Source organism: Rhizobium sp. M10 (genome assembly GCF_002531955.1).
Lineage (GTDB): Bacteria > Pseudomonadota > Alphaproteobacteria > Rhizobiales > Rhizobiaceae > Rhizobium > Rhizobium etli_C.
This window is the reverse complement of the sequence record NZ_NWTA01000006.1, coordinates 112,132-222,305: the sequence shown is the minus strand read 5'-3', so window position 1 is coordinate 222,305 and position 110,174 is coordinate 112,132. Positions and strand designations below refer to the sequence as shown.

General features: G+C 62.2%; 118 protein-coding genes and 1 pseudogene (2 of these 119 only partly in view). 54 read left to right on the top strand and 65 right to left on the bottom strand.

All coding sequences use genetic code 11. From position 1 onward, the window contains the following. From CO671_RS12550 to CO671_RS12500, 11 genes are all read right to left on the bottom strand, one after another. Nucleotides 1-1,057: the 5' portion of an NAD-dependent succinate-semialdehyde dehydrogenase gene (locus CO671_RS12550; protein WP_097606185.1), read on the bottom strand. It extends 398 nt beyond the left edge of the window; only the first 1,057 of its 1,455 coding nucleotides appear in the window; the start codon lies at nt 1,055-1,057; the stop codon falls past the left edge of the window. Between the two features lie 10 nt (nt 1,058-1,067). Beyond that, nucleotides 1,068-2,147 carry an ABC transporter ATP-binding protein gene (locus CO671_RS12545; RefSeq protein WP_097606184.1) on the bottom strand — a complete coding sequence of 360 codons (1,080 nt, stop codon included), beginning with the start codon at nt 2,145-2,147 and terminating at the stop codon, nt 1,068-1,070. Further along, nucleotides 2,144-2,944: an ABC transporter permease gene (locus CO671_RS12540; protein ID WP_010031645.1), complete on the bottom strand. Its 801-nt coding sequence runs from the start codon at nt 2,942-2,944 to the stop codon at nt 2,144-2,146. Before CO671_RS12540 ends, CO671_RS12545 begins: the two co-directional genes overlap by 4 nt. Nucleotides 2,945-2,946: 2 nt before the next feature. Then, entirely contained in the window at nt 2,947-3,819 is an 873-nt protein-coding gene (locus CO671_RS12535) for an ABC transporter permease (protein WP_010031644.1), read from the bottom strand. A gap of 112 nt (nt 3,820-3,931) precedes the next feature. Next, on the bottom strand, nt 3,932-4,942 hold the full coding sequence (locus CO671_RS12530) for an ABC transporter substrate-binding protein (RefSeq protein WP_097606183.1): 1,011 nt from the start codon (nt 4,940-4,942) through the stop codon (nt 3,932-3,934). Between the two features lie 48 nt (nt 4,943-4,990). Beyond that, nucleotides 4,991-5,314, bottom strand: coding sequence for an NIPSNAP family protein (locus CO671_RS12525; protein ID WP_010028691.1), 324 nt, complete (start codon nt 5,312-5,314; stop codon nt 4,991-4,993). A 4-nt stretch (nt 5,315-5,318) separates the two neighbouring features. Next, a complete protein-coding gene (locus CO671_RS12520; protein WP_097606182.1) occupies nt 5,319-6,782 on the bottom strand; it encodes an aldehyde dehydrogenase in 1,464 nt (487 codons plus the stop codon). Between the two features lie 4 nt (nt 6,783-6,786). Continuing rightward, nucleotides 6,787-7,827 (bottom strand): LLM class flavin-dependent oxidoreductase, encoded by a 1,041-nt coding sequence (locus tag CO671_RS12515; RefSeq protein ID WP_097606181.1) that lies wholly within the window; start codon nt 7,825-7,827, stop codon nt 6,787-6,789. Continuing rightward, nucleotides 7,824-8,759, bottom strand: a complete 936-nt coding sequence (locus tag CO671_RS12510; RefSeq protein WP_097606180.1) for a flavin reductase family protein — start codon at nt 8,757-8,759, stop codon at nt 7,824-7,826. The genes CO671_RS12515 and CO671_RS12510 overlap by 4 nt, the downstream gene beginning before the upstream one ends. Continuing rightward, on the bottom strand, nt 8,756-9,601 hold the full coding sequence (locus tag CO671_RS12505) for an alpha/beta fold hydrolase (RefSeq protein WP_097606179.1): 846 nt from the start codon (nt 9,599-9,601) through the stop codon (nt 8,756-8,758). The genes CO671_RS12510 and CO671_RS12505 overlap by 4 nt, the downstream gene beginning before the upstream one ends. Nucleotides 9,602-9,617: 16 nt before the next feature. Beyond that, a complete protein-coding gene (locus tag CO671_RS12500; protein ID WP_097606178.1) occupies nt 9,618-10,220 on the bottom strand; it encodes an amino acid synthesis family protein in 603 nt (200 codons plus the stop codon). A gap of 326 nt (nt 10,221-10,546) precedes the next feature. Here CO671_RS12500 and CO671_RS12495 point away from each other — a divergent pair, with 326 nt between their 5' ends. From CO671_RS12495 to CO671_RS12470, 6 genes are all read left to right on the top strand, one after another. Next, complete coding sequence (locus tag CO671_RS12495; protein ID WP_141514464.1) at nt 10,547-10,840, top strand: hypothetical protein; 294 nt, start codon at nt 10,547-10,549, stop codon at nt 10,838-10,840. Nucleotides 10,841-10,920: 80 nt separating this feature from the next. Further along, nucleotides 10,921-11,907, top strand: a complete 987-nt coding sequence (gene add / locus CO671_RS12490; protein ID WP_245424976.1) for an adenosine deaminase — start codon at nt 10,921-10,923, stop codon at nt 11,905-11,907. After that, nucleotides 11,904-12,275, top strand: a complete 372-nt coding sequence (locus tag CO671_RS12485) for a hypothetical protein (protein ID WP_097606175.1) — start codon at nt 11,904-11,906, stop codon at nt 12,273-12,275. The genes add and CO671_RS12485 overlap by 4 nt, the downstream gene beginning before the upstream one ends. A gap of 222 nt (nt 12,276-12,497) precedes the next feature. Beyond that, the gene (locus CO671_RS12480; protein WP_028759067.1) at nt 12,498-12,812 is read left to right on the top strand and encodes a metalloregulator ArsR/SmtB family transcription factor; all 315 of its coding nucleotides are present in this window, start codon (nt 12,498-12,500) and stop codon (nt 12,810-12,812) included. After that, entirely contained in the window at nt 12,809-13,168 is a 360-nt protein-coding gene (locus tag CO671_RS12475) for an SRPBCC domain-containing protein (RefSeq protein ID WP_097606174.1), read from the top strand. The genes CO671_RS12480 and CO671_RS12475 overlap by 4 nt, the downstream gene beginning before the upstream one ends. 42 nt (nt 13,169-13,210) lie before the next feature. Continuing rightward, a complete protein-coding gene (locus CO671_RS12470; protein WP_097606173.1) occupies nt 13,211-13,822 on the top strand; it encodes an ATP-dependent Clp protease proteolytic subunit in 612 nt (203 codons plus the stop codon). Nucleotides 13,823-14,014: 192 nt separating this feature from the next. On the opposite strand, the gene CO671_RS12465 is transcribed toward CO671_RS12470, so the two are convergent. The 3 genes from CO671_RS12465 to CO671_RS12455 form a co-directional block, all read right to left on the bottom strand. Continuing rightward, a complete protein-coding gene (locus CO671_RS12465; protein ID WP_097606172.1) occupies nt 14,015-14,482 on the bottom strand; it encodes an NUDIX domain-containing protein in 468 nt (155 codons plus the stop codon). A 311-nt stretch (nt 14,483-14,793) separates the two neighbouring features. Beyond that, nucleotides 14,794-15,489, bottom strand: a complete 696-nt coding sequence (locus CO671_RS12460) for a GntR family transcriptional regulator (protein ID WP_097606171.1) — start codon at nt 15,487-15,489, stop codon at nt 14,794-14,796. A 145-nt stretch (nt 15,490-15,634) separates the two neighbouring features. Further along, the gene (locus CO671_RS12455) at nt 15,635-17,005 is read right to left on the bottom strand and encodes an FAD/NAD(P)-binding protein (protein WP_097606170.1); all 1,371 of its coding nucleotides are present in this window, start codon (nt 17,003-17,005) and stop codon (nt 15,635-15,637) included. A gap of 200 nt (nt 17,006-17,205) precedes the next feature. Between CO671_RS12455 and tauA the strand changes: the two genes are divergently transcribed. From tauA to CO671_RS12440, 3 genes are read left to right on the top strand one after another with little or no spacing between them, the layout of a single operon-like run. Continuing rightward, nucleotides 17,206-18,219 (top strand): taurine ABC transporter substrate-binding protein, encoded by a 1,014-nt coding sequence (tauA, locus tag CO671_RS12450; RefSeq protein ID WP_097606169.1) that lies wholly within the window; start codon nt 17,206-17,208, stop codon nt 18,217-18,219. Nucleotides 18,220-18,273: 54 nt separating this feature from the next. Next, entirely contained in the window at nt 18,274-19,062 is a 789-nt protein-coding gene (locus CO671_RS12445; RefSeq protein ID WP_097606168.1) for an ABC transporter ATP-binding protein, read from the top strand. Further along, the gene (locus CO671_RS12440) at nt 19,059-19,913 is read left to right on the top strand and encodes an ABC transporter permease subunit (RefSeq protein ID WP_097606167.1); all 855 of its coding nucleotides are present in this window, start codon (nt 19,059-19,061) and stop codon (nt 19,911-19,913) included. Before CO671_RS12445 ends, CO671_RS12440 begins: the two co-directional genes overlap by 4 nt. 25 nt (nt 19,914-19,938) lie before the next feature. On the opposite strand, the gene CO671_RS12435 is transcribed toward CO671_RS12440, so the two are convergent. From CO671_RS12435 to CO671_RS12370, 16 genes and pseudogenes are all read right to left on the bottom strand, one after another. Further along, nucleotides 19,939-20,586: a shikimate kinase gene (locus tag CO671_RS12435; RefSeq protein ID WP_097606315.1), complete on the bottom strand. Its 648-nt coding sequence runs from the start codon at nt 20,584-20,586 to the stop codon at nt 19,939-19,941. Between the two features lie 45 nt (nt 20,587-20,631). Beyond that, nucleotides 20,632-20,934 (bottom strand): annotated as a pseudogene (locus tag CO671_RS12430) (hypothetical protein). 11 nt (nt 20,935-20,945) lie between these two features. Continuing rightward, nucleotides 20,946-21,527 (bottom strand): alpha/beta fold hydrolase, encoded by a 582-nt coding sequence (locus CO671_RS12425; RefSeq protein ID WP_097606166.1) that lies wholly within the window; start codon nt 21,525-21,527, stop codon nt 20,946-20,948. Next, complete coding sequence (locus tag CO671_RS33720) at nt 21,524-21,676, bottom strand: hypothetical protein (protein WP_170964974.1); 153 nt, start codon at nt 21,674-21,676, stop codon at nt 21,524-21,526. Before CO671_RS33720 ends, CO671_RS12425 begins: the two co-directional genes overlap by 4 nt. Before the next feature lie 14 nt (nt 21,677-21,690). Further along, a complete protein-coding gene (locus tag CO671_RS33715; protein WP_170964973.1) occupies nt 21,691-21,855 on the bottom strand; it encodes a hypothetical protein in 165 nt (54 codons plus the stop codon). A gap of 12 nt (nt 21,856-21,867) precedes the next feature. Then, nucleotides 21,868-22,056, bottom strand: a complete 189-nt coding sequence (locus tag CO671_RS12420) for a hypothetical protein (RefSeq protein WP_097606165.1) — start codon at nt 22,054-22,056, stop codon at nt 21,868-21,870. Nucleotides 22,057-22,090: 34 nt separating this feature from the next. After that, nucleotides 22,091-22,651 carry an FMN reductase gene (gene msuE, locus CO671_RS12415; protein WP_064831891.1) on the bottom strand — a complete coding sequence of 187 codons (561 nt, stop codon included), beginning with the start codon at nt 22,649-22,651 and terminating at the stop codon, nt 22,091-22,093. Between the two features lie 108 nt (nt 22,652-22,759). Further along, nucleotides 22,760-23,356 carry a DsbA family protein gene (locus CO671_RS12410; RefSeq protein ID WP_097606164.1) on the bottom strand — a complete coding sequence of 199 codons (597 nt, stop codon included), beginning with the start codon at nt 23,354-23,356 and terminating at the stop codon, nt 22,760-22,762. Between the two features lie 66 nt (nt 23,357-23,422). Continuing rightward, nucleotides 23,423-24,457, bottom strand: a complete 1,035-nt coding sequence (locus tag CO671_RS12405; RefSeq protein WP_097606163.1) for an LLM class flavin-dependent oxidoreductase — start codon at nt 24,455-24,457, stop codon at nt 23,423-23,425. 16 nt (nt 24,458-24,473) lie between these two features. Then, nucleotides 24,474-25,412, bottom strand: coding sequence for an ABC transporter substrate-binding protein (locus tag CO671_RS12400; protein ID WP_097606162.1), 939 nt, complete (start codon nt 25,410-25,412; stop codon nt 24,474-24,476). 71 nt (nt 25,413-25,483) lie between these two features. After that, entirely contained in the window at nt 25,484-26,428 is a 945-nt protein-coding gene (locus CO671_RS12395) for an ABC transporter substrate-binding protein (RefSeq protein ID WP_097606161.1), read from the bottom strand. Between the two features lie 91 nt (nt 26,429-26,519). Beyond that, nucleotides 26,520-28,295 (bottom strand): amino acid ABC transporter permease/ATP-binding protein, encoded by a 1,776-nt coding sequence (locus CO671_RS34500; protein ID WP_097606160.1) that lies wholly within the window; start codon nt 28,293-28,295, stop codon nt 26,520-26,522. A gap of 36 nt (nt 28,296-28,331) precedes the next feature. Next, nucleotides 28,332-28,883 (bottom strand): GNAT family N-acetyltransferase, encoded by a 552-nt coding sequence (locus tag CO671_RS12385; protein ID WP_097606314.1) that lies wholly within the window; start codon nt 28,881-28,883, stop codon nt 28,332-28,334. An 8-nt stretch (nt 28,884-28,891) separates the two neighbouring features. Further along, complete coding sequence (locus CO671_RS12380) at nt 28,892-30,091, bottom strand: M20 aminoacylase family protein (protein WP_097606159.1); 1,200 nt, start codon at nt 30,089-30,091, stop codon at nt 28,892-28,894. A gap of 17 nt (nt 30,092-30,108) precedes the next feature. Next, on the bottom strand, nt 30,109-31,458 hold the full coding sequence (locus CO671_RS12375; protein WP_097606158.1) for an LLM class flavin-dependent oxidoreductase: 1,350 nt from the start codon (nt 31,456-31,458) through the stop codon (nt 30,109-30,111). A gap of 22 nt (nt 31,459-31,480) precedes the next feature. Next, complete coding sequence (locus CO671_RS12370) at nt 31,481-32,473, bottom strand: LLM class flavin-dependent oxidoreductase (RefSeq protein ID WP_010033486.1); 993 nt, start codon at nt 32,471-32,473, stop codon at nt 31,481-31,483. 186 nt (nt 32,474-32,659) lie between these two features. Between CO671_RS12370 and CO671_RS12365 the strand changes: the two genes are divergently transcribed. Together CO671_RS12365 and CO671_RS12360 are read left to right on the top strand one after the other, a co-directional pair. After that, nucleotides 32,660-32,941, top strand: a complete 282-nt coding sequence (locus CO671_RS12365) for a type II toxin-antitoxin system Phd/YefM family antitoxin (protein ID WP_010033489.1) — start codon at nt 32,660-32,662, stop codon at nt 32,939-32,941. Then, nucleotides 32,941-33,264: a type II toxin-antitoxin system RelE/ParE family toxin gene (locus tag CO671_RS12360; RefSeq protein WP_097606157.1), complete on the top strand. Its 324-nt coding sequence runs from the start codon at nt 32,941-32,943 to the stop codon at nt 33,262-33,264. Before CO671_RS12365 ends, CO671_RS12360 begins: the two co-directional genes overlap by 1 nt. A 41-nt stretch (nt 33,265-33,305) precedes the next feature. Here CO671_RS12360 and repC read toward each other — a convergent pair whose 3' ends face one another. The 5 genes from repC to CO671_RS12340 form a co-directional block, all read right to left on the bottom strand. Then, nucleotides 33,306-34,610: a plasmid replication protein RepC gene (gene repC, locus CO671_RS12355; RefSeq protein WP_097606156.1), complete on the bottom strand. Its 1,305-nt coding sequence runs from the start codon at nt 34,608-34,610 to the stop codon at nt 33,306-33,308. Nucleotides 34,611-34,809: 199 nt separating this feature from the next. Then, entirely contained in the window at nt 34,810-35,799 is a 990-nt protein-coding gene (gene repB / locus CO671_RS12350) for a plasmid partitioning protein RepB (RefSeq protein ID WP_097606155.1), read from the bottom strand. Continuing rightward, on the bottom strand, nt 35,796-37,013 hold the full coding sequence (gene repA / locus CO671_RS12345; RefSeq protein ID WP_097580800.1) for a plasmid partitioning protein RepA: 1,218 nt from the start codon (nt 37,011-37,013) through the stop codon (nt 35,796-35,798). The genes repB and repA overlap by 4 nt, the downstream gene beginning before the upstream one ends. 265 nt (nt 37,014-37,278) lie before the next feature. After that, on the bottom strand, nt 37,279-37,455 hold the full coding sequence (locus tag CO671_RS33710) for a hypothetical protein (protein WP_170964972.1): 177 nt from the start codon (nt 37,453-37,455) through the stop codon (nt 37,279-37,281). Nucleotides 37,456-37,879: 424 nt separating this feature from the next. Continuing rightward, the gene (locus CO671_RS12340; RefSeq protein WP_097606154.1) at nt 37,880-38,965 is read right to left on the bottom strand and encodes a glucokinase; all 1,086 of its coding nucleotides are present in this window, start codon (nt 38,963-38,965) and stop codon (nt 37,880-37,882) included. Nucleotides 38,966-39,088: 123 nt separating this feature from the next. On the opposite strand from CO671_RS12340, the gene otsB reads away from it, so the two are divergent. From otsB to CO671_RS12305, 7 genes are all read left to right on the top strand, one after another. Then, nucleotides 39,089-39,868, top strand: a complete 780-nt coding sequence (gene otsB, locus CO671_RS12335; protein ID WP_170964793.1) for a trehalose-phosphatase — start codon at nt 39,089-39,091, stop codon at nt 39,866-39,868. A gap of 201 nt (nt 39,869-40,069) precedes the next feature. Beyond that, on the top strand, nt 40,070-40,954 hold the full coding sequence (locus tag CO671_RS12330) for an AraC family transcriptional regulator (RefSeq protein WP_097606153.1): 885 nt from the start codon (nt 40,070-40,072) through the stop codon (nt 40,952-40,954). A 234-nt stretch (nt 40,955-41,188) separates the two neighbouring features. After that, a complete protein-coding gene (locus CO671_RS12325; protein ID WP_170964971.1) occupies nt 41,189-42,262 on the top strand; it encodes a sugar ABC transporter substrate-binding protein in 1,074 nt (357 codons plus the stop codon). Between the two features lie 72 nt (nt 42,263-42,334). Then, on the top strand, nt 42,335-43,156 hold the full coding sequence (locus CO671_RS12320; protein ID WP_097606152.1) for an ATP-binding cassette domain-containing protein: 822 nt from the start codon (nt 42,335-42,337) through the stop codon (nt 43,154-43,156). Then, nucleotides 43,153-44,412 carry an ABC transporter permease gene (locus tag CO671_RS12315; RefSeq protein WP_097606151.1) on the top strand — a complete coding sequence of 420 codons (1,260 nt, stop codon included), beginning with the start codon at nt 43,153-43,155 and terminating at the stop codon, nt 44,410-44,412. The genes CO671_RS12320 and CO671_RS12315 overlap by 4 nt, the downstream gene beginning before the upstream one ends. Before the next feature lie 26 nt (nt 44,413-44,438). Continuing rightward, nucleotides 44,439-45,167, top strand: a complete 729-nt coding sequence (locus CO671_RS12310; protein WP_097606150.1) for an SDR family oxidoreductase — start codon at nt 44,439-44,441, stop codon at nt 45,165-45,167. A gap of 40 nt (nt 45,168-45,207) precedes the next feature. Continuing rightward, nucleotides 45,208-45,972 carry an SDR family NAD(P)-dependent oxidoreductase gene (locus CO671_RS12305; protein ID WP_097606149.1) on the top strand — a complete coding sequence of 255 codons (765 nt, stop codon included), beginning with the start codon at nt 45,208-45,210 and terminating at the stop codon, nt 45,970-45,972. A 65-nt stretch (nt 45,973-46,037) separates the two neighbouring features. Here the strand turns inward: CO671_RS12305 and CO671_RS12300 are convergent, their stop codons facing one another. Next, nucleotides 46,038-47,306 (bottom strand): D-tagatose-bisphosphate aldolase, class II, non-catalytic subunit, encoded by a 1,269-nt coding sequence (locus tag CO671_RS12300; RefSeq protein WP_097606312.1) that lies wholly within the window; start codon nt 47,304-47,306, stop codon nt 46,038-46,040. A 3-nt stretch (nt 47,307-47,309) separates the two neighbouring features. Continuing rightward, a complete protein-coding gene (locus CO671_RS12295) occupies nt 47,310-48,293 on the bottom strand; it encodes a sugar kinase (protein ID WP_097606148.1) in 984 nt (327 codons plus the stop codon). A 330-nt stretch (nt 48,294-48,623) separates the two neighbouring features. On the opposite strand from CO671_RS12295, the gene CO671_RS12290 reads away from it, so the two are divergent. From CO671_RS12290 to CO671_RS12260, 7 genes are all read left to right on the top strand, one after another. Further along, nucleotides 48,624-49,937 carry a sugar ABC transporter substrate-binding protein gene (locus tag CO671_RS12290; RefSeq protein ID WP_170964970.1) on the top strand — a complete coding sequence of 438 codons (1,314 nt, stop codon included), beginning with the start codon at nt 48,624-48,626 and terminating at the stop codon, nt 49,935-49,937. A gap of 154 nt (nt 49,938-50,091) precedes the next feature. After that, a complete protein-coding gene (locus CO671_RS12285) occupies nt 50,092-51,000 on the top strand; it encodes a sugar ABC transporter permease (protein WP_097606147.1) in 909 nt (302 codons plus the stop codon). An 86-nt stretch (nt 51,001-51,086) separates the two neighbouring features. After that, nucleotides 51,087-51,845, top strand: coding sequence for a carbohydrate ABC transporter permease (locus CO671_RS12280; RefSeq protein ID WP_348627715.1), 759 nt, complete (start codon nt 51,087-51,089; stop codon nt 51,843-51,845). A gap of 8 nt (nt 51,846-51,853) precedes the next feature. Next, nucleotides 51,854-52,972 carry a sn-glycerol-3-phosphate ABC transporter ATP-binding protein UgpC gene (gene ugpC / locus CO671_RS12275; RefSeq protein ID WP_097606145.1) on the top strand — a complete coding sequence of 373 codons (1,119 nt, stop codon included), beginning with the start codon at nt 51,854-51,856 and terminating at the stop codon, nt 52,970-52,972. A gap of 27 nt (nt 52,973-52,999) precedes the next feature. After that, on the top strand, nt 53,000-53,770 hold the full coding sequence (locus CO671_RS12270; RefSeq protein WP_097606144.1) for an L-iditol 2-dehydrogenase: 771 nt from the start codon (nt 53,000-53,002) through the stop codon (nt 53,768-53,770). A gap of 37 nt (nt 53,771-53,807) precedes the next feature. Next, nucleotides 53,808-54,818, top strand: a complete 1,011-nt coding sequence (locus tag CO671_RS12265) for a zinc-dependent alcohol dehydrogenase family protein (protein ID WP_097606143.1) — start codon at nt 53,808-53,810, stop codon at nt 54,816-54,818. Nucleotides 54,819-54,922: 104 nt separating this feature from the next. Continuing rightward, entirely contained in the window at nt 54,923-55,936 is a 1,014-nt protein-coding gene (locus CO671_RS12260) for a LacI family DNA-binding transcriptional regulator (protein ID WP_097606310.1), read from the top strand. A 9-nt stretch (nt 55,937-55,945) separates the two neighbouring features. On the opposite strand, the gene CO671_RS12255 is transcribed toward CO671_RS12260, so the two are convergent. From CO671_RS12255 to CO671_RS12235, 5 genes are all read right to left on the bottom strand, one after another. Continuing rightward, entirely contained in the window at nt 55,946-57,835 is a 1,890-nt protein-coding gene (locus CO671_RS12255) for a sugar phosphate isomerase/epimerase and 4-hydroxyphenylpyruvate domain-containing protein (RefSeq protein WP_097606142.1), read from the bottom strand. A gap of 23 nt (nt 57,836-57,858) precedes the next feature. After that, entirely contained in the window at nt 57,859-58,719 is an 861-nt protein-coding gene (locus CO671_RS12250) for a shikimate dehydrogenase (RefSeq protein ID WP_097606141.1), read from the bottom strand. Between the two features lie 64 nt (nt 58,720-58,783). Further along, on the bottom strand, nt 58,784-59,800 hold the full coding sequence (locus CO671_RS12245; RefSeq protein WP_097606140.1) for a TRAP transporter substrate-binding protein: 1,017 nt from the start codon (nt 59,798-59,800) through the stop codon (nt 58,784-58,786). 70 nt (nt 59,801-59,870) lie between these two features. Further along, complete coding sequence (locus CO671_RS12240; RefSeq protein ID WP_097606139.1) at nt 59,871-61,151, bottom strand: TRAP transporter large permease subunit; 1,281 nt, start codon at nt 61,149-61,151, stop codon at nt 59,871-59,873. 10 nt (nt 61,152-61,161) lie between these two features. Next, a complete protein-coding gene (locus CO671_RS12235; protein ID WP_097606138.1) occupies nt 61,162-61,725 on the bottom strand; it encodes a TRAP transporter small permease in 564 nt (187 codons plus the stop codon). Between the two features lie 279 nt (nt 61,726-62,004). On the opposite strand from CO671_RS12235, the gene CO671_RS12230 reads away from it, so the two are divergent. Beyond that, a complete protein-coding gene (locus tag CO671_RS12230) occupies nt 62,005-62,643 on the top strand; it encodes a TetR/AcrR family transcriptional regulator (RefSeq protein WP_097606137.1) in 639 nt (212 codons plus the stop codon). Between the two features lie 17 nt (nt 62,644-62,660). Here the strand turns inward: CO671_RS12230 and CO671_RS12225 are convergent, their stop codons facing one another. The 5 genes from CO671_RS12225 to CO671_RS12205 form a co-directional block, all read right to left on the bottom strand. After that, complete coding sequence (locus CO671_RS12225; RefSeq protein ID WP_097606136.1) at nt 62,661-63,683, bottom strand: HAMP domain-containing sensor histidine kinase; 1,023 nt, start codon at nt 63,681-63,683, stop codon at nt 62,661-62,663. Further along, nucleotides 63,683-64,387 (bottom strand): response regulator, encoded by a 705-nt coding sequence (locus CO671_RS12220; RefSeq protein WP_097606135.1) that lies wholly within the window; start codon nt 64,385-64,387, stop codon nt 63,683-63,685. The genes CO671_RS12225 and CO671_RS12220 overlap by 1 nt, the downstream gene beginning before the upstream one ends. A gap of 47 nt (nt 64,388-64,434) precedes the next feature. Further along, the gene (locus tag CO671_RS12215) at nt 64,435-65,931 is read right to left on the bottom strand and encodes a DUF4173 domain-containing protein (RefSeq protein ID WP_097606134.1); all 1,497 of its coding nucleotides are present in this window, start codon (nt 65,929-65,931) and stop codon (nt 64,435-64,437) included. 380 nt (nt 65,932-66,311) lie between these two features. Continuing rightward, entirely contained in the window at nt 66,312-66,500 is a 189-nt protein-coding gene (locus CO671_RS12210) for a hypothetical protein (RefSeq protein ID WP_010029109.1), read from the bottom strand. A gap of 167 nt (nt 66,501-66,667) precedes the next feature. After that, a complete protein-coding gene (locus CO671_RS12205) occupies nt 66,668-67,375 on the bottom strand; it encodes an Ig-like domain-containing protein (protein WP_097606133.1) in 708 nt (235 codons plus the stop codon). 628 nt (nt 67,376-68,003) lie between these two features. On the opposite strand from CO671_RS12205, the gene rpsU reads away from it, so the two are divergent. From rpsU to CO671_RS12190, 3 genes are read left to right on the top strand one after another with little or no spacing between them, the layout of a single operon-like run. Then, nucleotides 68,004-68,237: a 30S ribosomal protein S21 gene (gene rpsU / locus CO671_RS12200; RefSeq protein WP_097606132.1), complete on the top strand. Its 234-nt coding sequence runs from the start codon at nt 68,004-68,006 to the stop codon at nt 68,235-68,237. Nucleotides 68,238-68,260: 23 nt separating this feature from the next. After that, nucleotides 68,261-68,455, top strand: a complete 195-nt coding sequence (locus tag CO671_RS12195) for a hypothetical protein (protein ID WP_064685076.1) — start codon at nt 68,261-68,263, stop codon at nt 68,453-68,455. A 7-nt stretch (nt 68,456-68,462) separates the two neighbouring features. Then, nucleotides 68,463-68,621 carry a hypothetical protein gene (locus CO671_RS12190; RefSeq protein WP_245424975.1) on the top strand — a complete coding sequence of 53 codons (159 nt, stop codon included), beginning with the start codon at nt 68,463-68,465 and terminating at the stop codon, nt 68,619-68,621. Here the strand turns inward: CO671_RS12190 and CO671_RS12185 are convergent. Beyond that, nucleotides 68,604-69,515 carry a LysR family transcriptional regulator gene (locus CO671_RS12185; RefSeq protein ID WP_097606131.1) on the bottom strand — a complete coding sequence of 304 codons (912 nt, stop codon included), beginning with the start codon at nt 69,513-69,515 and terminating at the stop codon, nt 68,604-68,606. The two genes, CO671_RS12190 and CO671_RS12185, sit on opposite strands and share 18 nt — an antisense overlap. Nucleotides 69,516-69,612: 97 nt before the next feature. On the opposite strand from CO671_RS12185, the gene CO671_RS12180 reads away from it, so the two are divergent. Next, nucleotides 69,613-70,488, top strand: coding sequence for an aldo/keto reductase family oxidoreductase (locus tag CO671_RS12180; RefSeq protein ID WP_097606130.1), 876 nt, complete (start codon nt 69,613-69,615; stop codon nt 70,486-70,488). Between the two features lie 119 nt (nt 70,489-70,607). On the opposite strand, the gene ppk2 is transcribed toward CO671_RS12180, so the two are convergent. From ppk2 to CO671_RS12145, 7 genes are all read right to left on the bottom strand, one after another. Then, nucleotides 70,608-71,522, bottom strand: a complete 915-nt coding sequence (gene ppk2, locus CO671_RS12175) for a polyphosphate kinase 2 (RefSeq protein ID WP_010034250.1) — start codon at nt 71,520-71,522, stop codon at nt 70,608-70,610. A gap of 108 nt (nt 71,523-71,630) precedes the next feature. After that, nucleotides 71,631-73,283 (bottom strand): GMC family oxidoreductase, encoded by a 1,653-nt coding sequence (locus CO671_RS12170; protein ID WP_097606129.1) that lies wholly within the window; start codon nt 73,281-73,283, stop codon nt 71,631-71,633. Nucleotides 73,284-73,367: 84 nt separating this feature from the next. Continuing rightward, a complete protein-coding gene (locus CO671_RS12165; protein WP_097606128.1) occupies nt 73,368-74,450 on the bottom strand; it encodes an ATP-binding cassette domain-containing protein in 1,083 nt (360 codons plus the stop codon). A gap of 7 nt (nt 74,451-74,457) precedes the next feature. After that, the gene (locus CO671_RS12160; RefSeq protein WP_097606127.1) at nt 74,458-75,342 is read right to left on the bottom strand and encodes a carbohydrate ABC transporter permease; all 885 of its coding nucleotides are present in this window, start codon (nt 75,340-75,342) and stop codon (nt 74,458-74,460) included. Next, on the bottom strand, nt 75,342-76,229 hold the full coding sequence (locus CO671_RS12155; RefSeq protein ID WP_097606126.1) for a sugar ABC transporter permease: 888 nt from the start codon (nt 76,227-76,229) through the stop codon (nt 75,342-75,344). The genes CO671_RS12160 and CO671_RS12155 overlap by 1 nt, the downstream gene beginning before the upstream one ends. A 101-nt stretch (nt 76,230-76,330) precedes the next feature. Then, nucleotides 76,331-77,563, bottom strand: coding sequence for an ABC transporter substrate-binding protein (locus CO671_RS12150; RefSeq protein WP_097606125.1), 1,233 nt, complete (start codon nt 77,561-77,563; stop codon nt 76,331-76,333). A 57-nt stretch (nt 77,564-77,620) separates the two neighbouring features. After that, nucleotides 77,621-78,574 carry a sugar phosphate isomerase/epimerase gene (locus CO671_RS12145; RefSeq protein ID WP_097606124.1) on the bottom strand — a complete coding sequence of 318 codons (954 nt, stop codon included), beginning with the start codon at nt 78,572-78,574 and terminating at the stop codon, nt 77,621-77,623. 222 nt (nt 78,575-78,796) lie between these two features. On the opposite strand from CO671_RS12145, the gene CO671_RS12140 reads away from it, so the two are divergent. The 9 genes from CO671_RS12140 to CO671_RS12100 all read left to right on the top strand — a co-directional run bounded on the left by CO671_RS12140 (nt 78,797) and on the right by CO671_RS12100 (nt 86,386). Continuing rightward, complete coding sequence (locus tag CO671_RS12140) at nt 78,797-79,867, top strand: LacI family DNA-binding transcriptional regulator (RefSeq protein WP_097606123.1); 1,071 nt, start codon at nt 78,797-78,799, stop codon at nt 79,865-79,867. Between the two features lie 95 nt (nt 79,868-79,962). Continuing rightward, entirely contained in the window at nt 79,963-80,241 is a 279-nt protein-coding gene (locus CO671_RS12135) for a CopG family ribbon-helix-helix protein (RefSeq protein ID WP_097606122.1), read from the top strand. A 161-nt stretch (nt 80,242-80,402) separates the two neighbouring features. Further along, on the top strand, nt 80,403-80,834 hold the full coding sequence (locus CO671_RS12130; RefSeq protein ID WP_097606121.1) for an acetyl-CoA carboxylase biotin carboxyl carrier protein subunit: 432 nt from the start codon (nt 80,403-80,405) through the stop codon (nt 80,832-80,834). Further along, complete coding sequence (gene accC, locus CO671_RS12125) at nt 80,834-82,228, top strand: acetyl-CoA carboxylase biotin carboxylase subunit (RefSeq protein WP_097606120.1); 1,395 nt, start codon at nt 80,834-80,836, stop codon at nt 82,226-82,228. The genes CO671_RS12130 and accC overlap by 1 nt, the downstream gene beginning before the upstream one ends. Beyond that, nucleotides 82,225-82,638 carry an acetyl-CoA carboxylase gene (locus CO671_RS12120; RefSeq protein WP_097606119.1) on the top strand — a complete coding sequence of 138 codons (414 nt, stop codon included), beginning with the start codon at nt 82,225-82,227 and terminating at the stop codon, nt 82,636-82,638. The genes accC and CO671_RS12120 overlap by 4 nt, the downstream gene beginning before the upstream one ends. Continuing rightward, complete coding sequence (gene pxpB, locus CO671_RS12115; RefSeq protein ID WP_097606118.1) at nt 82,635-83,342, top strand: 5-oxoprolinase subunit PxpB; 708 nt, start codon at nt 82,635-82,637, stop codon at nt 83,340-83,342. Before CO671_RS12120 ends, pxpB begins: the two co-directional genes overlap by 4 nt. Continuing rightward, complete coding sequence (locus CO671_RS12110) at nt 83,339-84,334, top strand: biotin-dependent carboxyltransferase family protein (protein WP_097606117.1); 996 nt, start codon at nt 83,339-83,341, stop codon at nt 84,332-84,334. The genes pxpB and CO671_RS12110 overlap by 4 nt, the downstream gene beginning before the upstream one ends. Before the next feature lie 21 nt (nt 84,335-84,355). After that, nucleotides 84,356-85,123: a 5-oxoprolinase subunit PxpA gene (locus CO671_RS12105; protein ID WP_097606116.1), complete on the top strand. Its 768-nt coding sequence runs from the start codon at nt 84,356-84,358 to the stop codon at nt 85,121-85,123. Nucleotides 85,124-85,183: 60 nt separating this feature from the next. Beyond that, entirely contained in the window at nt 85,184-86,386 is a 1,203-nt protein-coding gene (locus CO671_RS12100; RefSeq protein WP_097606309.1) for a pyridoxal phosphate-dependent aminotransferase, read from the top strand. A gap of 6 nt (nt 86,387-86,392) precedes the next feature. Here CO671_RS12100 and nac read toward each other — a convergent pair whose 3' ends face one another. After that, a complete protein-coding gene (gene nac / locus CO671_RS12095; protein ID WP_097606115.1) occupies nt 86,393-87,298 on the bottom strand; it encodes a nitrogen assimilation transcriptional regulator NAC in 906 nt (301 codons plus the stop codon). A gap of 231 nt (nt 87,299-87,529) precedes the next feature. On the opposite strand from nac, the gene CO671_RS12090 reads away from it, so the two are divergent. From CO671_RS12090 to CO671_RS12065, 6 genes are all read left to right on the top strand, one after another. Further along, the gene (locus tag CO671_RS12090) at nt 87,530-88,303 is read left to right on the top strand and encodes an SDR family oxidoreductase (protein WP_097606114.1); all 774 of its coding nucleotides are present in this window, start codon (nt 87,530-87,532) and stop codon (nt 88,301-88,303) included. After that, on the top strand, nt 88,300-89,007 hold the full coding sequence (locus CO671_RS12085) for an amino acid ABC transporter permease (protein ID WP_097606113.1): 708 nt from the start codon (nt 88,300-88,302) through the stop codon (nt 89,005-89,007). Before CO671_RS12090 ends, CO671_RS12085 begins: the two co-directional genes overlap by 4 nt. Further along, the gene (locus tag CO671_RS12080; RefSeq protein ID WP_097606112.1) at nt 89,004-89,759 is read left to right on the top strand and encodes an amino acid ABC transporter permease; all 756 of its coding nucleotides are present in this window, start codon (nt 89,004-89,006) and stop codon (nt 89,757-89,759) included. The genes CO671_RS12085 and CO671_RS12080 overlap by 4 nt, the downstream gene beginning before the upstream one ends. After that, nucleotides 89,756-90,520, top strand: coding sequence for an amino acid ABC transporter ATP-binding protein (locus tag CO671_RS12075; RefSeq protein ID WP_097606111.1), 765 nt, complete (start codon nt 89,756-89,758; stop codon nt 90,518-90,520). Before CO671_RS12080 ends, CO671_RS12075 begins: the two co-directional genes overlap by 4 nt. 31 nt (nt 90,521-90,551) lie before the next feature. Beyond that, nucleotides 90,552-91,388: an ABC transporter substrate-binding protein gene (locus CO671_RS12070; protein WP_097606110.1), complete on the top strand. Its 837-nt coding sequence runs from the start codon at nt 90,552-90,554 to the stop codon at nt 91,386-91,388. A gap of 92 nt (nt 91,389-91,480) precedes the next feature. Further along, a complete protein-coding gene (locus CO671_RS12065) occupies nt 91,481-92,155 on the top strand; it encodes a 4-carboxy-4-hydroxy-2-oxoadipate aldolase/oxaloacetate decarboxylase (protein WP_004670866.1) in 675 nt (224 codons plus the stop codon). A 74-nt stretch (nt 92,156-92,229) separates the two neighbouring features. On the opposite strand, the gene CO671_RS12060 is transcribed toward CO671_RS12065, so the two are convergent. Continuing rightward, nucleotides 92,230-93,264: a LacI family DNA-binding transcriptional regulator gene (locus tag CO671_RS12060; RefSeq protein WP_097606109.1), complete on the bottom strand. Its 1,035-nt coding sequence runs from the start codon at nt 93,262-93,264 to the stop codon at nt 92,230-92,232. A gap of 161 nt (nt 93,265-93,425) precedes the next feature. Between CO671_RS12060 and CO671_RS12055 the strand changes: the two genes are divergently transcribed. The 9 genes from CO671_RS12055 to CO671_RS12015 all read left to right on the top strand — a co-directional run bounded on the left by CO671_RS12055 (nt 93,426) and on the right by CO671_RS12015 (nt 102,949). Next, nucleotides 93,426-94,400 carry a sugar ABC transporter substrate-binding protein gene (locus CO671_RS12055; protein WP_170964969.1) on the top strand — a complete coding sequence of 325 codons (975 nt, stop codon included), beginning with the start codon at nt 93,426-93,428 and terminating at the stop codon, nt 94,398-94,400. A gap of 107 nt (nt 94,401-94,507) precedes the next feature. Further along, on the top strand, nt 94,508-95,554 hold the full coding sequence (locus CO671_RS12050; RefSeq protein ID WP_097606108.1) for an ABC transporter permease: 1,047 nt from the start codon (nt 94,508-94,510) through the stop codon (nt 95,552-95,554). Between the two features lie 10 nt (nt 95,555-95,564). Then, nucleotides 95,565-96,563 (top strand): ABC transporter permease, encoded by a 999-nt coding sequence (locus tag CO671_RS12045; protein ID WP_097606107.1) that lies wholly within the window; start codon nt 95,565-95,567, stop codon nt 96,561-96,563. Between the two features lie 9 nt (nt 96,564-96,572). After that, entirely contained in the window at nt 96,573-97,394 is an 822-nt protein-coding gene (locus tag CO671_RS12040; protein WP_097606106.1) for an ATP-binding cassette domain-containing protein, read from the top strand. Nucleotides 97,395-97,501: 107 nt separating this feature from the next. Further along, nucleotides 97,502-98,407: a sugar phosphate isomerase/epimerase gene (locus CO671_RS12035; RefSeq protein WP_097606105.1), complete on the top strand. Its 906-nt coding sequence runs from the start codon at nt 97,502-97,504 to the stop codon at nt 98,405-98,407. Beyond that, nucleotides 98,404-99,429 (top strand): Gfo/Idh/MocA family oxidoreductase, encoded by a 1,026-nt coding sequence (locus CO671_RS12030; protein WP_097606104.1) that lies wholly within the window; start codon nt 98,404-98,406, stop codon nt 99,427-99,429. Before CO671_RS12035 ends, CO671_RS12030 begins: the two co-directional genes overlap by 4 nt. A 31-nt stretch (nt 99,430-99,460) precedes the next feature. Further along, nucleotides 99,461-100,633, top strand: coding sequence for a Gfo/Idh/MocA family oxidoreductase (locus tag CO671_RS12025; protein WP_097606103.1), 1,173 nt, complete (start codon nt 99,461-99,463; stop codon nt 100,631-100,633). A gap of 81 nt (nt 100,634-100,714) precedes the next feature. Next, nucleotides 100,715-101,656 carry a sugar phosphate isomerase/epimerase gene (locus CO671_RS12020; protein WP_097606102.1) on the top strand — a complete coding sequence of 314 codons (942 nt, stop codon included), beginning with the start codon at nt 100,715-100,717 and terminating at the stop codon, nt 101,654-101,656. Between the two features lie 108 nt (nt 101,657-101,764). Beyond that, nucleotides 101,765-102,949: a hypothetical protein gene (locus CO671_RS12015; protein ID WP_097606101.1), complete on the top strand. Its 1,185-nt coding sequence runs from the start codon at nt 101,765-101,767 to the stop codon at nt 102,947-102,949. Here the strand turns inward: CO671_RS12015 and CO671_RS12010 are convergent. The 8 genes in view from CO671_RS12010 to CO671_RS11975 are tightly spaced (at most 35 nt apart) and all read right to left on the bottom strand, a layout consistent with a single transcriptional unit that may run on beyond the window. Continuing rightward, nucleotides 102,946-103,959, bottom strand: a complete 1,014-nt coding sequence (locus tag CO671_RS12010) for a succinylglutamate desuccinylase/aspartoacylase family protein (RefSeq protein ID WP_097606100.1) — start codon at nt 103,957-103,959, stop codon at nt 102,946-102,948. The two genes, CO671_RS12015 and CO671_RS12010, sit on opposite strands and share 4 nt — an antisense overlap. A 31-nt stretch (nt 103,960-103,990) precedes the next feature. Then, a complete protein-coding gene (locus CO671_RS12005; protein ID WP_064844148.1) occupies nt 103,991-104,335 on the bottom strand; it encodes a RidA family protein in 345 nt (114 codons plus the stop codon). Nucleotides 104,336-104,370: 35 nt separating this feature from the next. After that, nucleotides 104,371-105,681: an alanine racemase gene (locus tag CO671_RS12000; RefSeq protein WP_097606099.1), complete on the bottom strand. Its 1,311-nt coding sequence runs from the start codon at nt 105,679-105,681 to the stop codon at nt 104,371-104,373. Further along, complete coding sequence (locus CO671_RS11995; RefSeq protein WP_097606098.1) at nt 105,674-106,630, bottom strand: amidohydrolase family protein; 957 nt, start codon at nt 106,628-106,630, stop codon at nt 105,674-105,676. The genes CO671_RS12000 and CO671_RS11995 overlap by 8 nt, the downstream gene beginning before the upstream one ends. After that, complete coding sequence (locus CO671_RS11990; RefSeq protein ID WP_097606307.1) at nt 106,627-107,568, bottom strand: ABC transporter permease; 942 nt, start codon at nt 107,566-107,568, stop codon at nt 106,627-106,629. The genes CO671_RS11995 and CO671_RS11990 overlap by 4 nt, the downstream gene beginning before the upstream one ends. Beyond that, on the bottom strand, nt 107,565-108,527 hold the full coding sequence (locus CO671_RS11985; protein ID WP_097606097.1) for an ABC transporter permease: 963 nt from the start codon (nt 108,525-108,527) through the stop codon (nt 107,565-107,567). Before CO671_RS11985 ends, CO671_RS11990 begins: the two co-directional genes overlap by 4 nt. Next, nucleotides 108,524-110,038, bottom strand: a complete 1,515-nt coding sequence (locus CO671_RS11980; protein ID WP_097606096.1) for a sugar ABC transporter ATP-binding protein — start codon at nt 110,036-110,038, stop codon at nt 108,524-108,526. Before CO671_RS11980 ends, CO671_RS11985 begins: the two co-directional genes overlap by 4 nt. 21 nt (nt 110,039-110,059) lie before the next feature. Next, nucleotides 110,060-110,174 carry the final stretch of an ABC transporter substrate-binding protein gene (locus tag CO671_RS11975; protein ID WP_097606306.1) on the bottom strand. It continues 962 nt past the right edge of the window, so 115 of the gene's 1,077 nt are visible here — the last part of the coding sequence; its start codon lies beyond the right edge, outside the window; the stop codon is at nt 110,060-110,062.

The following is a 110,174-nucleotide window of genomic DNA, read 5'->3' as shown; positions in this document are numbered from 1 at the left end:
CGGCGCCCTTTGCCACGGCGTCCTGAATATGGCTTTCGACCTTGGCAACGGCATTGTCGTCGATGAGCGGGCCAAGCACGACGTCACGCTCCAGACCGTTGCCGACCTTCAACTGCGAAACGGCCTCGGCGAGCTTGGCTGCAAATGCCTCGTAGACGCCGTCCTGGATATAAAGCCGGTTGGCGCAGACGCAGGTCTGACCGTTGTTGCGGAATTTGGCGATGATGGCGCCTTCGACCGCCGCGTCGAGATCGGCGTCGTCGAACACGATGAAGGGTGCATTGCCGCCGAGCTCGAGACCGAGCTTCTTGATCGTCGGCGCACATTGCCGGTAAAGCAGCTCGCCCGTTCGGGTGGAGCCGGTGAAGGTCAGGACCCTGATATCGCGGCTGGCGGTCAGCGCTCCGCCGATTGCAGCTGCGTCACCTGTGACAATGTTGAGAAGTCCCGCCGGCAGGCCGGCTCGCTCTGCGAGGACGGCGATCGCGATCGCGGAGAACGGCGTCTGCAGCGCCGGCTTGAGAACGACGGCGCAGCCAGCGGCAAGCGCGGGGCCGATCTTGCGCGTGATCATCGCGTTCGGAAAGTTCCAGGGCGTGATTGCAGCCACGACGCCGGCCGGCTGGCGCAGCACAAGGATGCGCTTGTCCGGCTGATGCCCCGGTACGATCTCGCCGTTGATGCGTCGTGCCTCTTCGGCAAACCACTCGATGAAGCTCGCACCATAGGTGATTTCCCCCTTGGCTTCGGCCAAGGGCTTTCCCTGTTCCAGCGTCAGGATCATCGCCAGATCGTCACGGTTTTCGATCATCAGGCGATGCCAAGCCTTGAGAACGGCGGCGCGCTCGCCGGCGGTCTTCTTCGCCCAAAGCTTCTGGGCGATGACGGCGGCCCGGATGGCATCTTCGGTTTCCGTCGCACCGAAATCGGGGACCGCGCCCAGCACCTCACCTGTCGCCGGATTGCGGACCATGGCCGACGCGCGACCTTCCGCTTCGATCCAGCGATCGGCGATGGGGCATGCCTGGCGGAACAGCGAGGGATCATTGAGTTTCATGGGACAACTTTCAACAGAATACGTGAGCGGCGCCGGGATCGAAATCGAGATGGACTATATCTCCACGATTGAGCCCGGCAATAGCCTCATGACCGAACGGCAAGCGAACCGAAAGCGCCTCGCCTGTCGCCGTCTCCGTGGAGACGTGGATGTTGTTGCCGAGAAAGGTAATGTCGCTGACCGTCGCGGCAAGACCTGCGCCGGCGGCTCTCGCGCGCGACAGCCGGATGCGCTCCGGCCTCAGCATCAGCGCCGCCCTTGCGCCGGAGGTCCCTTTTCCATGCACCGGAATCTGGTTGAAGATGGTTCCGCCTCCGAGCGCTATGGTGGCTTGTCCGTCGGAGGACGACACCAGGTCGCATGAAATGAAGTCGCTATCGCCGATGAATTCGGCAACGAAGCGCGTCTTGGGATTGGCGTAGAGCTCCGGGCCAGTACCGATCTGATCGATGACGCCCTTGGAAAAGACGGCAATGCGGTCGGAGAGCCGCAGCGCCTCTTCCTGGTCGTGCGTGACGTAGAGGATCGTCACTTCCGTCTGCTGGTGGATGCGGCGGATCTCATGCTGGATTTCCTCGCGCAGCTTCTTGTCGAGCGCCGACAGCGGCTCGTCCATCAGCAGCACCGGCGGATCATAGGCAAGAGCCCTGGCAAGGGCGACACGCTGCTGCTGACCGCCGGACATCTGCGCCGGCTTGCGATCCTCGAAGCCTTCGAGCCGGACAAGGCGCAGCATCTCCTTCACCTTGCTGTCGATTTCCGCCCTGGACTTGCGCCGGACCTTCAGCGGAAAAGCGATGTTTTCACCGACCGTCAGATGCGGAAACAGGGTGTAGCGCTGGAACACCATGCCGATATTGCGCTTGTGCGACGGCGTGGCGAGCAGCGTCTTGCCCTCGAGCGTAATGTCGCCTTTGGTCGGGTTTTCAAAGCCGGCCAGGATGTAGAGCGTCGTGCTCTTGCCGGATCCGGACGGACCGAGGAAAGTCAGGAATTCACCGCGCCGGACATCGAGATTGACGTCGTGCACGGCGACGACGGGGCCGTATTCCTTGCGTATTCCGCGGATCTGAAGGAATGGTTCGTTCATTGTTTCAGTACCTTACGCACGACGGCAACCAGCGCCATCAAGATGATCGTCAAAAGGATGAGAAGGGTCGACGCGGCAGCGACAACAGGCGTCAGGTCTTGCCTGAGCGTCGCCCATACCTTCACCGGCAGCGTCTGCAGGGTCGGGCTGGACATGAAGATCGCCACCACCACCTCGTCCCAGGATGTCAGGAACGAAAAGACGGCGGCCGAAAACAGCCCATGGCTGATCGCCGGAAGCGTGACCCTGATCTTCGCTTCCAAAGGCGAGGCGCCGCAGAGCACGGCAGCGTCCTCGATCGACTTGTCGAAGCCTTCCAGCGCGCTCGATATGGATAGGATCGAGAAGGGCAGCGCCAGCACGAGGTGCGAAATGACGAAGCCCGTCAGGGTGCCGCCAAGGCCGATCCGGAGGAAGAAGGCGTAGAGGGCAACCGCGAGAACCACGACCGGCAGGATCATCGGCGTCAAGAATAGCGCTTTCAGCGCATCGCGGAACATGAAGGAACCGCGCACCAGGCCGAAAGATGTCACGAGCCCGAGCAGCACCGACAGAACCGTGACGATGACGGCGATCTTGAAGCTCGTCAGAGCCGATTCCAGCCAGCGCGGGTCGGCGAAGAGTTCGTTGTACCACTGGAAGGTCCAGCCCGGCGGCGGAAAGATCAACCATTGCGAGGAGCCGAAGGACAGTGCCGCGATGAAGACGATCGGCAGCAGCAGGAAGGCTGCGGTCAGAAGCGTGATCGCGAGCAGGACGTATTTCCACCAGCCGAGACGGTCGAAATTGAGCAGCATAATCAACGTCCTCCCGGGTTCTGATTGCCGAAGAAACGCAGCTGCACGGCATAGAGCGAGAGCGTCACCACCAGGAGCACCAGCGCCGCTGCACCGCCCATTCCCCAGTTGACCAGCGACTGCACGAACTGCGCGATCAGTTCTGCCAGCATCATGTTGGCAGTGCCGCCGAGAAGCGAGGGCGTGACGAAATAACCGAGCGACATCACGAAGACCATCAGGGCGCCAGCCGCCATGCCGGGCATCGCCAACGGCAGCAGAACCCGCGTCAGGCACTGCCAGCGGTTGGCGCCGCAAAGGGCTGCCGCCTGCAGCGTCGACGGGTCGATCTTCTTGATCACGCCGTAGAGCGGCAGGATGATGAAAGGTAGCATGATATAGGTCATGCCGATCGTCACACCGGTCAGATTGTTGACGAGCGCCAGCGGCTGGTCGATCAGGCCCATTCCCATCAGCATCTTGTTGATGAGCCCGGTGCGTTGCAGAAGCACCATCCAGGCATAGGTGCGGGCCAAAAGGTTGGTCCACATCGAGAGAAGCAGGATCGCAAAGATCACCGTGCTCAGCCGACCGGGCATGATCGCCAGCGCCCAGGCGACGGGAAATCCGATCGCAAGCGAAATCACGGTGACGAGGCCTGAGACGATGAAGGTATTGGCGAAAATCTTGAGATAGGTGGCAGAGCCGATCAGCTGGGCATAGTTTCCAAGGCCCGGAACGGGCTCCAATACGCTGCGCAGCAGCAGGATCGCCACCGGCGCGACGAAAAAGATGCCCACGAAGGCAAGAGCCGGAACGACCCCACCAAGTCCTGTTGCCCTGCGTATCTTTGGCAGAGGCATGATTGCGCCGGAGGCGTCGCTATACGTCGACATGACAGTCCTTCCCACCCGTCAATTTCCGCAGCGGCGAGGTCCAATGGACGGGTACCGCCGCTGCAGGAGACACGGCAAATTTTCGCCGTGCCCGTTCATCTCCAGTTTCGGACTATTTCGCCTGCCAGGCGTACCACTTCTCGCCGATGGCATCGCGATTATCAGCCCAGTAGTTCATGTCGGCATTGACCTGGCTTGCGGTCTGCTGATCCGGCAGCGTCTTGGCGGTTTCCGGGTCCATCAGCTTGGCCGAATCGAGGTTGATCGGCGCATATCCCGTAGCCTTTGCAAGGGCAGCCTGCGGTTCGGCCGAGGTTGCCAGCGCGATGAACTTCATCGCCGCCTCGACATTCGGCGCGCCCTTCGGCACGACGAGCGCATCGGCAGCGGTGATGTTCTGCTCCCAGGAGGTTTCAACCTTGATGCCGGTCGCCGCAAGCGCCGTCATGCGGCCGTTCCAGACGCTGCCGAAGGGCGCCTCGGCCGAGGCCAGCAGCTGCTGCGACTGGGCGCCGCCCGACCACCAGATGATATCCGACTTGATCGTATCGAGCTTCTTGAAGGCGCGGTCGAGATCGAGCGGATAAAGCTTGTCGGCAGGCACGCCGTCGGCAAGCAGCGCCGCTTCGATCACGCCGGGAGCCGACCACTTGTAGAAGGTGCGCTTGCCGGGAAATTTCGTCGTGTCGAAGAGGTCGGCCCATGTCTTCGGGCAGGCTTTGACGGCATCGGCATTGCAGCCGATGACGAAGGAATAGTAGAAGCTGCCGACCGAATAGTCGGTGACGAAGCGCGGATCGAGCTTGGATTTGTCGATGACGGAAAAGTCGAGCTTCTCGAGCTGGCCAGCCTTGCCGGCCTGGGCGGCATAGTCGCCTTCAACGTCGACGACATCCCAGTTGACTTCGCCGGCCTCGACCATGGCCTTGAGCTTGCCGTAGTCGGTCGGGCCGTCCTGCACGACGGTAATGCCTGTTTTCTCCGTGAATGGGCTTGCCCATGCCGCCTTCTGCGCATCCTGGGTCGTTCCGCCCCAGCTCGAGAAGACCATGCTGTCGGCGTGTGCCGGCGCGGAGACCGCCACGAATGCGGCAACCGCCGCGAAAGCAAATGTCGTTTTCATGTTCCCTTATCCCTGTTGTGGTTTGTCCTACGGGTATGCCTTATGCCGTCAGCGCGCCTCGCTCCGGGGAGAGAAGCTTGCCGGCTTCATAATCTTGTTTTCCGCCACCTCGATCAGGTCGCGGATCTTGGGCAAGAAGGCCTGCCATCGGGGATCGGCCAGAAGCCGCTGGCGTCTCGCCTCCCGGTCGTCCAGGCTCGTAAAGGCCCAGATGTGGACGATCTCGTTGATCGTGCCGATCTCCGAGAAGAAGTAGCCGACCAGCATGCCGAGATGGCTCTTCTGGATTTCGATCCCTTCTTCCTCGACGACCTTGAGATATTGCGGGATCGTTCCGTTCTTCAGCCGATAGGTGCGGACCTCGTAAAACATCGCGTCACCTCATCACGAAAGGATCGGGGATCGGATCGTCCGAGGTCCGGAGCCAGATCGTCTTGGTGCGGGTATAATCGAGCGCCGCGGCCATGCCGCCTTCCCTGCCGTGGCCCGACAGGCCGAAGCCGCCGAAGGGCGCGATCGGCGAGACGGCGCGGTAGGTGTTGACCCAGACGATGCCGGCGCGGATGCCCTTCATCAGCCGGTGCGCCCGGGTGAGGTTCTGGGTGAAGATGCCGGAGGCCAGGCCGTAGCGGGTGTCGTTGGCAAGCCGCAGCGCCTCGGCTTCGGTCTCGAAGGACACGACGGAGAGGACCGGCCCGAAGAACTCCTCGACCAGTGAGGGCGAAGCGACATCGTCGCAGTCGAGGATCGTCGGCGGGAAATAATAGCCTTCGCCATCGATCTTGCGGCCGCCCGTGACCAGCCGGGCGCCGGTTGCGATCGATCTCTCGACAAGGGCGCCGATATTGTCCTGCTGGCGCTTGGTCGCAAGCGGCCCGACTTCGGTCGCCATGTCGAGCGGCGCGCCGATCCGGATCGCTTCCGCCTTCTCGCGCAGCAGGGCGACGAACCTGTCCTTGACGCTGCGCTCGACGATCAGGCGCGAGCCGGCAACGCAGCTCTGTCCAGTCGCCGCGAAGATGCCCGCGACCTGGGCGTTGGCGGCACTTTCGAGGTCGGCATCTGCAAAAACGATGAAGGGCGATTTGCCGCCGAGTTCGAGCGAGGTGGAAGCGAGGTTTTCGGCCGAGTTGCGCACGACATGCCGGGCGGTTTCGGGCCCGCCGGTAAAGGCGACATGCGCGACCTTCGGGTGGCGGCCGAGGGCCGCACCGCAGGAGGCGCCGAAACCGGTGATGACGTTGACGACGCCGGCGGGAAAGCCTGCCTCATGCACCAGGCGTGCAAATTCGAGCAGCGGCGCCGGCCCGTCTTCCGAGGCCTTGACCACCATCGTGCAGCCGGCCGCGAGCGCCGGGCCGATCTTGACCGCCGACAGGAAGAGCTGGCTGTTCCACGGCACGACCATGGCGACGACGCCGATCGGCTCGCGGCGAAGCCAGACGTCCATATCGGGCTTGTCGATCGGCAGGTAAGAGCCCTCGATCTTGTCTGATATGCCGGCATAATAACGATAATATTCGGCGACATAGGCGATCTGCGCGGACGTTTCGCGGATGATCTTGCCGGTGTCGCGCGTCTCCAATTCAGCGAGGACCTGGGCGTTGGCGGCAACCAGATCGGCGAGCTTGTAAAGCAGCTTGCCGCGTTGGGTGGCCGTCATCTTCGCCCAGGGGCCCTCGTAGAGCGCCCTTTCGGCAGCGTTCACAGCTCGATCGACATCACTCTCGCGCGCTTCGGGCATTTCCGCCCAGACCGTGCCGGAAGCCGGATCGATGCTCGGATAGGAAGCTTCGCCATCCGAGAATTCGCCGTCGATATAATGCTGGAAACGCCGCATGGTCCTACTCCTGAAATGCCGGCATGACCTCGGCGATGAAACGCTCGAGCGACGCCTTCTTGCGCTCGAAACTCATGCCGGTGTCGATCCAGAAGGAATATTCGTCGTAGCCGAGGGCCTCATAGGCCTTGAGCCGGTCGATGACGGTCTGCACGTTACCAACGACGTTGTTGGTGCGCATGACCTCGTCCGACAGCATCGCGTTTGCGCGGATCTGCTCGTCCGGGATCCGCTCGATCAGGCCTTGGCTGATCGGCTTCTCATTCTTGAACCAGGCGAAGAAGTAGTTGTAGTAGACGCTGAGTTCATGGGCGGCCTGGGCGACGTCTTCTTCCGACGAGCCGACATAGGTGTGGCGCAGCAGCATGATTTTCGGCCGCTCGACATCGGGGTTCTTGGCGCAGGCATCGTTGAAGCGGTCCATCAGCGACTGGACCTCGTCATCACCCTGCCAGAGCGGCGTCACCTGAACGTTGCAGCCGTTGGCGACGGCAAATTCATGCGAATTCGGATCGCGCGCGGCAACCCAGATCGGCGGGTTCGGCTGCTGCAGCGGCTTCGGCGCCGAGGTGGTCGCGGGGAACTTGAAGAACTCCCCATCATGGGCGTAGTCGCCGTTCCAGATTCCTTTGACCGCCGGGATGAGCTCGCGCATGCGCTGGCCGGCGCCCCAGGCGTCGAGGCCGGGCAGCAGACGCTCATATTCGAAGGAGTAGGCGCCGCGGGCAATGCCGATATCGAGCCTGCCGTCGCAGATGATGTCGGTCATCGCCGCTTCGCCGGCAAGCTTGATCGGATGCCAGAATGGGGCGATCACCGTTCCCGTCCCGAGCCTTGCCCGCGACGTGCGGCGGGCGAGATCGGCAATGGTCACGAACGGATTGGGGGCAATGGTGAAATCCATGCCATGATGCTCGCCCGTCCAGATCGCATGCATGCCACCCTTGTCGGCGATCTCGCAGAGCGCGACGAATTCCTCATAGAGGCTCTTGTGGCTCTGGCTGGCGTCGAGCCGCTCCATATGGACGAAGAGGGAGAATTTCATGCTTTTGCGCCCTTGGCTGGAATGGGATGAATTTTGCCGCCGGTCTCGTCGCCGAAATAGACGCCGAAATTGCCGATCGAGCTTTCCATCGTGAAGCGGTTGACGATATCGGCGGTCGAGCTGGTCTTGAACTTTGCTGCAGCCAAGGCGTCAGGTTTTACGAACCTGCCGCCGGCTGGCTCGCCCTCGCCGGCAACGGCGTGATAGACAATGTGCTGCTTGCCGTCGCTCTTGCCCTCATAGACCGAATAGAGAAAGCCGATGCTGACCTTCAGCCCGGTGAGCGTCTCCAGATATTCTTGCAAAGCATCGGTCGGGTTGCCGTCATGGGCATCGACGCTTGGCAGGGAGAGTACATCGTCGCCCAGCAGCAGAACTTCTCCGCGGCGCTCGACGACGGCCGCAAGTTCGATATTGCCCTCAGCTGCCGCAGACACCGCCTTGCTTGCGAGCGTCGGCGTGAAATAACCGCCACGGGCATAGCCGAGACCATTGCGGCCGCTATTGTCGAAAGCCTCGATGCGGCCCATCAGGATGACGTGGTCGCCGGCCTCGATGACCTGTTCCATGGCGCATTCGAACCAGGCCGCGACATTCGAGAAGATCGGGCAGCCCGCCGATCCCTTGGCCCATTCGACCGCCGCGAATCTGTCTTCGACCGGCCGCGCAAAGGTGTTCGACACGTCCTTCTGCGTTTCCGAGAGCACGTTGATCGCGAAATGCGGCGCTCCGGTCATGATGGCGAAATTGCGCGAGGTCTTGGCAAGGCAGACGAGCAGCAACGGCGGATTGAGCGAGACCGAGGTGAAGGAGTTCGCGGTGAAACCGATCGGATTCCCCTCCCCGTCGCAGGCGGTGACGACGGTCACGCCGGTCGGAAAAGCTCCGAAGGCATCGCGCAATGCTCTTGGGTCGACAGTCTGGATTGTCATCGTTCATCCTCCCCGAACGACAGCCACTCGGCGAGCAGCGAATTGACGATATCAGGCGCGGTCAGGTTCACCATGTGACGATGGCCTTCGACGATGCGGACCCAGCCCTTGGGCGCAAGCGCCGCCATCTGCCCTGCCATCAGAGGCGTCGAGTTTGGATCGTCGGAGCCTGTCAGAAACAAGGCCGGACCAGCCACGTCTTTCCAGCGATCGGCATAGGTGTCGTCTCCGCCGGCAAAAGCGGCGTAAGCGACCGCATAGCCTTCCGGATCGACCAGGCTCAGCCATTTCCGCGTCAGTTCGCGGGCAACGACGCTGTCTGCATCATCGCCGAACCAGCGAGCCAGGGGACCCTCCTTGTCGACGCCCGTTACCGGAATGGCCGCGGCCCGTGCGAGCACGGCAGCCTTTGCTTGCTGGTCGCGCCTGTAGACGCCGTTGAGGTAAGCGACACGGCTGATCCGTTCGCCGAACGTCGCCGCCGCCCCTCCCGATACCAGCGCACCCATGGAATGGCCGGCAACATTCACCCTGTCGATCGCCATTTCGTCGAGAAACCGCCCGAACCAGGCGACGAACTCCTCAAGACGGCTGCCCGCCGGCAGCTTTGCGCTCTCACCATGTCCCGGCATGTCGACGGCGATGACGCGATGGCCGGCCGACAAAAAGGCGATCTGCGGCGCCCAGGCCTCGAGCCGCATGCCGACACCATGAATGAGGACCAGCGGCTCACCGCTGCCGGCCTCGTGATAGGCCGTTCCGCCTGCCGTCTTCTTTCGAGGCAAGTCACCGGCCGCGCTCTTTGCTGCAGCGGCGCCTGAGATCGATCCGGCTGTCAGCATCTCAGAGCCCACCCTTTCAAACGCCCGCAGGGTTGGCGACGTCCTGGTCAAGATCCTTCAGATCCTGATAGCGGTCACCGATGCGGTGATGAGGACGTCCGCCCACCGAAGCGCCAAGCGCCACGACGATCTCGTCGGCGGCAGGCGCGTCGGGGATCGCCGTTTGGATGGTCAGATAATGTGAACGGCGGCCTTCGTCGTTCTTGTCCATCAGCGGGATCATGACCGGCGCGTTGGCGGGGCCGCGCGTGTTGCAGAAGGCGAGATAGGACTTGGCGCCGACAGCCTGGCGATAAAAATTGCCGAAGCGCAGCGTGTGGATGAGCGCGGAGGCATGTTCGATCTCACCGTCCAAACCGACGACGGCGGCCTTGCCGTAACCTTCGACGGCATCGCCGGAACCGACTGCATCGATGATCATCTTGGTCAGCAACTCACCGAGAACCGGAGCGCCGGCGTGAATCTCGGGCTTGAGATCTTCGACAAAGCCGCGGCCCGCCCAAGGGTTCTTCACCACCGCGAAGGCGGTAAACAGCTTCAGCGGCACCGCCGCGGTCTTGCCGCCCTCGATCAGCGTCGTTTCGATCTGCAGTCCGGTCTTGCGAATTTGAATGGCCATCGAACACCTCATTTCTCAATTTCATATTATGGTATACCATAATATACCGGTGTCAAGTTCGTTCCCTACGAAGACGCAGATTTAGATCACCTCCAAAAATATGTATTCAGAACAAAGGCTTGTCAGTTTCCCGCGATCACTGCGGATCCACCACTGTCAATGTTGGCCGAATCCCAGATTTCCCCGGCAGGGCACAGGCTCCCAGCCACAGAGACACCATAGCCATCCCGGTTCATATGATACCGCCTCAGATATTATTTATTATGGCATACCATCACATTGAGAAAAGTTAGGTGTCAAGCAGGGAGTATGGATTCTCGTGCATCATGATCGCGAATGCCGTCTGGCATTCGGCCGGTTGGTCGATGACAGTTCCTGCCGTGAAGGTTGCGGCTGCTCGTTCAATGTTCTTGCTCCGCAAGCGACCTCGATACCGCTTGACTCATTTGTCGACGGGCGCTTATCGAACTGTGATCACTGATTTTTCGTCCGGGGAGGATGAGAGTCACCACAAGAAAAACGCATGTCGGATACTCCGTCAGGTCGTGATCTTCGGCAATGTGTTGGCCGCTTTTTTGGGCTTCGCCGCCTACCGCCTGAAGACAGGTAATTTTGGATAACGTCCTTTTGCAGTGAATGCGTATTTAGGTCGGAAGGGGGAAAAGCTGTGTCGTCAATCAATCCGGAACTCTTCCGCGCATTGCCGAAAGCGGAAATCCACGTGCATCTTGAAGGGTGCTTCAATGTCGAAACCCTCGTTCGATGGGCTGGCGAGGCCGGGGTTCTGCTGCCTCGTCCTGCCGATCGGCTATTCGAGTTCCAAGGGCTCGCCGATTTTCTGCACTTTCTGGATTGGGCTTGCGGCCTGGCCAGTTCCCCACAGAGACTGACTGAACTGGCGCACGATTTTTGCCGCCGTTTGGCAGCCGACGGAACCGGCTATGCCGACCTGATCGTGAACCCGACCCATTGGAGACACTGGCGGCATCGGATCCCGGAAATGGTGGCGGCGCTTGATGACGGCTTCGCCGCCGCCGAGGCGGAAGGCCTGCCGCCCGTCGGCCTTTGCATCAGCCTGTTACGGACGCAGACAGATAAAGAGGCAAACGACCTGGTCGATCTCCTGGTGACGATGGGTCACCCGCGTGTTGTCGCCCTTTCGATCGATGGCAATGAGGCCGCCGCCGGCCGGACAGGAGAGCGTTTCGCCGCAGCTTTCGAGAAAGCGGGGAAGGCCGGGCTCAAGCGAACCGCTCACGCCGGCGAGTCGAGCGGTCCGGAAGGCGTCAGGGACGCGATCCTCTTGCTGGGCGTAGATCGCATCGATCATGGCGTTCGCGCGATCGCCGACGATGCGACCGTTGAACTGCTTGTTGAAAGGCAGGTTCCAATCGGCGTCTGCCCCACGTCGAATATCAACTTGAAGATCTTTCCTTCGATCGCAGAGCACCCGATCGATCGGCTTGTTCGAGCGGGTGTCCGGGTTTCGATAAACACGGACGATCCGAGCCTGATGGGTACCAATCTGCCTCTCGAATATGCCCGTGTCGCTAGCGCTTTTTCCTGGGACGAATCCGTCATTCGCGACGTGGCGCGCACATCGATCGAAGCGAGCTTTGCCTCGGAGAGCGTTAAAGCCGGCCTGCTCGCGCGCCTTGCAACCTGGCAGGAGTCGCCTGGCCCTTGACGCAAATTGCCTCGCTCGATGTGCAGAGAAGGTTGCCGGTTTGGCACGCGCTGTCGGACGTGTTCCTCGACACCGAATTGCAGGCAAGGGACTATCATCGGATCGCCAGGACGCTCGACATATCCGGATACTCCCTTGCGGAACTCCGATCGATCCTGGAGGACGAAGTGGCCCCGGCATTTGCATCAAACCTCTGGTCCGTTACAGGAGAATGGGCCGGTTGGAGCGAGAACGATGTCCAAACCATAATGCTCAAATCGCTGTCGCGGCGACGTCTTCCTCTTCTGTCATGGCTGAAATGGTTGATGCGTCGACGCCATATCGAGCAAGAGTGGGAGAAGATCGAGCAATTCCTCAAACAGGGATGAGGCCACCCTCGCAATACCGCAGCGGAGTGACGCCGGGGGCAAAACGCTGTCACAAAAGTCACCCGCTTCAGGCGGACTTTTACGACCGGCATTTGCGACACGAATTTGAGTGCGATTTCAGCTCGCGATATTTCTAGTGAAAAGTCAGGCGTTGCGGGACAACGGAAAAGCCCGTCGCGAAGCAGACTTGCGAATCGCATAAGTATATGCTTATGTGTCTGCATGATCGAGAATGACATTTTCCGAGCCTTGGCCGACCCGACCCGCCGCGCGATCTTCGAGAAGCTGGCGGCGGGCGGCATGAACGCCAGCGCCTTGCGCGCGGGCATGGAGATCAGTCAGCCGGCCATGTCGCAACACCTCTCGGTTTTGCGGAGCGCAAAGCTCGTGCGGGAAGAACGGCAGGGGCGTTTCGTGAATTATGAAGTCGATCCGGAGGGACTGGCTCTCATCGCACAATGGTTGGCGAAATATCGTGCCTACTGGCCTGCCCGCATCGAAGCTCTCAAGGTCTTGCTGAAGGATATGGACCAATGAACGACGGAAAGGCCACCGAGCAGAAAGACGGCATCGAGCTGGAATTCGATCTGGATGAACCGCCGCAAAAGGTCTGGCGTGCAATCAGCATCCCCGAATTTCGGGAAAACTGGTTGCCAAAGGACGCTTTAGCCGATCCCGAACCGGCCACTATCACACCTGGCAAGGAAGTCCGCTATAGCCTGCGCGACGACGCTCCACCTTTCCTTGAGAGCACGGTGACGTTCACGATCGTCCCGAACGCGACCGGCGGCACCCGCCTGCGCATTATCCACGAACTGACCGACGCGAGGCTTGACCGGACGGCGAAAGCGGCCGCGAACAGCAACAGTCCGCCCCTCATGCTCGCCGCCTGACGCGGCAAGCCCCCTTAAATTCTGGAAGATTGGAGTTCGCCGATGCGCGAAGCGATGCAACTCGTCCCTATGGTCATAGAACAATCCAGCAGAGGGGAGAGGTCTTTTGACATTTACTCCCGCCTTCTGCGCGAACGCATCATTTTCCTCAACGGCGAGGTTAACGATACCGTTTCCGCTCTGGTCTGCGCGCAATTGCTGTTTCTTGAGGCCGAGAATCCAAAGAAGCCGATCAATCTTTACATCAATTCGCCGGGCGGTGTCGTGACCAGCGGCCTCGCCATGTATGACACCATGCGCTTTATCCGCGCGCCGGTTCATACGCTTTGCATGGGGACAGCCCGGTCAATGGGATCGTTCCTGCTGATGGCAGGCGAGGCCGGCGAAAGAGCTGCATTGCCCAACGCCAGTATCCTCATTCACCAGCCCTCCGGTGGCTTCCAAGGGCAGGCTTCGGACATGCTGATTCACGCCGAAGAAATCCTCAAGACCAAGCAGCGCATGACGCGGCTCTACGCGGAGCATTGCGGACGCTCCTATGAAGACTTTGAGCGCGGGATGGATCGCGACCGTTTCATGACGGCGGAAGAAGCATTGGAATGGGGTCTTATCGACCGTATTCTAAAGGTTCGGGAAGACATGGACAGCCTATAACCTGTCGCGGAAATCCCAACAAAAGTTGGAGTTTTGCGCCTGAGTTTTGCAGCGCGCAAAGCTGCACAGAACCGAAAATACTGCGCCATCAAATGCCGGGACTAAACAGCTAGGTCCACCTAAAACCATCCCGCTCTAAGGGGCACAGATATACGGCAGCTGACAGGGGCTGCTGTTCCGGAGATGGCGTTCTCAGGTTTGGATATGCAGCAACGGGTTCGGTTGCCGGTCAACGAACTCTTTCTTGATATGCTCAAGAGTGGTCCTCTGTCCGGCAAACGGCAGCAAGGCGGCCGCATCATCCAAGGACAGCCAGCGAAAATCATCGTGTTCGTCGTTGAGCCGTACCGTGCAATCCGTCGGTGCAAAGGCGACAAACACCGGCGTCAGCGTGATTGCATCTCGATCGGCCTCATAAAACTGCTCGCAAATGTCTGCGGAATAGAGTGCTTTCAGTGCGAGGCCTGTTTCCTCCTCTGCTTCCCGAAGTGCCGCCTGCCAAGCCGTTTCTCCGTGCTCGATCCCACCAGCGATCTGACACCATTCCCCACTAAGGGTGCTACCGGTCCTGCGCAAAAGAAGGAGCTCAAAAGTATCGTCTCGGGGCCTCAAAATGAACAGGGAAATGGCAAAGGATCTGATGGGGATTTCGCGTTTCAACTTTCTGCTCCCGACCGATATTTTAATGAATTGGCGAGCCAGGTCGTTCTGCTTAACGAGGACCAGAACTTTGCCTTCGTCCGATTGAGCAGCCGCTCTTCGTTAGTTCGCAATTCGCCTTCGGCCCCGACGAGCCGGCCGAGCTATCCCGTTCTCCCCATGATGGGCCTACCGAATATCGGTGCCCCTTTAATGTTCAGGCCTCGTCGGCGGAACGTGATCGCGAATACCGGACAGGCATCGACAATGTCGATGCGGCAGACGGCCTCGCTACCCTCTTCTGCGAAGACCGCAGCGGTCGACGCCCTGACCTATTCGGCGGGCTTCTGAGCGGACAGCACCGCTTCGGCAATGGCACTCGCCGCCGCGACATGATCCATCGCCGCCTGCTGGGCTCCCTCGCCGTCGCCGCGGCGGATGGCATCGACGATCTTCGACATCTGCAACGGCCCTTCGATACCGCGCCGTTCCGTCTTGATCGTCATCGAGCGCAGGTGGTTGATGCGCACGGTGAGGAGGTTGACGACGCCCCAGGCGACATGCCTGTCGACCATGGTGAACAGCGTTTGATAGAAGGAAGAGGTATTGGCCAGCACGCCGGCCATATCGTGGTCGCGATAGCTGTTGCGGATTGCGGTCAGGGATTCATCGAGCGCGGCGACGATCTCGGGGCTGCCGCGTTCTGCGCAGAGCCGCGCCGCCATGCCTTCGAGCGCACCGCGGATTTCATAGATCTGCTTGGCTTCCTCGATATCCAGCTGGGCGACGATCGGTCCCTTGTTCGGCAGATTGGCGACGAGCCCTTCCGATTCCAGATGTCTCAGAACCTCGCGCACCACCGTCCGGCTGACGCCGAGCTGGGCGCAAAGGTCGCGCTCGACAAGCCGGTCTCCGGGACGGAAGTATCCGTTGACGATGGCCTCGCGGACCTTGTCGAGCGCCAGTTCCCGCAATGTCTTCGCAGGACGCTCGACCCTGATTGCTGCGTCCTTCAGAGCACCGCTCATACCGTACCTCAGTGTTGGGTTGACTTCGCAGGCTCAAGCTTTGCTGCGGCAGCCGAATTCAGGAATCGTATTATGGCCTACCAAATACTGTAGCTGTCGGCGGCCGGCAATTCAACAGCACCGTGCCGATCCCGAGATTGTCAGCCTATTCGTCGGAATTGGGTCTCGCCCTGACGATCTCTTCGGCCACCGCCTTCGCCTGCAGCCGGATGTCAGGGACGGCGGTGATCTCCCAGAATTGTCCCGCCGTCAAGGCGCCGACGGCAAACAGCCGCGCTGGCGAGATCCGGGACGGAGCAGTCACCTCGGAAGCCGCATCCACCTGGATGCCGAGGCCGAGCGGATCGGGAACGATCAGCTGAAACCGGCTCATTTCCTTCAGAAGCGGCGAATGGCTGATCCCGGCGCGCTCCATTCCCGTGCAGTTGACCAGCCAGTCCGCCTTGATCTCGGCGATCTCACGCTTGGCCCTGATCCTGTAGTCGGCAACGAGCCTGCCTTCCCTGGCCTCGAGCGATCTCAGGAAGCCCGCGTGAAAGCGAACGGTTCCGTCCGAGACCAATTTCTCGAACCCGGCGAACACGTCGGGCGCGACCCGGTGCCGGTGGATATTCCACCAGGGAAGCGCATGGCGCAGGAATCGTGCCCGCTCCTCGTTCGAAAGCCGCTGCCAAAGAGCCTGCGTCACCGGCCTCAGGCCGTCCATCACGCTCCGCCAGTCGGCGACCTCCCTGCTCTTTTCCCGCAAGATCTTCAACAGGCCGCTGATCGTGGCGGGAAGCGTGTGAACGTCGATCGGCAGAGGCGCCGGCGGCATCCTTGCATGTCCGAGCGGCGCCAAGCCGCGCCGCGAAAGCACGTCGATCCTGCCTCTATGACCATGGACGCGAAGCGCGAGAACCTGATCGATCATCGTCAGACCGGAGCCGAGAATACAAACCCTATCGGACGGTGCGACGCGCCTCAGCCAGGAGAGCCGCCACGGGTTCTCGACGATCCGCGATCGCAAAAATGGCGGGGCGCCAGCCGGATCGACCGGAAGGTTCGCGTTTCCGACGCCAAGACAAAGCACCACATTCCGCCCGGCGATCTCGTCGCCATTGCCGAGGTGGAAGGCGAGCGTGCTCGTGAACCGCTCCACGCATCCTGTCGCCTTGGCCTTGATGAAATCGACCCGGCAGCGTCCCTCCCGCTTGCGCAGCAGCCGCGCAAGCGTATCCCTGACATAAAGCCCGTAATCGCTGCGCGAGGCGAAATCGCCGGCCTGCATCAGCCGCCCATGACGTTTCAGCCAGTCGACGAAGTCATCGGGATGATGCGGCAGCAGGCTCATGCGCCCGGCGGGAACGTTGAGCCGATGGAGATAGAGCTCCGTCCTATATGCCGTCCCGCGCCCGAAACCGGGATCGTCGCCGACGACGGCAACCTTCGCCGAAGCGGGAAGCTGCTCGATGAGATTGCAGGTCACAGCGATCGCTGAAAAACCGGAACCGACGACGATCACATCGTATATCAACGCATTCTCCCGAAGCTCCATAACGCCGGCTCTTGTCACACCCCGACCTGGGGATCACTCAAGCGGCAGAATCACGAAAACAATTATCTCTATAGTCTATAAATATAGTTTGTTATTTCTCCCGCCAGCCCCTTCTCGACGATTACCCTTTTGAAGGTGAGATCAAGGGGCCGAGTGGCCCGCAAACAAAGGGGCTCAGGATGAATTTCAAGAATTTGGTTGCCGTGATTGCCTTGGGCGTCGGCACTCTTGCAACGGCAATCGCCGTTGAGGCGGCGGACAAGAAGGTCGTCGTCGGCTATCAAACCGATGCCTTGCCGTCGTCGGTGGCGATCGCCAACGGCGAATTCGCCAGGGATACCGGATACGACATCGATTTCCGCAGGTTCAATTCAGGCGCCGAAATCTTTGCCGCCATCGCCTCCGGCGACGTCCAGATCGGTTATGTCGGCTCCAGCCCGTTTGCGGCTGCGGTCTCGCGCGGGCTCGAGGTCAAGGCGTTTTACCTCGCATCCATCTCCGGCATCGACGAGGCTCTGGTCGTCCGCAACGGCTCGGGCATCGAAAGCCTGAACGATCTGAAGGGCAAGAAGCTTGCCGCCGCGCCTGTTTCCACGGACCACTATCAGCTTCTGGCGCTGATCAAATCGCTCGGCCTGACCGAGAAGGACGTCCAGGTCTTCGCAATCCCGCAGCCCGAGATCGTCGCGAGTTATAACCGCGGTGATATCGATGGCGGCTTCGTCTGGGATCCGGCGCTGACCGAACTCAAGAAGAACGGAAAGGTTCTGGTGACCTCCAAGGACGTCGCGGACAAGGGTGCGCCGACATTCTCGGCCTGGGTGGCAACCTCGAAATTTGCCGCCGACAACCCGGAATTCCTGAAGGGCTTCGCCTCGGTCATCAACAAATACTACGCTTCCTTCGCATCGGACAAAGCCGCCTGGGGTCCCGACAGCGATAACGTCAAGTCGCTCGCCAAGCTTCTCGGCGGAACGCCGGAGCAGCAGGCCTCGGCGCTCAAGAACCTGACGCTGCTGACGCCCGAGGTCCAGGCGTCGGACGCCTGGCTCGGCGGCGGCGAAAAGGCGGGCGCCGGCAAGATCCTCAAGGACACGGCATCGTTCCTGAAGGAACAGGGCAAGATCTCCGGCGTGCTGGAAAATTACGGCACCTTCGTCACCGCAGACGCGCTTACCGCCGTCAGCAACTGATCCTCCCCGTGCCGGCGCGCCTGTCGCGCCGGCATCGAACCTGCGAGCGGCACCATGCTTAAAGTCGATCACGCCAGCGTTTTCTTCGCAGCCCGCGATGGGCGAACCGTCCATGCGCTCGATCGCGTTTCCTTCGATATTCCCGAACGGGGGTTCGTCGTCGCGCTCGGCGCCTCGGGATGCGGGAAATCAACTCTTCTCAACGCGATTGCCGGTTTTCTCCCGCTGTCGGATGGCCGGATCACGCTCGATGGCCGCGCGGTCGAACGGCCAGGCGCCGATCGCGGCGTCGTCTTTCAGAAAGATGCGCTGCTGCCCTGGAAATCGGTGGCCGACAATGTCGCGCTCGGCCTGAAATTTGCCGGCGTCAACCGCAAGGAGCGGCAAGCGCGCGCGCTCGAACTGCTCCGGCTCGTCGGTCTCGACGAATTCGCCAATGCCTTTCCCTACGAGCTGTCGGGCGGCATGCGCCAACGGGTCGGCATCGCCCGGGCTCTTGCGACCAATCCGGATATTCTGCTCATGGACGAGCCGTTCGGCGCGCTCGACAGCCTGACCCGCGAGCAGATGCAGGAACTGCTGGTTTCCGTCTGGAACAAGACGGCGAAGAAGATTTTCTTCATCACCCATTCGATCGAAGAGGCGCTGTTTCTCGGCACGCAGGTCCTGGTCATGTCGCCGCGGCCGGGGCGCGTCGTCGCCCGCTTCGATCTCGATTTCATCCGTCGCTTCGCCGAGACCGGCGACGCCCGATCGATCAAGGCGTCGCCGCGATTTGCCGAGCTGCGTGAGGAGATCCGCGCCATTCTCCACAGCAGCGAAGATTTGAGGAGCGCCGCATGAGCGATATAACGCAGACATCGCCGGTTGCGGCGCAGAGAGAGAACCGCCAGGTCAAGCTGGTGAAGATGGCAAGCTTCGGCGCCGGCGAGAAATCGACGGTGGCGATCAGCGTTGCCACCGCCCTGGCGATATTGCTGCTGTGGTGGCTCGTCTCCGCGCTCGGTGTCGTGCCGCACCTGTTCCTGCCGCGTCCGGACGAGGTGCTGACGCAGATCGGCGCCATCTATCGCGACGGTTATGCCGGAGCGTCGCTGTCCGAGCATATCCTTGCGAGCCTGTTCCGCATCGTCATCGCAGCCCTCATCGCCATCTCCGCCGGCATTCCGCTCGGACTGCTGATGGGTCTGAACCGCTGGGCGAAAGGCGCGCTCGATGCGCCGATCGAGTTCTACTGGCCGCTTCCGCCCCTCTCCTACCTGCCGCTGATGATCATCTGGCTCGGCATCGGCGAGACGTCGAAGATCACGCTGCTGGTGCTGGCGATGTTCGCGCCGATCTGCCTCTCGGCCCAGGCGGGCGTCCGTTCGCTGCCGATCGAGCGCGTCAACGCCGCTCGTTCGCTGGGCGCGAGCCGGCTGCAGCTGTTCATCGATATCGTCCTGCCCTCCGCCCTGCCCGAAATCCTCACCGGCATCCGCATTGCCCTCGGCGTCGGCTGGGGCACGCTGGTCGCCGCCGAATTGATCGCCTCGACGCGCGGGATCGGCTTCATGATCATGTCGGCATCGCAGTTCCTGGCAACCGACGTCGTCTTCGTCGGCATCGGCATCATCGCGATCTGCGCCTTCGCCTTCTCGGCCGCCATCCGCTTCCTGGAGGCGTTCCTCGTGCCCTGGAAAGGCAAGCTCTGAGGGAAACCGGCTTAGCGGCTCCCCGTCACACTGTATCGACGGGAGCTCGTCTGCGACGAGCTCCCCTTCGGGCCGGCCCGAAAGACAGCGCACGGGCCAACGGCGCAGGGTGGACGTTCAAATAGCACATCAAAGCCTGCACCGCTTCCGCCGCGACCATTTCGTGCGGGCCGTCGTCGGACACCACCGTCACGTCGGCCAGGGCATAGATTGGGTAACGGTCATCGATCAATTTGCGCAGGGCGCCTTCGGAATCGGGCATTTGCAGCAGCGGCCGGTTGGCCCGCCGGCGCACGCGGCGGATCAATACATCGAAATCGGCTTTCAGCCAGATCGACACCCCCTGCTCCGCGATCCGCGCGCGGGTCTCGGCATTCATGAAGGCGCCGCCGCCAGTCGCCACCACTTTCGGCCCTTCGGCCAGGAGCCGCGCGAGCATCCGCCGCTCGCCGGCGCGAAAATAGGGTTCGCCGTGCCGGGCAAAGATTTCCGGGATCGTCATACGATGCGCCGCTTCGATTTCGGCATCGGCGTCAGCAAAATCGAGCCCGAGCCGCGCCGCCAGCGGCCGGCCGACCGATGTCTTGCCCGAGCCCATCATGCCGATGAGCACAATGCAGCGCCCACCCAGGGCAGCGAGCAGAGCCGCCTCCGGCTGAGAATTAAGAGACATGTTCATGGCGCCCTGATAACTCCACTACGAAATTGCTGTAATAATCTATTGATGCTTGGCAGCATCTGTCCGGCGCCGCTGCAGGCTGTGGATCAGCATCGCGGCCTCCCTGACGATCGCCGCAAATGTCGGGTCGTCGGCCTCCGCGATCCTGCCCGTCATGTCGCGGATGATCGTCGTCAGATGGATGATCGACTGGCGATGTCGCGCTTCTTCCGGCCCGATTTCGGCATAGGCCATGGCGAGCAGCGTCTCCACCAGGCGCTCCATGATTTACCGGCGCCGGCTTCGCGGGTCGGCATCCGGATCTTCGCTGAGGCGCAGGAGATCGTCGACAATGTCGGACATTCCGCTTCCATTCACATCGCAAAAGCCGGCCGCGGAGAAACATTGCGCCTTCGATCGCCGGCACGCGTCTTCAAGGCATCCAGCAGCCGGTAGCCGGTTCGCCAGCGGCCAAAACCGCTGGCGATATTGATGTGGCCGGCAAGGCCGATATTCCTGGTCTCGGCCTTCCACAGGCGGCCAAACAGAGCCAGCCGATCGACCGTCATGTAAGCGTCGTTCATGCTGCCGACGACGATGCTCGGAAATGGCAGAGGCGCCGTCGGCATGCCGCCGAACGCGATATGCCCGGGATGCAGAATTTCCGTGGCCGGCAGATCGCAGGGAGCCACGAGCAAGGCCCCTTTCACGTGACGGGCAGCGCTTCGACCGGCCAGCCGGGCGGCGAGCAGGCATCCGAGACTATGGGCGACCAAGTAGGCCTCACCGGCCGCTTCAAGCGCGCCTTCCAATCGCGGCAGCCAGCTGTCGAGGTCCGGATGATCCCAGTCGTCCTGGGCGACGCGACGGCACCCCGGCTGATCCTGCAGCCAGTGCTCTTGCCAATGCCCCTCTCCAGAGCCGAACAATCCGGGGAGAATGAGGACTTCGCTCATCGGATCAGTCCGATCACCAGCGCGAACAGGAAGGTGAAGGAACCGGCGACCGTACAGATCCCCGCCGCATGCCTGAACCGCGACATGACGCTTCCCGTTGCTCTTCTGGTGTCGTGCCGACGGAAGCCGGTCTCAACGATAATCGCCATCCCGCCACCCCTCCTCAATACCAAAGTCCGGGCATTGCACCCCAATAATGGAGCTCGTATTCTCGCGCCGACCGGTCCTGCTCCTCGACGCTGTTGACCAGTGCGTTTGCAGGCCTCCGCGCGTTGCGCCGGAAGCGGGCGATCGCAAACTTCAGCCAGAAATGGAAATCAAGCTTCATGCGAACCTCCTGTCAGGAATCGGCAGGCTGGGGAATGAACGAATGACGTTGCGCATTGGCGAGAAGATCGCGCAGCGATGCGCTCGGCCCGTAGAGCATCAGCAGGCGGTTCTCCTCGCGCTTGGCCAACCGATATCGGCGAGCAAATTCAAAGACGCTCCAGATTTGCTCGCTTGATCCCTGCGGGCCTGCATCATCCATCGCTGCCTCCTGAGAACGAAGTTCGTGGCGCGCCTTATTCGGCTGCCGCTACTGCCGGTCTTGCCTCTGGAAAGAAGGCCGACAATTCACCGACCACTTCACCGATGCGGTTCGAAAGCGCATCGGATGAAACCGCGTAATCCGCAAAATCACGGTCGGACGCATAGACGGCCGTCGGCAGCGTATGAGCCATGAAGAAACCGAACAGCGGCCGAAGCTGATGCTCGACCATCAAGGCATGCCGGTCGCCGCCACCGGTCGCCGTAATGATGATCGGCTTCGCGCGGAGCTCCTGCGGGTCGATCAGATCGATGAGGTGCTTGAAAAGACCGGGATAGGAGCCCTTGTAAGTCGGCGAACCGATAATCAGCACATCGGCCCTTACGATCTCGTCGACGACACGCCTGGCCTGCTCGTCGAGGTCCTTGCGCCACAAGGCGCGACCCAGCGACGGACCGAGATCGTGCAGATCATAGGTTTTGCTCGAAAAGCCGTATCTGATGCTGGCGCGTTCGGCGACATGCCGGACAAGAGCCAGTGTCTTCGATGGGCGGTTGAAGCTGCCGGCAATGCCGACGAGTTTGAAACCTGACATGGTTTTTCCTCTCTGTGGTTGCTTCAAATATTGTCTATAAAATTACTGGATTAAAGGAATGTGCGTCTCTCGTTCGGCGCTCGATTGAAAAAACATTCGTCTTGACGTTTACGGTCTGTCGCCGCGGAGATGGCGTTCGAGGAAGGGCAGATTGTCCTGACCCCAATAGAGCTCACCGTCATAGACATAGCTGGGAAAACCGAAGACGCCGCTGTCGCGCGCATGCACGCGGTCTGCCGACCATTTGTTCTGGACGTCGTCATCGGCTTGGCGTCTGAGAAGCGCCGCGCCATCGAAACCTGCTGCTGTCACGATCGCCTCGCGAACATCAGCCTTGCCGATATCCCTCGCTTCGCTCCAGAAAGCATGCTGCAGGGCCCTGCTAACGCCAATCCAATCCTGCCCGTCGAGATAGGCAGCGATCACAAAGAGAGATGCCGGCGTCGGATCGCTGAGCTCCGGCCGATGTTCCAGCCGCAATTCCTTGCCACGCACGCGCGCCCAGCGTTTGAGGTCGCGCGTCCAATATGCGCGGCGGATCTCCGGGCGGTTGCGCGAGAAGATGCCGCCATTCTCCTCGACCACGGTCGTCAGATAGGGCGTGACGACGACGTCGTTCTTCGCCGCCAGGTCGGTAAAGGCGTCAAAGCCGATGTGGGACCAGGGCGAGCCGATCGAAAAGAAATATTCCACCGATTTGGTCACTGACGAATGTTCCTCCTGAGATGATGGTTTGATGGCAAATGGGTGACGTCGTCTGCCGACGGCCCTTCAGGAAGCGGCCCGAATTTCCGGCTGCGCTTTCCATCCGAGCTCCGGGGCGATTCTTGTCGCGAAGTCGTGGAGGATCTGGCGATATTCCTCGTGCTCGAACTCGTAAGGAAGCTCCAGCCGCAGCTCGCTGACCTCGGGCAAGATCGGATCGGCGAAAAGCCGCTCAAGAATCTCTTCCGACGTGCCAACGATATCGCGGGCGAACAAGGTGCACCGCTCGCCCTGCGGCGAACGCGTCCGTTCATGACGGCCGTCGGCATAATCGCGGTAGCGCCGGCGGGTTGCCGCATCGGCGCTGTCGTAAGGCACGATGACGCGGCCGAGCGCGACGCGGCGCTGGGTTCCCGAGTCGCGATAGGTTTTAATCAGACCGGATTGGGCAACAAAGAAATCGTCGGTCCCCTCCCCCGTTATCACATTGCCGGTCAACAGATTGAAACCATTGCGGCCGGCCCATGCCGCCGAGCGCTGTGACCCGCCGCCATACCAGATCCGGTCGATCAGGCCCTTGGCATAGGGCTGCAGACGCGGCCGCTGCGGGCCGAAGGGCGTCTTGATGAAGGTCTCGTCGTCGCCGAGATAGTTGCCGCGCAGATTGTCGGCAAAGCGCAGCACGCGTGCATGCGAGAAATCGTAACTGGTCCAGTCGCCGTCGAAGGCGAGCGGGGCAATCAGTTCGGCATGCAGCGGCCGGCCGGCGCTGACGCCGATATTCAGCCGTCCGCGTGAGAGAATATCGACAGTCGCGAGGTCCTCGGCCAACCGGTAGGGACTTTCATAGCCGATCGGAATGACCGCCGTTCCGAGCTCGATCCGGCTGGTGCGCTGGGTGGCCGCCGCCAGAAAGGCGCTGGCGGACGAGATCCCCGGCTCCAGGTGCCGCTGGCGGACCCAGGCGCTGTCGAAGCCGAGTGCCTCGCCATAATGCAGCTGCTGGAGCGTCTGCTCCAATCCCGACAAGGGATCGTCGTCGGAATAGTTGCCGGGGGTGAGGAAGCCGATATGGCTGATGGATATATTGCCGCCGCTCATGACCTGCTTCCTGCAATCAATATTTCGGCAGGCCGGGCGGATTGGTCTCGGATGCCGGCAAGGCTTCCTCGGAAAGGTGCCAGTGAGCGAGAATCCTGGCATAGGTGCCGTCCTTGATCAGGCCATTGGTGGCGATAGTCAGCGCATCGGCGAGCCCGCTTCCCTTGCGGGTGGCGATGGCGACGTCCGAACGATCCGGCCAGCCGGCGCTCAGCGTGCCCACCCGCTTGATATTCTTGTCGCGCGCCGCGATGAAGACGAGCTGCGCGTGCGGCTGGACGATGACATCGGCCCGGCCGGAACGCAGCGCCAGAAGGCTCGCCGCCTCGTCGTCGTAATATTGCAGCTCGATCGGCTTCAGGCCCGCGGCAACATCCTCTTCGCTCCACTTGACCAGGATACGCTCCTGGTTGGTGCCGGCGCCGACGATGATCCTCAGGCCCGCCGCATCCTTCGGCTCCCTGATCGAGGTGATGGGACTATCGGCTTTCACGAAGACACCGTGCAGGCCCTGGCGATAGGTGGAGAAATCGAACTTCTCCTTGCGTTGCTCGGTCACGCCGACATTGGAGATGACGGCATCATATTTGCCCGATGTGAGGCCGAGCGGCCAGTCGATCCAGGCGACCGGCACGATCTCCAGCGTCAGGCCGAGGCTGTCGGCGATGGCATAGGCGTAATCGGGATCGGCGCCGACCACGGTTTTGGCGTCGGTGGCATAGGTCGCAAGCGGCGGGCCGCCGGGGCTGACGGCGATGGTGAACTTGCCTGGTGTGACGAACTTGAAATCCTTGGGGATCGCGGCGATCGCCGCATCGTTCCTGGCGGCATGAAGCCTGCCCGGCTGCTGCGGGCTCAGGTCAAAATCATCGGCCGCATGGGCTGCACTGAGGCCAGTCAAGGCTGCCGTCAGCGCCGCGAAGAAAAAGCTGCGGATATCAAGAAAATTCGCCACGTTCGATATGTCTCCGTTTGCAGTGAAAGGCAGGGACGGACCAGCTCGAACGGCCGCCCGTCCCGTAAATATTACGAACCGCTCTTCGGCAGGCCGGGCGGGTTGGTCTGGGCCTTGTCGATCGCCTCGGGACCGAGATTCCAGGTGTCGAGGATCTTCTTGTAGGCGCCGCTGGCGATCAGGTCGTTGACGACATCGGTTACGGGCGCCGCCAGACCGCTGCCCTTGCGTGTGGTGACGGCGATCTCGGCGGTGATCGGCCAGCCGCCGCTGACGGTGCCGACAAGTTTGGTCTTGCCGTTGATGCCCGCCGCATAGGCTTGGGTGGCGTTGACGCTGAAGACGGCGTCGGCCCTGCCGGACTGGACGGCGAGGTCCTTCACCGCATCGTCGTCATAATACTGCACCTCGATCGGCTTGAGGCCGGCCGCAACATTCTGCCGGTCCCATTCCAGCAGGATCTTCTCCTGGTTGGTGCCGGCATCGGTAATGACCTTCAGGCCGGCAATATCCTTCGGCTCCTTGATCGATGTGATCGGGTTGTCGGCCCTGACGTAGAAGCCGAGCTCATCCTTGCGGTAGGTCGAGAAATCGAACTTTTGCTTGCGCTCTTCCGTCACCGTGACGTTCGAGATCACCGCATCGAACTTGCCGGAGGTGAGCCCCAGCGGCCAATCGGCCCAGGCGACGGAAACGAGGTTGAGCTTCAGGCCAAGGCTGTCGGCAATGGCCTGGGCGAGATCGACGTCATAACCGATGACCGTCTTGGAATCGGAGGCATAGTCGTGCAGCGGCAGATTACCGCCGGAACTGATGCCGACGGTGAAGACACCGTTCTCGACGAACTTGAAGTCCTTGATTTCAGCGATGCGCTTCTCGCTCTTTTCCACCCGCAGCCGGTTCGGCTGTTCGGGGCTAAGATCGAACTTCTGCTGCGCCTCAGCGGAACCGAAACCGATCGCGCCGATAGTGACGGCTCCCGCTATCAGAAGCCTTACCCTATCTGTAAATGCCATGCCCCTTCTCCATTTCGTCTTACGGTTGTGATTATTGTCATTCGACCGGAGCAGCCCGTCGCGGCCCGGCTTTTCACCAGCGCTGTCCGCGCTAGAGAACCTTGGCAAGGAATTCGCGGGTTCGCGGGTGTTCCGCTTGCGTGAAAATCCGGGCCGGCGGACCGGCCTCCAGAATGCGGCCGCTTTCCATGAAGACCACCGTATCGGCAACTTCGCGGGCAAAGCCGATTTCATGGGTGACGATGACGAGCGTCGTTCCGGTGCGGGCGAGTTCCTTGATTACGTCGAGCACCTCGCCGACGAGTTCCGGATCGAGTGCGGAGGTCGGCTCGTCGAAGAGCAGAACCTTGGGGCGGAGCGCTAAGGCCCGGGCGATCGCGACGCGCTGCTGCTGGCCGCCGGAGAGCTGGCGCGGATAGGCATTGATCTTGTCGCTGAGACCGACACGCGCCAGCAGTTCCTGCGCCAGCTGCACGGCGTCCTCGCGGCCGGCGTCACGGACCTCGATCGGCGCCTCGATGAGGTTTTCGAGCACGGTCAGATGCGGGAAGAGATTGAAGCTCTGGAAGACCATGCCGATATCGGCGCGGCGTTTGAGGATATCCTTCTCCTTGAGCTCGTAGAGTGTATCGCCCTTCCTGCTATAGCCGACGAAATCGCCGTCGATGGAGATGAAGCCGTCGTCGACACGCTCCAGATGATTGATTGACCGCAGCAACGTCGACTTTCCCGAACCGGAGGGACCAAGAATGGCGGTCACGCTGCCGGCCGGCAGATTGAGCTCGACATCGTCGAGCACCTTCAGCGAGCCGAAGCTTTTCGAGATGCCGTGGATGCGCACCGCACCGCCTGCCCGCAGAGCCCCCGCATCATGGAAACCGAGATTGCGCGCTTTGTCGGCCGCGCTATCGAGAACCGGCAGCGGGCGGCGAAGGCGTTCGAAAAATGCCTGGAAAGGCAGCGGTGCCGGATTGCGCACGGCGCCCCTGGAGAAATAGCGCTCGATATAGTGCTGGGCGACCGACAGCACGGTCATGATGATCAGATACCAGACCGTTGCGACCATCAGCAGCGGAATGACTTCGAGATTGCGGCGGTAGATTACCTGGACGGTGTAGAAGAGTTCCGGCAGCGCCAGCACATAGACGACGGACGTGCTTTTCGCCAAACCGATGAGTTCGTTGAAGCCGGTCGGCAGGATCGAGCGCATGGCCTGCGGCAGCACGATGCGGAAGGCCTGGCGGCGGCGCGGCAGGCCGAGTGCGGCTGCGGCCTCCAGCTGCCCATGATCCACCGACAGAATGCCGCCGCGGACGATCTCGGCGAAGAAGGCCGACTGGTTGAGCGTGAGGCCGAGATAGGCAGCGGCGAAGGGCGTCAGCAGCTGTACGGTGGGATAGTCGAACAAGACCGTGTCGGTGAACGGGACGCCGATCCTGACCGTTTCGTAGAGATAGCCGAGATTGTTCAATATCAACAGCAGCACGATCATGGGGATCGAGCGCAGCAGCCAGATATAGCCCCAGGAAAGGCCCGATAGCAGCGGCGACCTGGAGACACGGGCAAGCGCCAGGGCTGTTCCGAGGATCGAGCCCGATATGGCGGCAAGCGCGGTCAGGAGCAACGTCCTGCCGAGGCCGACGAGCACCGGTTCGGCGAAGAACCATTCGGCAAAGACGTTCCAACCCCAGCGCGGGTTGGTAAAGGTGGAATAGAGAACGGCGACGATGACGACGGCCGCGAATATCGTGCCCGCCAGCCGTTCGGGATGGCGCGCCGGCACGATGCGGTAACGGGAATGATCCTGCTTCGGGTCTGCCGTTCTGCTACCGGGCTCGATGCCCGCGAAATCCGTCGTCAGTGCCATTCTTGCTTCCCTTTTATGGTTATCGTCGTGTCGCTTTCAGAGATGTGCGCCGGCCACGCGCAGGCGCGGTTCGGCCGCCTCGGTTCCGAAGACCGGCGGTACGAGATGGGTGATGTCCTTCTCGAAGGGCAGGCTCTTGTAGATCTCGGGATCGGCTTCCGTGTCGAAGAGAGCGGTGTAGCCGTCGTTCAGATAGAGGCCGACGGCCTCGGGCTGGCGGAAACCGGTCGTCAGATAGATCCGCGTATAACCTTGGCGGGCCGCCTGAGCCTCCAGCTCCACCAGCAGCTTGCGGGCAAGGCCCTGGCGGCGAAGATCCACGCGTGTCCAGATGCGTTTGAACTCGGCCGTGCGATCGTCGTAATGCTTGAAGGCGCCGCCGCCGATGGTTTCGCCATTGCGGATCAGCAGCAGAAAATTACCCTGAGGCGGCGCAAAGGCTTCGGGGGGATAACGGTTCAGCTCGGCCGCGGCGCCTTCGGCATTGAAATAGGTGCCGTAGCGGCTGTCATATTCGTGAATCAATTCATCGATCAGCGGCTTGGCGCGGGGATCGAGGGGGCTCGTATAGAGAAACGTATCGCTCATATCGTTCGTCACCCGTTGTCATCAGTGAGGAAGGTTTCGGCGAGCCGCACCCAGTAGCGGGCGGCCGGCGCGATGATCGCATCGTTGAAATCGTAATGGGCGCTGTGGAGGGGCGCGCTGTCGCCATTGCCGACGAAGAGGTAGCTGCCCGGATTGGCCTGCAGCATGAAGGCGAAATCCTCGCTCGCGGTCCGCGGCCGGAAATCCTTCTCGATCGCCGCGAGACCGAGCGCGTCATAGGCGACATCCCGGGCAAACGCGGTTTCCTTGGGATGATTGACCAGCGCCGGAAAACCGAGCCGGTAGTTCACATCCGCCGCCGCGCCGAAGCTTTCGGCCTGGGCACGGGCAAGGGCTGGAATGCGCTCCTGCAGCAGCTGGCGAACCGTCTCGCTGAAGGCCCGCATGGTGAGCTTCATCTCCACGCTCTCGGGGATGACGTTCGAGGCGGAGCCGGCATGGATCGAGCCGACGGTGGCGACCGCCATGTCCTGCGGATCGACATTGCGCGAGACGACGCTTTGCAGCGCGGTGATGAAGGAGGCGGAAGCCAGCACCGGATCGACGGCGCGGTGCGGCTCGGCGCCGTGGCCGCCCTTGCCGATGATCTTGACGATCGCCTGGTCGACGGAGGCCATGGCCGGACCGGCGACGAAACCGAATTGACCCGTCGGCACACCCGGCCAGTTGTGTAAACCGAAGACCGCATCGACGGGAAACCGTTCGAACAGGCCTTCGGCGATCATCTTGCGGGCGCCGGCGCCGATTTCCTCGGCGGGCTGGAAGATCAGCCTGAGCGTGCCGCTGAAATTGCCGTTTTCGGCGAGATAGCGGGCGGCGGCCAGCAGGATCGATGTATGACCGTCATGGCCGCAGGCATGCATGACGCCGGGATTGCTGCTGGCATAGGCAAGGTCGGTCGCCTCTTCGATCGGCAGCGCGTCCATATCCGCCCGGATGCCGATCCGCTTCCTGCCCTCGCCACGCCTGAGGGTGGCGACGATGCCGGTGCCGGCAATGCCCGTCGCCACCTCGTAGCCCCAGGAGGAAAGGCGGGATGCCACGAGCTTGCTGGTCCTGAGCTCCTGAAAGGCCAGCTCGGGATATTGATGCAGGTCGTGGCGAAGCGCGATGATCTCGTCGAGATAGGCGGCGATGCCCGTCTCGATCGGATCGTTGCTGCGCGTGTTCAGAGCGATGGTGTCCATGGCGGTTCGCCGGCGCCTCAGGCGCCGACAGCCCTCCCCTGCTCGACCTGGTCGGCACTGACCGCATACCGGCTTTCTCGGAAGGGCAGGCCCAGATGATCCCGCAGCGTCTCGCCCTTCAGGACCGGATCGAAATAGCCGCGCTCGGTCAGGATCGGCAGAACGTGCTCAGCGAAATCGTCGAAGCCTTCGGCGATGACGGGGAAGCCGAGAATGAAGCCGTCGGCGGCGCCATGATCCACCCAGCGGATGATCTCATCGGCAATATGCTCCGCAGTGCCGATGAAAGCCGTGCGCGGCGTCGCGGAATCGAGCGCGACCTGGCGGAGCGTCAGCCCCTTCTCGCGCGCCGTCCTCTTGATGCGGTCGGTGGTGGCGCGGAAATTGTTCCTGCCGATATCGCCAATGTCAGGAAAAGCCTCATCGAGCGGGTAGACGCTGAAATCATGATGATCGAAGAAGCGGCCGAGATAGAGGAGCGCCTCCTCGATCGTGACGAGATTGCGGATCGCCTGGTACTTGGCTTCCGCTTCCTCGGACGTCTTGCCGACGATCGGGCCGATGCCGGGATAGATGCCGACTTCCGCCGCGGGGCGTCCCTGAGCAATGACACTGTCCTTGAGCTGCCGATAGAAGCCTCGAGCCTCTTCGAACGGTCCGCCATTGGTGAAGACAGCATCGGCATGTTTGCCGGCGAGCCTGATGCCGGAATCCGAAGCGCCCGCCTGGAAGACAACGGGCTGGCCCTGCTTCGAGCGGCCGATGTTGAGCGGCCCTTCGATACGGAAGAAGCGACCCTTATGGTTGAGGCGATGCATCTTCGCCTTGTCGACAAAGACGCCGGTCTCGCGATTGCGCACGAAAGCATCGTCGTCCCAGGAATCCCAGAGACCCTTGATCGCGTCGATATAGTCCTCAGCAATCTCGTAGCGCAGCTCGTGCTCGGGATGTTCACGGCTGTAATTTCTGCCAGAACCCTCGAGCGGCGAGGTTACGGCATTCCACCCTGCCCTGCCGCCGCTGATGAGATCGATCGAAGCGAACTGCCGGGCAATGGTGAAGGGATCGCTGTAGGAGGTCGAGACCGTGCCGACGAGGCCGATCTTCGAAGTGGAGGCTGCCAGCGCCGAGAGAATGGCGATCGGTTCGAACCGGTTGAGGAAATGCGGGATCGACTGCTCATTGATATAAAGCCCGTCGGCGACGAAGGCGAAAGCGATGCCGGCCGCCTCCGCCTTGCGCGCCGTCGTCACGAAGAAATCGAAATTGACGCTGGCATCGGCCGGTCCGCTTGGATGCTTCCAGGCATTCATATGACCGCCCGGACCCTGCAGCATGATGCCGAACGTGACGTGTTTCTGAGCCATGGGATCGATCTCCTTGAAAAGGTCAGGCGACGAGGGAAAGCCGCTCGGCGGCGAGCAGCTCGATGGAGGCAAGGCGGTCAGCGGTTGAAAGCGCCGGCGTGTCGAGCACGAATTCCATGACGCCGTAACGGCGATGGAGCTCGTCCAATTCCTTGCGGATCTGCTGTGCCGTGCCGTGCAGAACGCTCGGGACCTTCTCCTCGATGCGGTAATCGGTGACGCCGGCCTGGCGGGCAAATTCGGCAGCCTGCTCCGCGCTGCCGACATTGACGGTCTGCCCGCTCGGCAGGAACACTTTGACGATGCGCAGCTTGCCGACGCGCTCGCGGGCATAATCCTCGTTTTCGGCGGCAAAGGCTGCGAGCGCCAGGATCGGCCGCTTGCCGCCCGATGCCCGCTCATAGGCCTCGAAGGTTCTGCGCAGATTGTCAGGATCACCATTCAGGTGACCGGCAAAGACCAGTTCCCAGCCCTTCTCGGCCGCCAGTTCGGCGCTTTCGACGCTGGCGCCGAGTAAGAAGCGCTCCGGAGCCGTCGGCGGGAAAGGGGTCGCCTGCGCACCGTCGTAATTCGGATCGGCGGCGAGATAGACGTTGAGATCGGAAAGCTGGCTTGCAAAATCCGGCTTCCTGGACGGATCGACGCCAAGCTGCAGGGCGCGTGTCGACAACGGAAAGCCGCCCGGCGCCTTGCCGACGCCGAGATCGACGCGGCCAGGCGCGAGCGATGCCAGAAGATTGAAGGTCTCGGCAACCTTATAGGCGCTATAGTGCTGCAGCATGACGCCGCCGGAGCCGACACGGATCTTTGAGGTCCTGGCGAGGAGGTAGGCGATCAGCGCCTCCGGCGCCGAGCTCGCCAGATTGGACATACTGTGATGTTCGGCGACCCAGAAACGGTGATAACCGAGTTCCTCGGCTCGGGCGGCAATCTTCACCGTTGCCCGCAACGCATCCGCAGCAGTGAAACCCTGTTCGATCGGGCTTTTGTCGAGAAGGCTGAGGAGATAGGTCATGAGATCACGATCCGATCGCTGGTTGCAAAGTTTAATCTATAAAATCAGTAGACAAACTTCATTATAAGAAATGACATTCTCTTTCGCGGAGGTTGTGTGAAAAAAAGCGGCCGCGCCTCAACCGGCAAAGGCTCCTTTCAATCGGCCATTCGGTGATCTATCTTTTGGTCGAAAGGGAGCGACCGCATGAGGCTGTCAGAACAGGTGAAACCCATCAGCTATCTCAAGGCGCATGCGCCGGAGATCATCCGGACACTGAAGGACAATCCGGAGCCGGTCGTCATTACTCTTCACGGCGAGGCGAAAGCTATTCTGCAGGACGTCGGCCAATACGAGGAAACACAAGAGACCCTGGCGCTCCTGAAAGTTCTGGCGCTGACCAACCGGCAAGTCGAGGAGGGTAAGTTGCACCCTGCTGCCGAATCCTTCGCACGCATCCGAAAACGTCTGGCCGACAGCCAATCCTGATGTCGTACCATGTTCTTTTCGCCGAGGAGGCGGAACGCGACATCGAGGATCTCTATCGTTTCACCGCCCGTCGCGACGGCGCCGAGACAGCCGAGCGTATTCTGACGGAAATCGAAAGCACATGTACCGATCTCGCAGAATTCCCTGCCCGTGGAAATAATCCAAAAGAGCTTACGAGCATCGGCCTCACCGGATATCGGGAGCTGCACCACAAGCCCCGGCGCATGATCTATCGCATCATAGGCACCGACGTCGTCGTTTACTGCGTTGCCGATGGGCGCCGCGACGTGCAGGCTTTCCTGGAGCGAAGGCTGATCCGCTGACATTCGGCAAATCAAGCTGCAGCGGCACCAACCCTCGCACCTTATCCAGTTTTTCGGCCGGCCGGCGCATTTGCCCGCAAGAGCGCCATCAGCATCGGGCCGATCGCGAACTCTCCCTTTTCACTTCGCCGCGTCAGGTCGCGGAGGTAACCACCGGCCGAATTGATATGGCCGCCGCGCTCAAGGATGCATGCCATCACCGTCGCGGCATTTTCCGGTCCCATTGCGTTTGCGGCCTCCTCGTAGGCTGACGGACTGACGCCGAGCATCGATCGAACGGTCACGGCCGCGGCCATCAGATCGCGCCAGCTGCGGATTTCGCCATTCGCCCCGTAGGCAAGGATTTCCGGGCAGGCCTGCAGAACCAGGCCGAGCGGGAAGGATTTCAGCCCGCCGGCATCATCGCGCGCGCCCGGTCGTCGACCTTGCCTCTCCTCCTGCCTGCCCGGATGGGCAATCTCACGCCTCCCCTCTTCCAGCGTCACGGCCCCTCGCCCATTGTCTTGCTCCGGCATCGCGCCCTGCTTCGTTTCGAAGCTTGGTTCAAGTTCAGAAGTGGATTCGGGATTTGAATTCTGTATGTGACGCTCGATATAATCGGCATTGCCGCGCTGTTTTGTCGATTTAACTCGAATTTCCAGCCGGTTAAGGATATCCGCCCTGAGCGCCGTCAATGCGTCCAGCAATTGTTCGAGCTGTGTCGTCGTTGGCGACCGGGGCAGCCCCTCGACCAGATCCCGAAACTCCCGGTACAGGCCCTGCCAATCCCCCTGAACGTCTTCTTCGACAGCCGCTTCGATCAGCTTGGCGATATCGCGGCGGCAAAGCGTAATGCGTTCGCGCAGACGCTGAACATGCAGCCGCTCCGCCATCACCTCGGCGGCCAGCTGTTCAATCTCCTCGGCGCGGGCAAGCAGCGGCGCCAGCGAGAAGCCGAAAGCGTCGTTGACCTCCCCTGCCCTGTCTCTGCGGACATATCGCTTGCCGTTAGGGCTGTCCTTGCGCAGCAGAAGCCCCGCCTCGACGAGTGCTGCAAGATGCCGCCGCACGGTCTGTTCGGCCATGCCATGCGTTCTGAGCGACAGCTGGATATTCGACGGGAATACGATCAAGCCGTTTTCCTGAGCCAGCTCGTTCTTCGGATAAAAGCTCAAGAGCGCATTGAGCACGGCAAGCGCGCGATCGCTGATGCCGAGCAGCGGCTTTGCTTCGCACAGCGTACGAAACAGCTTCCATTTGTCGACCGACTGATCAGGCTTGATCTCACCTGCCATCACCTGGCTTGCGAGCATGCCAAGCGTCATCGACCGCCGCCCGAAGGGCGTCGTTATACTTCCGGTTTCCATCTCTTCCACCTCGACGAGGCAAAAGAAATCCGCTCGCCAAAACGGCGCCAAAAACTCTTGACAGCGATTCTCGGAAGTGCGATTCTCGGAGGTGTTCAAGACTACGAGGAAAGCTTCCGTGACGGTGACGTTCGGGGGCTTTTTTCTTTTGCGGGTTATCTCCTATCCGAATTGTCAGCTGACAATCGGTCTAACTGCCTCATTTTCCCTCATTTTCCTCTTCGAACTCGGCGGCGAGGCCAACCAACCGCTGAGCCAGGAATTCTGAAAACGCCGCCGATTTGACGGTGATGCGAAAGGTTTTCCCGGACTGGGTCACCGAAGCAAGTTGCGTGCCGCCTTGGGTGCGAAGCGTTTGCTCGGCTCGCTGCGGTGCGCTCTTTTCCTCCAGCGCCTTCCAGATGGCGTCGAAGCGGCTATTGCTCTCCAGCGTTTGGAAAGCGGCCGCACCAATTGCGGCCCGCGCCTTCTTCTGCCCGCCGGCCTCCCTGAATTTCTCGGCAAAGGCCAACCAGCGCGGCCGTCCGACTTTGGGCGCCGGCCCGATGGCAAGAATGATCTCGGGATCGATCGTCTGCGCCACCTGCAGCAGCCTTGACGTTTCCGGCTTGTCCGTCGCCAGCGCCTGAGCAATCATGTCGCGGCTGAAGCCGTGTTCATCCATGCGCCGCGCAAACAGCGCCCGTTCGATAAAGCTTAAGTCGACGCGCGGGCCGTTTTCCTGACCCTGTGCGACGATCAGTTCTTCGTCCGTCAGCTTGCGCACCACAGCCTTGATGGGAACCCCGATCTCGGCAGCCGCACGCAGACGCCGGTGACCGTAGGCAGCCTGGTAATGCCCGGCCGTTACCGGATCCGGCCGCACCAGGATCGGAACCTGCTGTCCGCTTTCCTGGATCGACTGCTTCAACCGCTCGAATTCGGGGTCCTTGTCGACCGGGATGCGGTCGCGGATAAAGGACATCTCGACGGCAGCCGGATCGATCTCCAGCACCCTGTCGCCGGAGGCAAGCGATTCGCGCAGCGCCTTGGCGGCTGCCGCTTCCTCACCCAATCGTCCGAGCGACAGGTTCATCGCCTTGACCGCGCCCGAGGGCCGATGCGGCGGCGGCGCGCCCGGCGCCTCCGGGCGTGCCGGCTCCACGGCGCCGACCATGCTCTTCAGGATATCGCGACCTTTTGGGCTCATGTCCTGCTCCATGCACTGCGAATGAGTTGCTCGACCTCGGCATTGACATTGTCGACGGATTCGACGCCGCGGTCGTAGGTCTGGCGATGCATCGTCTCGCGTCCCGCCTCGTAGATCGTCTGCTTGGACAGGCCCGCATCCGAAACCGCCGTCGATTTGACCATCATCGAGGTCAGCACGCGCTCGCCGAACAGGCTGCGCAGGAAGGCGACGATCTGGGCCTGCGGACCGTCATTGGCCTCATAACGGGTGACCAGATAGCGCATCCAGTCATAATCGAGGTTGCCGCCTGCCTGCTTGACCACGGCCAGAAGGTCGGAGGTCATCGTCAGGAACTGGTTCATCGAGGCTACGTCGAGCATTTGCGGATGAACGGTAATCAGCACAGCGGTGGCGGCGCACAGAGCCGACAGCGTCAGAAAGCCGAGGGTAGGGGGGCAATCGATGATGACGACGTCGTAGCTCTGCTCCAGCGAATGCAGCGCATTGCCGACCCGCATGAAGAACATGTCCTTGTCGTCGCGGTTGGTATCGGCCAGCGCCTTTGGAGTGTCGTGTTCGAACTCGTGCAGCTCGAGATTGCCGGGGATGAGATCCAGACCGGGGAAATAGGTCTGGCGGACAATGTCGGCGACGTCGCGGCGCGTCTCGTCATACTTGATGGCGCCGTAAAGCGTCTCGTTTTCGCCGACGTCGAATTCCGGCTGATAGCCGAGCATCGCCGACATCGACGCCTGCGGATCGAGGTCGACGGCAAGGACGCGGTAGCCGCGAAGCGCCAGGAACTGCGCCAGATGGATGGATGTCGTCGTCTTGCCGGAGCCACCCTTGAAATTGGTAACGGCGATCACCTGGAGATGGTCGCCCGGCCGGCGCATCGGCAGATAGGAAGGCTTGGTGCGTCCGAGATGCTGGCGCATCGCATGAATTTCTTCGAGCGAGAACACCCGGCGGCCGGCGGCCGTCTTTTCGGGATTGATGCTTTCCACCTGGGCGGCGAGGTGGCGAACATAGCTGTCGGTGACGCCAAGCAGCTTGGCGGTCTCGGTGCTGCTGAATCGCCGCAGCGATTTACGGGCATCGGGCGAAAATAACCGCTCGAACAGCACCTGCAACTGGCTGCTGAGCATCGTCGAGTCCTGCGCAATCGTCTCGTCGATCGAGACCTGACTCGCTCTCTTGGCTTTCTCAACAATCGCGGCCTTGGTCGGCATTCACGCAAATCCTGATAAATCGGGTAATTTTGCGCAAATGATCGTGAGTCTGGTGATTCCGTCAAGCGATTTCTTGGTTAGCCAATCAATAACAAACCGGATTCGACGAAAAAATCATGTGGAATTCCGGAATCTTAGCGAAATTGTCAGCTGACAATGACGCCGGGACCGCATCCGCCGAAGCCGACCGAACTGCCAAACGTCATTGCCGGCTCATCGCGGACTGCTTCGTCGCTCGGCACGGCCCGGCTGAGGATGCCGCTTCTCACTTATAGACAGACGAACGGTATAGGCTTTCGGCCTCCAACCCGCGGACGGGTTCATTGCCGGAGGACTTGTCATTTGCGTCTTGGGCTTCGGGATCGCGGCGTGACGGGGCAAGGCCGAGCATTTGTTCAAGACGACCGGCATTGAGCGGAGCGCTTATTCCCTTGAAGTTCATCTTCCATCTTTCGTCTGCGTATGGGCTTGCGAGGAGCCACAGAGATAAGCGCAATTTGAACCTGCGGAGAACTGCCCGCCGGCGTTATCACCATCTTTTCGATTCAAAGTCGGAAAGGGGAGGGAAGGGGAGGAAGAGCGCACCTGCAATACAGGGGCAGGATTGTCCCGGACAAAGATGACAAAAGCTCCTGCTAGGCGAATCAGGTGCCGATGGATATGCTCGGCGGCAATAGACCGGGTGACTGATTGCCATTCTCCCAGCCCAACCGATCCGCATTCCGCTACGAACGAACCGTCTCTAGCGGAACTTATGGACGGCTTCACTTCCGTCTGCCAAATTCCTCTTTATTTACCGACTATTTACCATAAGCCTTTGCTGCCGCGTGTGCGCCAGCAATGGCGCGCGGACAGATGGTCAGCCGCTATCGCGCGTTCATCCCTTCGCGATTGGTAAAATGAGCATTGCCCAGGCCCGTGCCGATGGTCAGCACCGCCCATCGCGACACGTCGTGCATGAAGGGGATCTGCGACAATCCCTGCACGACGGCGTCGTTGTGCATCATCACGAATGTGCTGTGGTCGCCGATCTCGGGAATGGCCTTTATCAGCGCGGCGGGGAGATTGAAGCTGTCGCTTTCCCAATTCCCGCCCGGCAGATTCTGCCCACCGCGTTCGATCGAGCCGTCGGCCTTGATGATGCCGGGACAGCCGATCCCGATAATCGGCGCCGGTTTCAGATTGGCTTTTTCGGCCTTGTCGATCAGCCCCTGCAACATCGCCGCCAGCTTCTCTATCGTCGCACTGCGGCTCGGTTCGTCGTTGGCATGGCGCCAGATGACCGATTCCCAGACGCGGGCATCCGAAAAATGCGGCGTTTTTTCCTTTCCGAATTCGACGACGCCGGCGCGGACGTTGGTGCCGCCGATATCGACGGCCAGCATCGTCTCGTAGCCTTTGAACATCCAGGGCGGCATGAGATGCACGGCGCCGATCAGTCCCGCCTCGTCCGGATGGTGGACGATCGGCACGACCTCGATATTGATGCCCGCCGCCTTGAGAAGAACCATGGTCCTGGCGATCGTCAGCTCCCCGAAGCGGCTTTGCCTGAAGCCGCCGCCGACGACGATGCGCTCGGTCTTGCCCCAACGCTTGTCCTTCAGAAATTTTCCGATCACCTCGGCAAAGTCCTGCGCGAAATCCTCCACCGCACCCATGACCAGTGCGGCGGCCTCCATATCGTCTCCCTTCAGCAGAGCCTCGATCTTTTTCTTGGAGAGCTTTGCCGTTGCAACCTTGCCGATCGGATCGTCTCCGAACTTGCGGACATGTTTTCTCCAATCATCGAGCTTCTGCTGAAAGGTTTCCTTGTTGGCGTTGTCGCCGACGAAACCGTTCTTGTCGCGCAGTTCGTTGTTGTAGTCGTCGATGGTCACCAGCGGCAGAACAGCCGCACCATGCGCCAACGGCGCATTGACCTCCTCGCTATGCTTGGAACTGCTTTTGGCCATCAATGTACCTTTTACGGCGGGAGTGCTTGTACGGGCGGCCAGATAAAACGCCGATTGGCCTTCGGATGTTCCGGAGTCTGAATCTCACCTTGCCCTCGTCGGCCGGCGACCTAGCTTCAATGATTGCAGAGTTTGGAGAAGACCGTGCAGGACGACACCGCCACACAGGAAATGCTTTCATTGGTTTTGGACGAGCCAGAGCGCTGGGCAATGTTTCTCGACATCGACGGAACGCTGCTCAATCTCGCGCCCACGCCGGATGCGATCGAAGTCCCGGAGGCTCTTCCCGGACAGCTTCACCGCCTGTCGAACAAGCTCGGCGGCGCCCTGGCGCTGGTGACCGGACGGTCGCTTGCCTATGCGGACGCGCTGTTCAAACCCTTTGCATTCCCGACAGCGGGCCTGCATGGCGCCGAGATCAGAAGTGCCGCCGGAATGCATACGCTTGAGGCGACACCCGAGTTTCAGGCTCTGAAACATGCCCTGACCGCCGAAGCCGAGCACTATCCGGGCGTGCTGATCGAGGACAAGGGTGCCGCCGTTGCCGCCCATTACCGGCTCGCGCCCGAATATGAAAAAGTGCTCGAAGAGCGCATGCATCACTATGCCAAGGTCGCCGGGCCGAACTGGGCGCTGCAGCTCGGCAAGATGGTCTTCGAGCTGCGGCCGGCACGCTCAAGCAAGGGTGATGCGTTGGAGCGTTTTTTTCAGTCCGACCCGTTCAAGGACCGCTGCCCGATCACCATCGGCGATGATCTGACCGACGAGTCGATGTTTGCGATCGCCAATGCACGCGGCGGCGTTTCCGTACGCGTCGGGGCGATCGGCGCTCCGAGCTGCGCCACAAGCCGGCTGTCTTCGGCTGCGCTGGTCAGGAACGTCATCGCCGCCCTGGCCGCCTGACATAGGTCTTTGGGCGATCTCCGATGCGGATTGTCGTCGTCTTTGCACCGCCTGCGCCGCGTCAACCATCAAAAAAGTATCGGTTTTGACCGTGAATCGTGGTGGCAGGCGCGAAACGAGATCACTACACTCCGCTCAACAATAAAGCCAAAAAGGGAATTTGGCGGGTGGGCTTGGAACCCGTCCTCGGAGGAGGAAACGATGGAACCTGACTTGGAAGTCGTTCAGATCCGTCCGGGCGAATCTTTCGCGACGAAGGCGCACGGTTATCCCTATCATACGGTTCGCTGGCATTTTCATCCGGAATACGAGCTGCATCTCGTCGTGGCGACAACCGGTCGATATTTCGTCGGCGATTTCATCGGGGAGTTCGAACCGGGCAATCTCGTGCTTGCCGGCCCCAATCTTCCCCACAACTGGATCAGCGACGTCCCGAAGGGATCGAGCATTCCGCTTCGATGCCAGCTCATTCAGTTCAGCGAAAATTTCATCAGCGACACGATGAAGGTGCTGGCCGAACTCGGCCCCTTCGAGCCGGTCCTCGAAGCGTCCCGCCGCGGGGTGCTCTTCGGCGCCGAGACCAGCCGGCAGGTCGCGCCGCTGATGAACGAGGTGCAGCAGGCGCAGGGCGTGCGTCGCATCGAGCTCTTCATGATGATCGTCGGCCTGCTCAGCCGGGCGCAGGATGCCCAGCTTCTCGCCAGCCCAAGCTATCTGCCCGATCCATCCGGCTACATGTCGGCCGGCATCAACACGGCACTCGCCTATATCAGGGAGAACCTGACGAAATCCTTCGACGAAGCCGATCTTGCCGGGATTGCCGGACAGTCCACCGGCGCCTTTTCGCGCGCCTTCCGCCGCCACACCGGCATGTCGCTCGTGCAATATGTGAAACGCCTGCGCATCAACCTCGCCTGTCAGATCCTGATGAGCGACGATCACGCATCGATCACCGATATCTGCTTCGAGGTCGGTTTCAACAATCTATCCAATTTCAACCGCCAGTTCCTCGCGGAAAAGGGCATGACGCCCTCCCGCTTCCGACGATTGCTGGGCGACAATATCAACGTGGTCAAGGCGGCTTAAGGGCGCCGGGCGAGCACGGTTCCGGGTAATAGGAAGCAACCATCCGCCGAAGAAGGCGATAGGGAGGACGGGAGGAGGGACAAAACTGACACTGGTTTGAACGCGAACACGCGATGAGCGGTTCGCGAGAGCAGGCGCTTGTTCTCAAAAAACTGCAAACCGCCGGGACAGGCGAGGCGCTCGTTTAGAGAACACCGCAACGACGAAACTACACAAGTTTTCCAATGGGAGGAGATGGAAATGATGAAATTCTCGACAAAAGCGGCAGGCGCGGCAACACTTGTCCTGTCATTGCTCGGCAGTGCTTCCGCCTTCGCGCAAAGCGCCGTTGCGGATGCGACGGTGGCATTCCTCATGCCCGACCAGGGCTCGACCCGTTACGAAGAGCATGACCATCCGGGCTTCGTCGCGGAGATGAAAAAGCTCTGCGCCTCATGCAAGGTGATCTATCAGAATGCCGATGCCGATATCGCCAAACAGCAGCAGCAGTTCAACTCGGCCATCACGCAGGGCGCCAAGGTCATCGTGCTCGACCCGGTGGATTCGGCAGCGGCCGCCTCTCTCGTTCAGCTCGCCCAAAGCCAGGGTGTCAAGGTCATCGCCTATGACCGCCCGATCCCCAAGGGCAAGGCCGATTTCTACGTCTCCTTCGACAACAAGGCGATCGGCAAGGCAATCGCGGAATCGCTCGTCCAGCATCTGAAGGCCAAGAATGTGCCGACCGATGGCGGCGGCATCCTGCAGATCAATGGTTCACCCACCGATGCGGCCGCCGGGCTGATCAAGGACGGCATTCACGAGGGTCTTGCCAGCGGCGGCTACAAGACGCTTGCCGAATTCGACACGCCGAACTGGCAGCCGGCGAACGCGCAGCAATGGGCGGCCGGCCAGATCACCCGCTTCGGTAAGCAGATCGTCGGCGTCGTCGCCGCCAATGACGGCACCGGCGGCGGCGCCATCGCCGCCTTCAAGGCAGCCGGCGTCGATCCCGTGCCGCCGGTGACCGGCAATGACGCGACGATCGCCGCGCTGCAGCTGATCATATCGGGGGATCAGTACAACACGATCTCCAAGCCGAGCGAAATCGTCGCAGCGGCTGCGGCAGACGTCGCCGTCAAGCTTTTGGCAGGAGAAACGATCAAGGCCGAAATGACGCTTTACGACACACCGGCGCAGCTCTTCGTCCCTGCCGTCGTCACCGCTGAAAACCTCAAGGCCGAGATCATCGACAAGAAGATCAACACCGCCGAGGAACTCTGCACCGGCCGCTATGCCGACGGCTGCAAGAAGCTCGGCATCACCAAGTAATCGAGCCAAGGGAAGGCGCGGCCGGATCGCCGGCCGCGCTTCCGGTTTTCGCTTCTTCTGAAAGGCCAGGCGATGTCCGACACCTCTCCTATACTTGACGGCTCCCGCCAGCCCGTTCTCAGCCTGCGCGGAATCTCGAAGAACTTCGGGGCGGTGTCTGCGCTTACCGATATCGAACTCGACGTGCATGCCGGCGAGGTCGTGGCGCTCGTCGGCGACAACGGCGCCGGCAAATCGACGCTGGTCAAGATCCTGGCCGGCGTCCACCAGCCGAGCTCGGGCACGATCCTGTTCGAGGGCAAACAGGCGGACCTGTCGAGCCCGAGTGCCGCCCTCGACCTCGGCATCGCAACCGTCTTCCAGGATTTGGCCCTTTGCGAAAATCTCGACGTCGTCGCCAATATCTTTCTCGGCAAGGAGCTCAATCCCTTCCAGCTCGACGAGGTTGCCATGGAGATCCGCGCCTGGAAGCTTCTGAACGAGCTTTCGGCCCGAATCCCCAGCGTACGCGAGCCCGTCGCCTCGCTCTCCGGCGGACAGCGCCAGACGGTGGCGATCGCGCGGTCGCTGCTGCTCGAGCCGAAACTGATCATGCTCGACGAACCCACGGCAGCACTTGGTGTCGCCCAGACCGCCGAAGTGCTTGACCTGATCGAGCGCGTGCGTGAACGCGGCCTCGCCGTCATCATGATCAGCCACAATATGGAGGATGTGCGCGCGGTCGCCGACCGCATCGTTGTCCTTCGGCTCGGACGCAACAACGGCACCTTCATGCCCGATGCCTCCAATGAAGAGCTCGTCAGCGCGATCACCGGCGCATCCAACAATTCCGTCTCCCGCCGCGCCACGCGCCGCAAGGCGCAAAGCCGAGAGAACGAGGAGGGCAGGGCATGATGAAGACCTTGCAGAATGAACCGGCGGCACCCGCCCTTCTCGACCGGCGCGACGAAAGAGTGCGCCATGACGATAGTCTTGCCGGCTCGATCCGCGCCTTTTGGGATCGCATCCGTTCCGGCGACCTCGGCTCGCTGCCGGTCATTGTCGGCCTGGTAATCATCTGGACGGTGTTCCAGGCGCTCAATCCCGTGTTTCTCTCCAGCGCCAATCTCGTCAACATGCTGTTCGACTGCTCAACGGTCGGCGTCATCTCGCTCGGTATCGTCTGCATCCTGATGGTGGGTGAGATCGATCTTTCCGTTGGCTCGGTCAGCGGCTTCGCCTCGGCGCTGGTCGGCGTCTTCTGGGTCAATCAGGGCTGGCCGGTGGTGCTCGCGGTCCTCGCCGCGATGATCGTCGGCGCCCTGATCGGCTCGCTCTACGCCTTCCTGTTCAACCGCTTCGGCATGCCGAGCTTCGTCTCCACCCTGTCGGGCCTGCTCGCGGTTCTCGGCCTGCAGCTCTATATTCTGGGAGCGACCGGCTCGATCAATCTCCCCTATGGCTCCTGGCTGGTGAATTTCGGTCAGATCATGGTCATGCCGGATCCGGTCGCCTATCTGCTGGTGGCGCTTGCCGGCATTGCCTTCTTCTTCGCCAGCTACCGCACATCGGCGCGCCGGCGGGCAGCCGGCCTGTCGTCGAAATCGACCGGCGGATTGCTTCTGCGTGCCGTCGTCATCACCGTCGCCCTGGAAGCGGTTGCTTTCTACCTCAACCAGTCGCGCGGCATTCCCTGGATGTTCGGCCTCTTTGTCGGCCTCGTCGCCGCGATGAACTATGCGCTGACGCGCACCAAATGGGGACGCTCCATGCAAGCCGTCGGCGGCAACAGGGAGGCCGCCCGCCGCTCGGGCATCAATGTGTCGCGCATCTATGCGAGCGCCTTCGTCACCTGCGCCCTGCTTGCGGCAACCGGCGGCGTGCTTTCGGCCGCGCGGCTCGCAACCGCAAGCCAGCAGGCCGGCACCGGCGACGTCAATCTCAACGCCATTGCCGCAGCGGTCATCGGCGGCACGAGCCTGTTCGGCGGGCGGGGCAGTGCCTACTCGGCGCTTCTCGGCATCATCGTCATCCAGTCGATCGCCAGCGGGCTGACGCTTCTCGATCTGTCATCGTCGCTTCGATACATGATCACCGGCGCCGTCCTCGCCGTCGCCGTCATCGTCGACTCGCTGGCACGCCGATCGCGGATTTCGCACGGTCGCGCCTAAACAACTTGAGAAAACAGAGGAAGAAAATGGGACAGGATCTGTCTGGAAAAGTCGCGGCCGTCACCGGAGCGGCATCGGGCATCGGCCTGGAATGCGCCAAGGCCTTGCTAGCCGCCGGCGCTCGGGTCGTGCTGGTCGATCGCAATGAGGAGGCCTTAAAGGAAATCTGCTCGACGCTTGGCGCCAATGCCATTCCGCTGGTCATCGATCTCACCGACCCGGAAGGCGTGGCGCGGATGATGCCTGAGATCCTGGCGAAGGCGGGCCAACTGGATATTTTCCACGCCAATGCCGGCTCCTATATCGGCGGCGAGGTGCTTGGCGGCGATCCCGACGCCTGGGACCGGATGCTCAATCTGAACATCAACGCCGCATTCCGTTCGGTGCATGCCGTCTTGCCGCATATGGTCGAGCGCAAGACCGGGGATATCATCCTGACGAGCTCCGTCGCCGGTCTGGTTCCCGTGGTATGGGAGCCGATCTACACAGCCTCCAAACATGCGGTGCAGGCCTTCGTCCATACGCTGCGGCGGCAGGTGGCGAAGCATGGCCTGCGCGTCGGGGCGGTCGCGCCAGGCCCCGTGGTCACCGCTCTTTTGAGCGATTGGCCGCAGGAGAAGCTAGATGAGGCACTTGCCGCGGGCGGCTTGATGGAGCCGAAGGAAGTGGCCGAAGCGGTGCTCTTCATGCTGACGCGCCCGCGCAACGTCACGATCCGCGATCTCGTCATCCTGCCACAGAGTACCGACATCTGATGAGCGCTCGCCGCTTTCCCAAAATCAGAAAGGGACCACCATGATCTTCGATAGATTTCGCCTGGACGGGCAGGTGGCGCTGGTAACCGGCGGCACGCGCGGCATCGGGCTTGCGATCGCCGAGGCGCTCGGCGAGGCTGGCGCCAAGGTCCTCATTGCGGGAAGGTCACGCAATGCGGCGGCGGAAGACCGGCTCGCCAAGGCCGGTGTCGATTGCGATTTCATCGCCGCCGACCTGACGAAAGACGATGCCGCCGACGCGCTCGTCACCGAGACGCTCTCACGGACCGGCCGGCTCGACATCCTCGTCAACAATGCCGGCATTGCCATTCATGGCGACAGCGGCGGATTCCCCGATGCCATCTGGCGCGAGATCATGACCGTCAATGTCGACGCCGTCTTCCGCGCCTGCCGCGCCGCACTCGCTCCGATGCGGCGCCAGCGCGGCGGCGCCATCCTCAATATCGGCTCGATCTCGGGCATCGTTTCCAACATTCCGCAGAACCAGGTCGCCTACAACACCTCGAAGGCGGCGGTCCATATGATGACGAAGAGCCTGGCGAGCGAAGTCGCCGCCGAGAACATCCGCGTCAACGCCATCGCCCCCGGCTATATCGAGACCGACCTGTCACGCGGCGGCATCGACAATCCCGACTGGTTCCCGACCTGGCGCAGCATGACCCCGATGGGACGCGTCGGGCAGCCGGAGGAGGTGGCCGGCGCCGCCCTGTTCCTCTGCTCGGCGGCGGCAAGCTATGTCACCGGCGAAGTGCTCGTCATCGACGGCGGTTATACGACGCGGTAAGCCTCGGAGAGGGGAGGGCGGGTTCCCGCCCGGCGGCTAAGCCGCTTTTTCTTGCGGGCGGAAGTTCAAGGCATCGTGCCGCAGGCGCTCTGATAATCGGCAAGCACACGGTCGACCGCGGCAATCAATATAGTCTCGGGATCGCCGGCTTCGGCTGGCGAGACCTGCGGCAGGAACTGGTGCAGCAGTGTCTCCGGGATCGTCTTTCCCCGCAGGGCAGCGAGCAGCGTCTCGAACGCCCGATCGGCCTCCGGCCTGTTCCAGTAATAACGGATGCGGTCGCTATAGCTGTAATGCCGCTGCAGCCGTAAAGCCGTCTCGTCACCGTGATAATGGGCCTGCCAGTCGCCGGGCGCAGACAGCATCACGGCCTCCATCGCCGCCGCCAGCGGCCTGTCGCCGTAACCGGAAACCATCTCGGTCGCGATCATATCCAATGCATAGGCGGCTTCCCGGAGCGCAAAGGTCAGGCCGGGGCCGACCTTCAGGATTGGAAAGCCATCCTCCACCAGTCGTGTGAGGGCAGCCCGGGTCTGATAGTCCGTGGAATGGGCCTCGAAGACGAATTGCGGCTCCTCGTTGAGAAGCGCGGTCAATTCGACCGCAAGCTCGGGCCTGTAGCCGATGACATTTTCGCTGCCGAACTCGACGCCCGGCTGGACGACGAAGGCGATGACGCGCGAAAAGGCGTCCTCCAATCCCGCCCGCGAAAAGATCTCGCGATGAATGGCGATCGTCGTTCGGGCCGCTTGCCGAGCGGTCGGCCGGAGTTCTTCGAGCGCATGGTCGGCGCCGCCCGGCACCGGAACCTCGGTGCCGAGAATATAGAGCGGCAGCGGTGCGCCGGTCGCCTTCGCTGCCCTTTCGCTGACCTGCGCAAGTCTTGCGGCCCGCTCGGCAATCGTTCGGTCGTCAAGTGCGGCCGGCTCGCCGGCGCAGCCCATCGAGGCATCGAGATGGATCTTGCCGAACCCGGCTCTGACATAGGCCTCGACCATCGCCTCGGCTTTCTCAAGCGCCGCCTCCGGCATTTCCCGTCGCCACGGATTGGGACCGAGATGATCGCCGCCGAAGATGATCTGCGAACGATCGAGCCCTTCCTCGGCCGCCATGCGCCCGACGAAGCGGATGAAGTCCTCGGGCGTCATGCCGGTGTAGCCGCCGAGATGATTGACCTGGTTGCAGGTCGCCTCGATCAGCACCGGTTCGCCCTCGCGCACCGCCCGCCGGATCGTGGCCCTCAGAACCAGGGGATGGGCGGAACAGACCGAAGTGATGCCGAAGGCTGTACCTTCACGCCGCGCAGCGGCAAGACGGGTCAATATCCGGTGCATCATCTATCTCCTCGGTGTTTCGGCAATGAAGGCGGTCAGTTCGGCAAGGGTGGAGACGCCCTCCATCGGGCCGCGCCTTGTCACATTGCGGGCACCGGCCGCATTGGCGTGGAGGAGGGCCGCCTCCGGCGTCATGCCCTTGCGGCGGCAGGTGAGATAGGCAGCGCCGAAACAGTCGCCGGCGCCGGTGGGATCGACCTCGTCAACCGCGAAGGCAGCGCAATCGATGCGCGGAAGGCCGTGACCGAAGAAAGAGGCACCCTGTTCGCCGCGCTTCAGGACGATTTCGCCGATGCCGCTCTCCAGCAGTTTCGCGATGGCCGTGGCTTCGTCGGTCAGTCCGGCGGTGGCGAAAAGTTCTTCGCCGGAGGGCAGCAGCAGGTCGGCCACCCCGACCACCTGATCGAAACATTCCAACACGCCGCTGTCCGTCAGCAGCTCCTTACGAAGATTGGGGTCCAGGGAGACCGATCCGCCGCGAGCGCGCACAATCTCGATGGCGGAAAGGATCACGTCGCGAGCGCCCGGAATGGAAAGCGCCGTTCCCATGACATGCAGATGCCCGGCGCGGCGGACCAGATCCTCGGCGGCAGGCGTCGGGCGGATCCGGCCGGCAGCGGATCTGGCAATGTTGAAGACGAAGTCGCGCGCGCCATCCGGCCGGTAGCGAACGAAAGCGCTGCCCGTTGGCCAGTCCTTGCTGACGGCGATGGCGGAGACGTCGACGCCATCCGCACGCAGGCGATCGACGTTCAACCGGCCGAAATCATCGTCACCGACGCTGGCGACGATGCCGGCTCCGCCGCCCATGCGGGCGACCTGGTCGACGAAGATCGCCGGCGCGCCGCTCGGATAGGGCCCGATCAAGGACTGCGGCTCGAGAAAGCCGGCGCCGACCGTTGTCGCCATGATCTCCACCAAAATTTCGCCGACGGTGATCGTCGGGCCGAGCGCTTCCGGCGCGAGCGCCCTGTGAGGTAACGGCATCTGCAATCTCCTTCATGCGGGGAGGCGGCGTCGCGCGCGGCCGCTTCCGTAAAATGCGCCTTGATCCGCCCGTACCTCGCCAGCCGCAGTCCGTCAAGAAGTAATTTTACGCGCGATAATTTTTGTTGCGATGCAGGAATGAGACGTATCCCGGCGCCGCACTGCCAAACTCTATTTTCAGGCATCAAACGGGGCCTTTTGGAGCAGTATGCCGGAATACGTGCAAACTCATCGTCTAAAATCTGCTTGACAATATCTGTACGAATGACAGATAAAAAGTTTACGCATGTAATTTTATGCGCGAACATCCGTAAAGGAGGAGCGGAGACCATGAACAAGATCATTTGCATTCTATCTGCATCCGTCGCCTGCCTGGCGCTAACCGCCGGACTGGCGGGCGCCGAGGAGCTGACGATCGCCACCGTCAACAATGGCGACATGATCATCATGCAGAAGCTGTCGCCGGAGTGGGAGAAGGAGACCGGCAACAAGCTGAACTGGGTGGTGCTGGAAGAAAACGTCCTGCGCCAGAAGGTCACGACCGACATCGCAACCAAGAGCGGCCAGTACGACATTCTCACGATCGGCGGCTATGAGGCGCCGATCTGGGGCAAGCAGGGCTGGCTCGAGCCGCTCGACGACCTCGGCGACGACTACGACTACGGCGATCTGCTGGCCCCGATCAAGACCGGCCTGACGGTCGACGGCACGCTCTATGCAGTACCCTTTTACACCGAGAGTTCGTTCACCCTTTACCGCAAGGATCTGTTCGAAGCGGCCGGCCTGAAGATGCCGGAGCAGCCGACCTACGACCAGATCAAGGAATTCGCCGCAAAGCTCACCGACAAGTCGAAGGAGCAATACGGTCTCTGCCTGCGCGGCAAGCCCGGCTGGGGCGAGAACATGGCCTTCCTCGGCACCATGATCAACACCTATGGCGGCCGCTGGTTCGATATGGACTGGAAGCCGCAGGTCAACTCCGAACCCTGGAAGAAGGCCGTCACCGACTATGTCGACCTGATGAACAAGTACGGTCCGCCCGGCGTCACCTCCAACGGCTTCAACGAAAACCAGGCTTTGTTCTCGACGGGCCATTGCGCCATGTGGATCGACGCCACCTCGGCGGCCGGCCGCGTCTACGACCCGAAGCAGAGCCAGGTCGCAGACAAGATCGCCTTCACGCGCGCACCTGTTAACGTCACGCCGAACGGTTCGAGCTGGTCATGGTCGTGGAATCTGGCGATTCCAGCGTCTTCTACGAAGGCCGAAGCCGCCAAATCCTTCATCAAGTGGGCGACGTCCAAGCAGTATGTCAAGCTTGTCGGGGAGAAGGAAGGCTGGGTCGCGGTACCGCCCGGCACCCGCACGTCGACTTATGCGCTGCCTGAATACCAAAAAGCCGCACCGTTTGCCGATACGGTTCTGAAGGCGATCATGTCCGCCGATCCGGCGCACCCGACCAAGGACCCGGTTCCGTACACCGGCGTGCAGTTCGTGGCGATCCCGGAATTCCAGGGCATCGGCACGATCGTCGGCCAGCAAATCGCGGCTGCCCTGGCAGGTCAGCAAAGCGTCGATGCTGCTCTCGACAACGCCCAGAAGCAGGTCGAGCGCGACATCAAGAAGGCCGGTTACCCCAAGTGAGGTAACGGCCCCGCCCGCGGTGTCGCGACCGCGGGCTCCTCCCGGAGGGTTCCGGCAGCCGCAGCTGTCGGAACTCCGCCTTTGCTCTCTTTCCCCGTCGCTCCGTACGACCGCTACCGTCCTGGCGGCCGTTGCCCCCGCGAAGAGGTTTTCGATGACTATGATTTCGGGTGAATTCATCCGGCGGGCGCCCAGGCGTTCCAGCCGCTTGGTGCGCACCGGTCCGCTTCTTGCGCCGGCCGTCGGCCTTCTGCTCGCGTGGATGATCATTCCTCTGGCGCTGACGTTCTGGCTCTCCCTGCAGTATTACAACCTGCTGGATCCGTTGAGCGCGGGTTTCGCCGGCCTCGACAATTACTCTTATCTGATCACCGACGACGGCTTGCCGGCGGCGATCTTGCGCACACTCGTCGTCCTCTTCTCGGTGCTGGCCCTTTCGATCGGCTTCGGCATCGTCTTCGCACTGCTCTTCGATGTCGAGTTCGCAGGGCGCGGCGTGGCGCGGCTCCTGATCATCGCACCGTTCTTCGTCATGCCGACGGTGACCGCGCTCATCTGGAAGAACCTGCTGATGCATCCGGTAAATGGCCTCTTCGCTTTCCTGGCGAAGCTCATCGGTATGACGCCGGTCGACTGGTTCGTCCAAATCCCGATGACGTCGATCATCATCATCGTCGCCTGGCAGTGGATCCCTTTCGCCACGCTCATCCTGATGACCGCCATGCAGTCTCTCGACCGCGAGCAGATGGAGGCGGCCCGTCTTGACGGGGCGAAAGGCTGGTCGACCTTCGTCCATATCATCCTGCCGCATCTGCTCCGGCCGATCTCGGTCGTGGTCATGATCGAGACGATCTTCCTGCTGGCGGTCTTCGCCGAGATCCAGGTCACGACGACGGGCGGACCGGGCACGGCTACGACTACCCTGACATACTTCATCTACAACAAGGCGCTTCTCCAATGGGACGTCGGAGCGGCCTCGGCAGGCGGCGTCTTCGCGATCATCCTCGCCAATATCGTCGCCGCCTTCCTGATCCGGACGGTCGCGCGCAATCTGGAAAATTGAGGAGAGCGGCTATGGCAAAACGAAACAGCATCATTCACTCCCAGAAGCTGTGGTGCGGCATCGGAGGCTGGACGGCGTCTTTCCTGATGTTCTTCCCGATCCTCTGGATGCTGATGGCGGCATTCAAGACCGAGATCGATGCCGTGGCGACCCCGCCGAAGCTCTTCTTCTCGCCGACGCTCGAGAACTTCGCCGACGTCAACTCCCGGGCAGATTACCTTCATTACGCCCTGAACAGCGTCGTCGAGAGCATCGGCTCCACCATCCTGTGCCTGGTGATCGGCATTCCGGCGGCTTACGCGGCGGCATTCTTCCCCGGCAAGCGGACGAAGGATCTGCTCATGTGGATGCTGTCGACCAAGATGCTTCCGGCCGTCGGCGTCCTTGTCCCGATCTACCTGCTGTTTCGCGACAGTGGCCTTCTCGATACCCGCAGCGGCATCATCGTCGTCTTCACGCTCTCGAACCTGCCGATCGTCGTATGGATGCTCTACTCCTTCTTCAAGGACGTGCCGCATGAGATCCTCGAAGCCAGCCGCATGGACGGCGCGAGCACATTCGAGCAGATTTGGCATCTTCTCCTGCCGCTGACCCTTCCCGGCATTGCATCGACGGCGCTGCTTTCGACGATCCTCTGCTGGAACGAGGCGTTCTGGAGCCTGAACCTGACGGCGTCGAAAGCTGGTCCGCTCACCGCCTTCATTGCATCCTTCTCATCGCCCGAGGGACTGTTCTGGGCAAAACTGTCGGCGGCCTCCACGCTCGCCATCACCCCCATTCTCGTCTTCGGCTGGATGACGCAGCGCCAGCTCGTGCGTGGCCTGACGTTCGGCGCAGTTAAATAGGAATCGACATGGCTACTCTTAGTCTCAAGGAAGTGAAGAAGACCTTCGGCGCGGTCGACGTGATCAAGGGCGTGGACCTCGACATCCAGGATCGGGAGTTCGTCGTTTTCGTCGGGCCGTCCGGATGCGGAAAGTCGACGCTGCTGCGCATGATCGCCGGGCTCGAGGACATCAGCGGCGGCGATCTCCTTATCGACGGCGACCATTCGAACGACGTGTCTCCGGACCAGCGAGGGCTGGCGATGGTGTTCCAGACCTATGCGCTCTATCCCCATATGACGGTCAAGGACAATATGGGCTTCGCCTTGAAACTCGCCGGCGTGCCGCAGTCGCAGCGCGACACCAAGATCGACGAGGTGGCCGCTCTTCTGCAACTCGGACATCTTCTGGATCGCAAGCCGAAGCAATTGTCCGGCGGCCAGCGCCAGCGCGTGGCGATCGGCCGCGCCATGGTCCGTTCGCCGCGAATCTTCCTCTTCGACGAGCCGCTGTCCAACCTGGATGCCGCCCTCCGGGTGCAGATGCGCATCGAGCTTGCCCGCCTTCACGATCAACTGGGCGCAACGATGATCTACGTCACCCACGACCAGGTGGAGGCGATGACGCTCGCCGACAAGATCGTCGTGCTGCGCGACGGCAAGATAGAGCAGGTGGGCACGCCGATGGAACTGTACCACAATCCGGTCAATCAGTTCGTGGCCGGCTTCATCGGTTCGCCCGCCATGAATTTCATTCCAGTCGGAGCTTCGAACGCCGATTCATCCGGCCTCTCCGTCACGCTGCCGGGCGGAGCGACCGCCAAGGTTCCCATTCGCGCAACGATCGGGAGCAAAACGGACCTGACGCTGGGGATCAGGCCGGAGCATCTGAAAATATCAGGCGAGGGATCGATCGCCGGAGAGATCATGGTCGTCGAGCGTCTCGGCGGACATAGCTACATCTATGTGCAGATCGCCCCGGGCAGGCTTATCATCGTCGAAACGGATGGCGCCGACAGCCACCGCCTGCACGAAACGGTCTCGCTGTCCTTCAATCCGGCGGATGCTCAACTGTTCGATGAGCGCGGCGTCGCTCTCAGGAGAGCAGCCGGCGAGGCGACCAACAGGCCCATTTCGGCGTCACACTAGGCGCCTCAATTTTAACGGAGAAGCATCATGAAGCTCAAAGACAAAGTGGCACTCATCACCGGCGGTGCCCGCGGGATCGGGCTGGGATTTGCCGAAGCCTTTGCCAGGGAAGGCGCGAAGGTGGTCATCGCCGACATCAATATAGAGCGAGCGATGGAGACCGCCGAGGCGCTCGGCCCCAGCGTTTCGGCGATGAAGCTCGACGTCACCGATCTCGCGGCCATCGACGCCGTCGTCAATGAGATCGATCGAACCTTCGGCGGCATCGACATTCTCGTCAACAATGCCGCGATCTTCGACATGGCGCCGGTCAACGAGATCACCGAGGCGAGCTACGACAAGGTCTTCTCGATCAATCTGAAGGGCCCGCTTTTCATGATGAAGGCCGTTTCGAACGTGATGATCGAGCGGGGCAGGGGCGGCAAGATCATTAACATGGCCAGCCAGGCCGGACGGCGCGGCGAGGCGCTGGTCTTGCTCTATTGCGCTTCGAAGGCAGCAATCATCTCGGCGACGCAGTCGGCAGCGCTGGCCCTCGTCAAATACGGCATCAACGTCAATGCCATCGCACCCGGCGTCGTCGATGGCGAGCACTGGGACATCGTCGATGCGCATTTTGCCAAATGGGAAGGGCTGAAGCCGGGTGAGAAGAAGGCCGCGGTCGCCAAATCCGTTCCGATCGGCCGCTTCGCCACACCCGATGACATCAAGGGCCTGGCCGTCTTCCTCGCCTCGTCAGACAGCGACTATATCCTCGCCCAGACCTACAATGTCGATGGCGGCAACTGGATGAGCTGATCGCCCTTCCGCAGTCACAAAGCCTGGAGCCAGAGAGATGGAAGCCATCTGCTATACCGAAAAGGGCGTCGCGGTGACCATGGCCCTGCCGTTGCCGGAGCTGAGGCCCGGCCATGCGTTGGTGCGCGTGCGCGCTGCCGGCCTTTGTCACACCGATATCGACGTCCTCCACGGCCGTTATGGCGAGGGCCGCTTTCCGCTGGTCGCCTGCCATGAATATGCCGGCGTGGTCGAAGCCGTCGCCGCCGATGTCGCCGGCCTTGCCGTCGGCGCCCGGGTTGTCGTCGATCCCAATCTTCCCTGCGGGCAGTGCCGGGCCTGCCGCAAGGGACTGACCAATCTCTGCCGCGACCTGAAAGCCTATGGCGTGACGGAGAATGGCGGCTTTGCCGAATACAGCCTGGTCAGAACCGACCACCTGCATCAGATCGGCGACCTCGGCTTCAACCTCGCGGCACTTGCCGAGCCGCTCGCCTGCGTCTTGAACGGCCTTAGCAGCGCCGGCCTGCGGGCCGGCCCGGCGGGCACGGAAACGGCGCTGGTCTTCGGCGCCGGGCCGATCGGACTGCTGCTCGCGCTTTCCCTCAAGGCCGAGGGCGTTTCGTTGGTGACGGTTGCCGACATCAACGAGGAGCGGCTGGCCTTTGCCGAGCGGCTGGGATTGGAGACGGCGGTCTCGGGATCCCAGGCGCTCGCCGGTCGTCGCCATGACTTCGATTTCGTCGCCGATGCGACCGGCATCGCCCGCATCGTCGAAGGCATGATCGACTTCGTCGCCGATGGCGGCACGGTTCTGGTCTTCGGCGTCTGCGCCCCCGATCAGCGCATTTCCATCGCACCCTTCGAGATTTTCCGGCGCCAGATCCGATTTGCCGGCTCCCATTCGCTGAACCGCAACATTCCCGAAGCCCTTGCCATCCTGAAAAGGGATACCGGCGCCATGGCGCAACTGGTCTCCCACCGGCTGCCGCTCGACGACGTCCTTCCGTTTATCACGAAGAGGTCGTCCGATCCGGCAACAATGAAGGTGCAATTCTCCGTCGACTAAATTCGGATAGTCAACGGGCCGCTTTTCGTCCGGCGATGAGTCATCTAGAAACCGTCGGAGACACCGCGTCAGGAGATCAGATGGTGGGAAAGACGATCAAAACCATGGAGGACTTTTCGGAGTTCGTCGGCCTGTCGCGTCCCACCGTATCGAAATATTTCAGCGATCCGATGTCAGTGCGCCAGAAGACGCGGGAGACGATCGAGCAGGCCCTGAAGAAATCAGGCTTCCGGCCGAACATATTCGCCGTCAATCTCAACCGGCGGCGCAGCAACATTCTCGGCGTCATCATTCCCAATTCCACCGATCCCTTCTACATGGCGCTCACCCGCCGCATCGAGATGATCGCCAACGAGACGGGGTTTCTCGCCTTCGTCCTGTCGTCGGACGGCAAGGCGGAGATGGAGGACCGGGCGATCAAGACGCTGAAATCGATGAACGTCGCCGGCGCTATCATCGCGCCGCTGGGCGTCGAATCCCACCATGCCACGCTCGACGAACTCGGCCGCAGCGTACCCCTCATCTACGTCGACTCGCCGCTCGACGAGACATCCTCCTTCGTCGGCACCAACAACCGCCAGAGTTTCAGCCTGATCGTCGACTATCTCTGCCGCTCCGGCGAGCCGCCCTGCTATTTCGGCATGCCACATGTCAACACCAACGCCTTGACGCGCCAGACGGCCTATCTGGAGGCTATGGAGCAGTTTCGGAAGGAGCCTAGCATTGTTGAGCTTTCCGACAGTAAGAGCTGGGACTTCGAACGCTTCGGCTTCGAGGAGGCGACCCGTATCCTGACGTCGGGCCAGGGTTTTCCGACGCGCACCGTGCTTTGCGCCAACGACCGCGTCGCCTTCGGCGTCATCGCCGCTGCATTCCAGCTGGGCCTCAAGGTCGGCCATGGCGCCGGATATGACCTGCGCGTCGCGGGACATGACGATCATCCTCTGTCCCGATACGCCTGCCCGCCGATCACGACGGTGGCGCAGAATTACAGCGAGATCGGCCGGCTGGCGATCGAGCTGCTGCTCGACAGGCTCGGCGAGGGCGAGGGTCCCGCCAGGGCGCCGGCGGCCCGCATACTCCTCAATGCCGAACTCATGCTGCGAAGCTCGGCCTGATATGACGCCTCAGTCGCGGGGCAGGCCCGCCGGCCTCAGATGCTTCCTCAGTGCCGCGATCCTGAAGATGGCGTTGGCGGCGCCGTACCCGCGATAACCGCGCCGCTCGACGATCTCGAAGAACAGGCCCTCGCCATAGGTCGGGCTGTACAGCTGGAAATATTCGCCGGCATCGTCGCGGTCATAAAGGATGTTGTTGACCTTGAGGCGCTCGGCGAATTCGGCCTCGAGGCCGAAGCGGGCTTCGAGATCGTCGTAATAATTCGGCGAAATCGCCAGCGAGACGAAGCCGTTGGCGGCAAGGGCAGCGGCAGTCGCGAAGATGTCGTCGGTCCGGAAGGCGAGATGCTGGATGCCGGAGCCGAAGGTCTCGGTGATGAAGCGGCCGGCGAGCGTATTGCGGTTTTCCGCGCCGTTCATGGTGATGCGCAGCGATCCTTCTTTATTCTCGACCACCTGGCTGCGGACGATGCCGGAGGGATCGACGATATCGACCATCGGCGTCTTCTCGGCCTCGACGAGCGCGGTGTAGAACAGCAGCCAGGTCAGCAATTCCTCGTATTTCATCGTCTGCGCCATGTGATCGATCGACTGCAGTCCGGCCGGCTGCGGCGGCGTATCGTCCTCGATCGCATCGAATTCGATCTCCCAGATCCGGCCAAGCTCGGTCTTGCGATCGAGGAAATAGAGAACACCGCCGCCGACGCCGCGCACCGCCGGCATCTCGATCTCGCCGGCATCGAGCGATTGCTCGAACCGTTCGGCACCGAGCGTGACGGCGCGCTGCAACGCCGCCCTGGCATCGTCGACCATCAAGCCGGCGGCATAGGCCGAAGTGCCGTGCACGGCATAGGAGGCGCTGGCAAAGCCCTTCTGTTCGGTATTGACGACGAGATTGATGGCGCCCTGGCGAAACACCGTGACGCGCTTGCTCTTGTGCCTGGCCGCTTTGCGGAAACCAAGGCTTGCAAACAGCGCTTCGAGCGCAAGCGCCTCGTCTTCATCCGCGGTGAACTCGATGAAAGCGATGCCCTCGACCTTGGCGCGCGGCGGCATGACCGGCACCGGCAGCGCACTCTCCGGCTGCTGCCGCTTGACCTGATCGCCGAGATAGATCAGCGAGCGGCGGCCATCGACGGCGATTGACTTGGCAGATCCGCCACGGAACTGATCGTTGAAGATCTCCAGCGACAGATAGCCGTCATAACCCGTGGCAGCGACGGCCTTCATGAAGTCGAGCACCGGCAGGTCGCCTTCCCCGGGCATATTGCGGAAGTGCCGACTCCAGTAGAGCAGATCCATGTCGATCAGCGGCGCATCGGCGAGCTGGATGATGAAGATCTTCTCCTTCGGGATTGACCGGATGGAGTTGACGTCGATCTTGCGCGACAGCGTATGAAAGCTGTCGAGGATCAAGCCGATATTCGGATGATCGGCCCGCCGGACGATCTCCCAGGCGTCGCGGTGATCGTGGATGTGGCGGCCCCAGGCAAGCGCCTCATAGCCGACACGCAGACCGCGCCTGGCGGCGCGCTCGCCGAGTTCATGAAAATCGGCCGCCGCCCGGTCGAGGCCGCCAAGCGCAGCCGGCGAAACGTTCGAGCAGACCAACACGAGGTCGGTGCCCATCTCCTGCATGAGGTCGAACTTGCGTTCGGCCCGGTCGAAGGTGCGGCTGCGCAGCGGCTCCGGCATGCCTTCGAAATCGCGAAACGGCTGGAACAGGGTGATCTCCATGCCGAGATCGCGCACCATGCGACCGACCTCCTTCGGGCTCTCGTCGAAGATCAGGAAATCATTCTCGAAAATCTCCACCCCGTCGAAGCCGGCTTTGGCGATCGCCTCCAGCTTGTCGCTGAGGTCGCCGCTCAGCGAAACGGTCGCTATCGATGTCTTCATCGCAGGGTCCCTTCCGATACACGTTAAGTCGTCATCGTCTTGAAATGCGCGAGCATGCGGCCGGCATCCGGCTCCCTGCCGGTGATCAGGCGAAATGCGCCGACGGCTTGGAAGACCGCCATGCCGCCGCCGTCGAGCGTTCTGCAGCCGCGCTGCCTCGCCTGCCGCAGAAGCTCGGTTTCCAAGGGGAAATAGACGATCTCAGCAACCCAATGCCGTGGTTCGAGGAGTTCGGGCGGAAGCGGCATGCCGGGATATTTGGCCATGCCCGTCGGTGTCGCATGGATCAGGCCCGATGCGTCTTTCATTGCTGTTTCCAGGTCACTTCCCGCAGCGATCGACGCGCCGGGAAAGAGCGCGGACATCGTTTCGGCCAGATCGATGGCGCGCTCGTGCTCGCGGTCGAAGACGGTCAGCCGCTTGAGGCCGAGCGTCAGGATCGCATAGGCGGTCGCCACGCCCGCCCCGCCGGCGCCGAGCTGCACGGCGGAGGAAAGGTCTGCTTGCGGCAGCCCGCGCCGAAAGCTTTCGGCAAAGCCCCACCAGTCGGTGTTGTGGCCAAAGCGCCGGCCGTCCTTCAGGACGACGGTGTTGACGGCGCCGAGCGCCCGGGCTTCGGGCGACAAGTCGTCGAGCAGGGGAATGACGAGCTGCTTGCAGGGATGAGTGATATTGAGACCGGCAAGTCCGCGCGCTTCGGCATCGCCGATCAGACGCGGAAGATCGGCCGGCGACGCATTCAGTTTGAGGAGGTCGATCAGCTCGTAGTCGTAATCCAGCCCCTGTGCCGCGCCTTCCTTCATATGCATGGCAGGCGTCAGCGAGGCCTGGATGCCGGAGCCGATCAGCCCGGCCTTCAATGGTTTCAGGAGTGTCTCGGCCATGCGCCAGTTCCTGTCTTGCTCGTGATGGGAAAGGCCCGCGGGGTCGCCCGCGGGCCTGATCTGCTTACTTGCCGCGAACCGTGTCGAGCTCCTTGAAGAGCTGTGTCACGGTCTCGGCGCCGATCTGAGCCGCGAACTTGTCGACCAGCGGCTTGACGGCGTCACGCAGCTTCTGCGTCTCTTCGGGGCTGAGCTCGGCGACTTCCATGCCGGTCTTCTTGATTTCCTCGATCGCCTTGGCGTCCAGCTCCCTGGAAACCTTGCGCTGATGGTCGCGGGCTTCCGTCGCGGCCGCCTCGAAGATTGCCTTTTCCTCGTCGTTCAGACCGTCCCAGAACTTCTTGCTGATGAGCACGATCTGCGGATTGTACTGGTGACGGGTGATCGTCATGTACTTCTGCACTTCGAAGAACTTGGCGTTGATGATGTTGGCGGCCGGGTTCTCCTGGCCGTCGACAGTGCCGGTTTCGAGCGCGGTGTAGAGCTCGGTATAGGGCAGCGGCACCGCATTGGCGCCGAGACTGTTGAAGAGTTCGATCGGGATCGGCGACTGGATGGTGCGGATCTTCAGACCCTTGATGTCCTCGAGCTTGGTGACCGCATGACGGTTGTTGGTCAGGTTGCGGAAACCGAGCTCCCAATAGGCGAGGCCGACGAGGCCGGTGTCGGGCAGGAGTTTCATCAGGCTGGTGCCGAAGGCGCCGTCCATCACCTTGTCGGCCTCTTCGCCGCTATTGAACAGGAAGGGCAGGTCGACGGCGCCGAACTGCTTGACATTGCTTGCGAGAATGCCGGCGTTGAGCACCGTCATCTCGATGACGCCGCCCTGCAGGGCCGACACCGTCTGAACGTCGCCGCCGAGGACGCCGCCCGGAAACAGCTTGACCTCGATCTTGCCGCCGCTCTTTTCCTTCACCAGCTCGGCGAATTTCTCCATGCCCATGACCTGGGGATGGCCCTTATTGTTGGCGGCAGCGAATTTGAGGCTGTGTTCGCGGATTTCAGCCATAACAGGGCTGCTTGCCAGCAAGGCGAACGGCAGAGCCAGTCCCAGCGCCAGTTTCGTCAATCTATTCAGCATGTTTTCCTCCCAGGATAGAGCCGGCATCTCCCTCCGGCTGCGTTGAAATTCCATCGCCGACACGGCGACATCAGTGTCCGAACCAGGCGACCGGAGCGGTCACCAGCGCAGGGAATAGGACGAGCAGAAGCAGAACGATCAGCTCGGCGATCATGAAGGGGATGACACCCTTCATCAGATCCTCCATCGACAGCTTCGAAACGCCGCAAATGACGTTGAGCACCGTGCCGACCGGCGGCGTTATCAGCCCGATCGAATTGTTGATGATGAACAGCACGCCGAAATAGACCGGGTCGATCCCCGCCTGCTTGATGATCGGCATCAGCACCGGCGTCATCACCAGAATCGTCGGCGTCATGTCCATGGCGGTGCCGACGACGACGATGAGCACCATGATGGCAAGCAGCAGCAGCGTCTGATTGTCCATCAGCGGCTCGACGAGGCTGGCAAGTTCGCCGGGCACATCGGCAACGGTGATCAGCCAGGCCGAGACGGCGGCGCAGGCAACCAGGAACATCACCACCGAGGTGATCTTCGCGGCCGCGACGAAGACCTCGAACAGCCGCGACGGCGGCAGTTCGCGATAGACGACCATCGACACGAACAGCGAATAGACCGCCGCGACGACACCGGCTTCGGTCGGCGTGAACACGCCGAATTTCAGACCGACGATGATGATGACGGGCAGCATCAGCGCCCAGATGCTTTCGACGAAGGCCTTCATCCGCACGGCGCTGCTCTGTTTCGGCGGCAGGGCGAACTGTTCCTTGCGGGCGACGATCAGCCAGGTGACGCAGAGGGCAGCCGCGATCAGCAGGCCGGGAACAATGCCGGCCAGGAACAGCTTGGTAATCGAAACTCCGCCGATGACGCCGTAAAGGATGAAGCCGATCGAGGGCGGGATGATCGGACCGATGATCGAGGCCGAGGCGAGCAGGCCGCCGGCGCGAGCCGGATCATGTCCCGATTTCAGCATCATCGGGAAGAGCAGGGCGCCAAGGGCGGCGGCATCGGCGACAGCCGATCCCGAAAGGCTGGATAATACGCAGGCCGCGAAGATCGCGACGAAGCCGAGGCCGCCTCTGATATGGCCGACCATGGCCATGGCGAGATTGACGATACGGCGCGAAAGGCCGCCGGTGTTCATCACCTCGCCGGCGAGAAGGAAGAAGGGCACGGCCATCAGCGGGAAGCTGTCGGCGCCGTTCAGCACATTCTGCGCGACGATCTGCGCGTCGAACATGCCGAGATACATCATCAGCGCCACGCCTGTTATGATGAGGGCAAAGGCAATCGGCACGCCGAGCGCCATGGGGCCGAGAAGTGCGCCGAGGAAAATGGTGACGGTCATGACGGCCTCCTCAGTGCTTCGGTTTCAGCACGGGAAAAGCCGTGTGGGCGGGATCTTCGAGCGCAGCCTCTTCCTCGCTGTCGCGCACGAGCGCTTCCGTCGTCACATCGATGCGGTCGGTGACGATCGCGAAGGCGTCCCACAGAAGGATGAAAAAGGCCGGCACACCGAAGGCAAGTCCGGCGCCGTAGAAGACACCCATCGAAATACCGGTTGCCGGAGCCGACACATGAAGATTGATCAGCGTCTGCGTCCAGCTGCCGCTGATCATCAGCCAGGTGGCGGCGAGCATCATGCCATAACCGAGAAGCACGGCGAGTTTGGCGACGGGCTTCGGGAGGCGGGTGATCAGGGAATCGACGCCGAGATGCGCGTGCTCGCGCATCGCGACGACGGCGCCGAGGAAGGTCAGCCATACGAAAAAGATGCGCGAGAGTTCTTCCGAAGAGGTGATGCCCTGGTTGAAGGCGTAACGGAGCACGACATTGCCGAAAACCAGCACGACCATAGCTGCCAGCAAGAGCGCGATCGTCACCTTCAGCGCGAAGAAATAGAAATCGATGATACGGATCATTCGCTCCTCCCAAGCGTGGCCTTGCCCTGTCGGCCGACCGTCGTCAGACCCGCCAGAGCGCGTCGTGACCGAAATATTGCCGTCGCGATCAATTCCTCCACTGTTCGCCCTTCCAAAATGTACTAACTAGTTCGTATGTCAAGCGGCATCTATTGAAACATGTCACCAACGTGAATAAGACTGACGGGCATCGAAAACAGAAACGCATGCTTCCACTGAAGCCGAAGACCGAAATTCAAAATATAAAACAATAGATTAGAAAGCGCGGTAACGAGGTCCATGGCGGAACGGGGCGAAAACGGCCGGAAGAACGATCCACAGCAGACGAAGGAGGATATTCTCCTCGTTGCGACCGAAGAATTCTCGACCCATGGGCTCGCCGGCGCCCGCGTTGACTCGATTGCCGAGAAGACGCGTACCTCGAAACGGATGATCTATTATTATTTCGGCAGCAAGGAGGGGCTCTACCTTGCCGTCCTGGAACAGTCCTACCGCAAGATCCGCTCGCTGGAATCCGATCTGCATCTGTCCGATCTCGAACCGGAAGAGGCGCTACGGACGCTGATCTCGACGACCTTCGACCACGACGAGGCCAATCCCGATTTCGTCCGCCTGGTCAGCATCGAGAACATCCATCACGCCGCACATATGCTTCGTTCGGAGGCGATCCGCGATCTCAACGTTTCGGTCATTAAAACCATCGCCGGCATATTGGAGCGCGGCTTCGACCAGGGCATCTTCCGGCGCAAGGCCGACCCGATCGACATCCATATGATGATCAGCGCTTTCTGCTTCTTCCGCGTTTCCAACCGTTATACGTTCGGGACGATCTTCAGGCGCAATCTCTCGGACGGCGATACCATCGAACGCCATCGCGGCATGATTGCCGACGCCGTCGTCAGCTATCTGAAAAGCTGAGGGCAGGAGGCTCCAGCTCAACTGCGCGGCGATGGCACGGGCAGGGTGATTTCGAACTCGGCGCCGGTGCCGACCGTCGGCCGAAGTTGGATGGTGCCACCATGGGAACTCAGCATGGCGCGGATAATACCGAGGCCCATCCCGGTGCCGCCCTGTTCGCGGCGGGTCGAGAAGAACGGTTGAAAGATGCGTTCGCGATTAGCCTCGGAAATCCCGCTGCCGTCGTCACGAACGAGAAAGACGGCTTTGCGGTCGTCGGCCGAGATGACGAATTCCAACAGCGTGGCGCCGTGCTGTAAGGCGTTTTCGGCGAGGTTGGCAAAGACAACGACGGCTGCTTCGTGCGGGAGCGCGATCGATGTTTCCGCATCTCCGGCAGCCGAAACTTCAAGGGCGGGAAAACGTCCGCGCAGTGACGTTATGATGCTGGCGACACAGCTTCCGCCCTCGCTCACAGGCGTTTCCGCCTGCGCCAGTTCGCGCAGCCGCTGCAATAATGCGTCGAGCCGGACGGCGTCCGCGACGATATTGTCGAGAAAATGCAAGCGCTGTGCTGTGGTCATCGATCTCTCGGCATCGTCATCGCGCAGAAGTTCCGCCGCCCCCCGGATGGCCGTCAGCGGCGATTTCAGCTCGTGGGAGACATGGGCGGCAAAGGAGCGGACATAGTCCGTGCGGTCGACCAGTTTTCCGGCAAGATCGAGGAAGCTTTGCGACAGCACCGCGATCTCCCGGGTTCCATAGCTGTCGAGCGGACGGATTGCCGCCTTGCCGCCACGGGCGATCTCTTCCGTGCGGGCGATCAGCGCGTCGATCGGCCCGGTGATGGTGCGCGTCAGCACATAGGCAATGCCGAGTGTCAGCATCGCGACAATGGCAAGCGCCCCGATTTCCGCCGGCGCCATCCGGCTCGAACTTGCCTCGACGGCACGAAACCAGACGACGATCAGGATCGGCAGAGCCATGACGGCGAGCAGCACGGCATAGACGATCAGCGCCAGCCTCGGCCGCCATTTCACCCTGACTTTCGGCGCCGGCATCAGGCCTTCCTCCCGATTTCACCGCTAAGCTTGAAGCCGATGCCGTGAACGGTCGCGATGATTCCGGAGCCGCCGACGGCGGTGAATTTGGCTCTGATGTTGCGGATATGGCTGTCGATCGTCCGGTCGGCGACGTAGGTGCCAGCGCCATAGGCCGCTTCCATCAATTGTTCGCGGCTGAAGACCATACCGGGACGCGACAGCAATGCTTCCAGGATTGCAAATTCCAGGCCCGTCATCGCGAGGGCGCTGTCACCGAACATGACCGTCCGGCCGTGGCGATCCAGGCTGATCTCGCCGGCAACAAGGGCGGCATGGCGTCTGTCGGGCGCCGCCCCGTTGCCGCTTCGCTTCAATATCGCCTTGACCCTCGCGATGAGTTCGCGCGGGCTGAAAGGCTTGGTGACATAGTCGTCGCCACCGATTTCGAGCCCCAGGATCCTGTCGATCTCCTCGTCGCGGGCGGACAGAAACAGGATCGGCAGTGCCGATGTCTGGCGGATCTGCCGGCAGACCTCCAGACCATCCATATCGGGCATGCCGATATCGAGAATGATCAGATCGATGTTGCCGCGGCGGAAGGCCGCCATCGCCTCGGTGCCGCCACGAACGGCGGTCGATGTCAGACCGCCGCGCTCAAGTGCAAAGCAGATCACATCGCGGATGTGAGGTTCGTCATCGACGACGAGAATGCGGGGCGCCATCACCGGTCCTGTGTTGGTTTGTCGTGCCTGTTGTCATCGTTCTCGTTCTATCTTGCAATGGCTGCGGGAGAGAGAAGATAGCTCTCCAGCCGCGCGGATCGGAAGGTCCAGCTTCGCCAGTCGCGCCGGCGCATCTGAAAGTTCGTGGAGAGATAGTAGCGAACCGTCACAGCTTCGCTCTTCTTGTCGATCAGCTGATCCGGCAGCATCTGGATATAGCGATCGAGCGCCGGGATGACGGAAGGGCCGAGCGAGGAGAGATAGTCGAGATCGAGCGGCGGGCCTTCCTGGCTGATCTCCTGGCTGTGAGCGACATTGAAGCGGGCGATAAAAGCCGGAAAATCGATGAAGGAGCTGATGTAGAGAACCGTAAGGAGGGAGGCGAGGTTGGCGGTGATCAGCCATGCGTTGGATCGATTGAACAGAATGCGCAGCAGGATCAAGACAAGACCGATGGCGACGATGCCCATCCAGAGACCGGCGGCGACACGCAGCTCCGTCAGCGAATAAACCTCGACGTAAAGCCCGAGTCGCAGCATCGAGGACAGGCAGAGCAGGACATTCTGGCCGATCCAGGCATGGACGAGGCCGCGGATCAGCGCGCTATGATCGCCGGGGCCACCGCGGCGCATGGCGACGAGGACGAAGCCGGCGGCGAGAAGCGCCGTGGCAATCAGCGGATAGGCGCCGCGATGGGCATATTCGGCGTGGCTCATGTGCTCGGGCAGATTGGCGCCGCCCCAGAGATAGACGAGATCGAGTAGCGTCTGCACGGCAAAAATTGCGTTGAACAAGACGAGGGATCGCAACAGCGAAGCATGGCCAAACGGCGCATTCCTGGTGGGCACGATCATGAACGGTCTGCCGGCGTGCGATCTTGCAGCGCGACGCTTCAGGCGCGGCCGCAGCATCGCCCAGACGACAATAGCGATCATCATCCAGAAGCCGATCCGCCAAAGATCGAGGAACTGTAGCAAAACGGCAAAATCGATGCTGCGCAGCGCGATTTCGATCAGCGGATTGGCCGCTGCAAAGAGAGATACGAAGATCGCTGCGAGAATGACCGGCATGATCCAGAGGCCAGCGCCCTGTCGGACCACAGCAAAAGAAAACCCTTTGGCCGGCGTCGCAAGATATTTCCGGATACTCTCGGCAAGCCGCAAGGGAATGACGAGAGCGAAGCGGAAAAACACCAGGGGCAGGCCGGTAAGGCGGCGGGGCATCAGTCTGGCGCTGACGAGAGCAACCGACATCAGTGCGCCGAAGCAGAGGACGAGGCCGGTGAGCGAGGGCGCTTCCACAAGCGGCGCCGACGCCAGGACCAAAAAACCGAGCAGGAAAGCCGCCATCGAAAACTGCGGCCTCTTCCTGGCCGAATACAGAATGCCGACGCAGACGGCGAGCGCAAAAAGGAAGAGGTTTATCCCGAGCGCCTGGCCAAAGATCAGAAAATCCGCAAGCGCCACCAGCGCAAGCAGCGCCACGGGACGGCCACCGCCCCGTTTGATCGGCATCGGTTCTGTCAAAATATCGGCTGTATCCATGGCTACTCCTCTTGCAAAGGCCGCGTTGCGATCACGATGAGCCTGGTGTCCGATCTCGTCGCGGCAGGGGTGTCTTGAGACCCGTCCGTCAGCCACCATCCGTCATTGCGGAGGCGATCCGGTAAAGCGGAGGGTGCGGGGCGGGGCGGGCTGGCGTTCTTGCTCATGGCAGGAAGATGGCGCGCCGGATTGCAGATTTTGTGCAGAAAGCGAGGAGCATTTCAGGAAATTGCCCCAAAGCGCCGCGCGTCCGTTCAGACGCGCAGAGGACGCTGCACCATTAGGCAGTCGCCCGCGAACGCAAGGTCAGGGCCTAACCTCGGGCGTATGTAGGCGCCGTTGGTCTTCCGCAAGGCAGGGCGAAGGAATTAAGAAGGACACTATCGGAATCGCTGTGCACGTCTGGCATTGTGCAGCAGCTCGCAGGCTGTCGCGAAGGGCCCGAAAAGTTTGAGCAGCATCGCTTGTTCCTCGGCATCGATATGGTGACGAGCGCAGAATTCCGTGACGGACCAGACTTTCGTCAGATCGTCCGTTTCGATTTGCCTGGGTTCGATGTGTTCGGTCAACGGCGTGTCCTCCGAACAACGAGACTACCCCCCTGGGGATTTTATAAGAACTAGCTAAAAAGGATTACGAGCAACTATATCCAGGAAGCATGTATCAGGAACGCGGATGCGAAAACGCCCGCCGATTTTGCGGCGGGCGTCGCGTTTCGCTAACCTGTTATGGGCGATCAAACCGTATGAACGTCCGTACCGGTGATGTTGAGCGTCACCAGGGCAGTGTCCGTGTGACCTTCGCCGTCCGAAATCTTGTAGTACCGCAGAACCTCCGTGTAGGTCTGATCGGCATTCAGATCGGTGTTCAACTCGTAGGTGAACTCGCCGTTCGACTTGACGTGGAACGTGCCATACGTGCCAGCAACGTCGGTTACGGCGTCGGCAGGGGAGTCTACCTGTGTATTCAGGAACTGACGCAGGAACATCTTGCCGTTGTCGCCGGCGATGTCGTTGTCCAGAACGTTACCCGTGATGGGGCTGCCTTCGGTGAAGCTGTATGTATCGTCGACCGCGACCGGCTTAACCTGGGTAACGCCCTGGATATTCAGGGAGAATACACCGACATCGGTGTGACCGTTGCCGTCGGAGATCTTGTAGGAGACGCGTTCTGTCAGCGTTTCACCATTGGTAAAGCCGATCTTGGCAGCATCGCTCAGGACATAAGTATAGCTGCCATCCGGCTTGACGAAGAACGTGCCGTAGTCGCCCTGGATCTCGGTGACCTGGCTGTTGCCGCCCTTGGCGCCGACCGCCTGCTGGTCGAAGGCGCGCAGGAACAGGCGGCCGTTGTCGGAGGAATCGTTGGACAGAAGATTTCCGGAAATTACGTCGGTTTCTGCAAAAGTTACACTATCGTCAGTTGCGTGAATCAGGGAAGCCATTAGTTTCTCCTAAAATTGTTTTATCGGTGGGTCATTTTGACCTTAGCGAGCGGCTTCTTTAACAACTTATTAATACTGCAAGTCAATGGGGTATTTAACGCAAGGTTAACATTCACCCATAACGTGCATTGACGTTTATGAAGCGACCAATACGTTATCTGATTCAATCAAATTTGAAGCAAATTCGACCAATTTACACCCGGTAAACTTGAAGGAACCTGCCCGGTGACTATGTTGCGGCCGTGCTCTTCTGACGCTGCTTCTATCCCGGCTGCACACCGTTGCAATCATTGACACCGGCACCTACCTTAGAGCCGCAGCCGATCTCACCGGACACTCCAGCAGTGCCGACACGGGAATGAAAGCAAAAGGATCGGCCGCATGCGCCATCCGGGCGGCCCATGGGCAATCCCAGCAGCAAGATGATTCCGGCTACGGCCGTCAGAGGATTTCTTTTTGAACCCACGAAATATGGCGACTGCGGCTGCGGTCGTTGATCGGCCGGCGCAAGGGTCGCGGTGCTGTCCCAAACTGCTGGAGCGTGAAGGGCATTTGCCTCTTTAGCCGCCGTGAATGCAGGCCTGATCGCCTGATAACCCGGCCCACCATCCAAACAAGGAGAATGCGAATGCAGGTACTCGTCAGAGACAACAACGTCGATCAAGCCCTGAGGGCGTTGAAAAAGAAAATGCAGCGCGAAGGACTGTTCCGCGAAATGAAGGAGCGGCGCGCCTATGAGAAGCCGTCCGAACGCCGCGTCAGAGAAAAAGCCCAGGCGATCAGCCGGCAGCGCAAGGCCGCACGCAAGAAGATGCAGCGCGAAGGACTGCTGACCGGGCGGAAGCAGGCGGCAGCGCGTTGATAGCTTTCCCGAAAGGATAGACAATGGACGAATTGAATAGCCTTGCCATTTCAGAAGAACGCCTCGAGGATTGCCGTGATGTGGTCGAGCCGGATCTGCAGGATCTGATCCAGCGTGCGCTGACATCGGGCTTTTCACGGGAAGAAATCCTCATAGCCGTCAGCGAACTGGTCGCAGAAGACTTCGCAATGGTCATGGAAACTCCAAGCGTGCATTGAGGAGCGAATGGTGACGGTGACGGCGCAGAAGGATCTCTCTGGTGTGGCCGACGACCGCCTTCCGAAGGGGTTTCGATATTTCCCGGATATCGGAACCCCGGATTTGCAGCGCTCCGTTCTCGAAGCGATACCGGCACTGCAACTTCGTTCAAGCCGGGTTAGCTGACGCCTTGACGAAATCGATGAAGGCGCGGAGCGGTGCCGGCACCAGGCGCCGTCCGGGATAATAGAGAAACGGCCCGGAAAAGCGCTGCCACCAGGGTTCGAGAATGGGCTCGAGAACGCCACTGTCAAAATACGGGCGCAGCCAGTCTTCGAAAATGCTGATCACGCCCGTGCCCGCTATGGCGGCGTCGACAGACAGATCGGTCGCCCCGCCGACCTTGACGATCAATGGTCCTGACGGTTCGACCCGTACCACTTCGCCGTCCCGCTCATATTCCCAGGGCGTCGTCAGCGCACCGCTGTCAAACCGGCCCAGCAGACAGGCATGGTCGAGGAGTTCGCTCGGATGTTGCGGCCGGCCATGGCGGTCGAGATAGTCGGGGGACGCGGCAGTGGCAAAGCGCTGCTGGCGCGGCCCGATCGCTATTGCGATCATATCCTGCTCCAGCCGCTCGTCGTAACGGATGCCGGCATCGCATCCGGCAGCCAGCACGTCGACGAAGCTCTCCTCGGCGACGATCTCGAGGCGAATATCGGGATAGGCGGCGAGGAATGGCGGGACGATGGCTGGCAGCACCAGGCGCGCCGCGCTGACCGGCACGTTGAGCCGCAGAGAACCGGCCGGCCTGTCGCGAAATCGGTTGACCACGTCGAGCGCGGCCTCCACCTCCGTCAAAGCAGGGCCAAGCCGTTCCAGCAGGCCTTTGCCCGCTTCGGTTGGAACGACGCTGCGCGTCGTGCGGTTGAGCAGTCTGACGCCGAGCTCAGCCTCGAGGCGCCGCACCGCTTCGCTCAAGAAAGAGGCGCTGCTGCCGCTGGCCCGCGCCGCCTCGCGAAAACCGCCGGCCCGCGCCACGGCGACAAAGGCATTGAGATCACTCAAATCTGCTTTCACTGTTCGCCACTCCGCACGGCCTGTACGGATTGTACCGGATTATCACACGCTCCGCCACGGCGTAGTCTTGGCCTCATCTCTTGAAAGGAGTGAGATCATGTCCATTATCGATCAGGCCGGCAGCTTCAATCTCGGCGACCGCAACGTGAAGCGACTTGGCTATGGCGCCATGCAGCTCGCGGGGCCCGGCGTGTTCGGCCCGCCCAGAGATCATGGCGCCGCGCTTGCGGTGCTGCGCGAGGCGGTCGCAAGCGGTGTCAATCACATCGACACCAGCGATTTCTACGGTCCGCACGTCACCAACCAGATCATCCGCGAAGCCCTTCACCCCTATCGCGATGGTCTCGTCATCGTCACCAAAGTCGGCGCCAGGCGCGGCACGGACGGGTCCTGGATTCCGGCTTTCTCGCGCCATGAGCTGACCCAGGCAGTGCACGACAATCTGCGCTACCTCGGCCTTGACGTGCTCGATGTGGTCAACCTCAGGATCATGTTCGACGTGCATGGCCCGGCCGAAGGATCGATAGAAGCACCTCTGACGGTGCTTGCCGATCTCCAGCGGCAGGGTCTCATCCGCCACGTCGGCTTGAGCAACGCCACCTCGCGCCAGGTCGCCGAAGGCCGCGGGATCACCGACATCGTCTGCGTGCAAAACCAGTACAATCTGGCGCATCGGGCCGACGATCCGCTCATCGACGCGCTCGCCCGTGAGGGCACCGCCTATGTGCCGTTCTTCCCGCTCGGCGGGTTTACGCCACTGCAGTCGTCCACTCTCTCCAAGGTCGCCGAGCGCCTCAGCGCTACCCCGATGCAGGTGGCGCTCGCCTGGCTGCTGCATCGCGCGCCCAATATCCTGCTGATCCCCGGCACCTCCTCCGTCGGCCATCTCAGGGAAAACCTCACCGCCGCCGGCCTCGTGCTGCCCGATGAGGCCATCGAAGATTTGAACCGGATGGCCGATATCGCTGCCTGACGGCATGCGATGGCCGCAGACGGTCTGCCGCTACGCCGCGCCTCGCGTGGCGCAGCCGGCGGACTGCGGATTATCGATGTTTCGGCAGCTGACCTGTCGCGCCGTGCCTTCAACAGCGCTCAATAGCGCTCCGGTACGTACATTTCAGCCGGAACCGGCGCCCTGTTGTAATCGGCATGGCGGATGCGATCCGGCAGCTGGATCTCCGGCTTCGGCACATCCTCATAGGGAATCTGCTCGAGAAGATGGGCGATGCAGTTCAGCCGCGCCCGTTTCTTGTCGACGGCCTGCACCACCCACCAAGGCGTCTCCTTGGTGTGCGTGCGCGCGAGCATTTCTTCCTTGGCCTTGGTATATTCCTCCCAATGGACACGGCTTTCCATGTCCATCGGTGAAAGCTTCCACTGCTTCAGCGGATCGTGGATACGCATCTTGAAGCGGAATTCCTGCTCCTCGTCGGTGATCGAGAACCAGTATTTGATCAGCACGATGCCGGAGCGGACGAGCATGCGCTCGAATTCCGGCACCGAGCGGAAGAACTCCTCGAGCTCGTCGGGGGTGCAGAACCCCATCACGCGCTCGACGCCGGCGCGGTTGTACCAGCTGCGGTCGAAGAGCACGATCTCGCCGGCTGTGGGCAGGTGCGGAACGTAACGCTGGAAATACCATTGATGGCGCTCACGCTCGGTCGGGGCGGGCAGTGCGACGGTGCGGCAGACGCGCGGATTGAGCCTTTGGGTGACGCGCTTGATCGCGCCGCCCTTGCCGGCCGAATCCCGGCCTTCGAAGAGCACGACGACCTTCAGCTTCTTGTGCTGAACCCAATCCTGCAGCCGCACCAGTTCGTGCTGCAGTCGGAAGAGTTCGCGGAAGTAGATCTTTCGCTCGAGCGTCTGCTCGGCCGGTTCCGACATTCCCTCGGCGACCAGATCGTCCAGCCGGTCTTCCTCCATCTGCATTTCCAGCTCCTCATCGAAGCTGTCTGCAATTTCGGCCTTTATGCGGTCGAGTTGGTCCTGCGGTGTTTGAGCCATGGTTTTTTCCTTCCTGTTGTTTTGACAGGAGCATGTCAGTGCGAAGGTTATATGACGACCACTGATCGAGCTGAAACGGCTACCCGCGTCTCTCGTTCCAAGCGCGCCTTAGAGCTGCCCCGCACGATATCGGTCGGCAAGGTTTCGGCAGGCGCGGATCGTCAGGGCCATGACGGTGAGCGTCGTGCCGGCGATGCCGCTGCCGGGGAAGGCGCTGGCGTCGGTGACGATGAGGTTCGGGGCATCCCAGACCTGGTTGTAGGGGTTGAGCACCGACGCCTCCGGGCTTTCACCCATGCGCGCACCGCCGGTTTCATGGATGGCGGCGCCCATGCACATGGTCTTGCGGAACCATGTGCGGAACATGAAGCGGCTGAAGACATCCGCATCGGGAAAGGCGCCCCTGCCCATCTCCTTGAGGCCGGTCGGCGAGCCGATGAATTCGAGCTCGCCGCCGACCTCGCTCACCATGGCGATCAGCGTTTCCTCCTGCCGGCGAAGCAGCGCCTGCTCCTCCGCCTGCATGACACAGCGGATATGCGGCACGGGAATGTTCCAGGCGTCCCTGCGCCTGGCATCGAGGGTGATGCGGTTGTCGGCATAGGGCAGCATGCGGCCGAAGCCGAAGAAGGCGAGACGCGCATCGGTGTCCCCGGAAACAGGCGCCCGGCCGACGCTGCCCTGGTAGTCGAAATCGCCGCGGGCCGCGTCACCCTCGCCGAAACGGGGGATGAAGATCCCGCCCGAGGGATTGTAGAACGGGTCGGTCGGAGCGGATTCGTCGGGCGCCCAACCTTTCGCCTTCGAAAAGGAACCGAAGGCGAGGCAGGGAAGCTGATCCATGAAATAGCGGCCGAGGACGCCTGAGCTGTTTCCAAGGCCGTCGGGATGTTGGGCCGAGGCCGAATTGAGGAGCAGCCGCACGCTCTCGATCGGCGAGGCCGACAGCACGACCGTCGCGGCACGGGCCGACGATATCTCACCCGTATTGCGGTCGATGAATTCCGCGCCGGTGGCGCGGCCGGTTTTCTCATCCGTCGTGATGCGGCGAACGACGGCGTCGTAGCGGACCGTCAGCCGGCCGGTGGCCTTGGCATCCTTAAGCGGCCGCGGCATGCGTTCGGCGTCCGGTGCGATGTAGCGCCAGGAAACGACGCGCCTCTCCGGCCAACGGCTTTCAACCGCTTGCTTGAAGATCTGTTCGGCGGGCGTCAAACCCGCCGGTTTGGCATAGATCCCGTCCGGCAGCGTCGGCGCATCGTCCTTGTTGCCGTAGAGCCCGAGATAGGATTCCACTTCGTCGTAGAACGGCGTGAGCTCGTCATAGGAGACCGGCCAATCGACGCCCTTTCCAGAGCGCGACCGGATCTTGAAATCGTCGTCGGTCCAGCGCAGCAGCACGCGGCCGAAACTGTGCAGACGCCCGCCGCCCTGGCGGCCGCGGATCCAGAGAAAAGGCTCGCCCTTCGGCGTCGTATAGGGGTTCTTGCGGTCGTTGACGAAGAAGTGGCTGAAGCGCTCGGTAAAAAAGGCCGCGCGCGCCTGAATTGGCTGGCCCCTGATCGTGGCGCGCGCACGCTCCCAGATATTGATGCTGCTGGCCGGCTCTTTCTTGCGCGCCGGGTCGAAATCCCTAAGGCTGACGGCAGGACCGGCCTCCAGCAGCAGCACCGACAGTCCCAATGCCGTCAGTTCTTTGACCGCGAAGGAACCCGCCGCGCCGGAGCCGATCACCAGCGCATCATAGACGATCTCAGACATGTCTTTCCAAATCCTGTCCTGGAGCAATTGCTCAAAACGGCGCGCGACGCGCCGGCGATTGCGAGAAAACCAAGGGGCGGCGCATCAGAGCCGCGATCCGTCGGCGCCGAAGAGCGACGCCTTGGCGATATCGAGCCCGGGGGCCACGGCGTCGCCCGGCTGCAGGGTGACGTCGCCCATCAGCCTGAGCGAGAGGCTTTGATCGGCCCAGTCGAACCAGACGACCGCATCGGATCCCATCGGCTCGACGACGGAAACACGGCCGGTAATGGTGGGCAGGCTGCTTGCCGCCCCGTCGAGCACGAGATGCTCGGGGCGAAAGCCGAGCGTTGCCGGTCCTTCCGTCGCAGCGGCTTGAAAGGAATAACCGGAGAGATCGACGGCAAGCCCCTTGCTTCGAAAGACCGGCGCGCCGTCGCCGCGCTCGATCCGGCCCTCGACGAAGTTCATCGTCGGCGCGCCGATGAAACCGGCAACGAAGAGATTGGTCGGGCGGCGATAGATCTCGGCTGGCGAGGCAAGCTGCTGGATGACGCCGTCGCGCATGATGGCGATGCGGTCGGCAAGGGTCAGGGCCTCGACCTGGTCATGGGTCACATAGATCATGGTGTTGCCGAGGCGCTGATGCAGCTTCTTGATCTCGACGCGCAATTCGTTGCGCAGCTTGGCGTCGAGGTTCGACAGCGGTTCATCGAAGAGGAAGACATCGACTTCGCGCACCAGCGCCCGGCCGATGGCGACGCGTTGGCGCTGGCCGCCGGAGAGTTCGGCAGGGCGTCTGTCGAGCAGCGTGTCGAGGTGAAGGAGAGCGGCCGTGCGGGCGACGCGGGCCTCGATCTCGGCCTTCGGCAGACCGGCGACGCGAAGGCCGAAGGAGAGGTTCTTGCGAACCGACATGCGCGGGTAGAGCGCGTAGGACTGGAACACCATGCCGATGCCGCGGTCCTTCGGCTCCTCCCAGCTGACGTTCTTGCCCGAGATCCAGATCTCGCCGGCAGCGATGTCCTGCAGCCCGGCAATGGCGTTCAGCAGCGTGGACTTGCCGCAGCCGGAAGGGCCGAGCAGTACCAGGAACTCGCGGGGCGCGATGTCGATCGACATTTTTTCGATCACCGTATGGTGGCCATAGGCGATCTTCAGATCCTTGACGGAGACGGCGGATTGCATGGAAGCGTTACCCCTTGACTGCGCCGGCTGCGATGCCGCGCACGAACCAGCGGCCGGACAGGAAATAGATGGCGAGCGGGACGAGGGCAGTCAGGATCGTCGCTGCCATGTTCACATTGTAGGTGCGCTCGCCCATCGTGGTGTTGACGATATTGTTGAGCTGGACGGTCATCGGCAGATTGTCGCGGCCGGCGAAGACGAGCCCGAGCAGGAAGTCGTTCCAGATGCCGGTGAACTGCAGCATGGAGACCACGACGACCATCGGCACGGCGATCGGCAGCATGATCTCGAAAAAGATGCGCCAGAAGCCGGCGCCGTCGACGCGTGCCGCCTTGCAGAGCTCCTCCGGCACGCTGACGAAATAGTTGCGGAAGAGCAGGGTCACCAGCGGCAGGCCGAAGATGACATGCACGAGAATGATGCCGGCAAGCGAATTGTAGAGCTCGATATTGGCCATCGCCCGGACCATCGGATAGAGGAAGATCTGGTAGGGGATGAGACCGCCGGCCATCAACAGGCCGAAGAGCAGGTTGGCCCCGCGCGGCCGCCAGAGCGACAGCGCATAGCCGTTGACGGCGCCGATGAAGACCGAGAGCGCGACCGCGGGAACGGTGATCGCCACCGAATTCCAGAAGCCGCTGCGAATGCCGACACAGACGGTTCCCATGCAGGCACCTGACCAGGCGGTCGTCCAGGCGGAGAAATCGAGCGTCGCCGGCAAAGCGAAGATCTGCCCGAGCCGGATTTCGTCCATCGATTTGAGCGAGGTGACCACCATGGTGTAGAGCGGCAGAAGGAAGAACAGCGCGGCGGCGACCAGGAAGGCATAAAGGCCGATGCGCCCGGCCGTGAGGCGGGCCGGCTTCGGGCCGTTCGGATGGAGATCAGCCATCACGCGGCTCCCTTCGCTCTGGCGCGCATGTGCATCGCGTAGCGGAACGGAGCGACCGCGACGATGACGCCGAGCACAAGCACCGTCGCTCCTGCCGTGGCGAGGCCGAGGTTCTGGCGGCCGAACAGATTGTCCATGATGAATTTCGCCGGCACCTCGGTCGCATTGCCGGGACCGCCATTGGTCATGGCGACGACGATGTCGTAGGTCTTGATCACGCCCATGGCGAGCAGCATGCCGGCCGCCGCCAGCGCCGGCCCGAGCTGCGGCAGGATGATCGAGACATAGATCCGCCAGACGGGAATGCCGTCGATCCGCGCCGCCTTCCATTGTTCGGCCTCGATGCCGCGCATGCCGGCGAGCGCGATGACCATGACCAGCCCGGCACCCTGCCAGACGCCGGCAAGCACCAGCGCATAAATCGCCATGTCGCGATTGACCACCCAGTCGAGCACGAAGCTTTCCCAGCCGAGCGAGCGAACGCTCGCCTGGATGCCGAGCGTCGGATTGAGCATCCACTGCCAGATCAGCCCGGTCACGACGAAAGACATGGCATAGGGATAAAGGAAGATGGTCCTGAAGGCGCTTTCGAAGCGGATCTTGCGGTCGAGGGCGGCGGCGAGCAGGAAGCCGAGCAGCAGGCAGCCTGCGACGTAGAGGACGCCGAAGATCAGCACGTTCTGCAGCGATGCGAGCCATTTGGCGGAAGAGAAGAGCTTCGAATATTGCGCCAGGCCGACATAGGTCGAGGAGGGAAAGAGCGTCGAATTGGTGAAGGACAGGCGGATCGACCACGCCATGGTGCCGATGAAGACCACCACCGCGACGAACCATGTCGGCAGCAGGGCGATCGTGGCTGAAAGGTTAGGCTTGCGTTTGAAGGACATCGGCCAGCTCGTCGACGGATGAAAGGAGCGCGCCGCCGCTGCACAATGGCGACGGCCGACAGCCGTGGCGTCGGCATCAGACCGACGCCACCGGCGCTATCCTATTCGAAAATGGCGAAGAAGTTCGCGGCGGCGGAGGCTGCGTCATTCGAGCCGCCGCTCCAGAATTCGTCGACGTAGTCGTCGAGCGCGCCGACCTGCTGGGGCGTCAGCACGATCGCCTGGTCCGGCACGATCGCGCCCGCAGCCATCAGCTCCGCGCCCTTCCGGGCACAGACATCGAGCTTCGACTTGTCGACGTCGGTGCGCATGGGCACCGCGCCTTTCTTCAGCGCGAACTCGACCTGGACGGCCGGGTCCATGACGACCTCGGCGAGAAGTTTCTGCGCCTTGTCGGTGCTGGCATTGCTGGTCTTCGGGAACCACAGGGAGTCGGCGATGTAAACCATGCCCTTCGATTCCGGCACGATCATGCAGCCATAGTCCTTGCCCGGCTCCTTGCCGGCGACGGTGAATTCGCCCTTGGCCCAATCGCCCATGAACTGAACGCCGGCCTTGGCGGTTATCAGCATGGCTGTCGCGTCGTTCCAGTTGCGGCCGGCGGCCCCCGCATCGACATAGGCGCGCAGCTTGCCGAGGATTTCGAGGGTCTTCTTCACGCCCTCGACGGAAGCCTCGCTCTTGTCCTTGTCGACATAGATCTTCAGGAAGCCGTCGATCCCGACCTGCGACAGCAGGATCATGTTGAAGACCTTGGTCTGCTGCCAGGGCTGCCCACCCCAGGCGACCGGAATGATGCCGGCGGCCTTCAGCTTGTCGAGGTCGGCGAAGAATTCGTCCCAGCTCTTGGGCTCCTCCGTGATGCCGGCCTTCTCGAAGGCTTCCTTGGAATAGAAAACCCAGCTTTCGCCATGGGCGCCGGTCGGCGAGAGATAGACCTTGCCGTCATAGGAAATGAGATCGGTGATCGATTTCGGCAGGACGTCGGCCCATTTTCCGGCGGCCGCGACGTCGTCGATCGGGTTGAACAGGCCCTGGCTGACGAAATCCGCAGCCGCAAGGCCGATGACGCCCTGTTTGGCACCCGGCGCGTCGCCGGCGACGATCCGGTTCTGGAATGCCGCATCGGCCGCGCCGAACCCGGCGATCGAAGAATCCTTCCAGACGCCGCCGCGCTTTTCGAATTCGGTCTTGATGACATTCAAGGCCGCCGCTTCGCCGCCCGACGTCCAGGACGACATCATCTCGATCGTCGGCTTGTCCTCGGCATGGGCCGAGGCGAGAAGACCGGCGACTGCCACGCCGGCAAGAAAAAGTTTCATCATGGTCTTCATTGTTCCACCTCTTGAAAATGCCCTCTTGGCGGGGCGTTCGTCGTCTTCGGAATGAAGTCAGCGATAGATCGGCAGGAGCGCCTGCCGGACGAGCGTCAGCCCGTTGGCGATGTCGCGGACGGGATCCGGCGCAGCATCGAGTTCGAGGATCGCCCAGCCTTCATAAGACCGGTCGCGCAACAGCCGGATCCAGGCCGGCCAGTCGACCCGCCCGAGGCCGAAGCCGCAGAAATAAGGGCGGTGGCGATCGTGAATGTGCTTGTCGATCGGGGTGTCGGCGGGCATGGGTCCGATCGCATCCTTCCAATGAGCGATGATCATCCGCTCGTGATGACGATCGACGAGCTGGACGGGATCGGAGCCGGCAACGATGATATGGGCCGTGTCCGGGCACATATGCACATAGGCGGGGTCGGTCAGAAGCATCATCAGGTCGACGTCGCGCGCGCCGGCAAAAATCGAATGAGCCTCGGTATGCAGCGCCAGCCGCACACCCTTCACATAAAGGGCTGCGCCAAGCCGGTTGAGGAAATCGGCAATCAGCTTGGCGCGGTCAAAATCGTGGAACTGCACCGGCTGGGCGCCGAGCGTCTGGCGAAGCGGGGCGCCGATCACCATGATGTCGCTGCCGCAGGCTTTCAGGAAGTCGGCATAACGTTCCGCCTTGTCGATCAGCGCGCGCTGGGCCTCGGGGTCGGTAAAATCGCCCGCCGCCTCAAGCTCCGCGAAGAAGCCGCTGCAGAGCGTCAGGCCGCGGCTTGCCAGCTCGGCTGCGAAAGCGTCGACGGAACCATAAGTCTTGATCGCATCCTGCCAGTTGAAGGGAGAGAAGGTCACCTCGACGCCGGTAATGCCCGAGGCCTGGACGCTGTCGAGGATCTTGTCCCAGAAGGCGCGCGGTTCGCCGCGGGCATAGGCGACGATTGCATCATCGCTATCGACACCCCAGAAGCCCGGATGAAAGAACGTCACGAGATCGACGCCGAAGCGCAGCCTGTCGCCAGTAGCCATATCTATCCCATTTCTCGAGGCACGACCCATCCGCCTGCGGAACAGCAGCCCCACATCCAATAAGTCATGGATTTTCAACGCATTAATAAATGGCAATCGTTTGCCATTGGCAGATGATAGCCAAGCTGGTTTTTTTGGCAAGCGATTTTTGGCAAACGTTTGCTATAGACCATCGCCTGTCTTAGAGTTGCAAATCGAAGCATCCGAGGGAAAGAAATAAACGTGAATAAAAACAAGGATGTGGTCGGCGAGGATCAATCGGGCGCGTTGATGGCCGATGTCGCGCGGCTCGCCGGCGTTGCGATATCGACGGTCAGCCGTGCGCTCGCCAATCCCGGGCGCGTCAACGAGAAGACCCGCGCCAAGATCAACGCGGCGGCCAAGCAGCTCGGCTATACGCCCAATGCAATGGCGCGGGGCCTCCGGGTCGGCAAATCCAACATCATCATGATCATCCTGCCCGGATCGCTCTATTACGGCGTCTCGCAGATCATTCCGCAGGTCCTGCAGAGCATCAACAAATCGCTGATCCAGGGCGGTTACAACCTGATGATCGCCAACCTCGATCGCGACGAAATTTCCGAGCGGCACATTCTCGATCTTGCCTTCGGCGGCAGCGTGCGCGGAGCGATCATTCTGTCGTCGAAGCTTCCGGAGGTCGATGGGCGCTCCCTGGCAAATTCCGGCCTGCCGATCGTTTCGATGCTGCTCGACATGAGCGATGCGGGCCTGCAGAGCGTCGTCACCAACGACCGCGAGGCCGTGCGCGACGTCACCGCCGAACTGATCCGCTTGGGCCATCGGCGGTTCTTCTATCTTGCCGGACCTGAAGGCAATTATCACGACGTCGAGCGCTATGGCGGCGTGCTCGAAGCGCTTGAGGCAGCCGGCCTGTCGCAGAAGGCAGTGCATCGCTCGGGCGGCCGTCTCGATTATCAGCACGGTTTCGATATCGGCGTGCAGGCGGCAGACGATTTCGCTGAATTGGCCGAAAAACCTACGGCGGTCATCGCCACCAGCGATGACATGGCCATTTCATTCGTCAGCCGCATCCAGCGCGCCGGCTTGAGCATTCCCGACGATCTTTCCGTCGTTTCCTTCGACGGCTCCCCGGTCTGCGAATTCTCCTCGCCGCCGCTCTCGACGATCGAACAGCCGGTGGAAGAGATGGGGCGCGCGGCGGTGGAACTGCTGCTCGACGCCATTGGCCAGAGGCAAAACCCGGCCTCCGTGCGCACCGTCGTCCGCAGCAAGCTCATCCTGCGGGAGAGCATCGCCCCTCCGAAGACTTGACGATGCCCTGAACCGCGTCATTGAATTCATTCATGGACAAATACCGCGAGAAAACCCAATTTTCGGCAGGTATTACCTCTGACCAAGGAGGCCTCATGGCATCGCCGACCTCGCTCAAACTCGATGATGAGCTAAAGGGCCGCGTCCAACAATTGGCCGAGGCGCGCCGCCGTTCGTCCCACTGGATCATGCGCGAAGCCATCGCGCAATATGTCGAGCGCGAGGAGAAGCGCGAGGCGCTGCGGCAGGAGACGCTTGACGCCTGGAATGAATTTGAAGCGACAGGACTGCACGTCACCGGCGTCGAGGCCGAAAAGTGGCTTTCGACCTGGGGAACTGACGACGAGTTGTCCGCACCCGAATGCCACAAGTAATCTTCTCCCAGTCCAGCGATAGGGCCGACAGGGCGCTGACTGCACTCCATCAAAACTTCGTCTGACCCCATCAGTCGGCGCGTCGTGCTACGAAAATCACGACGCCGGGCGATCCGAACCTTCGGGTCTGCCCGGCGGAATTTGAAATTCCGAGCACGCACATGGACCTCTCGAAGATCAAGACGCTGATCGACTTTGTCGGACGATCGAATATTACCGAGCTGACCGTGACGGAAAAGGACGTGACGGTTCGGATTTTCCGCACGTCGCCGGCAGAGGCAGGCGTTGCCGAGCCCCCGCAAAAGCCGGAATCGACGATAGATCTCGTCTCCGATGCACCTTCGAGCGCCGAGAAAGCCTCTTATGCGGTGAAGGCGCCCGTCTTTGGCGTTCTGCACCGGGCGCCGGCGCCCGGCGAGCCGCCATTCGTTGCGATCGGCGACGCGGTGGAGGAAGGGCAGACCCTGTTCATCATCGAGGCGATGAAGGTCTTCAATACGATCGCCGCGCCGCGATCCGGGCGCATCACGCACCTGACCGATATCGACAATGGCGAGGTCGAGACCGGCGACCTGCTGGCGGAGATCGCCTGATGCCGGAAACATCTGAACAATCCGCTGCTTCAGGACGCCGTTTCGACACGGTCCTCATCGCCAATCGCGGCGAGATCGCCGCCCGGATAGAGCGCGCCTGCCACGAACTCGGCCTGAAGACAGTCGCCATCTGCTCCGAGGCAGACCGGCAAGCGCCTTACATCAAGACCGCAGACCATTTTCTCTGCATCGGCCCTTCGACCGCGGGCAAGAGCTATCTCAATCAGGACGCCATTCTTCTCGCCGCATGCCTGACCGGCGCGGGCGCCATCCATCCCGGTTATGGTTTTCTGTCTGAGAACGCCGCATTCGCCGACGCCGTCGAAAAGGCCGGGCTGACCTTCATCGGGCCGACGGCATCATCGATCGCAACCATGGGCGACAAGATCGCGGCGAAGCGGGCGATGATGGCGGCCGGCGTCCCCTGCGTTCCCGGTCCCGATAGCGCGCTGCCCGACGACCCGGCCGCAATCGAGCGCATTGCGCTGGAGATCGGCTATCCCGTCATCGTCAAGGCGTCAGGGGGCGGTGGCGGACGCGGCATGCGCGTCGTGCCGAAGGCCGATCAGCTGCATGAAGCCATAGCGCTGACCCGGGAAGAGGCGCGCAAGGCCTTCGGCTCGCCCTCCCTCTATATGGAAAAGTTCCTCCAGCATCCGCGCCATATCGAGATCCAGGTTCTTTGCGACGATCACGGCAATGCCGTGTGGCTGGGGCATCGCGACTGCTCGATGCAGCGCCGCCATCAGAAGGTCGTGGAGGAAGCACCGGCGCCGGGAATCGCGCCCGACATCATCCAGCCGGTCGGCATGGCCTGCGTAGAGGCTTGCCGCCAGATCGGCTATCGCGGCGTCGGCACCTTTGAATTCCTCTATGAGGACGGCGCTTTCTATTTCATCGAGATGAACACGCGGCTTCAGGTCGAACATCCCGTCACCGAGATGACGAGCGGGATCGATATCGTCCAGGCGCAGATAAAGGCGGCCCAGGGTGACGTTCTGGATCTCGTCCAGAGCGATGTCACCTGCGAGGGCCACTCTTTCGAATGCCGCATCAACGCCGAGGATCCCGATACCTTCCTGCCGTCGGCAGGTGTCGTCACTCATCTGACTTTGCCGCAGGGGCTAGGCATCCGGGTCGATACGCATATTCATCCCGGCTACAGGGTCTCGCCCTATTACGACTCGCTGATCGCCAAGCTGATCGTCCACGCGCCGACGCGGGCGAAAGCAATGGCCAGAATGTGCGAGGTGCTTGCCGGCACCGAGATCAAAGGCATCGCCACCAATATCCCCTTCCTGCGCGCCCTGTTCGAGGACCACGCCTTCGCCCGCGGTGAGACCGATATCCACTATCTTGAGCACTGGCTGAAGCTGCGGAGGGCCGCGGCATGAGCGCCATCGACTTCAGCGATCCCGCGACCATCGCATTCCTGACCGAGGCGCTGACGGCCGCCGGCGTGGCGGGCCTCGAAATCTCCCGGCCTGACGGGCAGCTTCGCATCGTCATTTCAGGGGAGGGCGGCGCGCAGGTAGCCGCACTCCGCGCTCCAGGCTCCGCACCTGTGGTCGTGAAGGCGCCGCTGGCGGGGCATTTCTGCGCCGAACATCCGGCCGCCGCCGCCACACCGCAAACGCTGCCGCGCTCGGTATCCGATGCCGATCTCCTCGGCTTCATCAGGGTAGGGCATGTGCTGCTTCCCCTTCGCGCCGGCCGCTCCGGTGTCTTGACCAGGCTGCTCGCCGAGCCCGGCGCCCTGGTCGGCTTCGGTGATCCTCTGTTCGAAATCGAGCTGCCATCATGATCGCCACGACGAACAGACATGCCTCGCCACGCGAAATCGTTCCGGCCACCCAAAGCCGGGCGCGGGTTTCCTCGATCGGGGCCAGATCCTTCCTGCTCGAGGCGCCAGGCGATTTCGATCTCATCGCGCAACGGCGGATCTGGGCCCTGTCTCAGACGGTGAGAGGCTGGGCGGACCTTGCCGAAAATATTCCCGGGATGACCAACCTGCTGGTGATCTTCAAGGAGACGCCCGAAGATCCCGATGCCGCGGTCGCCCGGCTGCTGGAGGCATGGGAGAATGCGCAGAGCATCGATCTCAACGGCAAGACCATCGAGATTCCCGTCCATTACGGCGGCGAACATGCGACCGATCTTCCGGCCCTTTGCGATCTCTCGGGCTTAAGCGACCGCGAGGTCGTCCGCATCCATCATGAAGCCATCTACCGCGTCTTCGCCTTGGGCAGCGCGCCGGGCTTCGGCTATCTGCATGGCCTCGATCCGCGCATCTACATGCCGCGAAAGACCGTGCCGTCACTGAAGATGCCGAAGGGCTGCGTGACGATCGGCGGCATGCAGACCGGCGTCGCCATGCTGACCGGTCCCAACGGCTGGAATTCCATCGGCTTCGCGACGCTTGAGATGTTCGACCCAAGCTCGCCGACCCCCGCCTTGATGGCGCCCGGAGATACGGTGCGGTTCCTGCCGGCAAGGATCGAGCTATGATCGAGATTTGGGAAAGCGGCCCTTTCAACACGGTGCAGGATCTCGGACGTCCCGGCTATCGCGACATCGGCGTATCGGCGAGCGGCGCGATGGATCCGCTTGCGGTCAGGATCGGCAATATTATCGTCGGCAATGACGAGAATGCGGCGGTGATCGAGGTCCAGACCTTCCCGTTCAGCCTGCGTTTCGAGCGGCGCACCGTCTTTGCCGTGACCGGGGCCGACGGGCGTCCTCACCTCGACGGATCGGAACTCATTCCCTGGTGCGCCTACACCGCAGAGCCCGGACAGCTTCTCCAACTGCAGCAGCCCCCGCGGTTGGCGCGCGCCTATATTTCGATCGGAGGCGGGCTGGATATTCCAGTTGTCATGGGATCGCGAAGCACGTCGCTGCGCGGCGGCTTCGGCGGCAATGCCGGCCGGCCGCTGGCGAAGGGCGATCGGATCGCGGTCGGCGAGGACGCGGAGATTGCCATGCTGCCGGCCACGGGCCTCGCGGTCGTCGAGCCGGCCGTGGCACTGCGCGAGGTCTTCCCGGCGCCCGTCGACGGCATCTTGCCGATCCGTGCCCTGCCTGCCGGCGAGCATGGTCTTTTCGCCGGAGACGGCGAAGCCTTCTGGAGCCAGACCTGGCGGATTTCCTCGCGCAGCGACCGCACGGGCTACCGCCTGTCCGGCGCGCCGATCACGCCGACCGCCGCCATCGAGATGCGCTCGCATGGTGTCGTGCCCGGCGTGATCCAGGTTCCGCCCGGCGGCGAACCGATCGTGCAGATGAGCGATGCGAATACGGCCGGCGGCTATCCGAAGGTCGCCGGCGTGATCGAATGCGATCTCTGGCGGCTCGGGCAGGCCCGCATCGGCGCCCGCCTGAAATTCATCCGCTCGACGCATGCGGAAGCGCGCACAGTCGAACAGGCCGTCGCCCGCTATGTCGAGGATGTCAGGCTGACATCCGGGATGGTCAAGCGCGCCCTGAAGGCGATGGCCTAAGGGAAGCGAAAGGAGGAACTGATGAAGATCGATCTGAATTCCGACATGGGCGAGGGATTTGGTCCCTACCGGCTGTGCGACGACGAAGCGATGATGAAAATCGTCTCCTCGGCCAATATCGCCTGCGGTTTCCACGGCGGCGACCCCGATACGATGGGGCGTATGGTGCGGCTGGCAAAGCAGAATGGCGTCGGCATCGGCGCCCATCCCGGCCTGCCTGACCGGCTGGGCTTCGGCCGGCGCGAAATACCTTTCCAGGCGGACGAGCTTCGCCAGCAGATGCTCTATCAGCTCGGCGCGCTGACGGCGATCGCCAAAGCCGAGCGGGTCACCGTCTCCCATATCAGCTTCCATGCCGCCATGGGCAATATGGTCAACCGCGACCCTATCCTCGCCGATCTGATGATGGATGCGATTGTCACCGTCGACGCCAATCTCGCCGTCTTCGTCACATCAGGCAGCGAGATAGAACAGGCAGCCAAACGCGCGCGCCTGAAAACACTGGCGCTCTTCCTCGCGGACCGGGCCTATGACGCCGGCGGCAAGCTTGTCACGCGCGGGCTCCCGGGCGCCGTCATCAAGGACGAAGCCGCCGTACGCGCCCGCGTGCGAAAATTCCTCGTCGACGGCAGCGTCGAGACCATCGAAGGCGCCGTGATCGCCATGCCGGCACGCTCCATCCTCGTTCACAGCGACACGCCAGGCGCCCTCGAGCTTGCCGGCATCGTGCGCGGTGAAATCGAAGCCACCGGCGCCACCCTCGCACCTGCCGCCGAACTCGCCGAATAACGCAATTCCGATCGCCTGCGGGCGGTCTCTTGTTCAATCCCTTATCGAAGGACCATGCCGATGTCCGTCATCGCCGACCGCCTGAAAAACGTCTCCATTTCAGCATCCGCCGCCATGACCCAGCGCGCCCGGGAATTGGCCGCCAAAGGGATCAAGGTCGTCAGTCTCTCCTCCGGCGAGCCGGATTTCCCCACCCCGGCACACGCGATCGAGGCGGCCCATGCAGCTGCACTTGCCGGCGACACGAAATATCCGCCGATGGACGGCACGCCGGCGCTCAAATCCGCCATCATCAAAAAGTTCAAGCGCGACAACAATCTCGACTACGATGCCAACCAGATCGTCGTGTCTGGCGGCGGCAAGCAGGTAATCTTCAATGCCATGCTGGCGACCTGCAATCCGGGCGACGAGGTCGTCATCCCGACGCCCTCCTGGGTCAGCTATGCCGACATCGTCAAATTCGCCGGTGGCGTGCCGGTTGCCGTCCCCTGCCACGAGCAGACCGGCTTCAAGCTGCGCCCGGAGGATCTGGAAGCGGCGATCACGCCGCGCACCAAATGGCTCTTCCTGAATTTCCCGAACAATCCTACGGGCGCAGCCTGCTCGCGGGCGGAGATGGCCGCCATCGCCGAGGTCATGCTGCGCCATCCAAACGTCTGGATCATGACTGACGATATCTATGAGCATTTGGTCTATGACGACTTCCAGTTCTGCACGATCGCGGAAGTCGAACCCAGACTATACGACCGCGTCCTGACGATGAACGGCGTCTCCAAGGCCTATGCGATGACAGGCTGGCGGCTCGGGTTCTGCGCCGGATCGAAAGAGTTGATTTCGGCTATCAGCAACGTCAACGGCCAGAATGGCGGCGGTATCGCGACGCTGACCCAGGCGGCAGCGACCGCGGCGCTGGACGGCCCCCAAGACCTGCTGAAGGAGCGGGCGGCGATCTACAAGACGCGACGCGACTTCGTCCTCGACAAATTGTCGGAGGTCGAAGGGCTGCGCTGCCATCAGCCCGAAGGCGCCTTTTATATCTATCCCAACATATCGGGGCTGATCGGCAAGACCAGCAAGGGCGGGCGCAAGATCGAGACCGACGTCGATTTCGTCATGGGCCTGGTGGAGGAACATCATGTCGCGACCGTGCAAGGCGCGGCTTACGGAATGAGCCCCTTCTTCCGCATTTCCTACGCGACAAGCATGGAAAAACTCGGCGAAGGCTGCGCGCGTATCGCTCAGTTCTGCAAGGATATGCGCTGACCGCTTTTAATCCTTCAGCCGCGCCGTCAATTCGAGAAGGATGTCGCGGACGGCAAGGGCCGGTTCCGACAGGGGATTCTGGTCGGAAACGCAAAGCGACAGGGTTTCTTCGAGCCGCGGCGAGACGAGCCGGCAGATCAGCGGCTCGCTCGATTCCGAGACGATGCGGTCGGCAATCGCCTTTGGCATGATCGTCGCGCCGAGACCGCTGCCGACCGCGCGGGCGAGGGTGCGCACGATTTCGACTTCCGCCACGACCTTCAAATTGGTGCGCGTGCGGGTGAAGGCGGTGTCGACCGCGCGGCGGACGAAATTATAGGCGGGCGGCAACAGCAGCGGTATTCCGTCGAGAGCGTTGACCGGAACGGGTTTGGCATCCGCTTCGATGGCAAAATCGCGATGGGCGACCAGGAAAAACTCTTCGCTGAGGATCGGTTCGAACCGCACGCCTTTGATCGGCCCGGTTCCATGCAGAAGCGCCATCTCCAGCCGGCCGTTCATGATCATCTGGCTGTAGGTCTGGCCGACGCTTTCGGTCAGGTGCAGCAGAATACCGGGATGCCGTTTCCGGGTTTCCGCCAGCAGATCGACGGAGAGCGTTGCCGCGCTGCTGAACGGCACAAGGCCGACCGAGACGCGCCCGGCAAGCGAATTGCCGGCCGCCGATGCATCGGCCTGCGCCTGCTCCATCTGCCGGAGGATGATCTGCGCATGGCGATATACCGCGTGTCCGGCATCCGTCATGCTGACGCCCTGCTGGCTGCGGATCAGCAGCTTGTGGCCGAAATGCTCTTCCAGCGCCGCGAGCTGCTGGCTGAGAGCCGGCTGGGCGATATGCAAAAGATCCGCCGCTCGCGTGATGCTGCCGCTGTCGACGATCACGATGAAGGATTTGAGGCGTCTGATGTCCATGGGGATCGGGGTACCATACTGATCTGCGGGTGGCATGTTTGCAGAGGCGCATTGCTTTTGCAACGCGACGCGGCGTGAAGCGAGGCCGCGAGAGAATACCGGCGTCGCCGCCTTCTCTTCTTCGGCAGGCCGCGCCGCTCCATAACCGTTGCTTATTGCTCCAGAGATAATCGGTCTTAGGCAAGGGGTTAAAGCTTCGCTACTGTCTTCATCAACCACAAGGGAACGACAATGCCATTCTCCGACTACAAGACCGCACTGGTGACCGGCGCATCCTCCGGGATCGGCGCAGCCGTGGTTGAGCGGCTTCGCCGAGAGAACATCGAAGTCCATGCCGTTGCCCGCAGTGCCCAAGCGCTGCAGCAGCTGGCCGAGCGCACGGGCTGCATTGCCCATGCCATCGATGTGACCGATCGGCCGGCGATCGCCGAGCTCGCGGGCCAGGTCGAGTTCGACATTCTCGTCAACAATGCCGGCGTCGACCGGCCGAAGAAGTTCCTGGAAGCCGACGAGGGCGATATCGATCTTCTCGTCGACGTCAATCTCAGGGCGGTTCTGCACATCTGCCGCCTCGTCGTGCCGGGCATGGTGGCGCGCGACCGCGGCCATGTCATCAACATCTCGTCGATCGCCGGCGCCTATAATTTCGGCGGCAACTCCTCCTATCACGCCACCAAGGCCGGCGTGAGCATGCTGTCCAACCAGTTGCGCATCGATGCTTTCGGCAAGCGGGTACGGGTTACCGAAATCTGCCCCGGCCGGGTCGCCACGGATATTTTCAATCACGTCCACGGCGATGACCCCAGCATCCGGGAACGGTTCATCGATGGTTTCGAACTGCCGCAGGCAACCGATATCGCCGACGCGATCGCCTTCGCTATAGCGGCTCCCGTCGCCGTCAACATCGGACATATGGAGATCACGCCGACGCTCCAGGTCATGGGCGGCCTGCAGACCGCAAGACCGCAGCCGAAGACGGATCCATCCGGGGAGCCAGGCCCGTGAGCGGTTTCGACCTTTCGGCAATCCTCGGAAATCCCGACTATGCAGCCATGCTGCTGCATGGCATCCAGATGACCTTCATCATCTATGCCGGCTCCTGGTCGCTGGCGATGGCGCTCGCCCTGCTGCTGCTCGGTATACGCCTGTCGCCCTTTCGCTTCGGCGATCCGTTGGTCGCCGCTTACGTATCCTACCACCGCAACGTCCCCACCCTGGTGCAGCTGATGCTGTGGTATTTCGGGATTTTCACTCTGATGCCGAACGGGGTGGCGACATGGCTGGCGAGCCATAATGCCGAGGCGATCTTCGCGGTGATCGGGCTCGGGCTCTGCCAGGCAGCCTATTTCAGCGAAGATCTTCGCTCCGGCGTGCGCTCGGTCAGCGACGGCCAGATGCAGGCCGCCCGTGCGCTCGGCCACGGTTATGTCTCGGCGATGCGCTTCGTCATCATGCCGCAGGGCGTGCGCAACGCGCTGCCGCCGCTCGTCAATCACAGCGTCTCCCTGTTCAAGAACAGCAGTCTCGCCGTCGTCATCGGCGCCTCGGAACTGACGCATGCCGTCAAGGAAATCGAAAACCTCAGCTTCCGCACCTTCGAGATCTACCTGATCGGCACGGTTCTCTACCTCTTCTTCTCGCTGATCATCATGACTGTCGGCGCCTATCTGTCGATGCGCGCCGATCCCGCCAGGAGTGCGCGCGCATGATCCAGGACATGATCGCCATCGTCCGAGATTACTGGCTGCTGCTCTTGATCGGCCAATATCCGAACGGCCCGCTCGGCGGGCTCGCCAACACGCTGATCCTTTCGGCGCTCAGCATCACCCTCGCTTTTCCGGCCAGTATCCTCTTCGCCTTAGCGCGGCTTTCCAAGTCGCCGCTGCTGCGCTGGCCGGTCACGGCACTTGTCTATTTCACCAGGGGCGTGCCGCTGTTGATGCTCATCCTGTGGAGCTATTTCCTGGTGCCGCTGCTGACCGGCGCCGACGTGCCGAGCTTCGTCACCATGCTGACGACGCTGGTGGTCTATCAGAGCGCCTTCCTCAGCGAAGTGGTCCGCGCCGGCATCGTCGCGCTCGGACCGGGCCAGATGGACGCGGCGCGGGCGCTCGGCCACGGCTATATGGGCGCGATGCGCTACATCATCCTGCCGCAGGCGCTCTACAACATGATCCCCAGCATCATCTCCACCTTCGTCTCGACGATCAAGGACACGACGCTCGGCTATGTGATCAACGTGCCTGATCTGACCTTTGCGGCAAGCCAGGTCAACAACCAGCTGCTGACGCAGCCCTTCCAGGTCTTCCTTATCCTGGCGATCGTCTACTTCATCATCTGCTGGACGCTCACCTACTTCGCCAATCGCCTCGAGCGGCGCATCACCCGGCGGCGTGCGGGACTTCTCGTGCCCGCCGCTGCCGTGGTCGCGCCGTCGAAAATCGTATCGGAGCAGCTATGACGATGTCCGTTTCAACGCAGGAATCGCAGACGATCCGGCTGTCGCAGGTCTGCAAGAGCTACGGCGACTATCCGGTCCTGAAGGATATCGACGCGCAGGTGGCACGCGGCGAAGTCGTGGTCATCTGCGGACCGTCCGGTTCGGGAAAATCGACGCTGATCCGCACGATCAATCGGCTCGAGGAGATCAACAGCGGATCGATCACACTCGACGGGCAGAACATTCATGCCGCCATGCGGGCAAAGGAACTCAACGCGATGCGCAGCCGGATCGGCTTCGTGTTTCAGAACTTCAACCTGTTTCCGCATCTCTCGGTCGCCGAAAACGTCTCGATGTCGCCGATCCGGGTGAAGGGCGTGGCGCCCGAGGTCGCGCATGAAAAGGCTCTCAAGCTCCTCGATCGGGTCGGCCTTGCCGACAAGGCCCGGGCCTATCCCGGGCAGCTGTCGGGCGGCCAGCAGCAGCGGGTGGCGATCGCCCGCGCGCTTGCGATGGAACCGCCGGTGATGCTGTTCGACGAACCGACGAGCGCGCTCGACCCCGAAATGGTCGGCGAGGTGCTCGCCGTCATGAAGAGCCTGGCGTCCGAAGGCATGACCATGCTCTGCGTCACTCATGAAATGGGTTTCGCGCGCGACGTCGCCGATCGGATCTGGTTCATCGATGCCGGCCAGATCATCGAAACGGCGACCCCAAAGGAATTCTTCAGCAATCCGCGCCATCCCCGGGCTCAGCGTTTCCTCGCTGATCTCAGGCACTGATACCAAGCACCAAAAACAAAGGAGAACAGCAATGAACTGGAAATACCTAAGCCTCACCGTCGCATTTGCCGGCATCGCCGCCGCTGTGCCCGCCAAAGCCGATCAGCTCGACAATATCATGTCGGCAAAAACGCTGCGTTGCGCGACGTTCGCCGACGTTCCCCCCTTCGCCTCGCCCGATCCGAAGACCCGTGAAATGGCCGGTTTCGACGTCGATCTCTGCGGCGCCATCGCCAAGGAATTGGGCGTCAAGGCCGAGATCAAGCCGGTTTCGGTCGAAGCGCGCGTGCCCGAAGTCAAGCTTGGCCGCGTCGACATCACTGTCGCCAACCTTGCCTATACGCTGAGCCGCGCCGAGCAGATCCAGTTCAGCGATCCCTATTATCTCGCCAAGGAAATGCTGATCGTGCCGGCCGACGATGCCGGCAAGACGAAGGCCGATTACGCCGGCCAGCGCATCGCCTCGACCAAGGGCTCGACGTCGGAAATGTCGATCAAGCTCAACAAATCCGAGCCGCTGACCTTCCAGGATACCGCTTCTGCCTATCTCGCCGTCCAACAGGGCAAGGCGCGCGGCATGGTCGCCAACACCATGACGACGACCAAGTTCGTCAATGAATCGAAGAGCAAGGGCAAGGAAATGCGGATGATCGAGGAGCCGATGCTCTACCAGCCGATCGGCATCGGCATGGCCAAGGATCAGCCGAAGCTGACGGCGAAGATCAACGAAATCCTGCACAAGCTCGATGCATCAGGCGAGATCAACAAGATCTGGGACAAGTGGCTCGGCCCGAATACCGAATACAAGATGACCCGCACCGACAAGGTCGTGCCGCTCTCCGAGCTGAAGTTCGACCCGATCCCATGAGGCCAACCGGCCTCGACGTCATCCATTGACGATTTCCAAACGAAATCAGGCGGCGGGGCATGCCCGCCGTCGGCCAAAGATCGGAGCCATCCATGATCCATATTAAAGATATCGCCGAACGGCCCAGCAAAGCTGACATCGAGGCCGTTTCGAAATTTTCGCCGGCGACGATCCACGAAGCCCAGGGCCGCCGCGGCGCGCTGTCCTCCCGCCTCAAGCCCGTCGATTACCGCATGAAACTGTGCGGCCCGGCATTCACGGTCAAATGCGCGCCGCGCGACAACATCATGCTGCAGCTCGCCATCAACTATGCCAAGCCCGGCGATATCATCGTCGTCTCGGCGGGCGAGTACGAGGAAGCGGGATCCTTCGGCGATGTGCTCGCCAATGCCTGCCTTGCCAAGGGCATCGGCGGCCTCGTCACCGATACCGGCGTGCGCGATACGCTGCAGCTTAGAGAGCTCGGTTTTCCCGTCTTCTCGCTCAGCGTCTGCATCAAGGGCACGGTGAAGGAAACCATTGCGGCGGTGAACGACCCGATCATCGTCGGCGGCGAAACCATCAACCCCGGCGACATCATCGTCGGAGATGCCGACGGCCTGGTGGTCGTGCGCAGGCAGGAAGCGCAGGAAGCAGCGAGGCTTTCGCAGGCCCGCGAAGATGCCGAAGCCGGCTATATTGCCGCCTATAAGGCGGGCAAATCGGTGATCGAGGTCAGCAATCTGGCACCGGTGCTGAAAGCCAAGGGCCTGGTCGTCGACATCTGAGACGCCGCGCAGATCGGCTCTTGATAAGCCCGGGCCGGCTTTCCAGCCGCGGCGAACACCGCGACTGGGGTATCTCAAATATTCTCTGGCGTCACGATTTCAAAGGTAATGGTCCGTTGAATCGTGGCACCCGAGGCACCCTGGGTGATCGTTTCGATCATCGTCTCGACCAGCGCCGTGGACGTCTGCTCCAGCGGATGACAGAGGGCGGCGGTAATCATCCCCTCTGACAGGCCCTTTCGCGTCTCCGGGCCAATGTCCCGGCAGACGAGGCGGATGCTTCGCCGCCGCTCCTGCGGCACTTCCCGCAGCGCCCGCAAGACCCCGGAGATGCCGCCGCCGACAATCAGAATGCCGGTGAGGTCATCCGTCGTCGCCAAGAGTTCCTTGACCATCCGATAGGCCTCGTTCGGCTCCTCATGCGTGGGGCGGCTGTCCTCGATGGTCAGATGCGGCGCGTGTTCGCGCATATAGGAGCGGAAGCTTGCATCGGAGACGTCCTGACATTGGTAACGATGGTTGCCGATGAAGACGGCAATGCGCCCCGGCCCATGGCTCATGTTCGAGATCAGCCATGCCGCCGTCCGCCCCATTTTCCAATTGTCGGCCCCGACATAAGCGGCCCGCTCGCGGGCGGATTGGTCGGTAATATAGGCGATGACCGGCTTGCCCTTCTCGTGCAACTCGCGGATGGCCTGGGCGATCACCGGATGATCGGCGGCGACGACGGCAACGGCGTCGCAATTTGCACCGAGCGCCTTGAGCCGGCCGGCAATATTTTCCGGGGTCAGCAGATCGACAAAGTCGACCAGGGGATCGATGACCTCATCGCGCCTGGCGCGGCATGCCTCGACGATCTTCTTGCCGAAGAGCTGGTAGAGCTCACGGCTGGATTGCTGCAGCAGAAAGCCAAGCCGGTATTTCGGCACCGTCTTGCGCAGGCGGTCCTCGATTGCGCCGGCGCCGTAAAAGCCGATCCGCTCCGCGGCCGCCTGGACGCGCTGCACGGTCGTGCCTTTGACGGAGGCAGTGCCGGCCAGAATCCGATTGACGGTCGCAATGGAGACATCGGCCTCTTTGGCAAGGTCGGAGATGGTCGGCCGCCGCATGATTATTCCCCTCCATCGTCAGGACGACCGTATCATTATGAGTGATACTCTGTGATACTTTATGCATGTTTAGTATGATTTCACATTTCGAGAATTTCAAGCGGTGATATGTTTCTCTTCACGGCCAAGCCAGGGAGGCGGGCCATGGGAGGAAGATTGAGATGACTAAATTTCGCCGCTTCGCGGCAACCGCGTCGGCCGCCGCCATCATGACCTGCGCTGCCACGGCCGTTATGGCCGCCAACATCTTCGTCGTGGGCGGCAAACCGGACGATCCGTTCTGGTCGATCGTCAAGCGCGGCGCCGAGGATGCCGGCAAGGTCGTTGAGGCACAGGGCGGCAAGGTCGTCTGGCTCGGGCCGCAGAATTACGACAATCTCGGCGTCGATGCGGCCGAACTGATCCGTCAGGCCATCGACCAGGGCGCCGATGCGATCGTCGGTCCGGACTGGGTGCCGGAAGCCATGGACCCTGCCTTCAAAGCGGTGGTCGACAAGAAAATTCCGCTGGTCATCTATAATGCCGGCGGCATCGAAGCCGCCGATCGCCTCGGTGCGATGAACTATGTCGGCTCCAACGACTACCTCTCCGGCAAAGCCGCGGGCAGCTACTTCGCCAAGCACGACCTGAAAAACGCCGTCTGCCTCAACACGCTGCCGGGTGCGGCAAACATCGAAGCGTTCTGCAAAGGCATGACCGATGGCGTGACGGAAGGTGGCGGCGTCGGTTCGGCGCTGCCGCTGCCGGCGACGTCATTCGGTTCAGCCACCGCCGTGGCGCAGGCGCTCAAGGCGCATCTGCTGCAGCATCCGGAGATCAAGGCCGTCTTCGCGATCGGCAACGTCGATACGAACTCCGCAGTCAACGGCGTGACACAGGCCGGCAAAGCGGGACAGGTGAAGGTCTGCGGCATGAACATGGATGAAACCGTTCTGAACAACATCAAGAGCGGCAGCCAGCTTTGCGCGATCGACCAGCAGGGTTACCTGCAGGGCTATCTGGCCGTCTCGATCCTGAACGGCAACGTCAATTACGGGCTCACCGTCCCGACCCGGGAGATCCTGACCGGCCCCGGCGTCATCGACGCGTCCAACGTCGACGCCACCTTGGCAGGCGTGAAGGCCGGCGCCCGGTAAGGGGATCGGCCGGACGTGGTGAAGCTGCCTGCCCCTCACGCGGGCGGCTTCCATTCTTTCAGAAGCGCCGGCCGTTATCGGTCATGCGGCTTTATTGGTGGTGTCAAATGAACGCGAGAAACGATGTCCTCGCCCCTTCGGTTCCTTCGGGCGGCCATGCCAAAGCGACCATCGGTCAGCTTTTCAGGCGCCCTGAAGCGGGGTCGCTGCTGGGCTTGATTGCGGTGTTCGTCTTCTTCGCCCTGCTGGGCGGCACGGTCTTCCTGTCCGCTGCGGGCTATGCAAGCTGGCTCAACATCGCCGCCGAGATCGGCATCGTCGCGCTGCCGATCGGGCTCCTGATGATCGCAGGCGAAATGGACCTCTCGATCGGCGCGGTGATCCCGGCATCATCGCTGACGGTGGCGATCATATCAGGCCATTACGGCCTTCCCGAAATCGTCGGGATTTCCGCCGGCGTGGGCGTCGGGCTCCTCGTCGGATTTTTCAACGGCTACCTCGTCAACTGCACCCGTGTCCCGTCCCTGATCGTCACCATCGGTTCGATGTTCGCCGTCATGGGCCTGACGCTCGGCTTCACCGTGCTGATCGCCGGCAGCACCGGCGTATCGCTGGTGCCAAGCCCAGCCGTCAAAGCAATCCTCGGCGATTTCATCGGCGGCATGTTCCAGGTGACGATCTTCTGGTGGGTGCTATTTGCGGCGGCGTTCTTCTGCCTGCTGCACATCTCGCCGGTCGGCAACTGGATCTTCGCTCTCGGCGGCGACAAGGTCTCGGCCCGCAACGCCGGCATTCCGACGGAAAAGCTCACCATCGCCCTCTATATGCTGTCGGGCTTTTCCGCCGCCTTCGTCGGCGTCAGCCAGGTACTCGTCTACCAAAGCGCGCAGGTGCTCGGCGGGCAATCCTTCATCTTCAATTCGATCATGTGCGTGGTCATCGGCGGCGTGCTTCTGACCGGCGGCGCCGGATCGGTGGTGGGCATCGTCTTCGGCACGCTTACCTTCGCGATCGTCAATCAGGGCATCTATTTCACCGGCATAGACCCGAACCTCGGCAGCGTCATCATCGGCGCGCTCCTGCTGCTCGCCGTGATGATGAACGACAAGTTCCGGCTGATGGCGATGTCCTATGCGGCGAAAAAGAAGAAGTGAGGGCGAAGAGATGACCGGCTTTTCCATTGGACAGTTTGTACGCCGCCCGGAATTCGGCGCCGTGTTGAGCTTCGTGGCAGTGATTGTCTTCTATGTCGCCTTCGGCGGCGTCAGCCTCGGCGCGCTCTTCGGCGCGGCCAGCTGGATCAATTTCGCCGCCAATCTCGGGATCGTCGCCCTGCCTGTCGGCCTCCTGATGATATCAGGCGAGCTCGATATCTCGATCGGCGCGATGATCCCGGCGGGCTCGATGACGATCGCCATCCTCTCGGGCTATTACGAGCTGCCGATCGTTATCGGCATGCTCGGCGTGCTCGCCATCGGCGTTCTCGTCGGGCTGGTCAACGGTTTGCTGGCGGTGCGCACCAGCGTGCCCTCGCTGATCATCACCCTCGGCACGCTGGTTGCCGTACAGGGGCTTGTACTTGCGGGATCCGTCATCCTGACCGGGGCCGCTTCGGTTCCGCTCAATGCGCCGGGCTGGGCCAAGGCGGTGTTCGGCGATCTCATCCAAGGCAAATTCCAGGTGATCATCCTGTGGTGGCTGGCGCTGACCGTGGTCTTTGGTTTCGTGCTGCACGCGACGCGTTACGGCAACTGGATCGTCGCCATGGGCGGAGACGAGGTCAGCGCGCGCAATGCCGGCATCCCGACCGACCGGCTGCGGATCATTCTCTTCGTTCTCTCGAGCACGGCCGCCTCCTTCGTCGGAATGTGCGGCGCCATCCTGTTCAATTCCGCGCAGGTCTCGGGCGGCATGAACTACATCTTCAATACGATCGTCTCGATCGTGGTGGGCGGCGTGCTGCTCACGGGCGGCTTCGGTTCGGTCGCCGGGATCTTTCTCGGCGCGCTGACCTTCGCCGTCGTCAGCCAGGGCATCTACTTCACCGACATCGACCGCAATTGGTCCAACCTGATTATCGGCGTGATGCTGATGGCGGCCGTTCTGATGAACAACACGTTCCGGCAGATGGCGTTAAGCTTCGTGCCGAAGAAAAAGAAGTGAGCGTCAACCATGTCCGACAATATTCCGATCCTTGAACTCCAGAATGTCGACAAGAGCTTCGGCCCGATCGACGTGCTGCACGACATCTCGCTCAAGGTCCGGGCCGGCGAGGTGCTCTGCCTGCTCGGTGATAACGGCGCCGGCAAATCGACGCTGATCAAGACGCTTGCGGGTGTCCACAGACCGACGCGCGGCGCCATTCTGATGGATGGCAATCCGGTCGAATTCAGCGGGCCGCGCGATGCGCAGGAAAAAGGCATCTCGGCAGTGCATCAATTCGGCGGCACATTTCCGCTGATGTCGATCGGCCGCTCCTTCTTCGTCGGCGTCGAGCCGACCAAGGGCTGGGGTCCTTTCAAGGTCTATGACCGCAGGAAAGCCAATGAGATTGCCGTCAAGGCGGTGCAGGATTTCGGCATCACCCGGATCGACGATGGCGACCGTCTCGTCGGCGGGCTTTCGGGCGGCGAACGCCAGTCGCTCGCCATTGCCCGGGCCGTGCATTTCGGCGCGCGCGTGCTGATCCTCGACGAACCGACGGCCGCTCTCGGCGTGAAGCAGGCAGCGCATGTGCTGCGCATCGTCAACGAGGCGAAGCGGCGGGGCCTGGCGGTGATCTTCATCACCCATCAGGTGATGCATGCGATGGCGGTGGGAGACCACTTCGCCGTGCTCATCCGCGGGGCAATCGCCGCCGACTTCCGCCGGGGCGAGAAGACCCGCGAGGAGATTACCGACCTGATGGCCGGCGGGGAAACGATGGCGGATCTCGAAGCCCAAATCGATACTTACATGGAAAGCCATGAGGGACACCCGCCGCCGGCCGCGTAACCGCTGACGGCACCACAAACGACACAGCGCAAACACACAGCGTCCGGCAGCGGCAGAACAGACCGCCGCCGGGGAAGGAAAATCATGTCTGGAATCCGGAGGTCAAAATGAAGATCGCAATCGACCCGTTCATGCATCGGCATCTCTCACTCGAGGCGTTGCCGGGGAAGGTCAAGGAACTCGGCTACGACTGGATCGAGCTCTCGCCACGCGGAGATTTCCTCGAATGGTTCAAGGCGCCGCGCGTCTTTCCCGAGCGGATCAAATCATTCAAGCGCTCGCTGAAGGAGGCGGATGTCGGCATCGCCTCGCTGCTGCCGATGTACCGCTGGGCGTCGAATGACGAGACCGAACGCCAGACCGCCGTCAAACACTGGAAGCGCGCCATCGAGATCGCGGTCGAGCTGGAAGTCGACACGATGAATTCCGAGTTCGGCCGCGGCCCGCATCCCGACAAGGGATCGTGCTACTGCTGCCACACCGGCTCGATGATCGAGGCCTGCGAGGATGCCTGGTGGCGCTCGATGGAGGAGCTGGTGCCGATCTTCGAGCGCGAGGGCATTCAGCTCAATGTCGAGCCGCATCCGGAAGACTGGTGCGAGACGCTGCAGCCGGCGCTCGACATCATCCGCACGGTCAATTCGAAGAGCGTCAAGTTCCTCTATTGCGCGCCGCACACCTTCTATTTCGGCGACGACACCAAGGCGATGCTGCGCGAGGCGAAGGATGTGCTGGCGCATGTCCATGTCGGCGACACCTTCAACCACAAAGCCTCATCCGGCCTTCGCTATATCCTCAATCCGCCCGGCACCAATGCCCGGGTGCACCAGCACCTCAATATCGGCCAGGGCGAGGTTCCGTGGGACGAGTTCTTCGGCACGCTCGCCGAGATCGGCTTCGACGGCATCATGACCGCCTGCGTCTTCGCCTGGGAGGACAAGGCAGATCAGAGCGGCACCTTCATGCGCTCCGAAATGCAGCGCTACATCGATAAGCACTGGGGGGCGAAATGACCCTTCAGGTTGGTGTCATCGGTACGGGGATGATCGGTCGGGATCATATCCACCGCCTGACGAACGTCGTTTCCGGCGTCGAAATCGTCGGCGTCACCGACATCGACCAAGCCCGCGCCGCCGCTGCCGCCCCGGCGGGAGCGGCGGTATTCGCCACCCCATCGGCGCTGATTTCTTCGGAAAAGGTGCAGGCCGTGATCATCTGCTCCTGGGGGCCGGCGCATGAGGAGCAGCTGCTTGGCTGCATTGCCGCCGGCAAGCCGGTGTTCTGCGAAAAGCCGCTGGTGACCTCCGAGGCGGCCGCGCTCCGCGTGATGGAGGCGGAAGTGGCCTTCGGCAGGCGGCTCGTCCAGGTGGGTTTCATGCGCCGTTTCGATGCCGATTATCGCCGCCTGAAGGCGGTCATCGACGGCGGCAAATTGGGCGCGCCGCTGATGTTTCATTCCGTGCATCGCAATGCCTCGGTTCCCGAAGGGCTCTACACCTCCGAGATGCCGCTGAACGACACGCTGGTCCATGATGCCGATATTTCCCGCTGGCTTCTGTCGGATGAAGTCACCGGCGTGGAGGTGCGTGTGCCGCGCCGCTCCTCGCGCGGCGGGGAATTGCGCGACCCGGTGTTCGTCCTCCTGCACATGGCCTCGGGTGCGCTTGTCGACGTCGAGATTTCGGTGAACATCGCCTATGGCTATGACATCCGCGGCGAGATCAGCTGCGAGGCGGGCGTCGCCGCGCTGCCGAACCGCCCGGCGACTGTGATCTCGGATTCGAGCGGCATTCGCCAGGCGATCCCCGAGGATTGGCGCGAGCGCTTCATCGAAGCTTACGACCAGGAATTCCGCGAATGGATCGTCGCCGCCTCTGAGGGAACGGCCGGCGGTCCTTCCACCTGGGATGGGTACGCGGCCACGCTGGTGGCCGATGCCGCTCTCAGAGCCGTGACCAGCGGCGGCCTGGAACCCGTCAACATGATACCGAAACCCAAGCTTTACGCACCACTGACCGCGATGGCGGCGGAATGACGCGGCAGGCCATTTCAGGAGCAATGATCAGATGATCAACGGAGAAAGATCCATCGAGCGCCCCTTGCGTTGGGGCATGGTCGGCGGCGGCCGCACCGGGCAGGTGGGCTATAAGCATAGAACCGGAGCCCAGCGGGACGGCACCTACCGGCTCGTCTGCGGCGCCTTCGATGTCGATGCCGAACGCGGACGCGACTTCGGCACGCAGATCGGCGTCGCCGCCGAGCGCTGCTACAGCGACTACAAGGAACTGATCGCCGGGGAAGCCGGGCGCGAAGACGGCGTCGAGGTCGTGTCGATCGCCACGCCGAACTTCACCCATTACGAGATCACCAAGGCGTGCCTGGAGGCCGGGCTGCACGTGATCTGCGAAAAGCCGCTGTTCTTCACCGTCGCCGAATGCGATGAAATCGCCAAGCTCGCCGAAGCGAAGGGCCTGATCGTCGGCGTCACCTATGGTTTCACCGGCCATCCGCTGGTCCATCAGATGGCGGCGATGGTCAAGAAGGGCATGCTCGGCGAGATCCGCATCGTCGACATGCAATATACCCACGGCTTCAATTCGGGCGACGATGTCGGCGCCGGCGAGGCGGTGAAATGGCGCACCAATCCGAAGACGGCGGGCCCGACCTTCGTTCTCGGCGATATCGGCACCCACCTCTATTATCTCTCCGAAGTGGTGCTGCCGCATCTGAAGATCGAAAAACTGCTCTGCGACCGCAAGGCCTTTATTCCGACCCGCGCGCCGCTCGAAGACCACGCCACCGTTCTCATGCATTACGACAACGGCGCCCGCGGCCGTCTCTGGGTGTCGTCGGTCAATGCCGGAAACATGGGTTCGCAGCGCTACCGTTTCGTCGGCTCCAAGGCTTCCATCGAATGGTCGGACGCCCAGCCCGACCAGCTGATTTACGAAGTCCAGGGCGAGCCGAACCGCACCCTGCACCACGGCATGCCTTACCTCGAAGAGGAAAGCCTCGCGGCCGATCGCATGGGCGCGCTGCACACCGAGGGGCTCGGCGACAGCTGGGCGAACATCTACCTCTGGATCGCACAGGCGATCGACGCAAAGCGCCGCGGCGACGAAGCCTTCCTCAAGGGCCACCATTATCCCGGCATCGAAGCCGGTACCGAAGGCGTGCGCTGGCTGGAAAACTGTGTGCGCTCGGCCGATGCCGGTGCCGCTTGGATCGACTTCAAATAGCTCCCTCCGGGGGCGCGCCGGGATCTCCTCCACCCCTCTCACAAAGCGCGCCCTCATTTTTCATAAGGAAAGATCGAGACGATGAAACTCTCCATTTGCACCGACGTGATGGGCGACCTGTCCTTCACTGACATGCTCGACAAATGCGTCAAACTCGGTGTCGAAGGCATCGAAATGACCGGCGGCGGCTGGTCGCGTGCCCCGCATTTCCGCGCTGATGAACTGCTTGAAGACAAGGGGCTTCTGAAAACCAAGCTTAGGGAAATCGAAGCCCGCGGCCTTGAAATTGCGGCGCTGAACTGCTCGGCAAACCCGCTCGATCCCGGCGACATGGGCAAGCGCCACCGCAAGGAAATGGAACAGACGATCCGTCTTGCCGGCGAAATCGGCGTCAAGACGATCGTCACCATGTCCGGCCTGCCGGAAGCCGCCCCCGGAGACAGCGTGCCGAACTGGCTCGTCTACACCAAGAGCTGGCCGGACGAGATGCCGGAACGTGACCGCTACCAGTGGGAAGACCGCGCCTTCCCGCTCTGGCACGATCTGGTCAAGCTCGCCAGAGAAGTCGGGGTCGAGCGATATGCGCTCGAAAACTTCTCGGCGATGCTCGTCTGGAACCCGGAAACCCTGTTCCGCCTGCGCAACGAGGTCGGTCCGGCGGTCGGCATGAACCTCGATCCGAGCCACCTCTTCTGGAAGGGCGCCGATCCGATTGCCGCGGCACGCGCGCTCGGAAGCGCAATCCATCATTGCCACGGCAAGGATACGCGTATCGAGCGGGGACTTGCCGACATCAATGGTCTTCTGGAGCTGAAGGACGTGACCGACGTCGCCAACCGCACCTGGAATTACGTCGCCGTCGGCGCCGGCCATGACCTGCAGTGGTGGAAGGAATTCTTCTCGGTCGTCAGGATGGTCGGCTACAACGGTTGGGTCAGCCTCGAGATGGAAGACTTCACCATGTCGACCGAGGCCGGCATCCAGTCCTCCATCGAGGCGCTGCAGGCAACGATCAGCCGCTGATAGGGCAGGGGCGGGCGGCTTTCGCGCCGCCCTCCGCGTCCAAATGAGCCTGGACACTATTATGGACACATGTTCTATAAAGCGGACAGACTTGAACCGGAGCGCGCCATGCACCTTTCCATGTGGACTTACCCCTGGGATATCCAGGACCAGGGGCTCGACGTGATCGCCGCCGAGCTTCGCAACCGGGTTGGCCTCAACACGATCAGCATGGCGACCTCCTATCATGCCGGCCGCTTTCTCCAGCCGCGCAGCCCGCAGCAGAAGGCCTATTATCCCGAGGACGGGACGGTCTACTTCCGGCCGGACGAGAGCCTGTGGCAGGACAAGCTGATCCGGCCGCTGATGGCGGGGAATGTCACCGAGCGCGGCGACATGCTGGAGGCGCTGACCAGGGGGCGCGACGCGACCGGTCTCCGGGTCTCCTGCTGGACGGTCTGCCTTCACAACAGCCGCCTCGGCATGCTGCATCCCGATCACGTGACGCGCAACGCCTTCGGCAATCCCAACTATTATAATCTCTGCCCTTCCAGCCCGGCGGCGCGCGCCTATGCCGTCACCCTCGTGCACGACATCACCCTGAATTACCGGCCGGATATGGTCGAGCTCGAAAGCCCGAACTTCATGGGCTTCGCGCATGAATACCATCACGAGAAAGACGGCGTCGGCCTGAATGCTGAAGACGATTTCCTGCTGTCGCTCTGCTTCTGCGATCATTGCACGGCGCGCGCGGCAAAGGCCGGTGTGCCGGCCGAAAGCGCGCGCCGAACGGTTGCGCGTTTCATCGCCGAACTCTGCGAGCGTGACGTGCCGGAACGGCAGTTCCCGGATTTCCCGGCCGCCGGCATCGATGCCTTCCGCGACCATCCCGATCTGCATGCCTATCTCGCCTGGCGCAGCGAACCGGTGACCAGCCTGATCGACGAGATCAAGGCGGCGGCCGATCCGGCGAGCCGGATCGTGCTGATCGACCTGAAGAACGGTTGGCTCGGCGGCGTCGATCTCGCCGCCGTCGGCAAGCTCTGCGACGGGGCGATCCTCTGCTGCTACGACATGGAGCCGAATTCTGTGGGCGATGTCATCCGCGCCGGCCGGGCGGCGATCGGGCCGCAGAAATTCCTCGGCGTCGGCTTGCGCGTCTTCTATCCCGAGGTCACTGCGCCTGCGGTCTTGGCCGCCCGCGCCAAGGCGGCCGTCGACGCCGGCGCCGACGGCGTGAACTTCTACAATTACGGCCTGATCCCGGCAAAACGTCTCGACTGGGTCAGGGCGTCGGTCGACGGGCTTCTCTAAGCGGCAATGGCTTCGGCGACCTGGATCAGGCAATCGCCGGCCTGGCTGTCGCAATGCAGCCGGTGGGAAATGACGATACCGCCCTCGGTAAAGCGCAACTCTTCCTCCGGCTGCTCCAGGCGTTCCAGGTCATGATACCATCCGGCGAGGTCGCCGGCCGAAACGGTGGCGCCAAGGGCTGCCGCCGGCTCGAACCAGCCTCTGCGATCGGCGTAGATGCCCTGGCTGTGCCGGGATAGCGAGAGGAGTTGCAGCGGCCCCGGTTCGGTCAGTGGTGTGCGGGAAAGGACCGGACGCCTAATAATGCCGAGCGTCAAAAGCAGCCGATCGATCGCTGCCGCCGTGAAGGCTATCGTCGCCGGCGTCACGGTTCCGCCGCCGCCGAACTCGCCGGAAAGACCGATGATGCCGGCCCTTGCCGCGGCCCCCATCGATGTCGGCGCCGCCGGGCCATTGTCGGCGATGAAGGCATGCGATGCGCCCATCGCCCGCATCAGCGCGACCGACCGCTCGAAGCGGGTGGCGTCGGCCTGCCGCTCGATCAGCGTGCAAGGCAGGTGCGCCATCGACGTGCCGCCTGAATGCAGGTCGAAGACCAGGTCGTGGCGCGGGAAGAGTTCGTGTTCGAGGAAATGCGCCAGGCGCGCCGTCGGCGGCCCCATGGGATCGCCGGGAAAGGCCCGGTTGAGGTTGCCGCCGTCGAAGGGCGAGCAGCGTTTGGCCGCCATCACCGCCGGCAGGTTCGCCATCGGCAAAATGGTGACGGCGCCACTTATGTCAGTGACATCGAGCAGGCGCATCAGCCGACCGAGCTGCAGTTCGCCCTCGTATTCGTCGCCGTGATTGCCGGCCATCAGCAGCAAAGACGGCCCCTCGCCATTCCTGAGGTGAAGGATCGGAATGCGGATCTGATAATAGGGCGAACGGTCGATCGAATAGGGAATGGCGAGATGGCCGGCCTGCCGGCCCTCACGCGAAAAGTCGATCGGATTGACGAGGCCGCTATGCATGGTCCCTCCAGTGCGGGGCGGTGCCGCGCAGTTACAGCGCCGCGACCGCGGTCATTTCGACGCGCAAGTCCGGGTCGGCCAGGCGCGCTTCGGTGCAGGCGCGGGCCGGCGGGTTTTCGATGTCGATCCAGCTGTCATAAACGCCGTTCATCGCCTCGAAATCGGTAATCGCCGGCAGGAAGACGTCGACGGCGAGGAGACGCGAGCGATCGGTCCCGGCTTCCTGCAAAAGGGCGTCGATCTTGCCGAGCACATCGCGGGTCTGCTCCTCGATGCCGGCCTTGCGATTTTCCGCGACCTGGCCGGCAATATAGACGAGACCTCCGTAGCTGACGGCCTGGCTCATACGCGAGCCCTTCTGATAACGCTGGATCATGCAGCTTTTCCTTTTCTTGGTTTTACAGGGAGAATTCAGCCGAAGCTTGTGAGATAGGCTGCCGTCACTGAGTGATCCGGATCGAGGCCATAAAGGATTGCATGCCGGTCAAGGCAGGTGCAGGGATGCGAGATGCCGAACTCGATGACGTCGCCGACGGCGACGTCGCTGTCATCGACAAGCGTTAGGAAGGCATGCTGATCGTTGAGGCGGAAAACTCTGGCGCCGTCGAGATCGGCGAGGCGCACGCCATTGCGATAAAGCGCCAGCGGCCGCGGCAAGTCCTGGTCCATCGCCACGTCGCGCATGCCCATGCCTGAAATCGCAAGCCCTGGCTCCGGCCGCGACAGGACCTCGGCCCAGACCCTGAGCGCCGGACGGAAACCCGCCGCCGCGGAAACGATGTCGCCGCCGATGCGAAGGCCGCCGCGCGCATCGAGACCGGCAAGGCCGCGCTCGTAGACGCCGTGATCGTGAAAGAAGATCGCGCCGCTGCGCAGCACGAGCCGGCAGGCGGGATCGGCCGCGACGGCGGCCGAAAGCCGCGCGACGACGACGTCGAAAAACACCGAACCGCCTGCTGTGACGAGAAGCGGCCTCTCTCTGCCGATGCGGGCGCGGATCTTCGGCAGGAAATCTGATGTCATCGCCATCAGAGCGTCGATGCGAAGTCTGGTCTCCTCCGGACTGGCGGTCGCCGCCGCACCCTCATAGGCGGCGATGCCGCTCAGCCGGAAGCTCGGCGTCTCCACGGCAAGGATCGTATCGAGGATCGCGGCGGCGGCATCGGCGCTGCGAAGACCGGCGCGGCCGGCGCCGAATTCCACCATCAGACCGAGCGGCGGCAGATCTCCGCGTTCCTGCCATGCGGAGGCAAGCGCCTCGACCAGCGCTATCGAATCCACGAAGACATGAACTTCCGCGTCGGGATAATCCGAAAGCAGCGCCGCAAGCCGGCGGGCGGCGGCGGCCCCGCCGATCTCGTTGGCGAGGATCAACCGACGCTGTCCCGCCCTGAGCAGCACGGCCGCCTGACGAATGTCGGCGACCGTTGTGCCCCAGGCGCCTGCCGAAAGAAGCCTGTCCGAGAGCGCCGTCGACATCGGCGTCTTGGCATGCGGCGCGATTTCGGCACTATTGCTCTTCACATAGGCCATCATCAGCTCGACGTTCCCGGCGAAGGCCTGCCGGTCGAGCGAGATCAGCGGCAGCGCCATCCGGCCATCATAGGGCTTCCATCCCCGGGTTCCGATGGCCGCGAGCGGCAGCGGCGGATGGCCGGGCGGAAAGCCCCGCACCCGCTCGTCGATCAGCACGTTTTCGGTCGCAGTGTGAAGATCAGACATGGGAACCTCTCCCGATCTCGGCCGGATCGGCCAAACCAAGGCGATAGGTGTCGTTGGCGGTGGCAAAGAACAAAGCGCGTTGCTCGTCCAGAGAGAACTCGGCGGCGACCGTGCGGAACACCTGATAGACCTCGTCGAAAGACGCATGCAGGCCGGCGACCGGGAAGTCGCTGGCAAACATCGCGCGCTCAGGGCCGAAACAAGCGAGGCAATGTTCGATCACCGGCCGCAGGCTTTCGAGCGTCCACGCATGGTCATAGGCGACGAGGTCGGAAATCTTCAGGCGAATGTTCGGCTCTTTGCCGAGTGCGCGCAGGCCGCGGCGCCACAGCGCCATGCCGTCCTCCGTCCGGTCGATGGGGCTGCCGCCGTGGTTGAGGACGAAAAGCGTTTGCGGAAACGCCCGCACCAGGTCGAGCGCCTCATCCATCTGCCAGGGATAGAGCATCAGGTCGAAGACCAGTCCGAGCCGCGTGGCATGGGCAAGCCCCGCGCGCCAGGCGGGATCGGCCATGCGATCCGGACGCGATGCAAAACGCTTCGCCACATCGGGATGCCAGCTCAAAATATCGCGGATGCCGACGACATTCGGATTTTGCGCTCCCGCTTCGAGCAAACGCACGGCATCCGCCCCGTCGAGGGGGACGCGGGCGATATAACGGTGCGCCACCCCGGAGCTGCGGTCGAGACCCTCAAGCCAGCGGCTCTCTTCCAGCGGGTAGGCAACCGACCAGCCGGCCTCCACATGCACCGTCGCAATGACGTTCTGTCGCGCAGCATCGGCCCGATAATCGTCGATGCCGTAATCACGCAGGATCGGTCCGAGGTTTCCGACCACCATCTCCTCGCCGGAAGCCCGCGCCTTCTCAAGCCAGGGGTGGCGCTGCAGGCTGAGATCCCAGAGATGGTGGTGCGGGTCGATCACCGGCCCATCGTAGCGCTCGGTCATCGGCGCGCCTCGCGGCCGGAAACGAGCAGCAGGGCGAGGATCAGCGTGCCGAACATGATCGAGCGCCAGCCGGGCGAGGCGTTGACGACGGTGATCAGCGCCGTCGTGGTGACGAGCAGGATCGCCCCCGGGAATGTGCCGGCATAGGTGCCGCGGCCGCCGAGGATGGAGGTGCCGCCGAGCACGACAGCGGCGATCGAGGTCAGCAGATAGGGATCGCCGATGCCGACATAACCTTGCCGGTTCATGCCCAGCACCAGAATGCCCGCAAGTCCCGCAAAGAAGCCGGACAGGGTGTGGACGATCAGCGTATTGCGGGTGACGCTGACGCCGGAAAGCCGGGCGGCGAGTGGGTTTGCCCCGAGCGCCAGGAACCGGGCGCCGATCGGCATGCGGTGGACGAGCAGCAGGACGACGACCGAGACGGCGAGCCACAGAATGATGCCCGAGGGAATGCCGAGCGGCCGCGCCTGGCCGAGCAGGATGACGGCCGGATTGCTGACGGTGACGGCGCTGCCGCCGGCGACGATGACGAGCAGCCCCTGCAGGAAGGTCGCCATGGCAAGCGTCATGATGATCGGCGGCACGCGAAGATAGGCGGCACCCGCGCCGTTCATCAGGCCGATGCCGGTGGCGATGGCAAGGGCCGCCGCGATGCCGGCAAGGCCGGTCGGGTCCCAGGCGGGCGAGATCAGCGGCAGCAGGATCGCCGTGACTGTGATGACAGCGCCGACCGAAAGATCGATGCCGCCCATCAGGATGACGAGCGTCTGGCCGGCCGCGACGATGCCGATCACCGCGGCGAGTTCGAGGAGGTAGCGCAGATGGCCATAGGCGCCGAAACCACGCAAGGTGAAGCTTGCGACGATCCAGACGAGCGCGACCAGAAGGAAGGTCAGCAGCGGCGGATTGCGAAACGCGGACCGGATGATGTTCATCGCCTTGCCCTCCATACGCCGAGAAGCTCCGGAACGGCGACCGCCCCGACGATGATCAACCCTTGCGCGACATATTGCGCGACCGGCGGGAAGCCGAGGAAGAACATCACGTTGATCATGACAGAGAGCAGCAGGCTGCCGCAGATCGCGCCGCGCATCGTGCCCTTGCCGCCGAGGAAACCGACGCCGCCGAGCACGGCGGCGGCGATCGAGTTCAGCGTGAAGGGCGTGCCGATCACCGGATCGCCCGAGCCGGTCTGCGCCGCGACGAAGAGGCCGGCCAGTGCCGCAAGCAGACCGGAGAGCGCGAAGGCTGCAACCTTCACCCGTTCGACCGGGACGCCGGAGCGGAATGCGCCGACCGGGTTGTCGCCGGCCGCATAGATACCGAGGCCGAGCGGCGTTGCGAGAAAGACCTTCCAGAGCATGAGGATCGCGACCAGCAGCAGGAAGGCGACGGGCGTGTGGCCGGCCAGCACCGTCGACAGCCAATCGGGAATGAACCCGCCCGGCCGCGGCAGCAGGATCAGCGCGACGCCGCTGATGATGAAGGAGCCGGCCAGCGTGACGATGATCGCCGGTAGCCTCAGATGCGTCACGATGGCGCCGATGACGGCGCCGATCGAAAGGCCGGCGAGTGCAACCGCGAGGATGCCGCCCGGCACGCCGAGCGCCCCTTGCATCGTCGTCGCCGCGATCACCGCGCCGAGGCTGACCAGCGGGCCGATCGCCAGCGTGATGCCGCCATTCAGCATCAGCAACGCCTGCGCCATGGTGACGAGCGCGAGCGGGAACCAGTTCTGCGTGAACTTGGAAAAGCCGCCGATGGTCAGGATGCCGGGAAAGAGCAGCGCATAGAGGATGAGAAAACCAGCGACGACGAGATAGAGGCCGGCGAGGCCGCGGTTGCGGCGCAGCTGAATCGAACCGTAGAGCCGGGATGACGAAATCGTGCTCATGCCGCCTCTCCCTGCGTCGTGGCCGCAATACCCATGGCCGCGCCGACGATCGCGCCTTCGCTGATTTGATCCTGCGACAGTGTTGCCGCGACGCGCCCCTCGCGCAGAACCACGACGCGGTCGCAGAGATGCACGAGCTCCGGCGTATCGGAACTGACGAGAATGACGAGCCGCCCCTCGGCGGCGAAGGCGCGCAGCATCAGGTAGATTTCCCGCTTGGTCTCGATGTCGACGCCGCGCGTCGGATCGTTGAGAAGCAGAATGGAGGGATCTAGCGGCAGCCATTTGGCAAGCGCCACCTTCTGCTGGTTGCCGCCGGAAAGCGCCTGCACCGGGCGGGCCGTATCGCCCTTGATCGTCAGCCGGCGCGCGAGAGCGGCGACCAGGCCACTTTCCGCCGGCCGGTCGCGCAGTCCCTTGCGGGCGAGCCGTCCGAGCGAGGGCAGGATGAGATTGGCGGCAATGGAATGCGGCAGCACCAGTCCCTCATGTTTGCGGTCGGCAGGCACATAGACGATGCCGGCTGCATTCGCCGCACCGACATCGGCGGGCAGGCCGGGTTTGCCTGATACTTCCGCCCGGGTGGCAGACGCGGGAATCGCGCCGTAGAGGCCGAGCAGCAGGTCTTCCTGCCCTTGTCCCACCAGCCCGCCAATGCCGACGATCTCGCCGGCGCGGGCGGAGAAAGCGACATCCCGCACCATGCCGGCCGAAAAACCTTCGACGCTGATGCACATCGCACCGGGTGCCGCGGCCGGGCGCGGCGGGAACAGGTCGCCGGTCTCGCGGCCGACCATCAGGCGCACCAGACCCTCGCCGTCGATGCCGGACAGCGATTGATCCGCCGTGACGACGCCATCCTTCAGCACGGTGACATGCGAGCAGAGCGCCTGCACCTCGTTGAGGCGGTGGGAGATATAAAGAAGCGCCGTGCCGCGCGCGCTCAGAGTCTCGATCAGCCGGGCCAGGATGCCGGCTTCGTGCGCCGAGAGCGACGAGGTCGGCTCGTCCAGGATCAGCACGCGCGGCTTGCGGAACAGCGCCTTGGCGATTTCCACCATCTGGCGGCGGCCGAGGGCGAGATCGGCGACCGGCATGTCGAGCGGCTCGGTCAGTCCGACCATGTCGCAGACCTCTCGTACACCGCGATGCAGCGCTCGATAGTCGATGAGGCCGAACCGGCGCGGAAAGGCGCCGGTCCCGATGTTTTCGGCAATCGACAGGCTGGCCGTCAGGCTCAGCTCCTGTTGAACCACGGCGATGCCGGCGGCGCGCGCCGCCGCCGGGCTGAAACGCCCGACAGGCCTGCCGTCGATGAGGATGGCGCCGCTGTCCGGCTGGAGGGCGCCGGACAGCAGATTGATCAACGTCGACTTGCCGGCGCCGTTTTCGCCGAGCAGGGCGTGAACCCTGCCCGGCAGAAGGGCGATGTCGACGCCCTTCAGAACGGGATTGCCGAAAAATCCCTTGAACACCTGCCGGGCTTCCAGCAGGGGTCTTTCTTCCGTCATGACGGCGTCCCTCAATCCGGATTATTTGGTGGCAAGCAGCTTGTCGAAGAGCGCCTTGTCGTAATCCGAGTAGATATAGCCGTCAGCCGGGAACTTGTCGGCTCGGGCGAGGTAGCTGTCGATCGTGCTGTCGTCG

What these genes read in the sequence shown, in the direction of transcription:
- CO671_RS12545 (WP_097606184.1), bottom strand. Translation starts at nt 2,147, where the DNA reads ATGAACGAACCATTCCTTCAGATCCGCGGAATACGCAAGGAATACGGC.
- CO671_RS12540 (WP_010031645.1), bottom strand. Translation starts at nt 2,944, where the DNA reads ATGCTGCTCAATTTCGACCGTCTCGGCTGGTGGAAATACGTCCTGCTC.
- CO671_RS12535 (WP_010031644.1), bottom strand. Translation starts at nt 3,819, where the DNA reads ATGTCGACGTATAGCGACGCCTCCGGCGCAATCATGCCTCTGCCAAAG.
- CO671_RS12530 (WP_097606183.1), bottom strand. Translation starts at nt 4,942, where the DNA reads ATGAAAACGACATTTGCTTTCGCGGCGGTTGCCGCATTCGTGGCGGTC.
- CO671_RS12525 (WP_010028691.1), bottom strand. Translation starts at nt 5,314, where the DNA reads ATGTTTTACGAGGTCCGCACCTATCGGCTGAAGAACGGAACGATCCCG.
- CO671_RS12520 (WP_097606182.1), bottom strand. Translation starts at nt 6,782, where the DNA reads ATGCGGCGTTTCCAGCATTATATCGACGGCGAATTCTCGGATGGCGAA.
- CO671_RS12515 (WP_097606181.1), bottom strand. Translation starts at nt 7,827, where the DNA reads ATGAAATTCTCCCTCTTCGTCCATATGGAGCGGCTCGACGCCAGCCAG.
- CO671_RS12510 (WP_097606180.1), bottom strand. Translation starts at nt 8,759, where the DNA reads ATGACAATCCAGACTGTCGACCCAAGAGCATTGCGCGATGCCTTCGGA.
- CO671_RS12505 (WP_097606179.1), bottom strand. Translation starts at nt 9,601, where the DNA reads ATGCTGACAGCCGGATCGATCTCAGGCGCCGCTGCAGCAAAGAGCGCG.
- CO671_RS12500 (WP_097606178.1), bottom strand. Translation starts at nt 10,220, where the DNA reads ATGGCCATTCAAATTCGCAAGACCGGACTGCAGATCGAAACGACGCTG.
- CO671_RS12495 (WP_141514464.1), top strand. Translation starts at nt 10,547, where the DNA reads ATGATCGCGAATGCCGTCTGGCATTCGGCCGGTTGGTCGATGACAGTT.
- CO671_RS12480 (WP_028759067.1), top strand. Translation starts at nt 12,498, where the DNA reads ATGATCGAGAATGACATTTTCCGAGCCTTGGCCGACCCGACCCGCCGC.
- CO671_RS12475 (WP_097606174.1), top strand. Translation starts at nt 12,809, where the DNA reads ATGAACGACGGAAAGGCCACCGAGCAGAAAGACGGCATCGAGCTGGAA.
- CO671_RS12470 (WP_097606173.1), top strand. Translation starts at nt 13,211, where the DNA reads ATGCGCGAAGCGATGCAACTCGTCCCTATGGTCATAGAACAATCCAGC.
- CO671_RS12460 (WP_097606171.1), bottom strand. Translation starts at nt 15,489, where the DNA reads ATGAGCGGTGCTCTGAAGGACGCAGCAATCAGGGTCGAGCGTCCTGCG.
- tauA (WP_097606169.1), top strand. Translation starts at nt 17,206, where the DNA reads ATGAATTTCAAGAATTTGGTTGCCGTGATTGCCTTGGGCGTCGGCACT.
- CO671_RS12445 (WP_097606168.1), top strand. Translation starts at nt 18,274, where the DNA reads ATGCTTAAAGTCGATCACGCCAGCGTTTTCTTCGCAGCCCGCGATGGG.
- CO671_RS12440 (WP_097606167.1), top strand. Translation starts at nt 19,059, where the DNA reads ATGAGCGATATAACGCAGACATCGCCGGTTGCGGCGCAGAGAGAGAAC.
- CO671_RS12435 (WP_097606315.1), bottom strand. Translation starts at nt 20,586, where the DNA reads ATGTCTCTTAATTCTCAGCCGGAGGCGGCTCTGCTCGCTGCCCTGGGT.
- CO671_RS12425 (WP_097606166.1), bottom strand. Translation starts at nt 21,527, where the DNA reads ATGAGCGAAGTCCTCATTCTCCCCGGATTGTTCGGCTCTGGAGAGGGG.
- CO671_RS33720 (WP_170964974.1), bottom strand. Translation starts at nt 21,676, where the DNA reads ATGGCGATTATCGTTGAGACCGGCTTCCGTCGGCACGACACCAGAAGA.
- CO671_RS33715 (WP_170964973.1), bottom strand. Translation starts at nt 21,855, where the DNA reads ATGAAGCTTGATTTCCATTTCTGGCTGAAGTTTGCGATCGCCCGCTTC.
- CO671_RS12420 (WP_097606165.1), bottom strand. Translation starts at nt 22,056, where the DNA reads ATGGATGATGCAGGCCCGCAGGGATCAAGCGAGCAAATCTGGAGCGTC.
- msuE (WP_064831891.1), bottom strand. Translation starts at nt 22,651, where the DNA reads ATGTCAGGTTTCAAACTCGTCGGCATTGCCGGCAGCTTCAACCGCCCA.
- CO671_RS12405 (WP_097606163.1), bottom strand. Translation starts at nt 24,457, where the DNA reads ATGAGCGGCGGCAATATATCCATCAGCCATATCGGCTTCCTCACCCCC.
- CO671_RS12395 (WP_097606161.1), bottom strand. Translation starts at nt 26,428, where the DNA reads ATGGCATTTACAGATAGGGTAAGGCTTCTGATAGCGGGAGCCGTCACT.
- CO671_RS34500 (WP_097606160.1), bottom strand. Translation starts at nt 28,295, where the DNA reads ATGGCACTGACGACGGATTTCGCGGGCATCGAGCCCGGTAGCAGAACG.
- CO671_RS12385 (WP_097606314.1), bottom strand. Translation starts at nt 28,883, where the DNA reads ATGAGCGATACGTTTCTCTATACGAGCCCCCTCGATCCCCGCGCCAAG.
- CO671_RS12380 (WP_097606159.1), bottom strand. Translation starts at nt 30,091, where the DNA reads ATGGACACCATCGCTCTGAACACGCGCAGCAACGATCCGATCGAGACG.
- CO671_RS12375 (WP_097606158.1), bottom strand. Translation starts at nt 31,458, where the DNA reads ATGGCTCAGAAACACGTCACGTTCGGCATCATGCTGCAGGGTCCGGGC.
- CO671_RS12370 (WP_010033486.1), bottom strand. Translation starts at nt 32,473, where the DNA reads ATGACCTATCTCCTCAGCCTTCTCGACAAAAGCCCGATCGAACAGGGT.
- CO671_RS12365 (WP_010033489.1), top strand. Translation starts at nt 32,660, where the DNA reads ATGAGGCTGTCAGAACAGGTGAAACCCATCAGCTATCTCAAGGCGCAT.
- CO671_RS12360 (WP_097606157.1), top strand. Translation starts at nt 32,941, where the DNA reads ATGTCGTACCATGTTCTTTTCGCCGAGGAGGCGGAACGCGACATCGAG.
- repC (WP_097606156.1), bottom strand. Translation starts at nt 34,610, where the DNA reads ATGGAAACCGGAAGTATAACGACGCCCTTCGGGCGGCGGTCGATGACG.
- repB (WP_097606155.1), bottom strand. Translation starts at nt 35,799, where the DNA reads ATGAGCCCAAAAGGTCGCGATATCCTGAAGAGCATGGTCGGCGCCGTG.
- repA (WP_097580800.1), bottom strand. Translation starts at nt 37,013, where the DNA reads ATGCCGACCAAGGCCGCGATTGTTGAGAAAGCCAAGAGAGCGAGTCAG.
- CO671_RS33710 (WP_170964972.1), bottom strand. Translation starts at nt 37,455, where the DNA reads ATGAACTTCAAGGGAATAAGCGCTCCGCTCAATGCCGGTCGTCTTGAA.
- CO671_RS12340 (WP_097606154.1), bottom strand. Translation starts at nt 38,965, where the DNA reads ATGGCCAAAAGCAGTTCCAAGCATAGCGAGGAGGTCAATGCGCCGTTG.
- CO671_RS12330 (WP_097606153.1), top strand. Translation starts at nt 40,070, where the DNA reads ATGGAACCTGACTTGGAAGTCGTTCAGATCCGTCCGGGCGAATCTTTC.
- CO671_RS12325 (WP_170964971.1), top strand. Translation starts at nt 41,189, where the DNA reads ATGGAAATGATGAAATTCTCGACAAAAGCGGCAGGCGCGGCAACACTT.
- CO671_RS12320 (WP_097606152.1), top strand. Translation starts at nt 42,335, where the DNA reads ATGTCCGACACCTCTCCTATACTTGACGGCTCCCGCCAGCCCGTTCTC.
- CO671_RS12315 (WP_097606151.1), top strand. Translation starts at nt 43,153, where the DNA reads ATGATGAAGACCTTGCAGAATGAACCGGCGGCACCCGCCCTTCTCGAC.
- CO671_RS12310 (WP_097606150.1), top strand. Translation starts at nt 44,439, where the DNA reads ATGGGACAGGATCTGTCTGGAAAAGTCGCGGCCGTCACCGGAGCGGCA.
- CO671_RS12305 (WP_097606149.1), top strand. Translation starts at nt 45,208, where the DNA reads ATGATCTTCGATAGATTTCGCCTGGACGGGCAGGTGGCGCTGGTAACC.
- CO671_RS12300 (WP_097606312.1), bottom strand. Translation starts at nt 47,306, where the DNA reads ATGCACCGGATATTGACCCGTCTTGCCGCTGCGCGGCGTGAAGGTACA.
- CO671_RS12295 (WP_097606148.1), bottom strand. Translation starts at nt 48,293, where the DNA reads ATGCCGTTACCTCACAGGGCGCTCGCGCCGGAAGCGCTCGGCCCGACG.
- CO671_RS12290 (WP_170964970.1), top strand. Translation starts at nt 48,624, where the DNA reads ATGAACAAGATCATTTGCATTCTATCTGCATCCGTCGCCTGCCTGGCG.
- CO671_RS12285 (WP_097606147.1), top strand. Translation starts at nt 50,092, where the DNA reads ATGACTATGATTTCGGGTGAATTCATCCGGCGGGCGCCCAGGCGTTCC.
- CO671_RS12280 (WP_348627715.1), top strand. Translation starts at nt 51,087, where the DNA reads ATGTTCTTCCCGATCCTCTGGATGCTGATGGCGGCATTCAAGACCGAG.
- ugpC (WP_097606145.1), top strand. Translation starts at nt 51,854, where the DNA reads ATGGCTACTCTTAGTCTCAAGGAAGTGAAGAAGACCTTCGGCGCGGTC.
- CO671_RS12270 (WP_097606144.1), top strand. Translation starts at nt 53,000, where the DNA reads ATGAAGCTCAAAGACAAAGTGGCACTCATCACCGGCGGTGCCCGCGGG.
- CO671_RS12265 (WP_097606143.1), top strand. Translation starts at nt 53,808, where the DNA reads ATGGAAGCCATCTGCTATACCGAAAAGGGCGTCGCGGTGACCATGGCC.
- CO671_RS12260 (WP_097606310.1), top strand. Translation starts at nt 54,923, where the DNA reads ATGGAGGACTTTTCGGAGTTCGTCGGCCTGTCGCGTCCCACCGTATCG.
- CO671_RS12255 (WP_097606142.1), bottom strand. Translation starts at nt 57,835, where the DNA reads ATGAAGACATCGATAGCGACCGTTTCGCTGAGCGGCGACCTCAGCGAC.
- CO671_RS12250 (WP_097606141.1), bottom strand. Translation starts at nt 58,719, where the DNA reads ATGGCCGAGACACTCCTGAAACCATTGAAGGCCGGGCTGATCGGCTCC.
- CO671_RS12245 (WP_097606140.1), bottom strand. Translation starts at nt 59,800, where the DNA reads ATGCTGAATAGATTGACGAAACTGGCGCTGGGACTGGCTCTGCCGTTC.
- CO671_RS12240 (WP_097606139.1), bottom strand. Translation starts at nt 61,151, where the DNA reads ATGACCGTCACCATTTTCCTCGGCGCACTTCTCGGCCCCATGGCGCTC.
- CO671_RS12235 (WP_097606138.1), bottom strand. Translation starts at nt 61,725, where the DNA reads ATGATCCGTATCATCGATTTCTATTTCTTCGCGCTGAAGGTGACGATC.
- CO671_RS12230 (WP_097606137.1), top strand. Translation starts at nt 62,005, where the DNA reads ATGGCGGAACGGGGCGAAAACGGCCGGAAGAACGATCCACAGCAGACG.
- CO671_RS12225 (WP_097606136.1), bottom strand. Translation starts at nt 63,683, where the DNA reads ATGCCGGCGCCGAAAGTCAGGGTGAAATGGCGGCCGAGGCTGGCGCTG.
- CO671_RS12220 (WP_097606135.1), bottom strand. Translation starts at nt 64,387, where the DNA reads ATGGCGCCCCGCATTCTCGTCGTCGATGACGAACCTCACATCCGCGAT.
- CO671_RS12215 (WP_097606134.1), bottom strand. Translation starts at nt 65,931, where the DNA reads ATGGATACAGCCGATATTTTGACAGAACCGATGCCGATCAAACGGGGC.
- CO671_RS12205 (WP_097606133.1), bottom strand. Translation starts at nt 67,375, where the DNA reads ATGGCTTCCCTGATTCACGCAACTGACGATAGTGTAACTTTTGCAGAA.
- rpsU (WP_097606132.1), top strand. Translation starts at nt 68,004, where the DNA reads ATGCAGGTACTCGTCAGAGACAACAACGTCGATCAAGCCCTGAGGGCG.
- CO671_RS12195 (WP_064685076.1), top strand. Translation starts at nt 68,261, where the DNA reads ATGGACGAATTGAATAGCCTTGCCATTTCAGAAGAACGCCTCGAGGAT.
- CO671_RS12190 (WP_245424975.1), top strand. Translation starts at nt 68,463, where the DNA reads ATGGTGACGGTGACGGCGCAGAAGGATCTCTCTGGTGTGGCCGACGAC.
- CO671_RS12180 (WP_097606130.1), top strand. Translation starts at nt 69,613, where the DNA reads ATGTCCATTATCGATCAGGCCGGCAGCTTCAATCTCGGCGACCGCAAC.
- ppk2 (WP_010034250.1), bottom strand. Translation starts at nt 71,522, where the DNA reads ATGGCTCAAACACCGCAGGACCAACTCGACCGCATAAAGGCCGAAATT.
- CO671_RS12170 (WP_097606129.1), bottom strand. Translation starts at nt 73,283, where the DNA reads ATGTCTGAGATCGTCTATGATGCGCTGGTGATCGGCTCCGGCGCGGCG.
- CO671_RS12165 (WP_097606128.1), bottom strand. Translation starts at nt 74,450, where the DNA reads ATGCAATCCGCCGTCTCCGTCAAGGATCTGAAGATCGCCTATGGCCAC.
- CO671_RS12160 (WP_097606127.1), bottom strand. Translation starts at nt 75,342, where the DNA reads ATGGCTGATCTCCATCCGAACGGCCCGAAGCCGGCCCGCCTCACGGCC.
- CO671_RS12155 (WP_097606126.1), bottom strand. Translation starts at nt 76,229, where the DNA reads ATGTCCTTCAAACGCAAGCCTAACCTTTCAGCCACGATCGCCCTGCTG.
- CO671_RS12150 (WP_097606125.1), bottom strand. Translation starts at nt 77,563, where the DNA reads ATGAAGACCATGATGAAACTTTTTCTTGCCGGCGTGGCAGTCGCCGGT.
- CO671_RS12145 (WP_097606124.1), bottom strand. Translation starts at nt 78,574, where the DNA reads ATGGCTACTGGCGACAGGCTGCGCTTCGGCGTCGATCTCGTGACGTTC.
- CO671_RS12135 (WP_097606122.1), top strand. Translation starts at nt 79,963, where the DNA reads ATGGCATCGCCGACCTCGCTCAAACTCGATGATGAGCTAAAGGGCCGC.
- CO671_RS12130 (WP_097606121.1), top strand. Translation starts at nt 80,403, where the DNA reads ATGGACCTCTCGAAGATCAAGACGCTGATCGACTTTGTCGGACGATCG.
- accC (WP_097606120.1), top strand. Translation starts at nt 80,834, where the DNA reads ATGCCGGAAACATCTGAACAATCCGCTGCTTCAGGACGCCGTTTCGAC.
- CO671_RS12120 (WP_097606119.1), top strand. Translation starts at nt 82,225, where the DNA reads ATGAGCGCCATCGACTTCAGCGATCCCGCGACCATCGCATTCCTGACC.
- pxpB (WP_097606118.1), top strand. Translation starts at nt 82,635, where the DNA reads ATGATCGCCACGACGAACAGACATGCCTCGCCACGCGAAATCGTTCCG.
- CO671_RS12110 (WP_097606117.1), top strand. Translation starts at nt 83,339, where the DNA reads ATGATCGAGATTTGGGAAAGCGGCCCTTTCAACACGGTGCAGGATCTC.
- CO671_RS12105 (WP_097606116.1), top strand. Translation starts at nt 84,356, where the DNA reads ATGAAGATCGATCTGAATTCCGACATGGGCGAGGGATTTGGTCCCTAC.
- CO671_RS12100 (WP_097606309.1), top strand. Translation starts at nt 85,184, where the DNA reads ATGTCCGTCATCGCCGACCGCCTGAAAAACGTCTCCATTTCAGCATCC.
- nac (WP_097606115.1), bottom strand. Translation starts at nt 87,298, where the DNA reads ATGGACATCAGACGCCTCAAATCCTTCATCGTGATCGTCGACAGCGGC.
- CO671_RS12090 (WP_097606114.1), top strand. Translation starts at nt 87,530, where the DNA reads ATGCCATTCTCCGACTACAAGACCGCACTGGTGACCGGCGCATCCTCC.
- CO671_RS12080 (WP_097606112.1), top strand. Translation starts at nt 89,004, where the DNA reads ATGATCCAGGACATGATCGCCATCGTCCGAGATTACTGGCTGCTGCTC.
- CO671_RS12075 (WP_097606111.1), top strand. Translation starts at nt 89,756, where the DNA reads ATGACGATGTCCGTTTCAACGCAGGAATCGCAGACGATCCGGCTGTCG.
- CO671_RS12070 (WP_097606110.1), top strand. Translation starts at nt 90,552, where the DNA reads ATGAACTGGAAATACCTAAGCCTCACCGTCGCATTTGCCGGCATCGCC.
- CO671_RS12065 (WP_004670866.1), top strand. Translation starts at nt 91,481, where the DNA reads ATGATCCATATTAAAGATATCGCCGAACGGCCCAGCAAAGCTGACATC.
- CO671_RS12060 (WP_097606109.1), bottom strand. Translation starts at nt 93,264, where the DNA reads ATGCGGCGGCCGACCATCTCCGACCTTGCCAAAGAGGCCGATGTCTCC.
- CO671_RS12055 (WP_170964969.1), top strand. Translation starts at nt 93,426, where the DNA reads ATGACTAAATTTCGCCGCTTCGCGGCAACCGCGTCGGCCGCCGCCATC.
- CO671_RS12050 (WP_097606108.1), top strand. Translation starts at nt 94,508, where the DNA reads ATGAACGCGAGAAACGATGTCCTCGCCCCTTCGGTTCCTTCGGGCGGC.
- CO671_RS12045 (WP_097606107.1), top strand. Translation starts at nt 95,565, where the DNA reads ATGACCGGCTTTTCCATTGGACAGTTTGTACGCCGCCCGGAATTCGGC.
- CO671_RS12040 (WP_097606106.1), top strand. Translation starts at nt 96,573, where the DNA reads ATGTCCGACAATATTCCGATCCTTGAACTCCAGAATGTCGACAAGAGC.
- CO671_RS12035 (WP_097606105.1), top strand. Translation starts at nt 97,502, where the DNA reads ATGAAGATCGCAATCGACCCGTTCATGCATCGGCATCTCTCACTCGAG.
- CO671_RS12030 (WP_097606104.1), top strand. Translation starts at nt 98,404, where the DNA reads ATGACCCTTCAGGTTGGTGTCATCGGTACGGGGATGATCGGTCGGGAT.
- CO671_RS12025 (WP_097606103.1), top strand. Translation starts at nt 99,461, where the DNA reads ATGATCAACGGAGAAAGATCCATCGAGCGCCCCTTGCGTTGGGGCATG.
- CO671_RS12020 (WP_097606102.1), top strand. Translation starts at nt 100,715, where the DNA reads ATGAAACTCTCCATTTGCACCGACGTGATGGGCGACCTGTCCTTCACT.
- CO671_RS12015 (WP_097606101.1), top strand. Translation starts at nt 101,765, where the DNA reads ATGCACCTTTCCATGTGGACTTACCCCTGGGATATCCAGGACCAGGGG.
- CO671_RS12010 (WP_097606100.1), bottom strand. Translation starts at nt 103,959, where the DNA reads ATGCATAGCGGCCTCGTCAATCCGATCGACTTTTCGCGTGAGGGCCGG.
- CO671_RS12005 (WP_064844148.1), bottom strand. Translation starts at nt 104,335, where the DNA reads ATGATCCAGCGTTATCAGAAGGGCTCGCGTATGAGCCAGGCCGTCAGC.
- CO671_RS12000 (WP_097606099.1), bottom strand. Translation starts at nt 105,681, where the DNA reads ATGTCTGATCTTCACACTGCGACCGAAAACGTGCTGATCGACGAGCGG.
- CO671_RS11995 (WP_097606098.1), bottom strand. Translation starts at nt 106,630, where the DNA reads ATGACCGAGCGCTACGATGGGCCGGTGATCGACCCGCACCACCATCTC.
- CO671_RS11990 (WP_097606307.1), bottom strand. Translation starts at nt 107,568, where the DNA reads ATGAACATCATCCGGTCCGCGTTTCGCAATCCGCCGCTGCTGACCTTC.
- CO671_RS11985 (WP_097606097.1), bottom strand. Translation starts at nt 108,527, where the DNA reads ATGAGCACGATTTCGTCATCCCGGCTCTACGGTTCGATTCAGCTGCGC.
- CO671_RS11980 (WP_097606096.1), bottom strand. Translation starts at nt 110,038, where the DNA reads ATGACGGAAGAAAGACCCCTGCTGGAAGCCCGGCAGGTGTTCAAGGGA.